Genomic DNA, 115,343 nt, shown 5'->3' with positions numbered 1-115,343 from the left:
CAGACCTAATGCAGCACCACGGGTGGCACGGCCTATATTGTTTGCATCATATGTAACAGGCAGGTATTTAGCGGCAGAATCCAGTTCGGCTGCTATGAACGTGGCTACTTCAGCACGGGATGTACGTTTGTCTTTGAACTCATTTATCGCCGGAGTTGTTGTTCTTAGTATCACATCGCCAAACAACCCTGTCAGCTGCTGATAGGCATATGCCCTGATAAACCGGGTTTCCCCTTTCAGACGTCTGCTCAGGGAATCAGACAATGCCTTGTCCCTGTCTATATTGTCCAGCACATCATTACAGGAAGCGATCATCTTATACAGGTTGCTCCAGAAGTTGGAGAACATACCGGTGCTGATAGATGCACTTCCATTACCTACTAGCCGCACATCACTTGGCCAGTCGCTCCAGGAATAGCTGTCGTCTGTAGCACAGGTGATGAATATACGGTTGTCCACATCCCCCAAACGGCGGTAACAGTTATTTACAGCATTGATAGCATCGGCTTCTGTCTTCCAGTAATCATCCTGGCTCACAGAAGACTGCGGCTGCTCGTCCAGTGTTTTCTTACACGCGGATATTGCTGCCAACCCCGCGAATGTGAATATAATTGCTAATTTCTTCATGACCACTTAGTTTAAAATTGAACATTTAATCCGAAGGTGAATGTTCTCACCTGTGGGTAATACCTGCTGTCGTTTGGTGATTCCGGATCAATATCATTTGGCAGTGAAGAGAACGTCAACAGGTTCTGTCCACTTACATAAATGCGGCATCTGTCAAAACCAGCACGCTTCATGATATGATCAGGTAAGGTATAACCCAGCTGCAGACTTTTCAATCGCATATACGCGCCGCTCTTCACCCAGTAGGAAGATGACTGATAGTTCTGTGTAGTGTTCAGTAATCTTGGGAAAGCAGCACCGGTGTTTGTTGCTGTCCAGCTATTCAGATGTTCTTCCCTGAAATTACCATCATTGGAAGTAGGCGCTCTTTCTATTGCCAGTGTATTGATCGCTACTTTACCAACGCCCTGGAAGAAAGCAGACAGATCGAAGTGTTTGTAGTCAGCACCCAAGTTGATACCATATGTATACCTTGGAATATTGCTACCCAGGTAAACCATGTCGCCACCATTGCTTACTGAGGCTTCCTTGATCTGCTTGTCGTTGTTCTGATCTTTGTATATAAAGTCGCCGGGGCCTGTAGTCGGGAACGGCTGCGTAGCATGTCCTGCTACCTGCTGTGCATTCTGGAAGATACCTTCTACCTGGTAGCCATAGAAACCGTTGATAGGCTGTCCTACGACGAGACCAGTATAAACGAAGTTGTTATCTCTTTTAATTGCGTCAGTGTTTTTGATATCCACTACTTCGTTACGCACATCTGAGAGATTACCACCTACATTATAGTTCAGTTCACCCACCTTTCCACGGTAGTTCAGTGATACTTCCCATCCGGTATTCCGCACCTTACCTGCATTCTGTGCTGAGGGGTCCAGACCAACAGAAGGATTAATAGGCAGATACAACAGGATATTCTTGGTATTCTTCTTATAGTAATCAAAGGAGAAGTCCAGGTTCCTGAACACCGTTCCATCCAGACCTACATCGGTCATTGCAGTTGATTCCCATGTCAGGCCAGAGTTTGGATAGGTCTGGATACCTGCAGTAGGATTCAGCGTACCACCAAATGGATAGCTGTTATAATAATACACGGACTGGTAAGGGTAGTTAACGCTTAATTTGTTCTGATCAAAGATCACGTCATTACCCAGTTCACCCCAGGAGCCGCGCAGCTTCAGGTTGTTGATGAATTTCACGTCCTGCATAAAGCTTTCTGATGAAATACGCCAGCCCGCAGAGAAGGAAGGGAACACACCCCATCGCTGACCGTCTGCGAAACGGGAAGAACCATCACGACGAAGGTTTGCTTCAAACAGGTATTTCTCATTGAAGGAGTAGTTCAATCTACCGAAGAAGGAAACCAGTGAATACGCAGTTGTATTACCAGTAGCGATCTGTCCGGAAGCAGCGCCCGCATCTATCTGTTCGATATTGCCATTAGGCATGTTGGATCTGTAACCACTGAGATCATCAGTCGTTTCTGTAAGACGGGAAGCACCCGCTAACAATGTAAAGTTGTGTTTGCCGAAGCTGTGTGTGTATTCAGCCAGTCCCTGATAGTTTTTGAACCAATAGCCCTGATACGCCTTCTTTACAGTATTCTGTCCCAGTGTCAATGTTTTTTCATTAGTCGGGAAGTCTGTGAAATAAGTCAGCGCTTTTTCGTGCATGCTATTATAATCTGAGCGGTAGTTAACGGATGCGAGGCCGGTCAGTTTTAAGCCTTTTACAAGATTGTAAACAGCTTTGAAGTTGCCGGTAAAGAGGTTGCTTTTATACTGGTACAGGCCACCTTCTTCCTGCAGGCGGATAGGGTTCTGTCCACCTCTTACGAGCGCCCAGGTGCCATCTGAATATTTATTAACAGAAAGAGGATTCACTACAGCTGCCTGTCCGAACTGATACCATGCGGAACCAGAGGCGCCCTGTGGCTCCTGTCTGTCGCCCAGTCTGGCGGCGATGTCTGCGCTGAAGCTGAGTTTCTTCGTTACATTGATATCCGTGTTCAGACGAACAGTCAAACGATTGAAATCCATATTAGAGATCAGACCTTTCTGATCGAAATAGTTGGTGGAGAAACGGTATTTCACATCTTCAGTGCCACCACTCACACCGAGGCTATGCTCCTGCTGAAATCCGCTACCTGTCAGTACATCATCCAGCCAGTAGTTGTCCGGATAGAGATCTTTATTACGGTTAGGGTCATCGTAGGCAGCTATCTGCGCATCGGAATAGGTAGGGTTTCCACCTGAGTTGGCGGCAGTAAGATTCACCAGTTTCATAAAGTCTTTCGCACCAACATATTTGGCCAGACGGGCCGGACGTTGCCATGCGAAATAGTTGGAATAATTCACCTTTGGTTTACCGGAAGCGCCTCTTTTGGTCGTGATAAGGATCACACCATTTGCCGCCCTTACACCATAGATAGCAGAAGATGCCGCATCTTTCAGCACGGAAATAGAAGCGATATCATTGGCATCCACATCATTCATATTCATCTGCACACCATCCACCAATACCAGCGGATCATTACTGTTCAGTGTACCAATACCACGGATACGCACTGTACCCTGGTCTAAACCGGGTTGTCCGCTGTTGGTCGTGACTGTTACACCAGAAGCGACCCCCTGCAATGCAGCAGATACCTGTCCTACCGGCTTCCAGTTCACATCCTTACCATCTACAGCAGCGATAGCACCGGTAACGTTTACTTTCTTCTGCGTACCATATGCTACTACCACTACTTCGGATATTGCGGTAACATCCTGCGCCATTTTTATCATAATAGTCGTGCGACCGCCAACAGTTACTTCCTGTTTGGTATAACCAATGAAGGAAAATTCCAGTACGGCATTTTCGTTCGGTACCTGTAATGACCAGGAGCCGTCAACACCGGTGGATGTACCATTTGAGGTACCTTTTACCAGTACCGTTACACCTGGCAAAGGCTGACCGTTATCGTCGGTCACCACACCCTTTACTGTGATAGCAGCGGGAGCAACAAGCGGTGCTGCGTTCATCACTGACTGTACCTGTGATGCTGTGCTTTCCTTATTACCGGCAGGAGGAATTTCAGTAGGTTCATCATCCTGTGAGAAGATGATGTAGAAACCATCTCCCATCTTTTTATACCGGAGTTTATTAGGAGATGTGATCCCTTTCAGTTCTTCTTCCAGTGAGGAAGTTTTGTTGTTTTCAATACGCGACAATTGCAATTTTGCGAGATTGCTCTTGTACATAAAGTGTACGTTGTATTTTACCTCAAGCCCATCCAGCACATTTTTCAACGATTTAGTCTGAGATCTTTCGAAGGGGCTGACAGGTTTACCCAGCGCTGCCAGGTCCTGCGCGTCTGCCGGCATACTGCAATAACATGCCATGCCCATAGCAGCCATAAAGGCACTAATGAACTTGTTCATACATTTAAATTTGAATGATTACCTCTGCTGCGGTCACTGCATTCCGTTGTACACCGGTCTGCAGTATGTACTGCATTGTTTTTCTAATTAGTCTTTCTCTCGATAATAACGGTATTGTCGACGTGGCTTACTTTCAGGTGAAAAAGCTGTGAAAGTCCGTCCAGCAGCATCTCCATTTGCTGGCTGGGCACTGTACCCGTAAATTCCTGATGTAATAATGAAGTGTCCTTTATCTCTACAGTTACACCGTAGGTATCTTCCAATAGCTGCGACAGTTCTGCAAAGCTGGCATTTTCAAACTGCAGACTGTTTCTTTTCCAGGAAGAATAACGCTGTGTATCTGTATGGTTCTTCACCTTTGTACGTACCTGTTCTTTGTATTCCACCAGATCTCCCGGTTGCATGGTGATTGTTTCCGCCGGCGTCCTGTTGCTGTGCAGGCGCACCTTACCGCTATTCAGGACTACCTGCATATGTCCGTGACGATCCACGAGATTAAAAGTTGTGCCCAATACTTCCACATTCATTTTACTGGCAGTATGTACCTGGAATGAACGGGGGACGGCAGATGGTTTTACAGAGAAGAAGGCTTCCCCTTCAATCCATACCTCACGGTCTCCGGTACCCTCCCAGTTGTTGGCATAACGTAGTGTACTGTTGCCATTCAGGGTAACTTCTGACTGATCCGGCAGTACTACAGTACGTACTTCCCCATAAGCTGTCTGGATAACGGTGTTACGGTGCCGGTTATACACTCTCCACCCACCATAGGCAAGCAATAAAGTACCGGATAATACGGCAGCTACTTTGAAACCTGTAAACCAACGTGACCGGCTATAGCGTAATGGCTCCTGCCCTGTAGTATCCAGGATACGCTGGTAGAGTTGGTCTGACTGTGATGAAGACATCATGATATCCGGCTTTGCCATATCAAGGTCCTGCGTCATGACACTATCCAGGTATTCCCTTCCTGCCGGAGTAGTAAACCATTCCAATACCCTTTCGTATTCCTCGGGAGTACATTGGTTAAGCTGAAATTTATGCAGCAGACTTTGGTCGAATTGCTCCATAATGTGGATTACGATGAAAATAAAACAAATGAAAATTTACGTTCTATATAGTACTACACCTCAGAAAATGAAAAGTATTATATGAAATGAAAAAAAAGTTAAGAAAAGATAATAATAAGAAAGGAAAGGCTCAAAAGTACGCTCATCATGATCTTTAATGCGTGTTTCAACGCCTTACTTGCCTGGGCGTACTGAAATTTGACGGTATTAATGGATAATCCCAGTTGACGGGCTACTTCCTCATTACTAAGTCCTTCGTAGGAGCGCAGGCGGAAGATCTTTTTCTTCTGGGCGGAGAGATTATTAATGGCGTGGTCCACTACTTTGCGATAGTCATTAAAGATAACGGTCGATTCGGTGTCCTGGTGTTCACTACTGGCATTATATATCAATTCATATTGTTTGGACAGACTGCGCTTATGATCGCGGATGAGATTCAATACATGGAACTTGAGGCATTTAAAGAGGAAATTACGGACTCCCTGCGAAGGGTCCAGTTCTTCACGGTGCAGCCATACCTTCACGAATACCTCGTGTACGGCATCCTCCGCAGCAGTGGTACTTTTCAGATACTTACACGCTGTACCATATAATAGCTGATGATAGGCAGCATATAATTCTTTAAAAGCATTGTGGTCACCGTCGCGTAGGCGTGCAGCCAGCTGTTGATCATTATTGGCAATATGCGTGAACACTGTTCTGATCCCCCTCTTTGTAGTGCTGTTTTAGTTTTTTTAAAACGTGCTGTCTAAAATTAGATCATGATACTATTTTAAATAAATGGTAAATTATCCAAGTAAGGTGTTTTTTTAACATTATTCATTCCTAATGAAATGGTCCAACCGACAATACTATCAGGCACGGTTATATTTAATAAGGTAGGATTAATCTATTATCACATCAATGGCTGTACTTTAATTATGTTTTGCGGGCAAGGATCACACTACTGCTTTTAGTAATGGCATAAAAACTGCCGATTTACTCTTCCGGCGGATGGGCTCGGGTAACAATGTGTACCCTCAGCCCGGTCAAGCGCTGAAATTTCTTTAAGTTTGCAGTCTGAATTAAGCGCCATTGATTTCACAGAATACCATACAACAGATACTCAGCCGGATTGACATTGTGGAGATAGTAGGCAATTTCGTGAAACTTAAAAAGCGGGGTGCCAACTACTTAGGGCTGTGTCCCTTCCATAACGAGAAGTCCCCTTCTTTTACAGTTACCCCGAGCAAGGAAATATTCAAATGTTTCGGTTGCGGCCAGAGCGGTAATGCCATCAAGTTCCTGATGGAACATGAAAAGTATTCCTATGTGGAAGCTTTACGCTGGCTGGCACAGAAATATGACGTACCTATTGAGGAAACCGAGGTAAGTCCTGAAGCTAAACAGCAGCAGCTGATGGCAGACAGCCTCTATATTATCAATGGTTTCGCCCGCGAATACTTTTCCAATACCCTTTTTAATACCGAAGAAGGCCAGAACGTAGGCCTCAGCTACTTTGAAGAACGTGGTTTTACCCAGGAAACCATCCGTAAATTCCAGCTGGGCTACAGCCTGAATACCTGGGATGCCTTCACCAAAACAGCCCTGTCCAAAGGCTATAACCTGGAATACCTGCAAAAGACAGGATTGGTCACCGTCAGGAATGAGCAGCCGGGAGATAACTACCGGGGCCGTGTGATCTTCCCTATCCATAACCAGAGCGGTAAGGTACTCGGATTTGGTGCGCGTATTCTCGTCAAGAACGACCGCGCCCCAAAATATATCAACTCACCGGAAAACGAGATCTATGTAAAGAACAGGGTACTATATGGTACCTACTTTGCCCGGCATGCCATTGATAAACTGAATGAATGTCTGCTGGTAGAAGGATATACAGACGTGATCTCCCTCCACCAGGCGGGTATTGAGAATGTGGTAGCTTCCAGCGGTACTTCCCTGACCCAACACCAGCTGCGGCTGATCAAAAAATATACGAATAACCTCACCATCCTCTTCGATGGGGACAATGCCGGTATCAAGGCGGCCCTAAGAGGGCTGGATATGGCGATCGAGGAAGGCCTGAACGTAAAACTGGTTCTGATCCCAGATAAGGAAGACCCGGACAGCTATGTGCAGAAGATAGGGGCAGATGCTTTCCGTGAGTTTATCGCCAGTAATAAGCAGGATTTCGTGCTGTTCAAACTGCAGATCTCCATGCAGGACGCAGGCAATGACAGCAACCGTAAGTCCCAGCTGGTAAATGAGATTGCGGAGACCATCTCCAAGATCGATAAAACGGAGGACTTTACCCGTCAGCAGGACTACATCCGCCAGTGCAGCCAGGTACTGAAGATCGACGAACAGGGTCTTATCAACCTGGTGAACAAGTTTATCCGCGAGCGCTTCCAGAAAAAAGAACAACAGCAGGCGAGGGATAATCCCGCGGCCGCACCATCTATGGACGATGAGCTCTCCCCGGAGGCTATTGCCGCCATGGAGGCCATGGAAAACGGTGGAGAACCAGCTGTCAACTTCTTCAACCCGGATGAGAAACAGGAAAGGGAACTGGTGAAGATACTCCTGCGTTTCGGCGACAAGCCCTTTAGTGAAGAAGATAAAAGCTCCGTGGCTGACTATATCTTCCACCTTCCCTACGACTTTGAATCACTGGCAGACAATGAGCTGGTGAAAAGGATCTTGCGGGAATACAAAGAGATGTACGACCAGGATAACCTGCCTGATAAGAAGTGGTTCCTTTATCATAATGACCAGGATGTTGCCAGTATGGTGGTTGGTATTATGGAAGATAAAGAAGCCGAACTGAGCGCTGCCTGGAAAGACAAATTTGAAATAGATACGGTATATGGCGACAATGCCTACCTGAAGGATACGATCTCTACGACCAACTATCTCATTTTGAGGAAGATCCGTAAAATGATCGTGGAAAATCAGGAGGAATTACAACGCTGTGCCGACATTGATGAGCAGATCAAGTGTATGCAGATGAATATCCACCTGAAACAACTGGAGGGAGAGCTCACCAAGGGACTTGGAACGGTGGTTTTCAAATGATCTTTGTCAGAATGACAGCAGCAGGCTTATGTTCCTATCAGGGTCGAACAAGCGTCGAAGAAGCGACCTTTTAGCATCGAAGAAGCGATGTCAATATTTAGACTAAAAACGCCTTCACGGTGATGTATAAAAGAGGGGCCGACTGTCAGACAGTCAGCCCTTTTTTCTTTATGAGACTTTTCTATTGGAGAATCAGCGGCAATACTTTCTTTTCACCATTTCCCTTCAGTTCTATCAGATAATAGCCTTTCGGTAAACCAGACAGCTCCAGTGGCTGCAGTTGCTGAGTCGTAGTACGGGTATACATTACCCGTCCCTGTAGATTGTAGATATTCACCGTTACGGTTTTCTGTAATGGTTGCTCAAACTGCAGGGATACCTGCCCCCTTGAAGGATTCGGGAACACTTTCACCTTATTAGCGCCCAACGTTACTTCTCCCTGATCATTGATCGATGCAAACCGGGATGCATTGGCTGCGGATGCATTCAGCGATGAATCAGTTGTGCGGGCAAACTGCACTGTATCAGTGACGCCGCTACAACCTGCACTGTTACGAACATATACCTTATAAGTACCTGGCGCCGGATTAATTAGCACGGGGAAGTCACCTTCCTGTATTTCCCAGACACCACGGTACCACTTGTAGAAATACTCAATACCCGATGCTGGCTGTTGCGGAAAAGCCATCAGCGTATCATTATTCAGGACAGCCGAACGATGTATTTCAAGTGTCGGATGCAGGTCTTGTTGGGGTAAGACTTTTAATGTGTCTCTGTCAATTACTGTTCCCAACGGATTTTTTAAAACCGCCGTATAAGACGAAAGTATATTATTCAATGCAACGGACACATAAATTGAATCGCCTACAGCACCGTTATACCATACAACGGTAAATTTCGGCGACGTTCTGTTATACACATGTGCTACGAGTACCACGGTATCTGAACATGGTCTGAGATATCGGTATGTCAGATCCATATAGGTAACTGCTGCATCCTTTGTATAGGAGCGGGAATCAGCACAGGAAATAACCGGATTTTTAGCTATAGCCATTTGGCCAAGAGCGAGTACGACAAACAATAATAGACTTCTTTTCATAAGTAATATGGGTATAAATTTGCTATACTCAAATATATACAAATACACTCATTTAATAAAAAATCCCACTGGTAAACCAAGTGGGATCCTCACTATAACGTATACTATTTTATTTCTCTCTTTCCCAGACCTGGAAGGTCAATGCGTATGCATGTTTTTCATCTTTTTCATGACGTTCATTTTTCACCAGTTTCCATCCTCTCGGATCAAACTCCGGGAAATAAGTATCGCCGCTTACTTCTGCATGCACACGTGTAAGATATAATCTGTCTATGATCGGTAAGGCCATTTTGAAAATCTCACCACCACCGGTAATAAAGATCTCCTCTGTTCCGAATGTTTTTGCCTTTTCAATACCAGCTTCCAGGGAAGGCACGATATAAAGTCCCTCGGCTTTATAATCAGACTGACGGGTGATCATGATATTGGGCCTTCCCGGCAGCACACGTCCCAGCTCCTCGAAAGATTTACGGCCCATCACAATTGGTTTACCCATTGTCATGTCCTTAAAATATTTCATATCAACTGGTAAATGCCAGGGCAGATGATTATTGACGCCGATCACATTATTTTCAGAAGCCGCAACTATTATAGAAAGTGTCAAGTAGTAAACATTTAAAATTCAGAATAAGTACCGTTCCTTATACAGCCACCGGCGCCTTGATATGCGGATGGTGCTGATAATTCAGCAGCTCAAAATCTTCAAATTTGAAACTGAAAATATCTTTCACCGCCGGATTGATCTTCAAGGTTGGCAGTTCAAACGGCTGGCGGCTGAGTTGCAGCTTAGCCTGCTCGATATGATTGCTGTATAGGTGTACATCCCCGAATGTATGGATAAACTCTCCCGGCTCCAGGTCACATACCTGCGCCATCATCATCGTGAGGATAGCATAGGAGGCGATGTTAAAAGGTACTCCCAGGAATACATCTGCACTACGCTGGTAAAGCTGACAGCTCAGGCGGCCGTTGGCCACATAGAACTGGAACAGGCAATGACAGGGACTTAATGCCATGTCAGGCAGGTCGCCCACATTCCAGGCGTTCACGATGATCCTGCGGGAATCCGGATTATTCTTGATTGTCTTTACTGCTTCGCTGATCTGGTCAATGGTCCGGCCATCTTTCGTTTCCCAACTACGCCATTGTTTACCATAAACAGGGCCTAAGTCTCCGTTTTCATTGGCCCACTCGTTCCAGATGCTTACACCATGGTCCTTCAGGTACTTAATATTAGTGTCCCCGTTCAGGAACCATAACAGCTCATAAATGATGGATTTCAGGTGCAGTTTCTTCGTCGTGACAAGCGGAAATCCTTTCTGCAGATCAAACCTTAACTGTGCACCAAAGCAGCTTGTGGTACCGGTACCTGTCCGGTCTGTTTTCACAGCTCCCTGATCTATAATATGTTGGAGTAATTGAAGGTATTGTTCCATGGCAGCAAAGTAACGAATTTGTCCTTACTTCATCCGGATGAATTATTTGGTAGTGCACCAGGGCTCGTAATTTCTTAAAATAGGCTACTATCTCCCCCCATATGAAGTCCCAGCTTGACTTTATTATGATAGTTAAAAGTGGAGCTAAGATTAATAACCATGATTTAAAGGAATTACTTTCAGGAAGATTATTAGCTAAACTTGCAATTAACATTCCGCCACCTGCGCCCGCTATATTATCTTGTTTTATTGCTTTTGAGGATAACTGAGATTTTTTGCTTGCCAAATATTAACTATTTAAGTCCTAGTAATATATCCGCAAATCGTTCGACTTTATCAACATTGTTTTTTTTATTAAGGTCAAGTTCCACTACTTCGCCACTCAATTTACTTTCAACAGTAATTTTATTAACCTTTTTAAATGTTTTGAATGAAAGTCTTAAAATTGGGACAATTATTGACAACCCAAATATTACGGCAATTGTTATAGTAACGATTGTATTTGTCATATTGAGTTTTATTTACTATAAAGATAGTGATCCTTAAATAAAAATATATATTCCTTAAAATATTTACAGCATAATGATATGATTATCAATTTATTAAAACGAATTAAGGAGAGGTAACCCCTCTCCTTAATGCTATCTATTGCATTTCATAATAGTAAGGCTATTACTATGAAATGCAATGTGTATTTAAAAATATAAGATACTATGATATATTATATTCCTCTCCGCTTTCTTTCGCGGCGGATCAATCCCAGCTCCCGTCCTACTTGTCCGGAAATCGAAGTATTCTCCTGGGCCCTGCGTAGCAGGTAGGGCATTACATCTTTCACCGGACCGTAAGGCAGGTATTTAGAAACATGATAACCGGCATGGGCCAGGTTAAAGGTGATATTATCGCTCATTCCCAGTAACTGGGAGAAGCTGACATGTGAATAGTCATGTGGCAATTCCTGCTGATGCAAAAGATTCGCCGCCAGCATGCTGCTCTGCTCATTGTGTGTACCGACAAATACAGCCAGTTTATCCACACGTTCCATACAGAATCTCACAGCAGCGTCATAATCTCTGTCGGTAGCTTCTTTATTAGGCTGGATCGGAGAAGGGTATCCCATCTCTTCCGCCCGCTTACGCTCTTTTTCCATGTAGGCGCCCCTTACCAGCTTGGCACCCAGCAAATATCCCTGCTGTTGTGCCTTTTCGAATGATTTCTTCAGGAAAGCCAGTCTGTCATGGCGATACATCTGGAAAGTATTATATACAATTACCTGCTGTTGATTGAACTGTGCCATCAGCTCGCCTGCCAGGTCATCTACTGGCTGCTGGATCCAGGACTCTTCTGCATCTATCAGCAATCCGATCTTGTGTTTGGCAGCTGCAGCTGCGATGGATTGAATACGGTTCCTTACACGGCCATATTCTGCTACTTCTTCCTGCGTCAGTGTCTCCCCGCTATGGATCTTTTCCAGCAGGCTAAAGCGGGCAAAGCCGGTCACTTTAATGGCGATGAACGGGATATTGTGATTACCTGCCGCATATTCTATGGCGCGGATGAATTCAGGTACAGCGTGATCATAGTTTTCCTCCCCTTCCATGGCTTCCACACCATAGTCCAGCACTACCCCCACATGGAACTTTCCTAATAAAGTGGCAGCCTGTGCTGCCTCCTGTAGATTTTCCCCTCCACAAAACTGACTGAAAATGGTATTACGGATCAATCCTTTAATTGGCAATCCCAGTTTCAGCGCCAGGGGCGTTACCGTAGCCCCTAATTTCACCAACCAGGGCTTTCCAATGCTGCTAAACAGGAAGTCAGCTTTTTTTAATGCCTTATCTGTCTTTGATTCAAAAGCTATGGCGGTATTCTCGAATGATATTGATAGCTGCTTTTCCATGGGCCGCAAAGTTAGTATGCCGACAGATTTTCAGCAAAATGATCTGACAGCAGCGGCAACCCTGTCGCAGCTGTTTTGAAAACCTCAAACAAAAGTCTTCTTTCATTAAACAGAACATCTATGAATTTCTTTTTATTTAAACCCAATAAAGCTTTCGTCCTATATTTTTTTCTTTAATTTTATATCTTCATCAAAACCAACATTCCCAGTGCCTACTCAGCAATCAAATACCAGGTCACGTCGCAAATCGCTTTATATTGTTGTAGTTGTTCTATGTGTTATCGCCCTTCTTTCTGTATTCTTTCTGCGGAGTCCTAAAGCAGTATTGTCTTCCTTTCGGGAAAAAGGACAGACCTATACTACTTACGAGGGCATATTGGGAGAACGAAAAAAGATCTCCTTACCAGACGGAACACCTGTTGTACTGAACAGTAATACCCTACTCCTGGTACCTGCTGATTTCGCTAAAAGCCATATGCTGCTGCTGGACGGAGAAGCTTACTTTGATTCCACCGCTTATCCACTTACCGTAAAAACGAATATCCTGACTATGACCGCTACAAAACCTGCAGCCTTTAGAATGCGGTGTTTTGAATCACAGCAGGGCGCAACAGCTTACGTGGTAAGCGGCGAAGTAAAAGTGACCAAGTCCTATCACTCCAAAACAGATGATCAGCCGGAAATGCTGGGTCCCGGAAATATGGTACTGGCCAATAAAGAAATTGACCTGATGGAAAAAGAAACCTATCAGCCGATCGAAATGACCACCTGGTTACAGGATAAACTTACTTTCCATGATGAACCGTTTATGAATACTGTTCGTAAACTGGAAGAATGGTACAGTACTGAAATCTATGTTGAAGGAGATGTATCTGCCGCCGGAGGGATCAATGGAGAATTCCATCAGGCATCTCTGACAAAAGTATTGGATGCGATCCGTCAGACTGCAAAGTTTAATTACAAAATCAGCAAAGATAAAGTGACTATTAAATTCCGACCTGATTAATGATATTGCTGAGTAATCAGCTCTTATTTTTTCGTATATCCGCTACATAAAAAAAACCAGGAACAGCACGTTCCTGGTTTTTGAGATCTTCAATACTCCTTGCTTTCTCAGCTCAGTTCTGCACCTACTCTCTTCAGCAGTTCCAGTGTCTTACGTACACCTTCGTCTTCAGAAAGCTTAGCACCTTCATATTCGATACCGATGTGACCTGTGTAACCGGCCTCCTTTACTATTTTCAGCATTTTGCGGTAGTCAGTTTCCACACAATTGCCTTCGGCATCAAAATCGTGTGTTTTAGCGCTCACACCCTTTGCAAAAGGCATTAATTCTGTTACTCCCTGATAGCGGTCATACTCCTCCAGGCATTTCGTAGCTGCCCAACCCTGTGGCGTATTGTCTACAGGTTTGGTACGGTTTATACAGAAATTACCAAAGTCAGGTAAGGTGCCGCAATTAGGCATATTCACCTGCTTCATGACCGCTGCCAGCCATTTACCATTAGAGGAAGTGCCGCCATGGTTTTCCACGATCACATTGATGTTATGTGTATTGGCGAATGTTGACAGTTTAGTCAGTGATTCTGCTACCGCTTTGGCTACATCATCCGGTTTGCCTTCTCCTGCCGCATTTACGCGGATGGCATGACAACCCAGATATTCCGCCGCTTCTACCCATTTATAGTGATTCTCTACTGCCTTGGTCCTTTTCTTCACATCCATATCTCCCATTTCCCCTTCACCATCGATCATGATCAATACACTGCGTACGCCATTGTCGGCGCAGCGTTTCTTCAGATCGGCCAGATAGGCTTTATCTGTCGCTTTATCTTTAAAAAACTGATTTACATATTCAACAGCCTCAATCCCGAAGTCGTTTTTCGCTTTCGCCGGAAAGTCAAGATGTGACAGTTTTCCTCCGAATAGCGCCTCGTGGAATGACCACTCGGCCAGGGATATCTTAAAGAACAGGTCTTTAGCTGTTTTATCAGCAGCTGCCTGTCCGGCGTTCGTGTTGGTACTGTCTTTGCCTTCCTTTGTGGAAGAACCGTTATTACAGGCTGCCAGGACGGAGGGTAAGAGGCCCGCCCCCATTGTATACAATGCCATCTGCCTGAGGAATTCCCTGCGTTGTTTAGGATTATTCATATACGTGGTTTTATATAACAAAATACAATTTTATGGCCCAAAGTGAATGCCGTCAGAAAAAAACTACAAAAAATTACCTTAAAAGAATAGTTTTTTCACATTTTGTCATTATCTTGATTTCCACTTGACACTGTAATTCCCCGTTTGTCTTTATTTATATATTCCACCTCGTTGATGTACCACACCAACTGTTGTACATTATAAATGATAAACTAAAGCCGTTCAACTTCAAGCTGGACGGCTTTTTCATTTACCTCCTTTGGCGGATGCCGATGCCACCAGGAGGCCAGCAGAGAACCGGTTACGTTCATCAGCGGACCAAATACAGCTGGCGCCAGACCGATGGTAGCGATCTTGCCCATATTCTTTGCGATGGCCGTTGCCAGTCCCCCGTTCTGCATCCCCACTTCAATTGCGATAGTACGGCAATCCTGTTCATTCATCCTGATAAGGCGGCACAGCCAATAGCCTAATGTGTAGCCAGACAGGTTATGAATGAGTGATGATAATATCAGCAGCACACCCACGTCCAGCAGGCTTTCACGGCCCTTAGCCGTAATGATGACTATAATAAAGGCAATAGCCGACATAGATATCTTAGGCATAATATTATCCAGCCATTTCAGTTTTCCACTCAGGAAATGATTGAAGAGCAAACCAGCCGCCACAGGCAGGATCACGATCTTACAGATGTCCCACATCATAGCAGTAACGCTGATATCCACATAACTACCTGCCAGCCACTGCATCAGGAAAGGCGTTACAAAAGGTGCCAGCATCGTAGAGACTGCCGTCAATGTAACCGACAGCGCCAGGTTAGCCTTTGCCAGGTAGGATATTACGTTGGAGGCCATGCCGCAGGGTACAGTGCCGATCAGTACCACCCCGGCTGCTATTTCAGGCGGGAAGTTGAACAGATGGGCAAGTCCCCATCCTACAAAAGGCATGATAGTGAAATGACATACTACTCCCGTGAAAACACCCATCGGCATTTTGATCACGCCATAGAAATCACGTACACTCATAGCTGCTCCCATGCCGAACATGATGATCTGGATAAGTGGTGTAATCAGCTTCGAAAGGTCAAAGCTGCCTACAGTCAGAAAGTATTGGGGATAATACATAGCTGTGCTAACAGCTGCAAAGATCATCAGCGTATAAACAAAACCTTTTGTTTGCGGCCGTCTTGAACAAAGAATGGCCAATATGATCCAGAATGCAATGATGAAAGGCCCGGCGGCGGGAAGTAATGCTGTCATAAAGTGGAAATAGTTTAATACTTAAGAATAATCACCAGGTTCTTTTCTCCAGCATCTTGTCCAGCTCCTGGCGGGTCATAGGCTTTTTGCCCGTTTGTTTATGCTGCCATTCCAGGAATGCCTCCCGGATGGCGTCTGTCCAGTTATTATCAATCTCTCCGGGTGTGTACTTCCCGGCCTTCACCATCTCAAATCCGAACTGGTCTTTTACTTGTATGAATGCGGCAATACCGATCACTTTTTCTGCCAGGTGCGCCGGCACAAATACCACACCTTCACTGGAAGTCAGCACCAGGTCGCCTGGCAGCACTACCGCACGGCCGATACGTATCGGCACATTTAATCCAGACAACATCACATTTTTCAGGAAAGAAGGATCCCAATCCCTTACCAGCGCATTGAAGCCATCAATCTCCTTCAGCCCTTCCAGGTCGCGTGCAGCGGCATTAAAAACCACGCCGTTGCCTGAACGGGCATAAATAGCATTGCCCAATGTGGATCCGATCAGGGTACCATCTGTTATTTTACCAAAGCCATCTGCCACATATACATCCCCTTTCGATAACTGCTGGATCGGCCATGAATTACTGTTGCCTTTAAACCCTTTCTGCTGCCCCCTTTCCTTCATATGTGCTTCCACATCAGGACGGGAAGGAATGAACATCGCTGTCACAGCTCTACCAACAATGGGTTTGTTATCATAGATCATTTTCCAGCCACCATCAAACTGGCAATGATATCCCTCTCCTTCAAGAATAGTCCATACATCATCCAGGCTTACGGTACGCGCCTGCTCGATCACCGCGTCGGGTATCTTCGGTCTGCCGTCAGGAAAACGTTCTCCTTTCCATTCTGTAGTAAGAAAGATCAATTCCTCCCTGGAAATGGTCTGCGCCTTTAACCAACAGGATAGCAGCAGTAAGGGAAGGAAATAAAAGAATTTCATGTATCAGTATTTGAATGAAGAATAACTGTTTAATACGCCGGGCTATTGGGTCACTGTAATGCCATTGAGATCGTACACCACTTTACCGGCACGCAAGGTGGCCTCGCATACCAGCTTACCATCTCCTGCCACACGCGTGCGTGCATCTGTAAAACCAAACTTACCTTTTTCCACACGTAAGATGGCAATATCTGCTACACTTTTTTCTGAGAGGTTGCCCAGTTCTTCATGATGTATCGCTTTGGCTGCTTCAGAAGTGCTGGCTTTGACCAGCTCCTGCACAGACATACCCATATTCAGGAATTTAGACATTACGTTCAGCATGTCTTTCATGTCTCCGTTCATACTGCCGGTATGAATATCTGTGCTGATCGTATTGGGATAAAAACCTGCCTTTATTGCAGGAATAGCCTGGGAATAACTAAAGCTGGTACCTCCGTGCCCCACGTCGAAGAGGATGCCTTTCTTGCGGGCATCCTGCATAAACGGACGTAGTTTGCCATTATCATCCACGATAGACATACGGCCTTTTACTTTCGCATAAGCATGTGTAAATATGTCGCCGGGACGCAGGTGCTTCATAAATAGTTCCTCCAGCGATAAGGGCGGATTACTGCCACCAAAATCGATCATCACAGGTGTATTGGCCATATTACCTGCTTCTACCGCACGGTCTACGGGGATCCATTCTGCACCTTCATAATGCGCCACCTTTATGCCTACTATCCATTGTCTGTAACGGCGGATGGTAAGCGCCGTCATCTTGGCGTCCATATCTGTAAGGTCCTGTTCATAAGGTCCGCCACGCATACCGCTACCCACGATGTTAACAAAAGCAAGCACTCTTGTTTTAGAATGCTTTATAGTCTGATCAAGAAAGACCTCAAAATCCTTCCAGCCTGAACTGCCTGCATCTACCACAGTTGTTACGCCACAACGAAAGGTAAAACCATCCGGCGCAACGGCTTCATAACTGTTGTTCAGATAACGGTTGGGAACAGTACCAAAGAAATTATGTGTGTGAATATCTATCAGCCCCGGTGTTACATACAGGCCGGTAGCATCAATTGTTTTCTGCGCGGTAGCTGGATCTATATGAGCAGCTACCTTGGCAATAGTATCGTTTGTCAATGCAATGTCCATCACTGCATCGATATTATTTTTTGGATCTATCACATGCCCACCTTTGATCAACAGGCTGTATTGCTGGGCCTTGGCACCGGTAATTATCATATTCACCGATACCAGGAGTACCAGGTATTGAATAATACTCCGCATATCCTTATTTTTTAATGAGACCTGTATATGTATGAAAGACCCGGACAGGTAGCCCGCTGCAACAATATACAAAGCGCTGCGCGACAGTATCAACACGCAGTCTTCATTTACTGACAGGAGCTTCCTGTTACCGGATAATATTATCTGAAATTGCTTTAAAAGAAAAAACAGGGCAGAGCTGGCAATTCGTGCACTTTACCAGCCCTGTACTTCCCTGTAGGTGAAAACACACCACCATTTATCAACCATGCGTTGGAGACAGCGCCATTTCTGCCAGTACTTTCTTCAGTTGCGTTGCCACTATTTTCTCCTGCCCGGGCACCAGCATCCAGGTAGTCACATTGAATGTATGCTGATTGGCACCATCGGCTACTTCTATAGAAGGATTACCGCTGCGGAGTTTTTGCCTGATATCTGCTGCTGTAGCAGGTACCTTCTTGGGGTCCCAGGAGATGTGCAATGTGGGTATATGGTTGGCTACCGGCGGTACCACCACTTCAGTTTCCACACCAGCGACTGTTTTTACAGCGTCGCTGATCAGCTTAATTTGCGCCTCCCACATTTTCCATTCTTTAGCGTGATCAATGGCCAGGTATGTTTCCAGCGCCACGAGCATCCCTAATATTTCTTCTTTATTGACCTTTAGTCCTCTTCCTATCGTATTACCGCGGGGAGGCGCGCTTAATCTTGCTGCTTCAATATATTTCTTCCTGCCCAACAGCAGGCCCGCACTCTGCGGACCACGGATGCCTTTTCCTCCGGAAAAGCACACGAGGTCATACCCCATCGCTGTGTATTTAAACAGGTTCTCCACCGGCGGTACATCTGCTGCACAGTCTATCATGGTAGGAATACTATGCGCCTGCGCTATTTTCAGGAACTCTTCCACCTGCACCTTGCCCTCGAAATTGTTGGCGTTGAGAAAATACATCAGGGCAGTCTTGTCACTGATCGCTTTTTCCAGTTCCTCACGACCCGTTACATACACGATCCTTAGCCCGGTATTTTTCAGTGCATGTGCATATGCGATATCATGCTCTTTCTGGATGATCACTTCCGTTTTCATGCCTGTACCTTCCAGGAATGGCAGCTGTGCTACTTTCTTTTCGTCCATGCCGGTCAGTACGCCGGCAGCACCCAATGTCATGGCAGCAGCGGCACCTGATGTAACGGTGGCATACTCACAACGCAATAGTGTAGCAATACGCTGCCCTACCTTGTCCTCCAGCTCATCCAGCAATACAAACTCTTTGGAAGCATAATTGATGGCGCTCATCACTTCGTCCCGCATCAGGGAGCCTGTCATAAAGGTATAGGTGCCCGCGGCATTAATAAACGTGCGGATGCCCAGTTCTTTGAAATAGTCCTTTCCTCCTGCCGTAGCATCTGCTGCTTCGCCAGGTAAGGGCAATAGTTTAGCACTGCCTGCAAATGCGCCCAGTACGGGAATTACAGACATATTTTTTAGTAAGTCTCTGCGTTGCATATGTAAAAAAGAAAAAAGTAAAGAAAAAACGTCCTGTTACAGGGTGGCGATGCAATCCATCTCTACAAGAGAATCGCCAGGTACACCTCCATATACTGCTACTGTGGTACGAACAGGCGGATTGCTGCCGAACCGTCCTCTGAATACCTCATTCATCGCCTTGTAATCATTCAGATCGTGCAGGAATACACTTACCTTCAGCACCTTTTCCATTGATGAACCTGCCTTGATCAGTACTTTCTCCATTTCCTTTAATACATGGTCCGTATGTGCTTTGATATCTCCTTCAAAGTGGGCGCCTATGCCGGCGATATAGACCGTATTGCCCTGGACCTTAAAAGATGAGAACAATGGCACTTCCTGGTCATAGATCACATCTCCCTGCGGCGTACTTTCCGGTAAGGCGGGAGCTGCTGCTCTGGCAATTGCGTTGACACCTGTGATGCCAGCCAGCGTGGCTGCTATCTTCTTTAATACGGATCTTCTCTGGTTTAGCATGATTTAGTTAGTTTGAGATACGGGTTTATTGTTTATCCCACCATACGCGGGTTGTCATCAGGTTTGGTCCCTGACGGGTAATTGCTTCTGCCAGGCTGCTGCTGTTCACACTTTCTTCAGAAGGTGGGTACAACAGACGGCGGGGAATAGTACCGCCGGTAGTATTTCCCGGAATGTTTACCGGTGTCAGAACAGGATATCCGGTACGGCGCCAGTTAGCATGTATCTCCTGCTCATCAAGGAATAAAGACACCCATTTCTCCTGTCCGATCATGGCTTTCATCGCTTCTGCTCCACCAGTCAGCGGATGTGCTGCCTGATAAGCTGCAATCTTATCTGAAGAGATCACACCACCGCTGCCAAACAATGCCCAGTTACGCATAGAGGCCCCGATAGCGTCAGAAAATGCTGTGGCGGCACTTCCTTCCCACCAGCCGTTCACACTTGCTTCTGCCAGCAAGAGGTTCACCTCAGCTGCGCTCATCAGAATGAAAGGGGCATTGTATTGAAGAATAGTAGCCGGATTAGGCTCGGAATAGCTGGTAAAATCAGCCGGCTTATTCAGCAGACCATTCTGCATACCTTTCTGGAGTGCGGTGCTGGTATCTGCTTTACCATTGTTCCATACTATTGCAATAACATTCAAACGGGGGTCATTGTTTGCCTTTAATGCATCAATAAATGTCTTGGCCAATTTTCCACCCTCTGTATTGTTGTTGCCATTTGCCACCGCATAGTCGTTTGACAGCATGCTGGCAGCGGCCGGATTACGGTTGATAGCCTGTGATCCATCCACATACTTCATAGTCGCAATATCTCCGTCGGCCGTGATCACACCACCGGCAATTGCCTTCTTTACCCATGTCTGTGCTAAATCCGGCGCTTTTCTTGACAGGCGCATACCGAGACGTAACATCAGGGAATAAGCAAACTTCTTCCACTTGTTCACATCGCCGGAATAGATAAAGTCACCGGCACCGAAAGTAGCTGCCGCAGGATCCAGCTTCGCGGCTGCTTCATCCAGCTCTTTCAGCATGTCAGCATAGATATCTGCCTGTGCGTCGTATTTAGGTGTGAAGTTATTGCCTGTATAACCTTTCACAGATGCAGAATAAGGAATATCACCATACATATCCGTCAGACGATGCATAATATACACCCTGAAGATGCGGGAAATAGCCAGCTTGTTCCCATCAGCAGCATTATCCGGATTCAACCCATTGATGGTAGTCGCGATTTCATTGACAGCAGTGGTATACCCTGTCGTGAAGTAATCATATGGGTAAGTACCCTGCTGGAAATAATATTTATCACCGATACCTGGTACATCTTTATAAGTCGCGAAGTGTTGCATGGAACCGCCACAGGCCAGTACGTCAGTAGCGAAATAGCTGTTTCCAAAAGCATCCAGCAGCGCCTTACTGAACATGTATTCAGGCTGTACGGTGGATGATGCATCCGGATTGACATTCATTTCCTCGAATCCTTTATCACAGGACTGGAAAGCCAGCGTTACCGCGATGGCTGTATATAGTAAGTAGTTAAAGCGCATTTTCATCCGTAGTAGTTTTAATAGATTAGAATTTCACCATCAGGTTCGCACCGAAGCTTCTTGTGCGTGGAATACCGAATGCCTCAAAACCTTGTGCATTGCCATTTGTGTAGCTGGACTCCGGATCGAAGTTGTCAGTCTTTTTATACAGGATGGCCAGGTTACGTGCCACAAAAGAGATGGACGCACTCTGTATGAATTTCATTTTCTGTACAGGCACCTGATAACTGAAGATCACCTGACGCAGTTTTACAAAGCTGCCATCAAACAGGAAGTGGTCTGTATAGTTTTTGGTATTGTCATAGTAGAGACGCAGGTTCGCTACCGGGATCGTATTGTGATATTCATTGCCACTCTGGTCAACTCCATTCAGCTCCAGCCCATTTTCCCTGCCTGCCAGTGTTTTCTTGTGCAGACCGAAACGGGTAGCATATACATCTGTACCGGAGAATACTTTGTTGCCAAACTTGCCATCTACCAGGATATCGAGCGACAGGCGTTTGTAACTGAAGGTATTGCTCAGACCCATGGTCAACGGTGGTACACCATTACCCAGGGCTACCAGGTCGCTCTTCTGCTCATAACCAGTTGTGCTGTTGTACACCGTTTGTCCTTTCGCATTCTTCACTGTAGTATATCCTTTGATAATGCCATAAGGCTGTCCTACTGTATTGTGTATGAATGCCCAGCTACCTACGCTCGTCGCCATCTGCAGCGTGGTAAGGCCTGCGGCCAGCTGCTCTACCTTGCTGGTATTATGCGCCATGTTGTAGCTCACAGACCAGGAGAAGTTCTTTGATTTAACAGGTGTACCGGTTAACAGTAACTCAATCCCTTTGTTAGACAGCTTACCTACGTTCAGCAAGGCGTTGTTATAACCGGAAGCAGTAGATACGGCTGTACTTACGATATCGTCAGTAGTCTGTTTCTTATAGTAAGTGAGGTCAATACCCAGCCTGTTGTTGAAGAACTGCACTTCACCACCTACTTCATAGGTAGTAGAGGTCAGCGGTTTCAGGTTGGAGTTGGTTACCAGGTTCACACCGTTGGACTGTGTGATCTGCTGTACCGGACGACCCAGGTGACCACCCTGTACCATGGAGTAAGTCTGGTTCAGGATGTAAGGATCAGGCGTAGCACCGCCCACCTGTGCCCATGAGCTGCGCAGTTTGGCGAAGTTGATCACCTTAGGCAGCTTGAACGCATCTGACAGCATGATACTACCACCTACAGACGGATAGAAGATGCTGTTGCTCTTCGGACTGAGTGTAGAGAACCAGTCCTGGCGGCCTGTGAAGTTCAGGAAGATGATAGATTTATAATCCAGGTCTACGGAACCGAATATTGAGTTGGTAGCAACTTTGTTCCTGGTTGGCGTAGTAGTGGAAGTAGTCAGGTTGGTAGAGCTATAGAAGAAAGGAATAATAAACTGTGTACCGGTGATAGCTGTCTGGTTGGAATTGAAGCGACGGGCATTCACACCTGCCAGCGCATTCACACCGATCGTACCGGCAATCTTGGTGTTGTAGTTAGCAGTCACCATAGAGTTGGTCTCTGCCACTGCATTTCTCAGTTCACTGTACTCACCTGCGGCACCGGTTGTATATACTGTACCGGTTGGGATGATACCTACATAGTTGTAGTTAAAGAAGTCACGGCTCACAGTCCCTTTTACGTACAGGTTCTTCAGCAGATCATACTTCACACTTGCCTGACCGATAAAACGGTTCTTGGTATCATTATTCTTAAACCTGTTGACAACGAAATAAGGATTCGATGCATACGCAGTTTCATTCCACTGGATCTCACGGCCTGCGGCATCATAACCAGGATCAAGCGCGCGGATATCTACTGTGTTGGCGATCATATAAACGCCCCAGTTCGGGTTACCGGTGGCATCCCCGGAACTGGAGCGGTTGGTCGCATTCTCAACATTATATTGCGCTACAGCTTCTATGCTCAGATTTTTACCCAGGAAAGCATTCAGGTTCAGGTTCGCAATCTTCTTGTCGAACTTGGAGTTGGGAACGATGCTTTTACTGTTGGTATTAGAGAGCGAGAAGCGGAAATTTATGTTTTCGCTACCACCGTTGAATGCTACAGTATTGGTATAGGTAGATCCTGTACGGTAGAAGTTTTTGATATTGTCTTTCTGAGGAGAATAGGTATGCATTTTACCATCGAAGGCGATGTACTGCGTACCATCCATTTTAGTACCCCATGAACGGCGGCCATAGGTAATAGCTTCTGCCTGTGAAGTTGGCTTCAGTCCTTTATCACCCTGACCATATTCATATTGCCAGTCAGGATGTACGGATGGTGTTTCCAGCGTCATGGTCGTATTGTAGTCTACACCAATACCTTTGCGGGCACGACCTTTTTTGGTGGTGATGAGGATCACACCATTTGCAGCACGGGAACCGTACAATGCAGCAGCAGAGCCACCTTTCAATACGCTGATAGTTTCGATGTCATCAGGGTTGATACCACCGATACCATCACCTCTGTCCACGTTCTGTCCACCACCACCGGTAGTAGGTGCACCACCTGGTGTGGTATTGTCTATCGGCATACCATTCACCACATATAAAGGCTGGTTCTCACTACCCAGTGAACTGTTACCACGGATGATCACACGGCTGGAACCACCAGGACCACTGGCCAGACTGGTGGCATTCACACCCGCGATCTTTCCGCTCAGTGCATTGGCGATGTTCACCTCACGTGCCTGTGTGAACTCACTACCTTTTACTTCTGTTACGGCATATACCAGCGCCTTTTTCTCTTTCCTGATACCGAGGGCTGTTACTACTACTTCAGACAGTGATTCATTGGCTTCAGAAAGGCTGATGGCCAAAGGAGCACCTGCATCTGTTACATTCACTTCCTGTTTGGTGAAGCCCATGGAGCTTACGATCAGTACGAAGGGAGGAGTGGCACCTTTCAGGTTCAATTCGAAGCTACCATCAGCAGCAGCCATTGTAGCAACCGCTGTGTTTCCCTTGAGCGCAATGCTGGCACCGGGAATGGGTGCACCATCAGGACCTGTTACCTTACCTTTCAGCTTATCGGCCATCAGGTTGTTTACATTCAGCACGGTCGCCACTGTTGGCACATATATGGAATACTGTGTTTTGTTAATACGCATGTAGGCTAATGAAAAATCTGACAGCAGCAGCTTCAGTGCATCGTCTGCGTCCAGGCGTTCTGCTTTTTCGATAACATCAGCAGATACAACTTTCCCATCTAATAGTCCCTCTTTGTAGGCAATGCGAATATTCTGGAATTTCTTCAGCTTTATTAAAGCTTCTTTCAGGGACACTGTTGCTGATACATGTTTTACAGGGATCTTATCTGACTGCCTCATGGCATACATCGTGGGCGACTGTGCACCGGCAGATAGGGCAATACCTGGCAGCAGGGCACAAGAGAGCAGCCCCAAAACGAGATTTTGGTTCAAAATGTTCATAATTTTTTTTTACGTGTCCTAGTTTTTCCCGCGGCGTTTACGCGCGTGTTTTTCCCGCTGTTATTTTCCTGAAGTGATGACAAGCGCCTTCTCTGAAGGTTGCTCTATTTTGACATTCAGCGTTGTGGTAATTACAGTCAATAGTTCCTCTACGTTAGCTACGTTGATATCTCCTTCGATCTTTAGCTTTTTGATTGATTGTTCACTGACTTTTACAGTGTAACCATAATTGTCCTGCAGTGTTTCTATTATCTCACTTAATGTAGCATCAGTAAACGTCAGTGGTACCTGTGTCCAACGTTTAATTGATTCTGGTTTGTTTATCTTTTTAGTTAGTAATAAATGATTGTCTGCATATTCGATATAGTCGCCCGGCAACATCACCATGGCTTTTGGTGCAGCAGCGCCGGTGAATCCTACCTGGATCTTTCCTGTTACCAGCCCTACTTTGGTTTTTCCGTGGCGGCTTCTCACATTAAAGGATGTTCCCAGTACTTCTATTGTCAGTCCATTGCTATGTACCAGGAAACGTTGTCCTGGCCTGATATTGGTTGTATCACTGTTCAGGTGTTTCACATCAAAGAAGGCTTCACCGTCTACCCACACTTCCCTTGCGGAAGTCGTATCCCATCGTTCACTGAAAGCGATGGAAGAGGAGGCATTCAGTGTCACCACAGAATGGTCGGGCAGCGTGATGGTTCTTTTTTCACCATAGCCTGTTGCGATTGTTTCCCGTGAAGGTTTGCCCAGTTTGTTGTAGACCAGGTAACCACCTACAGTAGCGATCAGGACAACAGCTGCAGCCCTTACCCAGGTGCTCATGCGGCGGATCAGCGCAGGACGGCGGTTGTTATTAGCCTCTATGGTAGCGGTGATCCTTTCCAGGACATGTGCCTTATTATCCCTGTTTTCCCACACTTCCTGCGAACGGTAAGTACGGATCACACTGACAGCAAACTCATAGTTGACAGCAGCAGATGGGTACTGTGAAGGGAATTCGCTCCAGAACTGTGCTACATGGGTATCCTGCTCTTTACCTGACACCCACTTAATAAAGGCGTCATCGTCCAGGAAGTCTTCCAGTCTGTATGTTGCATATTTCTCATTGTTCATCACGATATTCCCGATTTACTACTATTAGACATGACATGGTAAAAATTATCCCTCCGGAATCAACATTTTTTTTGAAAAACTTTTAGAGAGGAAAAAGAGTACACTTAAAATGGTCAGGAAACGCTTATCTGATACCTTTTGCAGGTTGTCGAGGGCTTTATATAATAACTTATAGGTTGAGCTCATATTGATGTCCATCATGACGGCGATCTCTTCATAGGACATTCCTTCATAAAAACGAAGGAAGATAATCTCCTGCTGACGGGCAGGCAATGTATTGACCAGGGCGATCACCTGGCTTCTGAGTTCCTGTTCTTCCTGGCGGAAGGAAGCATCGGGAATGAAATTCACCGTAAATCCTCCGGAAGCATTATCCAGTTCTACAAATTTGGAAAGGGACTGTATTTTACGGAACAGCGCGGAGCGTAGTGCTTTGTACAGATAGTTTTTCACAGAGGCGGGATCCCCCAGCCGTGTGCGGGTAGTCCATAATCTTACAAAAAGATCATGTACTACATCCTGGATCAGGTCCGCATCCTGCGTAAACTTGCGGCCATAATTGTTCAACAGTTCATAAAATTCGCCGTAAAGCGCAGTAAAGGCGTCCCAATCCCCCTGTTTAAACGCATTCCACCATAACACGTGGCTCTCCGATTGCATTGGCAGTAAGTTTAGGAAGACGATTGCCTAATAATACAAAAAAAATACCGGCCAGTGGTAACATTTTCGTTCCACATCAGATTTTTACGATGATATTCCTTTTATACATGATCCATACCGGAATGAACATTAATAACACCAGTGTAATGGCTGCGGCCAGGGATGCATTGAGCGGAGAAAAGAATCCGGAATAGCCCCTGAACATACCACCAGACATCCCTTTAAAGATCATGGGAATAGCGCCCGACAATACATAGGCTGTAATAGCATTCCTGCCAAAAGCTACAAAAGGCGGCGTGAAACGTTGATATCGCTGCACATCGATCAGCCAGTAGGATAATGCCAGCCCCATGGCGGCCAGTCCGCCGGTATAAAGCACAAAAGAACTTGTCCACAGGGATTTGTTGATCGGGAAAAATCCATCCCATACCAGGCCTGCGAGCACAGACAGAAAACCAGCCACAAACAGCCAGGATACTTTCACTGCATCTTCCTTATCCTTACGACGTAGCCAGTCGCCCGTCATAATCCCCAGCAGCCCCGTTGAAATGGCCGGCAGGGTACTTAAAATACCTTCAGGGTCCCAGGTGCGGGCCTGCTTCCAGAGATGCTGCTCTCCCATCACCGTACGGTCCAGCCATGCCGCCAGGTTAGTGCCGGGCTCCAGGTTCGCCGGACCAATACCAGGTACAGGCACTAATGTCATCAGCAACCAGTATATCACCAGAAACGAAAAACAAAGCCATATACGGGCTGTAGGACCCGTTTTGATATAGAGTATGGAGATGATCAGAAAAACGATCGCAATGCGCTGTAATACGCCTAAAATCCTCAGATTATAGAAATCAAAAGAGGGTATCAGCCGAAAAGCCAGTCCGATAGCAAAAATGATCGCTGCCCGCCGGAAGATATGCAGCATCAGTTTTCCATGTCCGCCGGTATCTGCCTTACGGCTGCTCAGCGCAAAAGTGACGGATACGCCTACCATAAACAGGAAGAAGGGAAATACCAGGTCGGTAGGTGTGCAGCCATTCCATTTTGAATGTTCCAGCGGGGGATAAATGTATGACCAGCTTCCGGGATTATTGACCAGGATCATAGCAGCCACGGTCAAGCCCCTGAAAAAGTCGAGCGACAGGAGTCTCTGTTTCATTTACGTGAACAATTTGATTTCGGTTGATTCTTTGCCTTGCTGGTAAGATAATGGAATAATTGCTATGTTGCACTAACTGTATCTGGAAAATAGTGTATACAGATCCTGGTTATCTGCTCTTATATGCCAGGAAGGCTTCCCTCCCATAATGATCAGCCTTACGGGTCGTTTCCGGCAGACGGAATTCCGTACACATTTTCAGCACCAGGCGGGTAGCTGTATCCAGCGAGATCTTGTGTCCTACAGACACAAATACAGGGTTAATACCTGCTTGCGTCCGCAATGCATTCCCGATATGCTCGCCATCGTCCTCCGCCAGCAATGGACTGACGGCACCACGTTCAGGAGCAGGTTGTTCATAGTTCCCGAATAATCTTGTCTTGCCACATCCCAACGTAGGTTTATCCAGTAGAACTCCCATGTGACATGCTAGGCCAAAGCGACGCGGATGCGCCCTCCCCTGTCCATCACAGATGACCACATCAGGGAGCTGTTGCAGCTTCTTCCATGCTTCCAGCAGTACCGGCATTTCACGGAATGAGAACAGGCCGGGAATGTAAGGGAACGATACCTCCATACAATGTGTGGCTACTTCCACGACTTCCAGTGTGTGATAATCCAGCAATACGAAAGCACCTGCGATGGCCTCGCTGTTCTTATCGTATTCCACGTCTACTCCCGCGATCAGCTTTATCTCAGCGGGCAGGTAGTCCGACTGGATAACCTGCCCTCTCAACTGTTGCTGAATGTCGATTGCTTCCTGTTCTGTCAGATTCGGATGTATCATGTTGTATGTTGCTGCCTGAAAGTTAAATATATGTAAAACATCATATTAATCCTGCAAAACGCAGTAGTAGTCTGTAACTTTTCGCTCTTGCGCCCCGTTATACGTTTTTCTATACCGCGTTATCAACCAGATTATTTGTAATGAAACAGATCTTTATTTATTCATGCCTTATCTCTATTCTATCGGGTTTATGCTGCTCAAAGGAACATGACAGATCTTTTAAGGGGCTTGTAGCAGCGGCGGACAATTGCTGTTCATCTCAGGAAGGGGGCAGACTTTACAAGGTTAACATTTTGGGGACAGACAGTACCATTACAACCGTATTACCGGCTGAGATCAGTCTGGGTGATACCATTGCATTCAACATGCATGCTACAGATACGCCTCCGGCAGTGCTTTGCCTGGCCATCTGCCTGGTGCCTGAAATGGTACGCCTGTCAGATGTAAGTAAAGTGCATTAAGGAGAATCCTATTTTTTGATAACCCCATCAAACTTTAATACTTTAGTCAGTTCTTCTCTGATCAGTTGTGAAAATGAAGGCTTGAAAACCTCTGCCTTACCTGCATCCAGGACATATACCGTGGGATCATCTTCCTGCTGCTCACAGTCAAAAAAATAAGAAGAAAGCCCCTGCCACTGACCAAAGAAGAAATGGCTGTCTTTGATCACGAAAGAACCGTTGCCCATATCTTCTAATGCCTTCACAGCATCTTTCCTGTTTTGCGCCAGGTAGGATACTTCGCTGGAATAATTTCTGAGGATACGTCCCTTTTTTTTACCGAAAATGGAGATAAACTCTACGTAGGCTAAAGGTAGTTTCACATTATACTGCTGTTCGATCGCTTTGACCTCGCCCTCATTAACTCCCTGAGGATCACCCAGGTGTTTCGCATATTGTTGTAAAAAGTCCAGATATTTTGCCATCTGTTTAATCTGATATAGGGGATAATATTAATAATATTTTTTATAACATTAACGGATATTTATGAAAATCAGTGTGTAAAGATGAGAAAGGCTGCTCGTCGATGACGAACAGCCTTTCAAACTATCATTTAAAGCCGGATTAAAACTCCCTGCTTACACCATAAATGCTATACCTGATAAAACTGGCCCTCCACATATACGTACCGACATTCATCAGCCTGTCTCCCGAGTAATAAGGCATCATCAGGTAGTCGTAAATGAAATCGCCGGGAGACGTTTGGCTATAACCCCTGAATGTGATACCATTCATTTCAAAATAGACCTCCTGTCTCACCTCCCGTTCTTCAACGCGCAGATATACCTCCTGAAAAAGCGACTTTAATACAACTCCTGCACTTATAATGTTGTCCATCACGCGGGCAGGATCATTCCGCAGGTAAAGCATGAATTTCCGGACCTCTTCCCAGTCAACATCTCCATCAGGGAACACACTTTTGTCTATACGAAGGTCTGTTTCATAACCGCCGAAGTAATCTGCGCCCTCCAGACACCATTCCTGGTGATATTCGTCATAACTGAATAAGAAGGTTTCATTTCCAAAGACCAGCTCTTTTATCATACTTACCTGTTTCCAATCATATTTACTCCCTGCAATATAAAGAAACAATGTGGGCAACGGCACATAGAACCAAACCGATTTCCCCTCACCATACAATCTATATGAGAAAGTTGTGATTGTGTTGTAATTTTTACTCCTGTTGCAGCCTCGATTTCTCTGGTAATTACGTTAACAGCCAACACTTCTGCATGTTCACCTGGACCATCGGCAGCCCTTACTTTTCCTAAAGGCACATCCTTGTATAAAGTCGTATACAGCTGCCCTCCATCCATCGCATCGTCACGGATTATTTTCAGATAAGTAAGACGTCGTTTGAACATATCTATAAGCGGGGGCTCTGTCTTCCACTGGTAATTGAACCTGACAACAACACCACCAGGTCTGCCCTTATAAGTAGCTGAAGCTCCAATATAATTAGCATAATTTGCTTTCCCAACAACATCCTCCGTTACCTCGTTAAGTGGCTTGGCAAGACTAGCATTATATGGATTACTTGTACTTACTTCTCTATATACCATAGGCCAGTCTTTATGCTCCATATCTGCATAAGATAGATTGAGATAATAGTCACGATCCGTCTTCCAGTGCGCCAGGAACTCAGGCGCATCCGCCATACGTTCCAGCGTTTTAGGATGGGCTTCCGCAAAATCTTTAGCGAATAGTAATTTCTGCTCTGCAGTCAGTGTATTGTATTGATCAAATAACTTACTGATTTTTTGCACTCGTGCTACGATACCTTCCCCTGCCCATGCCTCACGGAGCCGGGCGAGACATTTGTTCATCTGAGCCGCGGTAACCTTATCTCCTTTGTTCTCTGAACGGAGCATGATTGCCTCAAACCGCTCCCTGAATTCTTTCTGCGTCTCTTCACTCAATACTCCAAATCCCTTTTTCCCCTCCATAATCTCCTTCACCAAGGCAGTACAGTCGGGATTAGAACATCTTTTTAATATTCCCCGGATTTGGTACAGTTCTTCAGTTGCGCGGATGGCCGGAAATTCATATAAAATCTCCCATACATCTGTAGAAAGCTCTTCATTATCAAACTGCTTCAGGAAATTCGCCTTTGGTGAGCCTTTTGCACCACCTGCAAAATCCTTTTCAAAAGCTGGGAAACGGTCTTCCGGAATGCGGCTTTTCAGCCTTTCAAAAATCTCACAGGAATTATGTACTACAATACCTTCACTGCCTATACAGTAATTGTGTGTAATACTGGTTTCAAAATTGTAAACCGTTACACTGGTATCGATCGGTAGTACTGCGGTGAGTGTGGCAAAGGCATGCCTTGCCAGTCTGAGACGCCATCCTACTTTCAGGTCAGCAGCGCTTTTCCAGCCATTCTCTGTAAGGTAAGGATGCTCTGGTGTGGAGAAGATCGTATCACGGCCCGTAATGATACGCACCAGTTTCGAAGCATGTTTTGTGAAAGCATGTGAAACCTTCTGCCAGGTAGTATCGCCATTAGCCACCTTCACGCCAAGCACGGTATCATCTTCTTTAATCTGTTCAATAGGTACAAGACCGACTTTCGTACGCACGGGTGTTCCTGCTATAAAACAAGCGCCTCTTATACATTCCACACTCTTATTAGCTCGTTGTACAAACATCAGGTCTTCCACAACTTCAGACGCATTTTCTGCCGTACGGATAGAAACCTCATCCACTGTACCTACCAGACGAGCATCCTCTGCAAATGTCACCGTTGTTTTATCCAGTACCAGGGTTCCATCGCTCATGGTATGCATCACCTGTTGATTTGCCCCATCTGTAAATTTGAGCAGGTTACCACTCCCTTCGGTCTTCAAAAACTTTAAGTCCTTTATTTTGGCAACAGTATTTGAAATTCCGCTGTATACCTGGTCTTTGATGGCCTTAAACCAGGTCTTGCCATATCCTGCTGCAATACCAGCGTCCTCTATTTCTTTTTTAAACCGGAGGATTTGCTTTACTGCTTCGGGATCCTTCATCAGATATACTAACCCCTCCTTCTCCGCCCCGTAAAATGACCTAAGGAATTTTGTCGCTTCTGCTCTGGATAACCTGGCAATAACACCATTCGTTGCTGTAAAACCCAGACTACCTAACTGCAAAAGGTTGGTTACGTCATAACAGTCTTTGATGAACGCAGCCAACTTGCTATCCGGAGGTATAGCGCCTGTCTCTACGGCCAGATGACCGAGGGCAGTTACTTTCGATCCATATTCGATACCCTTGTAAACATAGTTGGCTACTTTTCCCAGGTATGCCAGTTCTCCTACCGGTGTCACCAATGTGATCACATCAAAAGCCATTACGACACCTTTACCCACATTCTGGTTTAATTCCTTATCAGCTGCATACTTCAGTACAATAGCCGGCAGATACTGTGCTTTATGCTCGTTTTGATCTGACGATTCTCCTACAGCTGTTGCCAGCAATCCTATATCGGATTTATTTGTAAATGACACCAGCTGCCATGCCTTTAACTTAATTGGCTGTTCTGGTACCCATTGTGGCTCAGGGGGATATTTCATCTCGTAGTAACCAGCAATATCTACTGTACCCATGGCAGGCACAACAACATTGTTCAGGAGCTTTTGTATAAAGGTGTTATTACCTTTGGCATACTCACGCATAGACTCCTGCAGCTTGGTATATCCATCCACATTTTGGATATATTTCAACTGCGATTTTGTAATGGTGACTTCATCCAGCTTATTATCCAATGTCACATCATAACTATTGGTCCCTGGAGGAGGCTGGGCAAACAATTCCAGTGCATAGCTCTTATCCCATATTATTGTCCGGTCCAGCTTTCTCGGATCCCTATAAAAATCCAGCGCATCCTCAGCAATAGCAGGCGATGATTTCGCAATGTTGATGAAAACCTGCATCAGCCGTGTATAGGTTTTATCTCCGATCAGATGGTCTGATATGCCATTTACCAGCAAATGCAAAAGGGTTAACTCGCTGGTTTTCGCCGGTAATACCTCAGCTTCTGCGGCGTCGTCTGCCTTTGAAACAAAGTTATTCAGCTTATTAAGATCATCTCTCAATTTTCCTGCATCCTCTTCAAGATTTGCGGTTGACAGAAGATCCACTATCATTTCTGCACCAGTGTTGGTAATTATCGCTTGTGATGCAAGCATTTTAACCGCATAAATACGCTGCTCATAGGTAAACTGGTCATAGGCATTCGCACTGATTGTTGACAGTAACGCCTCCATTTCCTCACGACTCTTGACAGACATTATCTTATCCTTCACAGATGGCAGCAATGCAAAGTCCGAGTTATTCTCACTGATGACATCTATAAAACTCTTTATCAGCCGATAACCAGTTGCCCCTTTCACCGTCGCCAGGTGTTTCGACACCAACAGATTATAGGATTGTACATCCTGTCCCTCCAGGTTAGAATACCAGGAAAACATCTGGAGTTTCTTATACCGCCGTTTCCTATCGTAAATCCGGTAATTCACCATGCCGACGCACGCTGTATTGAACGCCAGCTTTTCGCCATTCTCAGGTGGAGCAACCACTAATGATGTTGATATCCCTTGCAAAATAGCTGTTGCATCTTTTTTGGCATTCTCCGCGATGTCGCCGTTTTCCGTTCCACTGGCGTCTCCCCTGCGGTAACTCATCAACGTTTCCAGATCAAGTCCCGGAACATCATAGATCATCGGTATAAAATCGATAGTCACCAGATAGGTCCGTATTTTGGCATCAGGAGCTGTATTGCATTTCCGTAACTTCTCCTCCAGTTCATCAAGATCTTCACCAGCGGGTACAAGGAAATCGCCGGCTGTCTTATCACCGGTTATACTACCTGCGATATAACTTATCTTTCTCTGTCTGATATATTCCTTATCCAGTTTGTCTATCTCCCCATCTATCAGGTCTGCTGTATTGATGTGCAATACATAGTGGTTCTGAGATGACAGTCCCTTTTCATCATTTAGTTTATTTTGCAGGACCAGCTCCTTAAAAGCCATCCTACCCCTTTCAATTACCTTCACCATCAGGCTGTCCCGGTCTGGTACTGCGAAGCCCACACCGGCCTGTAGTAACAGGATAAATAAGAGTATATATCTGCGTAACATGTTCATATTACCTGCTTATTTATTCAATAGATCAGTTATCATTCCCGCCAGTTCCTGTTTCAGATTATCAACGATCACTTCGTCTTCCACCTCATCATTCCTTTCCGCAATGATGTAATCGACGAGATTCTTACCATTTATTTTCAGTACCTGGGTTATAAATGCATAATATTCTTTGCTAGATATATGCTGGTCAAACATATCTACAACTGCCATTTTATTCTTCTGCAGTTCCGCCTCTTTAAATGCGACACTCAGTTTTGAAAACGCATCTTCTTCCGGCGCAGATACATCTACACTATCTATCACAATGACCACCACATTATTACTCTGGTTGCCATTTGCAGGCAACGCTCTTCCATCGAGCAGCGCTTTCTTCGTATCGCTGATCATATCATTTAATGCCTTGCGACTGGCATTGAAATCCTCATTGATCTTTGCACGCTTGCTGTCGTTATAATCTGATTTCAGGCCTTTGACTGCCTTCACCAACATATCAGTCACCGACTTCACGAATTCCTCCTTCTCTTTATTCACCGCATCCACTTCTTTCTTCGCCTCATCAAATGCTGCTGCTGCCTTGTCCTTCTTGTCTTTGGCAGCCGCCTTCTCTTCCGGCGTTTTTGCATTATCATATTCCGTCTTCGCTTCGTCGTAATCTTTCTTGGTCTGCTCCAGCTTATCGGCGGCTTTGATAATACGGTCCTTCAGATCTTCCGGCAATTCATCCTCCGCCAGTTTCCTGATCTCGTCAGCCAACTCTTTCACTGTCAGGTAGTCGCTATCTATCGTCAGATGCGCCAGATCATTCACTACACTCGCCAGATCTTTTACGGTCTGTATGGCATCGTCAACGCCCACTACCTGTGCTGCCGTGCTATCGAAAGTGGTTTGTATCACACCGCTCAGCAACTGGTGGTTGGTATTGACAGTGATATTGTTAAAGGTCACTTTCACTCTCGTATCACTCAGGAATGGGATCATTACATAACCTGTTCCCTGGAATGTACCAGCGCCAGATACGCTTGTAAGACGAACCGGGAAGTCGCCCGCCAGGATCAGGTCTCCATTCTTCAAATCCTTCAGCTGCTCCTGGTTAGCCAGCTTGATATCAGGTAATAGTCCACAGTTTTTATTATCAGCCGTATCTCTCGCCGGCATATCGAAACCATGCAGATCGCCCATTGTTTTTATTGCTGACACACAGTAACCACCTACGCGATACTCATAACTTCTGCCGGGCACCGCATCTAAAATGGTGGCATGCGTGTCCGTTGTTTTTATGTTGAACCAATCTGCGCCGTTTTTATTCGCTTCGCGATATTCCAGTATATATTCAGACATCTGGGGTTGTGGTAACCAATTGACAGTAACGGTGTTGTTCTCTACCGTTGCCAATGCCTGCTGCGGTGGCTGACAATTTTCCTGTAATACGAACCAGTAAATTTCACTGTACCCATTGTTCAGGAATACATCATATTCATCAACGCCCATTTTCGCCTTTGCCTTGATGCGCCATGCGTATCGCTTGCCCGGCAAGAGCGGAGGCTCTGCAGGGCCGTACAATAACGTTGTTGTAGGGGTAGTGGTCTGATATAAAGGAGGGGAATTCAGAAACGCCGCTTCCGGTGCAATGACCGTATCCCATAGCTCTGTCAACGTGAACTCGTATTCCGTCTGGAAAGCAGCATTGGCGCTGCTCATATGCCGGGGTGTCCAGTTGAAGATAATGTTCAGGGGTTCCCTGAATGGCACGCCTCCACCCTTGACCGGCAGGTTCAGTAAAGGCGGCTGACTCATACTGATCCAGGCAGGCGGAGAACATCCCTGCGTACTATTGCTGACCTGCTGGCCGCTATTAACTTCTATCGCCTCTACACAGAAAGTATAATATCCATCCGGCAGGTGAATGTTCGGCATTAATTGCGTAGGTGGGATACCCGCAGCATCGAGATTGCTCAACTGAAAATAAGGCGCCAGGTCATCCAGGCTGAGTCGCGTGGGAATACCTGCATCCAGCTGAATAGTTGGGTAATAAACATAATCCTTATTACGCAACACCGCATTCCCGCCTTTGATAGTAAAGCGTAAGCGGACGGACATTGTGGGATGCTGCAGGTCGGTGTTCAACAAGGTGACAATCATTCTGGCCTGCGTGCCCGTGTATAGATTAACCAGCTGCGGCGATACAGGTTGCAGTAACTGCACCTGTACTCGTACAGGATACTTCTGCGCCACCGATCTGAAATAACTGGCACACAATAGTATGCCTGTCAGCAGCGCTATACGGAATGTATTATTTTTCATCTTCTGATGCTACTTATTTTTACAATTTTTGACTGCATACCCATTGAAGTCGGCAGTAAATTGTCCATTAACCGGGTTGCTTATGCCAGTAATTTTATTTGTAAAACTGATATTGTGGGTGCGGTGTATGCCGTAGGTTATCTTATCCATAGGTAGGGTCTGGTGTACTAAGTACAAACAAAGACGAATATATTAAATAATGTTAAAATGGATATATTTTTTTATATATCTGAGGGGAAAAAGAAATGAGGGAAAAGTTGCCGGTCTCTGGTTAACGGCTAATGGATAAAAGGCCTTTCGCATCAAAAAAGCTGAGACGTATATGTTATACCGGGTCCCAAATAAAATGCCAGAATGTAGGACATTTTACACAACGTTCCTTCCTGAGCACGGTCTCAATCGGTTGCTATCATTGCATTTTTAAGGTTATTCTGCCGCAGTAAAAAATTTATCCCTGTCTGCTAAAACCGTTTACTGAAGCTCTTTTGGACGCCTCTATCCTTCGTATATAAACGGTGCTGACAGACAGCGTGTACGGCTGTACCCGGTACTGACTGGTACGAAAGTAGTATAACATTTATCCGAATGGGCCTTGAAACAATATATCACCTAAAATTCATGGCATGAGAAACGGTACACACGCAAGTACAGACATTAAAAAGATCAGCGATACAAAGACAGTAAAACAACGTATGAATGGCAACAGCGCCAGAGATATCGCTGTTATTGCCGGAATGAGCGCTATTGCGGGTTCCCGTACAACATTGGCGCCTGCGCTGATCTTTCCCGACAGTAAAGTATTAACATTAATGGCTGCCGGAGAGACCTATGTTGATAAACTCCCCGGCATAGGCGACAGGATCGCGCCTGCGGGTCTGATCAGCAGAAGTATTTCAGGCGCCCTTACCGGGGCCATCGTCAGCAGAAGAAAACGTAAAAGCATGTGGCTGGGTGCGCTGATAGGCGCTGCGGCAGCCTGTGCAGGCGCTTATGTAACTTACTATGCAAGAAAGAAATTCGGGAAGATGACCGGCACACCTGATCCTGTTGCAGGACTTGTAGAGGATGTTGCCATGATCTGCCTGGGCAGTATTTTACTGAACGACGACCGAATATAGACTATGTATAAACCTAGGGCCGTCCGTTATCGCGGACGGCCTTTATGTATTATGCAGGTATCTGCTGATGATAGATCTTACACTCAAAAACTATAGTTATACCCCACCGTTGCCGTTACATTGCTAGACGTTCCTTTAGGCGTCCACCGTGTCTGGCGTACCGCATTCATATTCAGGTTATGTTTTCTCATAAACATATACGCTGCATTTACACGGAAATTCAACACCTGCCCCTGTTGCTGTCCATTACTGGTACTGCTATTGTAGGAGGTATTAAAGCCGGCTGTCATCTTTTTATCAAATAAGCGTGTATTCAATCCTAAAGTAGGCCCCAGTGTCAGGAAGTCGTCTCTCCCAATAGTATTATAACTCAGGTTAAAAGCACCGGTAATGCTCATCTGCTGCTTTATCAGTAACAAGGTATATGCGGTGCTGGAGTTATAAAAACGCGACCCGTTGCCTTTCCAAAGCACATCGTTCTGTATATCCGCCGCATCCTGTACATTCAGGTTCAGGTTGATGGTGTGGCTTTTCTTCTTATTGGTTTTTAGCATATAGGTAAGCGTCAACCCTGCACTTTGCGATATCTGTTTAAAATTCAGCGTATCCATATTCTCATAGGGATTCGTCTGGTTAATATAATCAAATTGCGGCTTTATATGCGTGTAGGTCTGGAAGTTAGAATAAGTAAAGTTCGCATTCCATCTTTCATTCGGCATATAAGTCGCGTTTATTGCACTCACCATCCGGAAGGTAGCACCAGCCTTGGTATTGTTCAGGTCATCGCGCTGGTACCCCACGTTGCCGGATATAGTGGCCTTATCATGCAGCAGTGGTTGCGACAGGTTCACTGTGATGTTCTCCAGGTCATTGTTCATATAGTAGGTACCCAACGTCTGGTAGCCAGGGTCGATACGCTCATAGCCCAGCCCTATCACACTTTTATGAAATGTGTAGTTCATGCCGGCTCTGATGGCCTTAAAGAACTGCGTATTCTTGATATCATACATAAATACGCTTTCCAGCAGATTGCCGCTGCCGGATCTGGTGGGGTGATAATCCCTTTTGTCCAGTTTCATCGCACTGTTAGCATACTCCACGGTCAACTCCAATCCTTTGGCAGGGCGCAGCATACCGGCAACACTCACAGCAAGGTTTGCTTTAGGATAGATGTGCAAGGTATCCGGGATGTATTGCATAGGGTCGGTGAAATCCTGCGCATGCAGGAAGTTCAGCGACAATGCATAGTTGGATTGCTGTAAGGACAATTTAGCGCCATAACCCATCCGCCTGTACGTAGGTAGTATGTTCCTGTTGGTGCTGTCGTAATTGACTGCGCGCAACAGCCTTCCGTACATCATACTGATGCTCCATGTTGGCTTGGTGGCTATGTCCAGTCCTACCCCTGTAAACTGATGACCGTTTAAGGTGTAGGGAGAGAACGACATAGCTACATCCCCAATATGCGCTGTCACCCCTTTATAACTGGGATGCAGGCTTAAGCGGTTAGGCATGGTGGGGTACGAGTAACCACCGCCGGCATTAGTAAGGTTAAATGAAAAAGGCAGGTTGATCCTTCCCAGTATATTGGTATTCACGTTACCGTTCAGGAACCAGCTAAATGGTTGCCGGCCACCACCGGTACCACTGTTGAATACGGTACTGGCACTTACCCCGCCATTCACTTTAAGGGGTTTACCCTTGCCAAACAGATCCCGGATATGTTCCAGGTCTATCTGCTGCGCAGATGAAAACAGCGGCAGCAGTAAGGCAGCGGTACACAGGTATAGGATGCGGGATCTATTCATATTTCTGGACTTTAATATCCGCCACTATATAGGCTGTGTTGCCTTCCAGCACATAGTCCTTTATCTTAATGGCGCCCTTACGGCCATCTGCCGTCTGGAATAATATAATACGGGGTAATACTGTCTGGTCAAATTGCAGGCCGCCAATAGCGTTAGCCGGCAGTTGCAGTGATTGCAAAGGAGCATCTGTCTGCATGTTGTCAAAATCGCTTACGCTGAATGATACGCCGCAATTGCATTGTTCCTGCCTGTTGATGAAACGCGTTACCGTAGCACCAGGTATGGCAGGGAAAGTATAACTGGTAGCTGAATCCGGCGATACAAACTTGTTATAGGTAAAACTGCGGCTCAGCCCAAAAAATACCAGGTCAATCTCTTTCCCCTCTTTTGTCAGATCATCATTCTTACGGTATACCTTCCGCAAGCGGGTAGAATAAAAACAGCCAATATCTGTATGCGCAGTGCTGATGCCCAGCCTAACGTCTGTGATGGTACGAAGGTGCGAATTAGGTTTTACCGTGATGGTCTTATTCACCGTCTCTGATCCTTTCCCATTGGTATTTGTCAATGTAACGGTATAGGTACCCGGATTGGCAAAGTATACTGTATTGGCAGAAGCAGTATCGCTATCCAGTACACCACCCGCGCACTGCCACTGCTGTGTAAGATAGCTCACACTTTTGCCGCCGAGTACTGCTGTCAGGGGCGCTTCGTAGTCATCGTCGAAAGGTCCGGGGTTTAGCGTAAAGTCAGTATGCAAGGGTGCCTTTACCGTGATGGTTTTGCTGGCAGTGAACTGTTGCCCGCCATTACTCACCTGCAGGGTAATAGTATGTGATCCGGGTGTGGTAAAGGTCACCATCGGCGGCAAGGCGGTGTTGGCACTGGCAGGATCACCGTCCTGGAAAGTCCAGTTATAACTGCTGGCGCCTGTTGTATGGTTAGTGAGCTTAACCTGTACGGGCGAAAAATCATTCACCTGTACCTCTGCATCGAAGGTGACCTGTACGGCACTATCCAGCTGCAGGATGATGGTCTTGCTACTCCGGGTGTCGTCATTCCAGGCTTCCAGCGTGATCTTATGCGGTCCGGCCTGCGCAAAGCTGATGGCTCCCGGGTTCTCATAGTCAGATGTTGCTGGTTCACCACCTTCAAAGCTCCACTTAAAACCGGTGGCGCCTGCGCTGCGGTTGGCGATGTTCACAGAAATCGGTACTGTATGCGAGCTGTCTGCCAGCACGTAGGCGAAATCTACCGTCAGCGGGCGGGGCACTTCTTTATAACACGCACCCAGCAGCAGTATGAATAATATAGTATAGGATATCAGTTTCGTCTTCATAGTGATTATTGGGTGATGATGATCTTCCTTATCACATTACCCAGCGGCGTTTCCAGCAGCAGCACATAAGTGCCTGCCGTGATATTCAACTGGTAGTTGATGTTAAATTGCGCAGCAGCGCTTTCCTTACGGTCATTCACCAACTGGTTGCTGATGATGTTGAACAGGCGCAGACGTATCTCTGCTGCTTTATCCAAAGTCACACGCACAGTGAATTGTCCGTTGTTAGGATTTGGCGATACTTCAAACGACGTGATGAACGGCTGTTGTGCGCCTCCGGGAGCTGGCATGGATTGTTGTTCCAGTACGGCGATCTCTTTGGTAAACACCTGTTCACAACTGCCGATATAGGAGTGCAGCGTGATATGATACACGCCGGTATCTGCAAAGCGCAGTCCCACCAGCAGCGGCGTGTTCTGCAACACCGTAATGTTCTTGTTGGTTGGTATCTCCCATACAGTGCGCTCCGGTACAGGGGTGCTGATATTGATCAGCGACACTTCCTCATTACGGAATACCTGTGTGGATACCACAAACTCTGCAGAGATATCCGTTTTCAGTTGTTGTATGTTGATCGTATCACGGCCTATACAACCTTTACCATCCATAACGCTTACCCAATACTGCCCGCTCTGATTGAGCGTCACAGATGGCGTAGTAGCCTGGAAGGCTGGCTCGCCGCCCCAGGTATAAGTAGCCGCAGGATCTGCAATAGCAGCATTTATTGTATAGGTCTGACTGTTACAGAGTGTTTTGTCGGCGCCCAGTAACACCTGTAATGGCGTTGGGTCCGGCAGATTGAAAGTCTGCACACGTTTACAATTGTTCGCATCCTGGACAGTAAGTATGTATTTGCCTGCCTTCAGCTGATCTATCCTGTTGGTGGTAGCACCGTTACTCCATTCATACCGGTAAGGAGGAATACCTCCGCTGATCTGCGCATTAATGGCGCCATCGCCACTACCCGCGCAAATAGGTGCAGTGATGTCTGCATTTACCACAATGCCGTTTGGTATAAATACATCTGCATTGTTTTGTGCTTCACAACCACGTGCGTCTGTTACAAACACCAGGTAAGAGCCTTCTGTTAAGTTGCTGATATTGCTGGTGGTTTCACCATTCGTCCATTCATAGCGGAAAGGTCCTGTGCCACCGCTAACGGTGGTAGTTACCGCGCCATCCTGTCCGCTGGCACAGGTCACCGGTGTAGTGGCCAGCTGCACCTGCAGCAGGTCTGGTTCAACAAGCAGGAAGGAATCCGATGTTTTATCAATATTATTTGCGTCTGTAATGATCACTTTATAGATACCGGTCGTTAATCCGCTGGCTGATGGTGTTGTCTGACCGATAGCGCTATAACCACCACTCCCCTTCTTATACCATGCAAAGCGGTATGGCAGCGGACCGTTTATGCGTACGCCACCGTCAGCGGTAGCAGCCAGCACGCCATCGGCAGCTCCTTTACAGGATACATAACGCCGCTCCGCGATGGTTACGACTAATGGAGGTGGCTCCTTCAGCGGGAACTCTCCTGTCAACGTACAACCCTGCATATTCAGGTCCGGACCGGTATATTGCGCATCTGTAATAATAGCCTTGTAATCGCCTGCTGGTATGCCTGACAGCACGTTTTCATAAACACCAGCCACTACCTGCCCCACGCCACTACCCAGCGGTGTACCGTCTGCCTTTTGCCAGCTAACGTTATAGCTGCCGTCTGCATTAGCGGTACCACCTTGCAACAGTATCTTAATGCTACCATCTGAGTAACCGTTGGCAAGAGGTTGGGTTAATACCTGCTGTACTATCTGTAGCGGAGCAGCAGGTTGTTCCACTGCGGAATCGCCTGACAAGGGACATCCATGATAGTCAGTTATATTCACTGTATATGTACCGGCGTGCAGACCCGGATTATAAGCCTGCTGGCTGCCATTGCTCCAGTTGTACCGGTATGGTGTTGTACCGCCGCTTACGAGTGCCTGCAGCGCCCCATTGCTGCCATCGTAACAGGTAGCTGGTGTGGTGTTGAATTGTACCTGTAAGGAGGTCGGATCTACGAGGTCTGTTGTATCGGATAATATACTGATACCATTGGCATCTGTTGCCTTTACCAGGTACAGACCAGCGGGCAGGTCAACGGCGGTGCTATCCGTTTGTCCGATAGATACAGCCACGCCATTCGTTATCTGGTACCATTCATAGGTGTAGTGAGGCAGGGTTTTAAATGGCATACCGCCGCTTATGATTGCGGTCAGCGTACCATCACTCTTGCCATTACAGCTAACGCTGTCTGTGATCTGTATGTTAGCTACTAATGGCGGTGGCTGTGTCAGTTTAAATGTATTATTGAGCGTACAGCCTGTCCTGCCGTTGGTGGCAGCCGCATTATAGTTGCCGTCCGTGACAGTCAGGGTGTAATCGCCGTCAGGCTGGTTGTTGATAGTGGTGGTATAGATGCCATTGCCATCTACAGTATTTACGGGTGTTAACAAGGTACCATCAGCCTTCCGCCATTCAACATCGTAGGAGCCATCCGGCTTGGGCGTGCCGCCCTTCAGATGAACAGTAATGCTGCCATCTGTATATCCGAATGCCTTAGGGTCCGTGATAGTAGTAGCATCCACCCCAAGTGGTGCGTCAGGTTGTTTAACACTGAAGCTCATTTCTTCGTCTCCCGCAGTTGTCTTACCGGCACATCCGTTCTGGTCTTTTACCTTTATCAGGTAATCTCCCTTGGCGAGGCCTGTTATGGTGTTCGCGGTGAATGGCTGCGTGAGATAATCAACATCCGCAACCCCTTTATACGACGCTACATAACCACCTGCGCCGCCATTAATGTTAAGGTTGATGCCGCCATCGCTACCGTCGTAACATTTTACAGCAATAGGAGCGGGTGTAGAGAAGATGACCGGTGTGGGTTCATCCAGCTGGAAGTCAAACGTGCTTCCGTCGCTGTAAGTGGGGGTGTTATTAATATCCCCTGTCACCTTTACCCGGTAGGTGGTGGCGGGAAGCGTATTTAAAGGCCAGGTATAAGTCTTGTCTGGCCCCATCGTAACACCTGTCTGATTGGGTTTAGTCCCACCGACAACGTTTTTCAGGTCCTTGATTTCTACGTTTATGGTCTCACCAGTATGCGCCTCACGGTCAAAGATGAGTGTAAAACCGCCGTCATTAGCGCCGTTACAGGATATCTTCCTAGGAATGATGCTTGTAATGTGCGGCGCTTCCAGGCGGCACTCCAACGTAATCATGGCGGATGGCCGGTCCTGCGCGCAGGCAGGTAACATTCTAACCAGTACGTGTTTGGCGAGATATTTTTCCCAATCATTTCCAAAAAGACTTCGGGCGGAAACTTGAAGCACGTTGGATCCCTGCTTGTTGGCCGGGGCGTTTTGCCAAATGCCATTATAGTCCAGGTATTGCCAGAGGTATTGCTGGTTAGGTATCCCCGGGGTGCCAATGATCTTGATCTCAGCGTCAGTAGGTAGTATATAGGATCCTTGTCCGTCATATACCAGGTCATTCACGACCTCTTTATAGGTCACATGGATTTTACTGCTCTCGTCCATCAATGAGACAAACGGGTTATCAATATTCCCGTCAAATTCCAGACCTGTATGACTGACAGGAAAGGTCTTCGTATCCTTTACAATTGGCCAAAAGCCGCCTCGAATCTTCTCGCTGGAAACTTCTATGGATGCTATTGTCTTTGGGGTGCTGTGTATGACGCTGCCTGTCCTGTTGATGACATCCCCATTGCCTTGAAGCGCAGTCGATATAAACGCGAATATCTCGTCCTGTGTGCCATCTGTATAATGAGCAGTCACGTTATAGTTTAGCTGCACATTGCCGGGATATACTTCCGTTGTCTGGAGCTGTAATTCATATACCTTGGACACAGGTTTAACATCTATAAACAGCGTAGACTCAGAATGATAACCAGCAAACATCCCACCCACCCTGGTGCTAAAACAGGTACGATCGCCCGCCGGGAACATATAATCCAGTTCCTTTGATTCCTGGGTTTTGCTGCAGCTGGATTTCCGCTTGCCATATACTGCAATCCCTTTTACCATATTGTCTGACGTAAAGGTGATCGTCTTGGCGGGAAAATACCATGGTGTGCCATCGGGGATACCGTCCAGGGATCCGGAGGAGATAAGCCTTGAACCACCGTAGTCCATAATGGCATATACTTCATAGAGACTACCGCAGGTTGCTGTGCCGAAGCCCATAATGTCGCATTTCACGGTCAGCTCATACACCGCCGTTGGGTTCTGCGCGGATAGCCTGCTGGTAAACACCAGCAGGGGAAGTAATAACAGGAATAGGGCTCTTTTTATCATTGGTCGCATAAGTAAAAAGTATGCAGGGATTTAACTTGTTTTAACTTTTCTGAGCGGGCCTGCTCAGACCGTCTTTGTTCACAGCGCGTACGCCTTACTCATAAACGGTGTTGAATCTTCAGCGATTCGTCTTCGGTCATTTTCACATTTGCCGTAGCTATCTTTCAGCAACTCAGCGGCCGTTCACCAGCCACTGAGTATAACTGCTATTCGTTTATTCCGCGTTATTATCTTTCCCGGGATAATTCAACGAATGTTTTCGGAGCATCATGCAGGGCGCTGCCTGTTCTGTTGATGACATTCCCGTTGGTGGGAATCGCTGTTGTTATGAGCGCAGGCTTAATGGTTATATGCATATTAGACTCAAGGTCATAGCCAGTAAATAAACCGCCAACGTTCACATCAAACCATGTAATATTTCCCGCCGGAAGAGAGTAGTCTCTTTCACCAGCATCCGCGGTTTTGCTACAGCTGATTTTCCGTTTGCTCCATATTGCGATCCGTGTTACCGGATTGTCCGAGGTAAAAGTGATAGTCTGTGGAGGAAAATACCGCACCTCGCCAACGTTTAGACCATCCAGCGATCCAAAGGCGATAAGGCTCGTACTGCCATTCTGCATAATAGCATCTATTTCATAGTTGCTGTCGCAGGTTGCAATACGGCCGAAGCCCATGATGGCATAATCAACGGTCAGTTCGTACGCTGTTGCGTTCTGCGCAGACAGCCTGCCTGTAAACGCCAGCAGGGGAAGGAATAACAACAATAGGGCTCTTTGTGTCATGGTTCTCATAAATAAAAGGTATATAGGTATTAATAATCTGTTTTAACCTTTTTGAGCGGGCCGCTCAGACCGTTTTTGTTCACAGCGCGTACGCCATACTCATAGGCGGTATTGATCTTCAGCGATTCATCTACAACCGTTTTCACGTTTGCCGGCACTACTTTCCAAAGGCTCAGGGGTTGACCGCCTGCTCCTTTATACAACTGGTATTCGTTTATACCGGTGTTGCTGTCTTTCCAGGATAGTTCAATGTAACGCTGCTCCCTGTTCACATATGCATTCAGTGTTTTTATACTGATGGCATTCGGGTTAGCAGGTATTGTTACAGTAATAGGCTGAGTAGGCGGCGATTCCAGGCCGCTGCTGTCTTTCGCCATCAGGATATAAGTATAGGTCTGTCCTTCTTCAATCAACTGGTCTGCGTAATAGTGCGTGCCGTCGCGGAATGTCTGCAGCAATACCCACTTATGACTGGAATCTGCGCGGGCTTTCCGGTACAGCAGATGCGCTGCTACATCTTCATCACCGCTGTTCACCCAGGATAATTGTACCTGGCCATCTACTACTTTATAAGCAGCGAACACCGGTGAAGTAGGCGGTATCACATCCGGTTTCTTTAGCTCCAGGACTGCGGAATAAGCGGATTGGTTATAGCGTTTATCTAATGCAGCTACCGCATAATATACTTTACTGTTCAGGAATTTTATAGGAACAGTGTCTTTATAAACGGTCTTCATATAGATAGAGTCCACTAAGGGAGATAATTCCTCATGCAGCCTGCCGGCGCGGAAAACTTTGTACCCCAGCATATCCTTTTCCACATTGGCTTTCCAGGTCAGTGTTACCACGCCATTGCTGTCTACAGTACCAGCCAATCCAACAGGCGGCGCAGGCGGAGTAGAATCAACCGGCTGCACCAGCACAGGGAAAGAGGTGGTCGATTCTCCTTCTTTGGCAATAGCCGTAATGGTGAAATAGTTGGAAGGAAACAGCTGGTCGTATTGCAGGCTGCGCTGATCGGGGGTAATATTTGCCAGTACAGTTTTATAAGGCCCTCCTTCGCGTTCAGCCTGATTTAATGCAAAACCTTTGATCAAAGGGTTACCCGCAGTTTCAAAATCCCAGGTAAGTGTCATTTTCCCCTGTGCAGAGATCTGGTTACTGCGGATGTTCGGCACATAGATCAACACATGCCTGCCTTTACCGGTAGTCACTGCAGAAGGAGGTCCTTTTTCGCCAAATGCGGAAATACCTCTCACCCTGAACTGGTACACCGTATTGTTATCTTCCAGCGAGTCAATAAAATACATGCGGGAAGAAGGCCTGTTCTCTTTTTCATTGATGTTGGTCACCGGCAGCGAGCGGGCCGGTTCAAAGGTCTTACCACCATCTTTAGAACGTTCTACTATCCAGGAAGTATAGTAGTGTTTCAACACGCTGTAATCCCAGCTAAGTGCTACCTGTTTATCGCCAAACACGGCTCCTACATCTCCGGGTACCGGTAGTGGTGCATAGTCCTGTATGCCTATAAATACCCCTCCGGAATCTATAGCTACGCGCTCTTTTGGCGCGAGCGAAATAACCCGGTACAGGTATTTCTCATTGGGACGCGCTTCTTTATCTTCCCAGCCCCATCCTGCCATTACAGCGGCTTCAAAGCTATTATCTGCGGCATACAGGGAGAGTGAAAAACGCTGCTCCTGTTCTGCCGATTGTGCCATGATACTTGCGATGCCATTATTACCGCCACCGCCTACTTCAAAGTCCTTACCGTACAATGCCTGTGCAATGATGGCCGCATATTGGTTCTGCTGTACTATTTTTTCCCAGTCGTTTAATGGTTTAGGCCGCAGTGGTTGCGTATTCAATACTTTGGCCTCCGGCGATGACAATAACTTCCCATCCCGGGTAACGGTATAACGGGTAAGCTGAAAACCGTATTGATTACCGAGCTTCCAGGCACGGGAGGTGGTCATGCCCCATCGCAGCAATATGCTGTGCTGACGGGCCCTGGCGGTAACCGCTATCCCGGCACTGTCTTTATGCTGTGCGTGTAACCGCGATACAGCAGTAAAACATATTAGTATAAGCAGTATAAAAGATAGCCTGCGCATTGTATACATTAGAAGCCGGTTGTTTTAAATGGATTATGATAATTGAATACAGCGCTGCTGGTTTTAGTCCCGTCAGGCAGCACATATTGGTATTTCACTTTGTAAGCACCGTACCGTATGAAAGGGAAATGTCCGTTTATCAGGTACGCATATTTCGGTGCATCTGCTGTGCCCATGAACCTGTTCACTACCTTATACTGCAGTTCGTTGAAGTCCAGGTTGTATACATCCGGAAGATTGTACAGGTACGGCAGCCTTGTCTTTATCCAGCTGGTCACCTTACCGGTAGATGCTTCTGCCAGGTAAGTAGGCATCAATATAAAGGCCTTGCTTGGCGCTACGCCGAATTCGCCTGTGTTACGTTTCTGAATGAATATTTCGTTATTGATAGGATAGTTGGCATACAACAACGGATTGATGTCATTTGTAAAATACGCATCATCCATCACCGCTTCCACATTCACCATCGGTTTGTAAGCGGTATAGTTGTTACCCGTCATTTCCACTACTTCAAAACCTTCATAGTCGCCTACGTCGGCCAGCAGGCGAACTACATCTGTCGATACGGTTTCACCAATACCATCCTTCAAACGCAGCGATTGCATTTTCTCGGCAAACGTGTTGAATTTGCTGGTACGGAATCCATAATGCAGCAATGATTTAGCCACATCGCCCCTGGAAACTGTTTGTGCCTGATTGTTGGCAACGGCATAGCTGCCGTCTTCGCCCGCATCCTGTTGTTGCTGATAAGGCGCCACTTCATCGGTGCTTTGTGCGCCCGGAGGAATGGCAATGACATCAAACTGGTAGGCCGTACTTGCCTTCAGCGCTGTTGGCGTAAAATGAATCGTCTGTGAAGGGGCGTCATAGGTCATATCCAATTTAGTTGTCTGACCGGCGGCGTCTTTGAAATTGATCGCATACTGCCATCTGGCATCGAACAGGTAAGCCTGTCCCATACTCAGGTTAATGATACCTTTGTCAGATTCATCTTTATAATAGTATTGCTGGTTCACTACCGGGTACGCATAAGCGATATTCTGCATAGGGATATAGTCCGGTGCGGTGCCTGTGGTGAAGGTCACCGTCTCTGTCTCTTCGCCCGGTTTGCCATCTACATAGGCCGTTTGCCAGGTTATGCCCACCCGCTCTTCAAAGGCCACCTTCACCGTAGCAGTCAGCTGTTTCTGAGAAGGCAGTACCTCTTTGGAGTAAAAGGAAACACCATCATTGTTGGCATTCCATTCCAGGCGGCCAGGTATCGGCTGACCATTATCCATCACAGTAAAGGATGCCAGCCTTGCGCGGTAGGTCTTCGTACCCTGGTCGTCATCTACATCAAATTGCTGCCCCATACGCATATTAAAGGCCGCCTGCGGCGCGGTGAATACATCTACTGCATCGGCATTAGTGCCCGGTTTTATGTCGGATATGATCTTCACATCTACCGGGCTGTTACCGCCCACTACGATCTCGCACTCATGACCGATCACCACCTTCATGCGCATATTGCCTTTTACAAGGCCGTTCAGCACACTGAACTTCACGGCCATATATCCCCTTACCCAGGTAGGATTCGGCAGTTTAGCCTGCATCAGCATAGCTGCTGCACCGGATATAAGCGGTATACGGGCCTTGATAAATCTCAGGTTTACTTTCACCCCTAACTCACCCTGCAAATAAACATATGCCTGACCGTTGGCATACCAGCCATCTATACCAATTTTATCTGTGCTACCCACACAATGTGCATCTCCATAATCTTTCAGCATGATATCGAAGCCCAGGCCAGCTTTAAAGTTGGCATACAGTATCAGGAAACTGATATCGCCTGTCTCCACGGAGAGGCTGGCGCCGAATGCAAAACCGCGACCATCACCCAGCGCATTAGCGTCGCGCATATAATCCAGTTCTTCCATGTCTACCCCTATGATATCCGCTACTTCTTTCGGTGGTGGCGGAGAACCGGGTATCTTATCGCCCACCATCAGGTAGGCGCCTGATTTAATAGAGAGGCCACCTATGGACAATTTAGTACCTAAACGGTTGGTAGGCGTACCCATATGCAGGTACCATTCACTAGGTGAAATATGGATCACGGCCCAACCTGCGCGGTTGCCGCTGGCGTTGCCCGTCATCATGCCGTTGGCTACGTTCATGTACATATCAAAATTGCCATGCAGCGTAGACGTGGTGAAGTCATATTGTATACCCACATAAGCAGTAATACCAACTTCGTTGGATAGATTCTCATCGCCTGACAAAGCGGCGGCCGCGCTTGAAGGATCGGATACTTTCAGTTCCTCCAGTTTCTGACCTGCAGATCCGAGTTTGGCAATCGCTTTCTGTTCCTGCGCCTGTATTTTGGCAAATTGTTCACCCACTTTACTCGTGATATTGCCCATCGGCACTGTGGCCAGTATTTTAGCATAACCATACAGGCCCATAAAGTTGATACCACCGTTGCGGTTAAACGCCACTTCAAACGATACTTCTCCGTGCACTACCTGGTCTTTCACCACATCAAACAGCACAGCGGCCTTAATACCCAGTCCTGCGGTGGAATCCGGCAGATATTTTACACCCGTTGGGGACGCAATGGTATCAATACCTTCTTTTTTCATGCGGTAATAAGCACCTCCACCGAAGCCTGAAATTTCCAGCGGTGGAGCTACGGCGATGCCTGGTTTAAATTCGGCCTTCCCATCTACATACCAGTAGCGGAAACCCTTAGCGCCAAACATGGCACGGGTTTTTACCTTTATTTTTCCCTTCATGAAACTGGCATCCACCTCACCACTCACTGCATCTCCAAATACAGCGTCATCGTCGTATACCTGCAGTGAGCCGGATATGGACATAGCATCACTCAGATCAGCATGCAGGGAAATAGCATCCAGTTTTATTTTATCAAACTTCCAGGTCTGTAAGCCCTGATCTTTATTAAACTTGCCCACCAGTGCCAGCCGGGTATCACCACCAAACTTCCCTTCCATCAGGTTAAAACGAACTGCGATATTCAGGTTGGCTGTAGTGCTGTCTTTAGTTTCCAAAGAGATCTCCTTAATGGCTACCGGGAAATTGCAAATTGTGTTTTCATCCTTATACCCAAAGTAATCGGCCGTGAGATAAGGCGCTTTGGTCTGCAGGTGCAGGCCCTGGAACACGATGCCTTTAAATTTGGCAACAGGCTTGTTGTTGTCATCCAGTTTCAGCGACGAGGCCAGGATCAGGTAGCCGTTGAGCATCGCTTCCGGCTCGAAGTGTCCGTCAGACAGTTTTAGCTGTACCCATGAGTTGGGGTTTATCTGGGCTTTTGCCCGCCATACCATAAAATCAAGTGTATCGATGGTGTTCAGCTTTAGGATATATTCATTATCTGCGGTAATCACGGCGGAATAGCCCAGCGGCGCTTTGGCCATCGGGAGACCTAACATTCCATTGAACGCGGCGCCTGTAAGGTGATTGGCCACCAGGTCGATGTCCAGATGATCCACAGAAAAACGCCATCCGGAGGCACTGCCATCTGGCAATATGTTATTTGCAAAGAAGTTGCCTGAGATGCCGTTATTATCTATCAGCATATTCTTGCCACCAAACGAAACACGTTTGCCCGGCTGGCTACGCCATCCAAACTGTTTGGGCAAGGTGACTTCCAGGTCAGACACGTATACGCCCCGCCAGAGATTCGGGTCGTCTGCCGGCAAATAACGCTCCTGGTAGTTTGCGGGATATACCACATCTGGCGAGTTACGCAGATCGCTACCGTCATATACCGCTTTGCCTATACGAAACCCTACGCCCTTGAGCGGTGTTATTTCAAATGCAGGCAGGTCTACGCTCACGAGTATATCATTCCAGTCGCTCACTACCGTATTGAATGAGGCCTTTACCTGTGAGCTGTCAGTCGTCCGTTCTCCGTCTGGTCTCAGAGGTACCATCATGCTGCGGGGGAACATCAGGTCTGCACTGAGTCCCAGCTGCTTAAATCCGTTACAGTCTATCGTTACATAGGTCTGGTCAAGTCCCTGGCCGGTTTGCATATCCATGCCACCTTTCAATATCAGGGCTGCTGTACCGCCGCCCAGTCTTATAGGCACATCGCCCAGCAACACCAGCTTCGCATCGCCTAATATGCCGCCTTTATACGACAGCTTCAGCCCTTTTAAGCCAAAAAAGATCTCATGTGGCTCCTGGGGTATCTGCACTTTGGCATATACGGTCAGCTCGGCATAGGTGGAGTAAAACATGGCATTGCTCACCGCAATCGTCACCGTAGTATTGCCAACGGTCTTATAAAGCCCTATAGGCAGCTCATTCAGGTCGTCTGGCGAGATGGAGGTGGTATAGTGGTTACTCTTCGATATCTTCTCGAATTCTGCCCTGGCGATGTCGCGGTAGGCGTGGGCACTGCTGTCAGTATCATATAGACCTTTCAGGCTGGCGTCGGAGAACAAACCGCTTTCAGGCGCGATCAGCGCTTCAGCCACCAGTTGCTTATCTATATCCGGAAAACTACGGCTTTCCATCATATTGGTGGTCATGACATTGGCTACCGGCAAATGAGGCTTCACATAATCACTGTCTGCCGCACGTACGACAACAGCTTGAGTGACAATCAACAACGTTAACAAGCTAATGTAACGGAAACAAGATTTCGGCAGGTAAAGTTTTACCATAGGTTCAGTGTATAGGTATAGGGTGGTCGGGGGAGCTCAGTTAACAATAATCAATTACTCAAAAACAACAGGTTATTACACGCTCCTAACTTCCCGGTATGCAAATTTGGAGTAATATTACCATTTTTTTAATATTGTAAAAAGATTTATTTATCAGTCCCGGCGCTTCCCACATTGCTAGCGGTTATTAATGGTTGAGCCTGACCGCGTACCATCTCGTCCTTTTTCCTATCCGGGGATTATTTTTACAAACGGTCAAGGTACGGGGGGATTTTTGGGGTAAAAAGAAAAAGGTGACCCTTACACCGAGCCACCTTCTTCTTTTAATGCTAACATTAAGTATTATCTTCTCTCATTGTACACCCCAAATTCTGCGATAGCAGGCGGTGCACTGAATTCGTCGATCACGATACGTACACGTCCGCCCCACACGCTGTCGAAGCGGTGTATTTTCACATGGCCTTCGCCTTCCCCTTTGGCCAGGGGTTTCCAGGTACCGTTATCTTCATATTCAAGATGGTACTTTTTGATATTGCTGCCGTCTTCCACAATACTGATCATATTGAAGCGCTGTGCTTTATCAAAATCTATTTCATACCATGGCTGTTTTACGGTAGGATTAGACTGCCAGCTGCTGGTGAAACGATCATCATTGGCAAAGTCCATGATGTTCATATCATCGCTCCAGCTGGAATTGCTGCGCTGGAACTTCGCGATATTGGAAGAGATGATGGGCGCGATAGCCGGTGTCAGTGCAGGCATAGCCCCTGTGTTCTTCCAGCGTTTACCTACTTCCTCCAGTGCTTTCACCGCGTTTGGATCTATCAGTCCATCCGTGTTAGGTGCTACGTTCAGGATGAAGTTACACCAGGCTTTATTCAGCGGTACCAGGATATCGTCTACCAGTTTCACCGGATCTTTCACAGGTGTGGTGGGGAAATTTGTTTTCCAGAACCAGGCGCTGTTGATAGGCAGACAGGATAATGCAGGCAGCCTGTTCGCTTCTTTGGAGATATGCTGGCCGGCTCCCTGTTCGTACGATTTGATATCAGTGTAAAATAAGGCCTCTGTCGGATATTTTGCCGCGTTGAGGTCCATTACCAGGCAATTAGGTTGCAGGCTCTTAATGAGGCGGTAAATCTCTTCAAAAGGGATATCATCATAAGAGATCCTGGACCAGGGTGCATCCCATCCGTCGATGATCAGCGCCGTGATATCGCCGTAGTTGGTCAGCAGCTCTGTCAGCTGTGCCTTCACCATGTCGATGTGCTTGCGGGTAATCTCATGCGGACGCAGTTTATGATGCGTGTCCAGGATGGAGTAGTATAACATTACCTTCAGTCCTTTGGCGCGGAAGGCGTTCACATATTCTCTCACCACATCCTTTTTTAAAGGACTGTTCATCACGTTATAGTCGGTCGTCTTTGTATCCCAGATACAGAAGCCGCTGTGATGTTTGGTGGTCAGACAGCCGTAGCTCATATTCGCTGCTTTGGCGGTAGCGGCCCACTGGTTACAGTCAAGCTTTGTCGGATTGAAAAGCGATGCCGGCGCTTCGGGATCCGGCCAATCCTGGTTGGCGAAAGTAGGGATGTTGAAGTGGATAAACATACCGAAACGCAGATCGACAAATTGCTGTTGCAATGTAGCGAGCGGCAAAGCGGCAGACTTCTCCTGCGCCTTTAACAGGGCAGGCATTAATAGTTGGATGCTCAGTAAGAGGCGTAAACCGAATGTTTTCTTCATAGTGAACGTTGATGCGATTTTGGATTTTGGACCCTGATGTGTCGTGGATAAATATTCTAGATCGCTACTAAAATATAACAATCATATTATGCATTCTCCGTATGGTAATACAATATAACGAAAAGCGAATTTCTTATTAGTTAGACATTTTAACAATTTAACAGGAATATGCATGAGTGCGTAGTGAAATGTGGCATGGTGTTGGATTTATGGGGAGTACAAGGAACAACAGTTAGAGTCATTAAAAACAAATACAATTTGTATGAAACGAAGAGTCATATTATTATTAGCATTATCATGCCCTGTTCTATTATTCTCCTGTGTCAGTACGAAAAAATTCAAGGCTTCTGAGGCCAGGTATGCTGAGTTATCCGGCAAATATGCAAACCTCCAGAGCAAACTGGACGACTGTCAGCGTAGCCTGCGCGATACTGCTTCTGCATTTGAGCGTAGCAGAAACCTGAGTGAAGAAAGGGTGGAAGGATTAAAGCAGAATAATAATACGTTACTGAACCAGTTGAAAGACCTGTCTGTTATCAGCAATTCACAGGCAGAAAGCATCAAAAAATCGCTGGATAATATAGGCGCGAAAGATGCTTATATACAGGACCTGCAATCAGCCATTGCGCGTAAAGACTCTCTGAATATGGCACTTGTGATGAACCTGAAGGGCGCTATTGGCAACCTGGATGATAAAGACATTAACATCAAAGTAGAGAAAGGCGTAGTGTATATCGATATCTCTGATAAACTGCTGTTTGAAAGCGGTAGCTACGATATCACTGCCAGAGCGAAAGAAGTGCTTGGAAAAGTAGCGAAGGTATTGCTTAATCAGCCTGATATCGAGTTTATGGTGGAAGGTCATACAGATACCAATCCTTTCAAGAGAGGTGTATTACTGGACAACTGGGATCTGAGTGTGAAGAGAGCGACTGCTGTGACAAGGGTATTACAGAATGACTATGGTATTCCTCCTGCTCACATCACCGCTGCCGGTAGAGGTGAATATCTGCCTGTCGCTTCCAACGATACTCCCGAAGGAAGAGCTGCTAACCGCCGTACACGTATCGTGATACTGCCACAGCTTGACCAGTTCTTCAAACTGCTGGAAAAGAAATAAGAATATCATCCATTTCATTATAGCAAGAGGGCGTCTTCGTTATCGGGGGCGCTCCTTCTTTTATATCGTCGCTGCAATGACACTGCGTGTCTTTGTATCAAACACCAGGATACCTTCGCTCGTAGCATCCAGCTGATTCACCAGTACACCGGTATTATCCCATATACCAGACTTACCTGCACATTCAAATCCGTCAGACTCCCCTACCGCATTCGCCAGCAATACCGTCATTTCATATTGCTCTCCTATTTCTGATAATCTTGCAATTGCCTTATCAATACCTCCTGTCGATTTCACCGCACTGGCAATATATACTGCTGCGCCACTTTTATAAGCATCTTCCACATGTGCCGGTACCGACAGTTCGTAACAAATAGCCAGGGCTACATCACTTTCCTCGCCCAACAAACTAACAGTGCTTTGTCCGCTAACGAAGTAAGGATCTTCATCTGCATGCAGGTATTTCTTTGCGTACACTTCTCTATCTTTACCTGGCTGAAACAGTACCATACTGATCGTGATACCTGTGTCTCCTTTCAACGGTGCGCCTATGCCGATCGTTACCGTTTTTTCGTCGCTGATGTGCTGAAAATCGTTCAGGCATTCATCGTCCATACAGATCGCCAGGTCTTTTGCTAATGTGGGTTCATAACCTGTGATGGATAATTCCGGGAAGATGATGGTGTCTGCGCCGTGAGCAATAGCCAGATCGATGATCTTTTTGTGGTTTTCTATGTTACTCCGGATGTCTCCTTTTACTGCTTTTGCCTGTGCTACGCAAATTTTCATAGTCTGGTGAGTTTTTAATGGATACTTGCCGGTTAGGATGCTGTAATATTATCGCTATATTTTAAGAAAAAGAAGTGGGGAGGGATATTTTATTGGTGGTAATTGTGTTTTATGGTAAGGGAAAGCGTTCCGGTCATAAGACCAGAACGCTTCCTGTTTAATGCTCACTAGATCTCGAATTCTGCTTCGGTAATATTACCCGGCAGATCGGTTGCAGTCACCAGGACACGGGAGCCCAGCATTGCGGGGTTCGCGACAGTGGCCGTGTATTTCCAGTAATTGCCTATACCCGAAACTGCATCTCCCTGTTCCAGCTCTGCTCCTGCTTCAGACAGGATCTTCACTTTTACAGACTCGACGCGGACGACGTCTTTTACCAGGAATCTGATCACACCACCCACAAGTCCTCTATACTGTCTTGTATCAATCTCAGAGACCCTGGGTGGCCTGGCCGCATCGCGGAAGGCCGCATTAAAGGCTGATTGTCCTTTTTTTGCTGCTTTTGCATAGAGCAGCTTCTTTTCAGGATCAGCGATTGCTTCCTGGGCGTATGCGGCAAAGCGTTCGAATTTAACTTGAACCGCTACTTGTTCTTCGGTCGGCGGCTTCTTGTTAGGACCGCGTTTAGGCCAGGAAATTGTTTGACCATTCCTCGTCATGAAGGTCAGATTACCTATTGAACCGGACGTACCGTTCATCATAGGATTTTCTTCATTGATTATTTTTGCCATGATAAATATCTTTAAAAAATTGAAAAATAAAGTTCCTTACAATCACTACCGCCAGGTGTAGCAGGAGGCACCTCTCTCCTGTTACCGGTGCAGCCCCTTTGGCTGTGATTGATAACACAATGTTAGGAAGGAATTTAAAGCGGTCTTGAAGAATCTATACTAAGGGCCCAAATTAACAAATAAGAGGCCCAAACCGCCTCATAAAGGCTCTTCTTGCAGTTCATTTTTTTCTGTGATCACCAAAAAATGATTGTAAAAGCCTTGTTTAAAGTCTTTACTGAGTGGTATTTCATCCCCGCCCGTGACCATTATATCACCTCGGGAGACGCTCTTAACGTGATCAAGAGCAACAATATACTTTCTGTGCGTGCGGCAAAATAAATCAGGTGGGAGATAGTTCTCAAACTGTTTCAGACTAAGAGCAATTGCCTGGGAGCGGCCATCTGAAAACTTAATGATGCTATAGGTAAGATTCACACGGATATAGACGATTGTTTCGCTATCAAGCAATTCGTGAATGCCGCCTTTGGCAAACACAAGCATACGTTTCTTCATATAAATTGAATATGGTAGTTAACGAATAGGGGTTACGCAAGAGAGAGAGAGAGCTGTGAGAAATGGTTAGGGTACATAGTCGTAGGGGTAGTCGTAGTCGTAGTAGGTATAGTAGTAGCATAGGATTAGACTGACCGATAATGGAGTTGCGGAGAATGGAATTACCTGCATTGAGATTAACTGAAGTGTTTTTCATAGTAATGATTTTTAATAGTAAAAAAATAACTGTTGTGTTGTGTAAACTGTATCGACTGGAATTAACAATATCTATCTAATTTAATGAAAAATAATCATTTAGAGATCATAACGACACTTAAATTTTTAATTTATAGATGTAATAATCTATAGTATCTATGTGAGACCAACGGTGTACCAATGGTTTTTACTTACGTTTAACTTACATCTTTGAACGTAAGATGAACGTAAGTGAAAGCCATTGGTACACTGTTGGTACACTATTCGTACCGAATGCATCATGATTATTTCCTGGAAATACCAGCATGATATCTATCACTTAATTAAGCGTGCAGGAGTAGGTATAGGATTGGGGGAGTAAAAAATAGTTGGCACAGATTTCTTTACGGATGGAATTCTTCATCAATTATTTCTCAAGATAATCCTTAATGGCAGAGTGATATACTGTACTGCCCTTCCTTACCTTATAGACCGCCTTTTTGCGAGGATCGCTGATAATACTCTTCGCATATTCCACTGCAGCTCTGAATCGATGTTTATATTCAAGCTGCAACTCAGAAGGAACGACATTGCTCATGTCTGGGCATTTGCTGATAAATGCCTTTTCTCCACGCGTTTTTAATATAAAGCCTGGAGCTATTTTACCACGGCGCATTTTTACGCCGGTGAATAACGGATTTTTAGTTCTTGCCATAGTTTTTAGGTTAAAACTAGGGAAATTAGGATTGCGGGTTGTACGGAATTTTGGGATATACTATTGTTGAAAGACAAAGTCTAATCCCGTCTTTCTTTTTACCAGAGAGGCATGAGCGCTGCCAGCGAAAGACAACGTTTGTGAAAACTATCAGAAGAACTCCAATTTTTCACTGACGTACTGTCTAATTATTATATCAACTCTGCCTCTGATTTGATTTTAGCAGGCCCCACTGCCCCAATGTTGCACTTGGTACATAGAGAGAAACTCTTTGGACATAGGGAATATCACCAATGGCTTGTTCCATATTCCAAAAATTAGTTTCATCTTTGGAATGTTAAAGGAACAAATCTGACAAACACGTTAACCTAAACTTTTATTGAAAATGAATATTAATTTTTAATTACACCATTTTAGTAAAATAGCTAAGTGGCGAGTTGTATACCATACATTAAAGTTCGTAACGTCTTGCTTCTCGGTGGACTTTACAGAAAACATCCTGTGGACCTAAATTAATTGGTCTTAGGTAATGGACAATTTTAAAACCACATTCCATGCTAAGGAATCTTTTCAATTTATTTCATAACATTTATCATAAAGTTATTGCAGCAAAATGTTCACCATCTGTTATGCTATACATTCTGTTTTCGGTTAGAATTATTGGACCGAACTGCTAAGAAGCCCTGCAAAAAAATATTCCCTTGAATTTCCAATATCGTAACTATCATGAATGAGAAGACGAGCATGTCGGGGATATTTTGTTCGTGAGCTTGATACGATTCCTTTTAGCATCTAGGAAAGTTACCTGCGTTATTCAAAAGGAATTCATCACTTAGGATAACTTTGGCGAGAGAAATCCAAAGGCGAAAATAAATACGCTATCGGAGTAACTGCCAATAAAGTGGCCTAAACGATAGTTAAATATAAGTAGGCTTTCAACCGGTTAGTTTTGAATTATAACGGAAGAATTACAAACTAGCCCAATAGACTTACCCGAGAAAAAGTTCAAAGGGGCAAACAGGTCAATCATATAATAAGATCACACAATTCCCAGAAAGAAAGTGTATTTTATAAATAATTTTCCAATATGCAGGAGGCTGCTTACGGGAATAAAATTATCTGATCAGATACATCACTCAAGGTTACTGCCTACCACCTTTGAGTGAAGTTATAGGCAAGAGTAGGTGTAAATTATTTGTTAACTAAAGTTTAGCCTTTTGATCCAAAAGGCGAATAAACTATGAACAAAGCAAGAATCATTCTGAGCGCAGTTGCTCTCTTCGCAGTAGTTGGTGGCGCATTGGCATTCAAAGCTGCAAGGCAGCCAGGTTCTGTTTACACGGTTTCTACATTGGCGGGTGGAGCAACAGTTTGTACAACTGTTCCTTACCAGATTACAGCTAATGGTAATGCAACAACCTTTACATCCTATTTTACTAGTAAAAATCCTGCTGGAGTTTGTATACTTCCAACAACCAGGACTTTCTATCAGGTAATTGACTAATTCCTGAAATAAAAGAGGGGCTGTCTCAAAAGTAATTGGGACAGCTCCTTCTTTTTATGCATTTTTTTAAATAAAGGTGCCTTTTTGTTAACCAAATGATGCTTATTGTGTTATAGGGAGTAAGGCAAGAGGCAAAACATTATCAGTTGTATTTAAAAGCAATCACCAACATCAGGGTATGCTATTACCACCAGATCTAAATGATCTGATTCCAGCCAATCATCCAGTCAGAACCGTGAATGAGATTCTGGATAAGGTGGATATTACAACGCTACTGCAACAGTACAAGCCAGGAGGGATAAGTAGCTACCATCGCCTTCTGAAACCGTATGAAACTCTGAACCTTATATTCCTTTTGAATCCCTCTTGGATTTAGCGCATGTTCCAAAAGATATATCAAACTGAAATTACGCAACGCGATCTATCGAATCTAATATGGGCTATTCATTCAATGACTGCCAAAAAGCAAGATGAAAAATTGACTAAAAACCAGAATTAATACCTTTCTCCTTGGCCGTTACGCCCATTCTCATCCAATCCGGCATCTCTTTCCCTTTAAGATAGTGATCAAAAAACTGATGCAACCTATATGTAAAATCCAATGCGTTATTTACATCAGCTATTGTATGTCCTTCTCCATCGTATTGTAAGAGCCAACAAGGTTTTCCCGCTCGACGAAAAGCAGAATAAAACTCCGTCGCCTGTGAAAAGGGAACAGCTGCATCTCCTTTATTGTGCATTATCAGCAACGGAGTTCTTATACTGTCTATAAAAAAAATGGGAGATGCATTATAATATGCTTTAAAATTTCTCCAGGGGGGTATTCCTAAATTTCCCTGATTAGTCTCATAAAGTATTTGGCGGCTGATACCTATTCCGTTTATACCTCCATAGGCACTTATAAGGTCACACGTTCCTGCGGAAGATTGGGCTGCTTTAAAGACGTCTGTCTGAGTGATAATAAAATTTGTTTCATAACCACCAAAACTATGACCTTGTAGCCCGATCCTACTTGAATCAACGAAAGATTGTCTACGGAAGTACATTGCTGCAGAAATCAAAGTACTTTTTATACCTTCTTCCGGTTCTCCCGTTTTATAACTGATATCTGGAATAAATACCAAATACCCATTGCTTACAAACCAAGGAATATCAAGTACACCATTACTCAGCTGAGGAATACGATAAAAGTTCAACTCATCACTTCTTTTTTCATAATAATGAAAAATAACTGGGTATCGTCTAGATGGGTTAAAATTTTCCGGCTGGTAAAGAACTCCGATACCTGAATCTCCCTTTGAAATTTCCCATTTAACTAACCGAGACGTCATCCAATTGTATTTATCCTCTGGCCGTATATCAGTAATCCTTTTAAAGGATACAAAATCTGCAGTAAGATATAGGTTGGCAGAGCTAGTACAATCCATTCGACGCACGATAAAACTCTTCTTATTTCCTACTTTTATTGGTCGAAATATTGAGGGAATTGTTAACAAACTTGGCTTAATTTGCGGAAAATGATATACATATGGGCCAATACTACAAAGCTTAGGGTCGCCAACTTTTGACATAGGCAATTTAAAAAAACCATTATTTTTTGTAACAGTATCCCATGCGCACAGGAGCAACGTATCAAGCTTATTTGCGTCCATTTCCTGTCCGGAAACAGCTCTTAGAATCATTTTATGCTTTCTACCGTAGAAATTAGTCACGCACACGGGCGGGTGTAAAGAATTAACTTTCCATTTCCATATATCGAAATTATCATAAAGTAAAACAGCGTCATCTTTCAATAACCAACAAAAGACTCCAAAAGGCAATTTTCGTCCTTCCATATCACTTGTATAATCAAAAAATGTAGACATAGCATTTTCTAGAACATTAATTTTCCTGGTTTTGATTTCATAGGAATAAATTTTCTTTTCTCTGTTATCAAACCACAGTAAAAATCTATAGTCTGGCGAAAATTCAAGTTGTCTAACTCTATCCCCTATGCCTGAATAGACAATAAATGTTTCGCCCGTCTTAATTGAAGTTAGCCTGATATAACAAGAATCATGACTCCAAAAATCCCTAGTATTACTTTCATAAGACAGCAAAAACCTACCGGGATAGATGTTGGGAAATGATAGTATCACTCCATTTGAACTAATCAATTCTTTACTTGTCAAATCTTTGGAAAGATTTATAGAATAAAATAGATCACTATCATTTAAAGCAGGATTTAATAACTGCTCCGATTGATAATATTTGTCATGATAAGTCCATATGTCGACATGATGTGTTAATACTGCCCCACTTTTTATCGACTTGCTAACACCTCCCGACAATTTAATAAGAACACTTTCCTCATTAATAGTAAACCATTTATTAGTACACCGATAACCTTGATTTATCTTTGTAGTCGAATCAAGGTCAAAAATCATCTTTGCATTATTCCATCCGTATCTATATAAATATACTTTTCTCCGTTCTGAATAATATGTTATCCATTTACCACTTCGACTAATATCAATGTCACTAAATCTCACGCCATTAGCTACTGTTTCCAATTTGTGTGATGTAATCGAAAGTAACTTTATTGAACTATCGCAATTAAGTATGATAGATTTCAATTTTGAGTTTATGCGATACTCTGATACATTTGGGTAAAACATTGAAGTATCCCTTGTAAAATCCAATATTTGTAGTGAATGCTTTTCGGCTATGCTAAGAAATAAATATTCAGGCATACTATCATCATATGAAAACTCATGTACATACGAAAACGATTTGACTTTCTCACTATCAAGATGAATAATATTAAAAATTGAATCGCTCTTCAAAATGAAGGCAAACTCTCCGTTGGCCGAAAATTTAAACTGCAAAACATTGACATATTTATACTCCTTTAAATCGCTTAAACGTTTAAGAACTAATATCTCCTCTCCATTCAAAAGTTCTCTATAAAAAATATACCTCCCATTTGATGAAGCCAAACAACTTTCTCCAAAAGAAAGGTCTTGTAATTCATCCCAATGCCTGAAGTCTTCCACCTTCAGTTCTGGTTTCTGTGCATGTACTAAAATATGTAAGAATATAAGACAGGAAATGATCATCCATTTCACCATATGGAATTTTTTCTTCAATAAAAGCTAAATAAATAATGCTTTGTTTTGGAGATAAAGAATTTTTTCTCACCGTTTATTGGCAAACTTATTTAGTACATCCTGAAAGACTTTCAAATCCTCTCCGTTTGCAGATTCAATAGCCTTTTTCTCCCAAAAAATCGCCAAATCCCTATTACCCAATTTATATAAAATATTAGCATATGTATCCATGAAAATGGGAACTTTTTCCTCCTCAACAGTCCGTTTACTCCATTGCAAAGCATAGCTCAATAGATTTTGATCAGATATATTCTCGAACACCGCCCAAGCATAGTTATTAAGATCCCAATTTAAAATAGATTTACCGAACTTGTTAAACCATTCATGAGTACTCTCTGTAAACTCACTAATATTACCATTCCTTAAAAAATAAAGTGAACGCTCTCGTAAGAAAAACTCTTCCAAAAAAGTCTTATATATCCCCATTTCTACATATACAGAATCCCAAGCATTTCTGCTCATGTTTTTTTTGATTTTTGGCCTAACTATGCTATTGAATATGAACTCTCTGAGCTTTTCGTTCCATGATACGTTACTAGTTGTATTGGTAAGATCAACTTCTTTTATGAGTTTTTGAAATGCCAAATCAGATGTATCTACTAAGTTAGAAATCATGAAATTAAAGTCTGAATCGGTATATGGCGGACAAAGAGAGGAAATATAACTCTGCGCAATAACTCGATATCCAACAGCGTCTTCAACTTGTCTTGCCATGTTTGAAATCTGCTTTAGAAAATTCGGATTGCGCTCTCCATCAATATACTTCTGCAATGCCTTACTATAGCTAATTCCCGGATCTGTAATATCTGCATCTTGTATTCTCACTTGTGGTATAATACCCACGTTCTGCACCAGGTGTGCATGAATTTTCCTTAATTCTTCAAACGGTATCTTAATTACCTCTCTATCGTAGGTCATTATACCATTCTCTTCGCCTTCAACATCAAATGGTTGTGTATAAATAGATCCAGCGAGCCCTTCTTTCTCAAGCAATTGCAGGTGTTCGTTCATTATAGCGTATTTGCCCAGCAACTGTGAAGGAGTTACTTGCACATAGCCCCAGCTTCTATTAGATAACCACTGATGGTCAGGGATAAACACTCCTATACCTCCGAACTCTCCTAATATCTGTACACGTCCTTCTTTAGCAGGTGCATTCATCGGGTTTGGATATGAATGCACATCAGCAATATAACTACCTATCCAAGCATTCGGTGATGGACTACGCAATTGCTCATTTACCCAAAGCATTTCTCCCGAATGTGCGTTCAATAACCTTGAAGGATCTTTTTGCTTTACATATTCAGTAAGGCGTTGCTGATCATACTGCCCCCATTTTTCATTAAACAATACCCAGGTAGTGATTGATGGGTGATTATACAACTGATCAATGGTTTCATTTAATTGTTTTTCAAATGCAGTTTTTGATCCTTCAGGCAATCCCTGGTTAGGATTTACGAAATCCTGCCAAACAAGCATCCCTAATTTATCTGCATAATAATACCAGCGAGCAGATTCTACTTTAATATGTTTTCTTATTGTATTAAAGCCCATTGCCTTAATAGCTTCGATATCGAATTTCAACGCTTCGTCAGTAGGTGCAGTATACAGTCCATCGGGCCAGAACCCCTGATCCAGCGTCCCAAGATTATACACATATTTGTTATTTAAGAATATCCTGTAATAGCCTTTTTGATCCTTACCTACAGATATCTTACGCATGCCGAAGTAACTGCTCACTTCATCGACAACCTTACTACCTTTAATTAGCTTTACGTCCAGATCATAAAGGAACGGATCTTCCGGAGCCCAAAGCTTTGCGTTTTTTACAGGAAGCCTTAAAGAAATATTTGCTTTTCCTTTAATATTTCCCACTTTGCTATTATTATCAAGGGCTGTCACTTCTACACTATATCCTACAGGTGCGCTAACTGTTATGTTTAATATGCCCTTATCAATGTCAGGGGTAAATATCAGGTTAGCGATATATGCTACAGGAACCGTCTCCAGCCAAACTGTCTGCCAGATTCCAGATGTAGGTGTGTAATAGATATTTGCAGGATTACTGACTTGCTTACCATGAGGATAAACACCTTGGTCGGTAGGGTCGAAAACCTTTACAACAATTTCATTATCGCCATCTTTTAAGGTGTTGGTAATATCGAAAAAGAATGCTGTGTAACCACCTTCATGCCTCCCTATCTCCTTTCCATTAACATATACCGTTGCTTCATTGTCAACAGCCCCGAAGTGGAGTAATGTTTTTTTAGATACATCTTTTTTATATGTAACGATCTTTCTATACCATAAGTTCTGTTGAGGCGTTATTCTCTTTTGTACACCTGATAACCCGGATTCAAGCGGATAAGGTACAAGTATTTTTCCTTCATAACCTAAAGGCATTGAGTCCCCTTTAACTGTAATAGCATATTCCCATAATCCATTCAAGTTCGTCCAGCTATCACGCACCATTTGTGGACGGGGGTATTCTGGTAATGGATTCAATGGATTGACATCTTTAGCCCACCTTGTCTGGATAGACGTGGTCTGCATCTGCCAAGCAATCTTATCTTGACCGATTCCGAGAAATGGGCTTAATGTTAATATTAGTATACCAAGTAAGCATGATTTTCTAAACATTCCTAATAATTTATAATTGATTATGGTTTACCCTTTGGGCCCTTACACACTAACAGCGTCGTCGAATGCTAACGCGACACAATAAGCAGAGGGCTTCACGATAATTATCTAGCCGGCCCTTTGCCTATGCCAATCGTGCTGCCATCAGTCTCACTAGAAGTGAGACTGATGGCTAAGCTTAATTATATCCAGGATTCTGATGGCCTGTCAAACTTGGGTTCCTTTGCAACTCCTGTTGAGGAATAGGAAATAACTGCTGATAGGATTTCCAAACTCCTCCCTTCTCGGTCATTGCTTCAGTCATAACTTGATCAACGACACCCATACGTTTTATGTCGAACCAACGATGGCCCCATTCTGAGAAAAACTCATGCCTTCGTTCACTAAGAATCGTGCTATATATATTATTTTGGCTCAAGTCCTGTAAATGAGGCAATCCTGCTCTGGCTCGAATAATATTCAAATCGCTTTCTGCCCCATTATTTCCCGTAATATTGCCTTTTCTCGCACGCGCCTCAGCTCTAATTAAATACTGTTCTGCTAATCGAAATACCATTAAATACTCACTTACAGGCTTATCAAGTTCGCCTATTTTATATTTAAACGGAAAAAACGCCGAAGTACCAGAGCCATCATCGATCATTCCAATCCATTCATTTTTCCGTCCATCACTCGTTTCAAAACTATTAACAATGGACATACTTAATGAGTATGGTTTACCAAAAGGATTAGGAGAACTGGTAAGTATGAAAGCATTACCGTCTTCAGTATTGGCCAAACCGTTGACAGGCTGCAATTGCCAAATTGCTTCCTGGCTATTCTTAAGAAAAATTGAATTTAAAGTCGCGAGTGCATATATATTCTGTTGGGCTATAACGTCTGTTGATAAAGCAATTGCGTCATCCCATCTACCCAAATATAAATACACCCTACTAAGCAAGGACGTCGCAACATTTTTTGTTGGCCTTGTTCTTTCATCTGACGATTTCATATCAGAATCAAGGTAGTTAACTGAAAGGTTTTCCCGTGCAAAACTTAAATCCTCAATTATCTGTTGATAAACATCTGCAAGACCCTGCCGCGGCAACTTACTGGATTTTAGAAAATCAGTGCTTAAAACAAGTGGCACGTCACCATAAAGGTTAACGAGATAAAAATAGAAGAATGCTCTTAAAAATCTGGCTTCGCCTAACAATTGTTGCTTAGTACTCTCCTTTAGCGTCTTCGAGGCACTTAATCCCTCAACAGCTCCATTTACCCTGTAAATGAACTGATATAACTCAGTCCAAAAGGAATAAGTGCCACCATTCTGAGAATTTTGGTTATTCATGTAAATTAATGTCTGATCATCTCTAACTGTTTTAAGCTCGTCAGAAGCGATACCAATAACAGCACTAATACTGTTTAATCCCGTTGCAAATGATCCTCTTGACATCATTTCGTAAATTCCATTCAGGACGGCAATTGCGGAAGCATCATTCTTAAAAGCCGTATTGGAAGTGATTTGATCAATAGGGGGATCAATTTCTATCATTTTCTTACAAGAGAGGAAAGGCAACAGAAATATGCTTAATATAAATATTATCTTCTTTTGCATAAACTAAGTTTTAGAAATTTAGAGCCACACCACAGGTTAGAATCTTTAATGGAGGTAAGGTACCTACATTCCCGGTCTCAGGATCACCGCTCTTGTAGCTCGTAAGCGTAAGTAAATTTTGACCGCGAACATATACTCTTGCGCTCGCCACATTTGCCCAATGAATAATTCTAGAAGGCAATGTATAAGACAGCGATAAATTTTTTAATCTTATGAATGACGCGTCTGTAACATTATAATTACTTTCGTCTATAAAGAAGTAAGACTCTGATTGATCAAATCGTTGACTAAATTTAGCTACAGCTGTGTTATCTCCGGAGTTTCTCCACCTCTCAAGGACGCTAATGGGCTGGTTATTAATTCCTCCTAAAAAGGTTCCAGGCACAGACTTATGAGAAAACTTAATACCGTCTTGCTTAACAAATTGAACTAGGAAATCCAAGGATACTCCTTTGAAAGATAGGGAATTGGATAATCCACCAAAAAATTTCGGACTAGTATTTCGATACGCTATGCGATCAGTAAAGTAATTTGGGGACTCAACGGACTCTCCATCACGAGAAAAAAATCTATATGTACCTGTTTTTGCGTCCACTTTATCGAAACTGTAGACTTTAACACCGGAAAATGATTGACCAACCGAATAATCAAGCGCATAAGGAGACTCAGACAAATTTGGATAACTCAATAATTTGTCTCTGTTCACTGATATATTTAATCCCGTTTCCCACTCAAAGTTGGTTGTACTTCGCCATTTCGCCGACACTATAACCTCAATACCTTTGTTTTGAATAAGTGCTGGTGAGTTAGCAATCAATGTTCCCGGACCTGACATTTCTGGAAGAGCATAAGCTAAAAGCTGATTAGCCGACCTGTTTCTATAATAAGAGGTAGTTAAGAAAAAGCGATTTTTCAAAAAACCCAATTCTAGTCCAACTTCCAGCTTTCTGGTAGTTTCCCATGCGTAATAAGGATTACTGACTCCAGAACTTATTAGTCCTCGTGAACCTTGATAAGGCACACCTACCCCTGTAGAACCAAAAAGTTCCAAGTATTTATAGTCCCCAATATTCTCGTTCCCAGTAATTCCATAGCTAATTCTTAACTTTCCAAAATTTACTCTTTCTCTAATATTTTTAAAGAAATTCTCACTTGAGAAAATCCACGCGGCCGCCGCCGATCCGAAATTGCCAAACTGATTTCCTGGTCCGAACCTACTACTACCGTCTCTACGTGCATTTAGATTAATAATATACTTGTTGTCCAAAACGTAACTTCCGCGAAAGAATAATGCTGTGTATTTATACTGGGATGAGGTATTAATAGCAAAGAATGAACTAGCTGCCGATAGACTTTCTAGTAAATCATCGCTCTTGAATCCGGAAGCAAACACAGTTTGATTATACATCGAATTACTTTGATAAGAGCCACCGATAAGAATATTCAACTCCGAACGTCCAAATCTACTAGAATAATTAAGTTGGGGCTCTATACTTAAACTTCTTATTGAATTATTATAGAAATTAGAACTAGCGGTACTGTTTGCCCTATAGGCTGGCGAAATTGACATCAACGGCATAGGGGAAAAAGCTTTGCCATCAAGCATATTATATCCGAATACTGTCTTGAAACTTATATTCTTAAGAATATTTATGTTCAGATCTATATTTGAAATCAGGTTATTAAACGTAGAGCTATATTTAGAAAGCAAGGACGCAAAAGGATTATACCATGTTGGATTGCCATTTATTGGATTGGGTGCCCAGTTTATTGACCCATCAGCGTTGTAAATGTCCGGAGCGTTGGGGGCCAAAAAAATATTGCTTGCAAAATCGTAATCTATTAAGTTTGTTTTGTTGTGTAGAAATGAAGCCGAAACGGTTGTTCTGAATTTATCATCATTCGATTTAGCGGTGACACTTATATGAACGTTTCCTTTTTGGTCATTTTGATCCCCAGGAAGAACGACGGTCTGCTTGGAATAACCGCCACTAAGCAAATAAGTTGAATTCGCCGCACCTCCCGTCACAGAAGCTTTTAAATTATTATAATGGGCCGTCCCTCCAATAAGTACTTCTTGCCAATCCGTATACTTATTTTTATCCCATACCAGCAGATCATGATTTGTGTACGGAGAAGGAGTAGTCGGTAAACTAACCCCATCATTAAGAAACGCCTCTTTTCTCATACCCAAATACTGCTCAGTATTTAGCAACTTCAGTTTTTTAGTAATGCCTCCAATACCACTGGAGTAATCAACATTGAATTTCGCTGCACCTGGTTTTCCTTTTTTTGTTGTTATTAAAATTACTCCATTCGCAGCACGAGATCCATATATTGCCGTAGCATCAGCATCCTTCAATACCTCTACAGACTCAATATCTGCTGGATTCAAGAAACTAATTGCCGACACTTGTGATAATCCCATTGCACCACCACCAATTCCTGAAATATTGTTAGAATAAGGCAGCCCATCAATAACATAAAGTGGCTCCGTATCCGCAATCCCTCCATTCACCCTATTAAGACTGTTTTGGCCTCTAAGCTGAACTTTAACAGCTGAACCAGGCATACCGTTTGTTTGTGTTACAACAAGACCAGGCACACGACCTTGCAAAGCCAACAGAGGATTGTCGATTGGTTGCTTCTCTATCTGTTCAGCTGTTACGCGAGATACATCTCCTGGATTTAATCTTCTTGTGGTAGTTCCATAAGCGATCACTATTGTTTCATCTAAATTCCCAACATACTCTTGCATCCTTATTGTTCCAAGATTAGTTTTTCCTCTGATTGGAATTTCCTGCGTTAAATATGCAACATTTGTAAAAATAAGAATTGTGGATATTTGAGCATTTTCAATTTCAAACTTACCATGCTCATTTGTAGTAGTACCAAAATTTCGATTTTTTACCTTAACCGTGACCCCTGGGATGGGCTCTCCCTTCTCATTAGTAACCGTACCAGATATAGTTACCAATGTATCCCGTTCGGAGAACGAAGGACTTTCCTTCTTATTACTCTTCCTCACCCCGATCTGCTTCTCACTTATCACCTCATAAAGTAAATCTTTCCCCCTAAAAAGTTCAGCGAGAATATTTATTACATCTTTATCCTTTGCATCGTAATCAATATTCGTATAGGGCGCCAAGTCAGTATCAACAAAATAAATTGTGATGCCACTCTTTTTACTAACCTGATTAAGAATATTAGCTAAACTACTTTTTCGTACAGAAATGCTGATTTGCTTCCCCTGTAATGGCTCCGCGTTTGCCCGAGCCGCCGGCTGAAAGTTGACGCATAGACATAAGAATGCTACACAGAAAGCGTATAGGAGACGCCGTTTCACATGAACAGTTCTAGGCATAAAACACAGTATTTTGGTCAAGAAAATGGTTGGTATACCTTTCCCTTTAACCTCACTTGAACAATATTGTACACTATAGTTCAATAGAACAGATCGCCATCAACAACATCCATATCGGATAAACATCCAATAGAGTGCGCTATTGTATTAGGCAATGTGTTCTTTAAAGGTTATCGGGAAAATGATAAAGCATTAGCTAGTCGTACTATTTACATTCAATTAATACACTCACATACATATTATCATAAGGTATACGGGCTGGTTAGTATCGGCGACTTTTATGTTCCCCCGTCGCAGCGGTATTATGACAGTCCCTATATCTATCTTAAGAAAATAACAAAAAGGTAATGTTCGAGACTAAACTTTTTTTTGACTACTCAAAAGTTGAAGTATTGAGCAAAAAAAATTCCACGCTAGCGAACTGATCTTCATTACTTTTGATAGACAAACCAACTAAAATGTGATGAAAATCAACCGTATTTTGCTTAACTTCCAGATGATTAAACTATTTTCGATCAAAACCGATTGTCAGCATAATGCCATGTAATCTCAATATGCCACCAATCCTCCACCTTTTCCTTCTAAAGGCCATGTGACAAATTCTTGTCCAGTTATTTAACACCGGCATCATTTTTATGTTTAAAAAATATTAATAACAGGTCATTCGGACTTGCAATATGAAGGGAGAAGAAACTAAGCACAGCGATTTCGAACTATTAGAGCAAATTAAGGCGGATAGTGCATCGGCCCTTGCAGAGCTTCATGCCAAATACAGGACCAGGATGCTCAGGGAGGCATTCTATATCGTCAACGATCTCAACGACGCGGAAGATATCGTGCAGGAGATTTTTATCGATGTATGGAACCGGCGGAATAAGATCGGCACAGGCCCCTTCTTACCTTACCTTCTCCGGGCCACCTGGAATGCGAGTGTACTTCATATGAAAAATAAGCTGGATAAGGAAGAGAAGCAGAAGATGTATGATTATGTATCTGAAAAAATTACTACTGAACAACCATTTGAGCAGGAAGAACTTGCCAGGCTGCTGGACAAAGCATTGCAACTGGTTCCACCAGCCGCCCGCAGATCATTTATGCTACAATATATGGAGGGACATAACCAAAAAGGTATAGCAGCGCAACAGAACATTAGCCTGCAGGTGGTAAAGAATAACGTGAGCCTGGCGCTAAAAATTCTAAGAAGCGTGCTCGGATCGAAAAAAAGTCTGTAACAAGACGTTACCTTTTGGTAGATTTTATAAGATATAATATAATGGAAAATAAACTTGGCTATATACGTTCACTGATAATGCAGGAGATTGACGGTCAGCTGACCGAGCAGGAGAGCGTTTTTTTGTTACAACAAGTGAATGAAAACCCTGAAATCGCCGAAATTCGCAACCATTTATGGGAAACAGTTGGCGCTGATGAAGTAAACCAATACCTGCTTGATCATACTACTGAAACACAAACCGCCAAACTGCTGAGCAGGATTGAACCGGCAAAACAGCCCAGGAAAAAAGTCATTTACCTGGTAGCGGGGGCCGCAGCTGCTGCCGCCATTATTTTGCTTATTACTAACATCGGCATCTTTACAAACAGTAAGAGTCATAATAAAGAAATAGCGAAGGCATTCTCTGAAGAAAGCGTGAGTAAGAATGTGCAATTAACCTTGTCGTCAGGAGCTGTCTATAACATCAATAAAGATACTTCAGTAAATACAGCTGGCGCCAATTGGAAAGTAGCTGGTAAGACACTTACATTAAACACGGCAGCATCAAATATAGAGCAGTTTGCTACGCTGACTGTACCTGCCGGCAAGGATTACTCATTAGTGTTACCTGACGGCTCCCGTATCCAGGTGAATGCGGCAAGTACTGTTAAGTTTCCCTTGAAGTTTAGCGGCCAGTATAGAGACGTATATGTGACTGGTGAATGTTACATTAAAGCAATCACAGATGCATCCAAACCGCTAATGGTACATGTACCTGGCGCTGTTGTACAAGTTTTAGGTACCGAATTCAACGTGAATGCATATGACTCATTAGCAAAAATTGCGTTGGTCAACGGTAAAGTAAAAGTAAAATCTTCGACCGATAGTATTGTCCTACAACCGGGCTACATGGGCGCTGTTTCGTACAAAGGTATAAACGTTAATAAATTTGATGAATATGAAACCTTAAGCTGGCGCACTGGCCAATTCATTTTCCGCAATGCAAAATTTGAGGACGTATGTAAGGTGATCCCACGGTGGTTCGGCGTTCAGGTGGTGCTGGATAATAAACAAGCTTCCGACAAACGTTTCTCGGGAGTAATTGACCGCTACCAGCCACTTGATCTTCAGCTAAAAGGTCTAAAGGCCACAGGAGCTATTGATTATACTACATCAGCCGACAGTATTATTCATATACACTTCAATTAAGTATTTTTTGTAATGGTTGAATTAGACTCTATATAAAGGGCAAAATCAAAAGCCAACCTAATTTCATTTATTAGTGTCAGCCGCCTCTAAAACTGTTTCATCCGCCTGCTGGGCCCAAGACCGGCAGGCAACCCCATTTATAGATCAATGCAGATTGGCTTAAAAAGAAAGAAGAAACACCCATTACAAAGAAGGTCTTTTAATTTGTGTTCCCATAAATTTTAACTATTACACAATAGTTACCCCGGTTATGATTATCCTCGGTAAACATTGTTCTAATCCTGGTGTTGTTGTCTTTATCAATATAGTGTTGGGTTATAGTATTTCCATAAAGAACAGACGCCGGGTGCTGTTCATATACACCACTATATGCAGTCTTCACTCTGTCATTGATTTCCACGAAATGTCTTTTTACATCACTACTATCAGGTAAGGAACAGGCCTTAAATTCATACACCAAAGATTGACGGTCTTCATAATAAGTGAAATATTCATCTTCATTGAGCGCAGCCTTAAATAAGGGCTCAAAGCGTCTTCCGTTCTTTACAACCATCTCCAAAGTTGAGTCGCGGGAAACTGCTATGCCTCTCACATACTTAAAAAACTCATTACTCTTTTGAACAATGTCTTTAATATGATCATCGATTTCACCCAAAGTTTCATCCGTCCAATCAATAAAACTGATATTCTCCATTTCCCTGTCTTTCTGATCTGTAGTGGGATTGTTGCTATCAAACACGAAGTACAATGATTCACGATCTCCCGGCATAATAAGCTGACTTGTACTTCCGATCTCAGAAATGAAGTCAAGCTGGCCGGAAAACTGCATGCTACTGTTAGCCCTGATTACCTTGTCAAATATCATACAGTCAATCGGGGCCTTTTCGATGACTTCCTGCCTGTTATATCCTTGCTGCACGGTAGAATAAATTCTTCCGGCAAATCTTACATCTACAGGGTTGTCATTATAAATCTCAAATGAGAACTCATAATGTGGGTTGTCACCATAAACTCTCCGATACCTGGTATTATATCGTGTCATCTTTTTTGCCAGATCGTTATTTTCGTTGGTGATACGAATTGCTTCAATATGTGCCCAGTTGAAAGGATTATTGCCACTAGTCTGATCCACTCCTAATCCAAGCCCCTTTGCAATTGTCCGGTATGCGGATAAATATTGCCGGGTTTGTTCCGGCGTAAATACAGACTTAGACGGGTCAATAAATTGAATCATTGAACATACCCCCAACATAACTCCTTCTTTTGCAGCCATCAATCGCTGTAAATGGGTTGGGTGTGTCGCAATCACCGGGTTCACCCGATCCATTTCGAAGATCTGCTTATAGACGGCAAACATTTCTTTTCGGCTCTGCTCCAGATAATCCTTATAACTGAAACCGGGCTGATTGTTGATTAAATCTGGTAATTCGATAGTATTTACCATGTCGGTCATTAGCAGGCCTGCCAGGATATCGGCATTACATTCCAAAAAGATCTTCCCCTCCCCGCCCGACGTTTGCTCAATAACTTCTTTCTTATAATTACTAAACTGCATCTTATGTGCAATTTCATGCGCCAACATAAATTCAATAAACAGGCGTCTGAAAATTTCGCTTTTACCTTTTGTATAACGTTCCACCTGGTTCAACTGCACAAAAACATCCGGCTCTCCGCTCGCAGCGTGAGTAGATCCTCTATCGACAAACCTTACATTACCGAGAGTAAGATTAAACGTTGCCTGTACTTTTTTGTAGTCGTCAAAAACCTTAATGACCAGGTCTCTGTCTTCTACGATATTACCAGCTATCGTCCTTGTTACCGTAAGCAAAACAACTACCAGCGTAACAATGTACTTCATAGCAAATCGTTTTAATCATTTGACGCGTCAGGCGACCTTAGGATATCCCCCACTGTAATAACAAGCAGGATCACCGTAATTATTATTCCCAAATACAGTGCAAGGAGGCCGTAATATGGGAACACCAGATCAGACAGATTCCAAATTTTTGTCGGAATGCATTGTTGTGCTTCAAGAAAATCATGTATAGGATCCTGGCTATGCTTCAGAAAATAATCAAAGCGGGAAGCTACTTCATGTTTGACAGGTGCCTTCGATATGACTATCCTTGCTTTATCAAAGCAGCTTATCGAATATTGCCCATAGATCAGTTGATAGCCTATTATAAGCAGCATCAATAATCCAACTAAAAAAAAGGCAACCTTTTTCAGTTTTTGCTTGTTCTTCAATTTATCGTATAAAAAGATAGACAAAACACCTGCGACAAATACAAATATTTTTCTCCAATCAACACCGGCATTGTCCTCTGCATTAATGACAGGAGGAGATACAATAAATGTAACTACGGCACCCATGATCATGGCACCAACCTTTGTAATTATTGAAATATCTTTTCCAGGTGACATTATCTTTGCCATTATTTCAGAGGTATAAAGTTAACTTGAATGTCTCTTTCGTTCCCAAGCATTCGATTATAGTCAGGCACCCCCCGATATAACTCACGGGTTGTAGCGTCCTCTAACCAAAAAATGATATAGCCTGGAAGTTTTATAGACAATTTATAAGGATTAGAAAATGCAGTTGAGTTACCATTAAAAGCCCCGGACGATATAATTGTCTTTTGGTCGACGCCGGTAAATTGGGCCCAAAACAAGACGAATTTCCCTGTCCAATCCTTACTACCATTTACTAATGCAGACACATTAACTTCACAGTTCTTAAATATTGGAGTTTCGGGGCCCAGGTACAAATTCCCGTTGTCTTTGATCATAGAAAACTTCAATTGAATATCCTGGTTTAAATTATTGACGACTGCCCCTTTTTCATCCGCCGATGCATTCTTTAGAAAATACATTGCCTTCGTATAGTACTCATTCAGGGCATTTAACTGGAACGTATCACTCTCGGACTTTACATAGGAGAGTAATAAATTAGTCGCCTTTTGCAGGCTATCAGACTGGCCTGTGTCTTCCACTTTAGAAAGAGAATCCCGGAATGTCCGGAGTGCCGTAATAGCATTCTTTCTAAGCTGGGCCGGTTCATTGTTTGTCTGCGCAAGACAATCCTGACACAACAAGCCTAGTAAAATAAGGGGAATGATACGACTCATGTCACCAATACGCATTAATGGAATTTGTAATAAGTTTCGATACGCCTGAAAAATTCTCTTAATATCAAGTACGCCTACAGTATACCTCACGTTTGTTCCAATGATGTGGCTGCCTTTTGAAATGTAGTTCCTATTATAATTTATTACCCCTCATTGGGGCCATTATTAAATACAACAATATCAGGTGTACATTAATCTGGCAATAAAGTGAGCCCTGGGCACAAGGTGGCTGATTGGGGCTGTATAAATATAGAATAAAATAACCATTTTTCAAACCGGACTATCGCTATCGGAGGGACGCCGCTTTAGAGTCGTATTTTATGTATGACTTAACATCGGAAAATAGAAAGTATCCAATGTACTGTTTTTCAATTGACATACAACAAACATTCCCGTCATATAATTTAGATAGAAAATAAAAATCGCTCCCTCCAAAGTTTTAAGTGCATCTCCTAAGGGGAAAAAATGCAGCTAGTAGTAGCTTTACATAAGCAAATTATACCAACGGAACCCACCATACCCGTTTGAATTTAACCCAAATAAATTTTATGAACCCGAAGTTCCATACTCCGATTATAGCTTGTCTCTGTTGTTGCTATTCTTCTTATAGCTGCTGTTGTTGTTGACCTCAACAATAACAATTGCGCTTACATTACATTTTCCAATTTTTACATCTTCATACTGATCAAGTAGCGTGTACGTTGCCATCACCAGGCATCATACTGTACTCTTCAAACTTTTTGCTGATCAGCAATTGCCTGGCATGATTGCAAGCGCGCCGGGAAATCTTCAAGATGGGGAAGCCGAAAACCATCGAAAAGAGTAGGCAATTTCATGTTTTTTTAAGTTTAGCCTTTTGAGTTATAAAGGCATTAGTATTATGAAAAAAGCTCGTATAATTCTTTCTGCAGTGGCTATTCTAGCCGTAGTTGGTGGTGCATTCGCTTTCAATGCTGCTAAATTCAATGGCTTGAGAGCATTCACTTACACAACAGAATATACAACCCTGGGTACTGTATACACTGCTGCTGCTTCTGTTTATTTACCTATCACTCCAGCCAGGTTTATAACAAACGCAACTGCTAATCCGCTCACTACTGTATACAGCACTACAGGCACAACAACGACTGCAGCAATTACATTAATTGAACTTAATGGTACAGCGACCATTACTTTCCCAGCATGGACTGGTGTGTCAGTTCCAGCGACTCACACAACTGCAGTTAACTAATTGCTGTAATGATTTTAGCGTTTCGGATAGGATTACCTATCCGAAACGCTAATTTATTTTCATTACCGCTGGAATATACGTTCGGGAAACTTGTGGTAATAAACTGTATGAAGAGGCAGAAAGATTTACTGCCCCCCTGATGTATCTTTTGAAGAACTATCTATTTCCAGTCCTGAATAAAGCCCTTTATAGACAGCCGGCAGACCGCTAGTCATCCATTTAGCTGCGGGTTTTCCTTTCAGATAATGATCAAAAAACTGTTGCTGTCTTGTGCAGAAATCAAGAATATGATCAGCATCCGTTAATACATGATCTTCGTTGTCATATTCAAGCAGCCATACCGGTTTATTCACGCGGCGCAACGCTGTAAATAGCTCCATAGATTGCCCGAAACCGACTACGCCGTCTTCTCTATTATGCATTAGTAGCAATGGTGTTGTAACCCTATCGACAGTAAAAATGCATGAGTTATCAATATACATCTGAGCGTTCTGGAAGGGCGCTGCTCCTAAATTATTCTGCCCTGTTTCCTGCATAAACTGCATGCTTACACCTCCAAATGCTAATTGTCCATATCCACTGATAAGATCACTATAGCCCGCAGAAGATTGTGCAGCTGCAAATAATGAGGAGTGAGTGGCTATATAATTGGTCAGATATCCTCCATGACTATGCCCCTGCAGGCCCATTCTGTTTTTATCTATCCATTTATATTTTCCCGTTAAATATTCAACAGCACTTTCAACCGCTTCCAATGCAGCCTGGCCTGTTTTACCACGCATCCGGTATATATCTGGTATAAATATGGCATAGCCCCGGCTTACATACCAGGGAACATTTATATTTACAGGACTTAATGCCGGCATCTTATACTGATATCTTTCAAAGCTTCTGTCTTCATAATAGTTGAATATAATAGGATAACTTCCTGATGGGTCTAAATCTTCCGGTTTATATAATACACCAAAACGCCGCTGCCCTTCTTTATTTGTCCACTGTATAAGCTCAGCAACATACCCTTTGTATCCTGCGATAGGTTGGACATCAGAAATAACTACAAACTGCTGAAAGTTTCTTGTAAAAAAAATATTAGACGGGTTTGTATCACTTTGCCTTTGCACAAGAAACGCTGATGTCCCTTCGGATTTCATGGGAGGGGGGACGTATCCATCGAGAACAATACCAGGGAAATAATACAGATATGGTCCCAAAAAACGTTTGCCGGGATCATTTACTGTAGATAGCTTTACCTTCGTGAATCCACTACATTTTGTCGATACTTCCATTCCTGTCAGCAGGATTGAATCTTTTAAACCGGTAGCTGCATAGGACGCTAACACCTCAACAGGTCTGAATTGGATCCCGTTCCTTCGGCCCGATCCATCCGTTATGGATATAGGCTGCTTTTTGTTTTCAGGATCCACTTGCCATACATCAAAATTATCATACCCGATCAGCGCAGCATCATCTTTTAGCCAACCAGATATGTCAAATGAATTTTTACGACCATGAATACCTACAACTTCATCATTAATGATACCAGAAGCTATTTTATTTATTGCACCTGTTTTTATTGTATAACAAAATGTTTCATTACTCAGATCATCCTTCCAGGTAATATATCGCCCTTTGGGGGAAACGCTTACCGATGACGGCGCCTGCACAGATGACGGAATAAAATCCCGCTGTTTACCCGTAAGCAAAGACAACAGCCAATATTGCGTATGTTCTCCATTCCAATAGGTTTCAAATTCATGTGTTCTATTTTTCAGAAGTACATATTCTCCCCCTACCTGTCCCGTGATGGTCTGATGATCATTTTCCAGTTGTATAACAGATCTTGTATCAAGGCATATCACTGCTGTATATTCGCCCGTTGATAGGTTGTTCAATTGTTCAGACTGCAGGCTTTTATCACGGAAGCTCCAAATACTCACTCCTTTTGTAATCAGATTAGCATCCTGCTTTAATAAAGCCGGACGTTTCTTTAACTTGAAAAAAACAAAGTTTCCATCATCACTAAACCTGATATCATTCTTTAAGATCTCCAAATGCTGCAGTATTCCTTTAGCACGATTTTCAACAAGTATTGTCGCCGATGACATCTGAGGGCGATACTCATAAACAGTCGTGCTGCTTCCTTTGGTGCTTGAAAATATTAAATGAGAACCTCCCGCATCGAAGTTCACATTTCCTATTTCAGGCCCTGTAAAAATAACAGCCCCTTTTGTGTTTTTAAGATCTACCCATATAAGGCTACTATCCCTGTATAACACCAATGCGGTTCCCTGTTTATTAAAATAGCTATCCCTAACTCCAGTATAACTTCTTTCCTCACCGCTTGACAAACCCCTTAACTTTAAGGTATCAGCCCTTTGAAAACAGAGATAGGTTCTATTTCCCTCGCCTGCGACTTTGGGGTTGCGTGCGCGATCGACCCGATACTCCTTCATGGTTGGCAACGCTAATACATTTACATCATTCTTCCATTCAAATACAAGATATTTACTGTCAGCCGTAAAGGCTGCACTTCTCACGCCCTCAAAGCTGGCTTTTTTCCGACCATCATTGGTACAAATGTAACAGATAGTGCCCCCGGCATCTGACTGTTCAGTATACCATATATAATTCCCGTCGTTTGAGATACCGTATGTGCCGAGTTTTTTTGTGTTCCTAATGGCATCTATGTCCAATTCTTTTCTCTGGGCTGATAGCTGGCTTATGCATAAGAGCAAAGCGATTAGAAATACGCATTTTTTTCCCATTGTATTGAGCGTTATTTAATCATGTTCCTGACTGAAACCTATGAAAATACATTGTACCATCTGTAATGGCATAGCAGTACATTCTGCCCACATAATATATTTTAAACGCAAAAACGGCTGACGGGTACCATTCTGATTGAGGAAAGCGGCAAAGGAAGTTACAGGCACTACTATTTAATATGAATTACGCCGTTTTTGTCAGTGGAATAATCAATTCGGTTAGTGAGTTTCAATCCATCGAGGGTAACTTCTATTGGCTGTGTCTTATCTATCATCCCGGTAAACCTTTGCTGGCCAGCCTTTTTATTATCAATCACTACTGTTTTTCCATACCATCTGGTAAGTACCCGGCTTACTTCATACAGAGTGGCATCATTGATATAATATTTACCTTCTCTCCATGCCAGCACTTCAGATGCATCAAAGACACCTGCTTTCATACCCTGATCAGTAGTTACAGCTTCCATGCCCGGTTTTAATACCAGGCTGTCCATCTTAGTTTTAACCTTCACTGCACCGTTTACGAGCGCTACTCTCTGCACACCAATGTCGTAAGTATTAACATTAAACTCTGTACCTAATACCTGTATAGTAGCCTCTGGTAACCGCACAATGAAAGGCTTGCCTGGCTGCCGGGCAACTTTTACATAAGCCTCTCCGTCGATGATTATTTCTCTCCTATCATCCAGGAATTGCAAGGGGAATATCAAGCGGGTACCAGAGTTAAGATGAATCTCAGATCCATCATTTAAATGAATCGTGTAATCCTTTCCGGGCGGTACAATTAACGTCGCCCGTTCCCTGTTATTAGTATTGGTTGATTGGTAAGAAAGCGTATTACTATGTGTGCTGATAGCAATAGGGCCTGCGTTCAGTTTTTGTTCAACAGTATCCAAAGCTATTGTCTCGCCATCGGGCAGCTGTAAAACGACCTGCCTGGGCTTATTGCCTGCAGCTGCAATCATTGCTGACACCTTTTCAGAGGAGGAATGAAATGAAACATATTTTACACTAAAAAAAGCGATCACCCCTACTACGGCTGTAATAGCACCTGCCCTTCGCATATTACGGGCACGCTTTCTCCGGCGTTCCTCCCTGATAATATCCCGCGCATTAAATGATTCCCGTAGCTGCCGCCGGGCTTCCTGTACATCAGGAGTTTGGAATTTGCGCATCATCTCCTGCTGCAACAGCCATAGTTCAGGGTTTTTATCTATGGCATCTTTCAAAACAGCTTTATCAGACGGTGTAATTGTTCCGCAGATATCCTGTATGATCAGATTCTCAATAAAATCTCGGTCTAAACTCATGATAACCTAATAACGCATAAGCGGAGGAAAAGTACCAGGCAAGAGATCATTTTACCCAAAATTCAAGATTGGACCGAAGCTTTTTTAATACAGTGGAAATAGTATTTTTTACGGTCTGAGGTTCAATCTGCAATTCTTTTACTATCTCCAGATGACTTTTTCCTTCCAGATAAACAGAATCAAATATAGCCCGCTGGCGATCTGTCAGTGTATTAAACGCAGTCGAGAGTTGCCGGGCAAGTTCTGCGTTCTCCATAGGCTTTACAAATGAATAAGATGGTAGCCCATAGCTGAATTTTTCCTTGCGTATCTCCAGTACCTTTCTCTTTCGCAGGAGTGAACAGCAATGGTTCCTTATCAAAGTAATCAGATACTTGTCAAGTATAGTGTCAGATTGTAACTTACTTTTGACACCCCAAAGCTTAATGAACACTTCCTGTACCGCATCCCTGGATTCATCCAGATCGCCAAGCAAGTGATATGCTTTCAGTAACAGCTTATCACGGTACATTTCCATGATATCTTCAAGCGCCTGTTCGTCCCCTTTTTTCAGGCCTTGTAACAGTTTATTATGCAGGTAGCTAGTATCATCCCTCATACTTCCTTCAGTGGTTGGTTATGGGATTCTTCTTGTCTGATTCAGCTATAAAGTAACAATTTTTTAATTTACCGGCGAAATTTCGATGCCATAGCACCATCACTGCCTTGTAAAAAATATTTTGCTTTCCTATAGTACCTCATTATTGGTACTGCGTTCTATCATATGACTGGCTAGATTAACTAATCTGCAATGGGTTATACCAGCATTTATTCCTGTGCTTGCTTTTGCAATCGCTGGGGGATTTTATTATCTGTTCATTCTACTTATTCTTTTCCCGATATAACTGATTAAGGTCGCCGTTTTAGACCAATAAAATGTCGTCAGGGTAAATGTTTTGATCAATATGAGCCACTTATTCTAAGGAATGTAGCACTCATTGACTGCAAATTTAAATCGAAGGTACCAACCATTTTCTACAACCAAATCTTTGCAATATGCCTGTAATTGTCCGCTTACGCAACCGGATCTTATACCTGTCATCAGTTCTCATTGTCAGCATGCAGCTTTGCTTTTTTGCCAACGCACAGGGGAATGCTGATGTACCTGATAAGCGTATCTCTTTATCCGCCAGGAATACATCTCTTGGTTTTATCCTAAAAAAATTATCAAAGATCAGTGGTATTATTATCTTCTTCAGTACTGAAGAACTTGCGCCTTTTACCAACGTGTCAGTAAATGCCCGGGATAGGCTCTTCTCGGATGTAATGCATGAATTACTCGACAACCGCGGACTTAGCTACGTTGTCGTCAATTCAAGGACTGTAACGATCACCAGGAAAGCTCCTGCGCCGGTTCCTATATTAACAGGCAAAGACACCACCATATCTGTTTCCGGGAAAGTGATCAATGAGAAAGGTTTGCCGGTCATAGCAGCATCCGTAGCTATTGCAGGCACTTCACGAGGTACCACCACAGATCAGGATGGTACATTCGTCATTAACGGAGTACCTAGATCTGCCACGCTTACAATCTCCAGCGTTTCATTTTTAACACAGCAGATACAGATAAGAGGTAGAAACAATCTAGGCGTCATACCATTAAAAGAATATGTATCCGATCTCGATGAAACAGTGGTAAAAGGCTATTACAATACCACTAAAAGATTAAATACCGGCACTGTTATCACACTGAAAGGACGCGATATCAACCAGCAACCGGTAAGCAATCCACTGATCGCTATGATGGGCAGGGTACCTAACCTGGTTATCACTCCTACTTCAGGCTTACCGAATGCAGAAGTAAATATCCAGTTGAGAGGTCAGAATAGTTTAAGTACGGGTTCTCTCAGATCGGAGCCCCTGATTATTGTGGATGGCGTCCCCTATCCAAATACACTGAAGGCAGGGTCGGGATCATTCGGGCTTGTCAGAAATCAGTTATCAGCGCTAAGTTTTATTAACGTTAATGACATCGAACAAATAGATGTATTGTCAGATGCCGATGCTACTTCCATCTATGGCTCACGTGGCGGTAACGGCGTGATACTCATTACCACCAAAAAAGGTAAGGCAGGCGCCACCAGCATAAACCTATCTCTTTCCACAGGTATCAGCCAGGTTTCAAAAAAACTGGACCTGCTCAATACATCGCAGTATCTGCAAATGCGCCGGGAAGCTTATGCCAACAATGGTATGATCCCTCCCGACAAACAAACCCAGGAAAAAAACTATTCAAATTATGATCTGACCGTCTGGGATCAGAACAGGTATACAGATTGGCAAAAAGAGTTTTTCGGCAGAACGGCAATGTCCTATAATGGTAATATTTCGGTGTCCGGCGGCTCTCCGACTGTTCAGTACCTCGTAGGTGGAAATTTCAGCACACAGAAATACGTTTTTCCGGGCGATAATAAATTTGAGAATGGTACCGCTAACTTTAGCATTTCCGGCAACTCAGAGAATGGAAGGTTTAAATCATCGCTAAGCGGTTCCTATACATTCAATACTTCCTTTTCCAACAGCAACGATTTTACAACACTGGCGGTCACACTGGCTCCAAATGCTCCGGCCATTTATGCAAAGAATGGTACACTCAACTGGGAACCTGATCCGACTGCTACCAATAAAACCGGTACCTGGCAAAATCCATATGCCCAATTATTACAAACATCGTTGTCCAAAAACAATAATTTAAGAGGGAACACAGAATTCAGTTATAAGATATCGGAAAATATTTCTGCAAGAGCGTCAGCAGGATATTCTGAAATAAGGACCCGCAATCTGGGGCTCACACCTATCGCCTCTTTTGATCCGGCTGACACTACAGCTAAAGGCGCCTCATCTTTGACCAGCCTGCTTAATAAATCTTTCACATTCGATCCACAGATTAATTATACTGGTCAGGTAGGTGCAGGAAAACTAGATGGTTTAGTCGGCATAACAATACAGAACCAAAGTCAGGAAAATGAAACTATTACCGGCACAGGTTACACAAGTGATGCACTTTTAAAAAGCTTTATTGTTGCGCCAATCACCTATTCCACCAACAACACTTCAGAATACAAGTATGCGGCCATATTTGCTCGCCTGAGCTACAACTGGCAGAATAAATATCTCGTGAATATAACAGGACGCAGAGACGGTAGTAGCCGTTTTGGTCCGGGTTACCAGTTTGGAAATTTCTGGTCGACGGGTCTGGCGTGGATCTTTAGTGAGGAAGAACCTGTGAAAAAAAAATTACCATTCCTATCATATGGCAAACTGAGATTCAGCATTGGTACTAATGGGAATGATGGCATTGGCGATTATCAATACCTTGAACTATATCAGGGTATCCCCAATGTGTCTTATCAGGACATAAGGCCTATCCGTTCAATGGGCGTGGCCAACCCTGACTACCACTGGGAAAAAGTCCGCAAAATGGAAGCTGCCCTGGAAACCGGATTTTTTAATGATCGTATTTTACTGACTACGTCTTTCTGGAGAACAAGAGCATCTGACCAACTGGGCACTTACCGCTTGCCTTCTACCGGAGGCGCCGTTACCATAATAGCTAATCAGCATGCGGAAATACAAAATAGCGGATGGGATTTCATACTCAACACCAGAAACGTCACCACAAAGAATTTCACATGGTCGACCTCCGCTAATTTTGGATTACAGTACAACAAACTATTAGCAAATCCTGATGGATTATATAACGGTTATGGACTAAACCGCTTTGTCACCGTAGGCAAACCATTCACTGGGTTTGCAATAGCCTATATCTCAAAAGGGGTAAATCCGGCAACAGGCCTCTATCAGTTTGTCGATGCAGATGGAAACGTAAATACAGACAAAGACAATGGCAATACACAGGGCATGAAGATTAACACGAAACCACTGACCATCGGAGTATCCAATACACTCTCTTTTAAAGGATTCGATCTTTCATTCTTCCTTCAATTCACCCATCAGACCGGACGTAACTATCTATTTGATTATGTATTCATCTCAAGAAATCCTGGCTCCTTTTCCAGCGAGCCAGGCCAGGAATATGGCAACATTCCTGTTGAGCTGCTAAATAACTGGAAGAAACCGGGAAATATAACCGCTTACCAAAAATTCTCGTCAGAAAATTATAGTGAACCTATTACGCCGCTTTTAAATAAAGCCCATGAGAGCAATCTCGGTTGGGTTGACGCCTCTTTTTTACGCCTGAGGAATGTCGCTCTTTCTTATAACCTTCCTGCACACTGGATTTCGAAGTATCATCTGCAAAACTTTAAAGTCTATATACAGGGCCAGAATCTGCTAACAATCACAAATTATAAAGGCCTGGATCCGGAAACACAGAGTGCATCTTCATTACCCCTGCTCAGGGTATTGACAGCAGGCATACAGATCGGATTATAACAACATAATGCCTCGTTCATCACTTCATTTGACCGATGCTGCGACCATATAAAATTATAACAACTATGCAAATCATTTATAGCACAAGATATACCACTTACACGCTGCTCTTGTTACTGACCGGCTGTTTATTGGGTGGATGTAAAAAACTGATTGAGGTTGACCTTCCAATTGACAAGGCCACATCTGAAATAGTATTCTCTAATACAAGCACGGCGGTTGCCGCTATGACCGGCATATACGCACGCATCGGTGCCGCAGATGATGTTTTTACAGATATCTATGGGCTTTCGATCAGAACAGGATTAAGGGCGGATGAACTTATTCCGACAAATCCCGCGGCATATCCTGATTATACGAATGCGGCAACCGGCGGCAATAGTGCCTGGACCATGTGGGAAGCAACATACAGAGACCATATTTATAGGGTGAATAGCCTGCTGGAAGGGGTAGAAAAATCTGCGACCCTGCCGGAGGACATAAAACTTATTCTGACAGGTGAAGCTAAGTTTACCCGAGCCTGGCTCTATTTTTACCTGGTCAACCTCTATGGAGATGTTCCATTAGTATTGACTACAGACTTCAAAGCGAATAGTGCTGTACCACGTACAGATAAGCAACTTGTGTACGAGCAGATGGTTAAAGATCTGAAAGAGGCACAGGAGAGCCTTAAAACTGCCTTTTTAGACAAGGATCTTGTGAGTCCTACATCCGAAAGAATACGCCCTAATAAAGCTGCTGCTACTGCACTCCTCGCAAGGGTATACTTATATATGGGAAAATGGCAGGAAGCTGAAACGGAAGCAGGTAAAGTGATCAACGATGCCAACTATGTATTACTGGCTGACGTAAACCAGGTCTTCCTTAAGAATAGTAAAGAAGCCATCTGGCAATTACAACCCAACCCGCTTGACCAACAAGGTGCTAACGCGCCAGATGGCAGATCATTGATCAACCCATCCCAAAGGAATCCGTTCTTTTATGTAAGTCCCTCTATACTGAACGCTTTTGAAGCAAATGACATCCGCAGAGCATCATGGATTACGAAGAGCACATCAGGACTAATTATTCCATATAAGTACAAAGCGGGATGGGCAGTAATGGAACAAAAGGAATATACTATGGTGCTTCGCCTGGCAGAACAGTATTTAATCCGTGCCGAAGCCCGTGCACACCTTAACAATCTTACCGGCGACAACAGTGCAACATCTGACCTGAACATCATCAGATCCCGTGCAGGAGTGCCAGGCACAACTGCTGCTTCTCAGAATGATCTGCTCAAAGCAATTGCAAAGGAACGCCAGACAGAATTGTTTATGGAATGGGGAGACCGCTGGTTTGATCTTCAGCGCAGAGATCAGCTAAATGCAGTTATGTCTGTTGTAGCCCAGCAAAAAGGGACAACATGGGCGCCTTACAAGGCTTTATTGCCTATTCCTTATAGTGAGTTCATGTACAACCCCGCTTTGCGTGGACATCAGAATCCCGGCTATCTCGAACAACCATAAGAAACCGCCGGTAAGTTATTTGTAATCTTTAATAAAGTAGCACATGAAATATTATATCTTATTTATAGTGTTGACAACATCCTTTCTTTCTTCCTGCAAAAAAGAAGATGTCGATATATCAGGGTATGCAGCCACTGTAAACCTTGTGAATGCCATCGCATCATACAATACAGACATTAAAATGAACTTTACGGGAAAACCATTCATTTTTGCAAACTCTAAATCCTTGAATTATTCCTACAATGATGGCAAATATAGTTACGGAGCCCTGACATTTGGCGTACCTGTGGGTAAGGTTCCTCTGAGCATCGCTTTAGCAAATGATACCACCAAACTTATATTTAATCAGGACGTCACATTTGCTCCCGGCGATGTTTACAGTCTTTTTATGCATGGTTATCCCGACAACGTAAGTGGTCTTTTAGTGAAAGATGAAATACCCATCCGTACAGATAGCACCACTGGCGTACGCTTTGTAAATCTCTCGCCTAACAGTAATGGCTTTCGTATTAACATTTCCGGTGAACCTATCGGGAGCGCGGTGGATAATCTTCCATACAAAGGAGTGTCAGACTTTATCTCATTTCCAGCAAAAGCCTCCAATCAGGAGTATTTCATTGAAGTATATGATGCTGTAACGGATGAACTGCTGACAGGATTCTACTACTATGATATTGCACGTTTGAAAAATATAACACTGGTAATAAGAGGCGTAATGTATGATAGCCCGGACCTGGAGTTGGTCCGTATCAATCATTACTGATGACTCCTTTTGCTTTTAACTCAAAATAAATCTCACATCCTAATGTTTCAAAAAGAACGTACATCTCTTTTGCTGGGCCTATGCTCCGCTTTTATAACTACGGCTGCCATGGCACAGGAACCAACAACCTGGCATATTCAGCAAGGTACTATTCTTACCCGCTGGGCAGAACAGGTCAATCCAACAAAGGTATTACCAGAATATCCCCGCCCCCAGATGGTCCGCCCACAATGGCAAAACCTGAATGGGCTATGGCAGTACGTAATCACGGATAAAACATCTGGGCTTCCGGAGAGCTATGCTGGTAACATCCTGGTTCCTTATCCGATAGAATCTGCGCTGTCCGGGGTGAAAAAGCCAATAAAGGCGAATGAACTGCTTTGGTATAAGCATAACTTCGAAAAACCAGCATTAAAAACAGATGAACGACTGCTGCTGCATTTTGGTGCGGTAGATTTCGAGGCCACTGTTTATTTGAATGGTAAAGAGCTAGGTACACACAGGGGAGGATATCAGCATTTCACGCTGGATGCCACTAACGCATTGCAGTCGGGGAAAAATGAACTGGTAGTTAAAGTATGGGACCCTACCGATCTAGGACCAAATCCTCATGGGAAACAGGTTCTCAGTCCGCAAGGTATCATGTACACACCCAGCAGTGGCATCTGGCAAACAGTATGGATGGAAACCGTTCCCTCCACATTCATTGAATCTATCAGGATCACTCCCGATATTGATAAACAGCAGGCTATTGCGCACATTGCCGTCAAGGATAGTAAATCCTCAGATCTCTCAGGATACACTGTAGTACTTACTACAAAAAACGGTTCAAAGATGGTGTCCACAGTAAAACTGCCAGCAGGTAAACCGGCACTGTTATCTATTGCCAATCCGCATCTATGGAGTCCGGATGATCCTTTTTTATATGACCTGGAAGTAAAGCTGGTAAAAAACGGTAAAGTAGCAGATGAAGTGAAAAGCTACTTCGGCATGCGTAAAATTGCTATTCAGAAAGATGAAAAAGGTAGAGACCGGATATTTCTGAATAATCAATACACCTTCAACCTCGGTACACTCGACCAGGGTTTCTGGCCCGACGGTCTATACACCGCTCCTACCGATGCTGCACTAAAGTTTGATATTGAAGCAGCTAAAGCAATGGGCTTTAACACCATCCGTAAGCACATCAAGATTGAGCCTGATCGCTGGTATTATCATGCTGATAAGATAGGTATGCTGGTATGGCAGGATATGGTCAATCCCGGTAACGATACGCAGGATGGCCACGCTGAGTTTGAAAAGGAAAGCGCGGAGAATATTGCACAACTGTACAATCATCCCTGCATCACCACCTGGGTGCTGTTTAATGAAAAATGGGGACAGTATGACCAGGAACGCTTGACCCGGTGGATAAAACAAACCGATCCCTCCCGTATTGTTAATGGCCATTCGGGAGAAATGTTATATGTCAATGATTTGCTTCGCAGCCCTTCTCCAAATGCCTGGATAGGATCAGACATTGCAGATGTACACTCCTACCCTTTTCCCAGGAATGCACCTGCAATGCCAGGCAAAGCACGTGTATTGGGTGAGTTTGGAGGTATCGGTGTTCCCATAGAGGGACATCTGTGGAATGATCTGCAAGCCGGCTGGGGATATGATGGCGTAGTCACTCCTCCCATAATGCAAAAGCAATATACACAGATGGTCGACTCGCTGAAAGTGTTGGAACAGGAAGGACTCAGTGCTTCCATTTATACCCAGCCATTTGATGTTGAATCAGAGCAGAATGGTCTCATGACCTACGATAGAGCTATTATAAAACTACCTGCTGCTATTATAAGGAATATTCACGCAAGAGTATGGCCGGTAACAAAGAATTATCTGGCCAGCACAAAGGCCTTCTCCGCAGCAGTTGCCGATACCATCAATAAGGATTATGCAGCCCGTCTGCAGGAATATAAATCAGGAAAAAATGATTCCGCTTTCCTTCGCAGCCTTACTCTCCTGGCCTTACAAAATAAAGACGCGGTTAATGCTGCCAGGTTTTCTGCCGAATACATCAATAAGCTGAAGAATCCATTCCAGGAAAATAATCTCATTTTTATAGAGAGAGTCACTACAAAGAGAACAGATCCCGGCTTTTCCATACTGGAAAAAAGTGTTTCCATTGCAGGCATGGCCAACAGCCCAAGATCGATAACGGCTAAACTGGAAACGATCATCTTTGATGACGAGGTTAAAAGCTTATTGACAGAAAAACCTGACTGGAATAAAGTAGAAGCTGTCATTCATCAACATCAGCCATTAGAAGGAGAAATGATCCGCGGGCTCTGTGTGATCAGATACCTTAACGCCGCAAGCAGGGATCAGCAAAATGCCACCCAAAACCTTGTGGAGGCAGCTACCAGGTATGATGACCGGTATCATGCCGGTGCTTATAACGATTGGGCATGGACACTTTTTGAGAAAAGCAACAAAAAGGAAGAATTAGAAAAAGCAGTGGAATGGAGTCAAAAGGCCATAAGCAAGGAAACCGACCAGTTCCGTGTTGCATCCACTATGGATACCCATGCCAATCTGTTATACAAACTTGGTAACAAGCAAGAAGCACTCCAATGGCAGGAAAAGGCAGTAGCCGCTTCTCCCGGTGATACTGAGATTAAGGATAACTTTGAAAAAATGAAACGTGGTGAACCAACCTGGCCAAATGCGAACTAACAACTATTAAAAGTTCCGGCACCTTATAAATACAGGTGCCGGAGCTATATATATTCATAGGAGTCTAATACGCTTTCAATATATACCCAAATACCCCATGCGTCTCATCAGTAGGACCAGCTGTAAAATATAACTGATTTGCCCCCGTAGAAGGTATATTATTCTCCAGTGCCCACAATCCATCAACAACAATTGGATTATCTCCTTTCTTCAATTGGCCTAAGAACTTTCCATCCTGATCATAGACACTGATCTTTCCATCACCGAAGTTCCCGATAAGGATGGTGTTATCAACTGCCCAGAATCCGGCAGTAGCGGCAACGATGCCCCATGGAGAGTTAAGTGCGCCCTGTGATGCAAATCTTTTTATAAAGGAACCATCTGGTTTGAAGATATCCACATAGCCATTACCATCACCTTTCATATCATCCTCTTTATTCGCGTCCTGTTTTGCATAGGTGACGTACAGGTTATCTCCGATACTCCTGATATTAAATGGTGCAAAGCCTGCAGGAAGATTTGGATCTATAAACGGTTTAGTGGTGACCATATGGAAGTCCTTATCGAAAACATCTATAGTGCCTGCATGAAAGTTAGCGGCATACAGAAAATTATCTGCACCATCTTTTGCTAAAGCAAGTCCTTTGTAAATTGCTTCTGATGCAGATCTGTCGGCAACAACAGTGGCCACGCTACCAGAAGCCCACGCCGTGATAGTACCGTCTTCTGTATCGAAAATAAATTTAGCCGGTGTACCACCTACTGCAAAATCCGTAGTGCTATTATATACAATACCTGTAGGCGCCCCTCCGGTAGAATGCCCAGGGGATGCAATGGTAACCGGGGAGATCACGGTATTACCACTTTTATCATAAACAGTACTGACGCCGGTATGATTCGCCGCTATCCAAATAACACCAGTCGGATTAAAAGCAACGCCCCAGGGATTGATAAGATGGGCATCTACCAACGTAGAACTATAAGGACCACCGCCAACGTCTGTAACAAGGTTTACCTGGCTATAGTTGTTGGTGGCAGGAGGAGGATTATTACCACCATATCCATTAGTCTTACTACAACCCACATTCAACACTGACAACATTACTACACTACCAAGGGCCCAGATGAAAGGCTTTCGCGTTGATGTCCGGACATGTCTGCCTTTATGTGACCCTGTATTTACAGATTTTATCACCGGACGTTTTTCAAACAACACTATCATTTCTTTTTGATTTAACGGTGAATGGATATCGGCATGCAACAAGGCATGCTGCATTATCATGACAAAATTGAATCAGAACCGTATTTTTTACGCTTCACTAAGTGGAGAAAACAGGACATGAGACGTCTAAAGCACTGTCTTTTAATTAATACGTGTGTTTCACCGGAAAAGTTGCCTTGCTGTCAAAGTATATTTTCATACGGGATTTCCTTTCTCATGCTATTTTGACCTTATAATAGCACCTATATCATAATACGCTACGAATCAACGCTATTTAAGATAGTTTTAAAACATCCCCATTGACGGTATTATAACAGCCTGAATGTAAAATCTATCATGACGGAAAAAATTTTTCAGCATACCCAACCTTTTGCCATCCGCCCACCGTTCATCATTATATAAACAATTACTCTATGAAAAAACTTATCGGAGTCCTGGCCGTTACCGGGTTTATTATCTTCATACAAAGTTCCTGTACCAAGGAGTCCCTGCAAGATAAGATGAAGGACAAGGGGCTGGCATATGACCGCGATTCTATACCTACGGATAGCATCCCACACGATACTATTCCGCATGACTCTATCCCGCATGATACGATTCCTCATGACACCATTCCGCATGACAGTATTCCGCATCCGCCGCATGATACATTCCCTTATCCACCGCATGATACATTCCCGCATATCCCTAACCCACCACACGATACCTTTCCGTCCTATCCTCCCTATCCACCGTATGACACATTCCCGTCACATCCACCGTATCCACCACACGATACGTTCCCTTCCTATCCGAATCCACCCCAGCCGCCATATGATACGTTCCCGCATCATGACACCACTGGATTACGTAAAAGATCCAGGTAACGGCTGTAACTAATCTGGCTCAATATCGTTACAGTAGCTAAGGCCACAAGTACTACTGTAGCGGAGCAGGCTATAGTACTTTTACCGGAGACGCTCATAAGGGGAGCTATCCGGTAAAAGTCATTTGTAAGGATATATGCCGGCATAACATCAGCATAACTTATTGTATACCTATCGGAACAATTTCATTTGGAAGATATTCAGGAATTGATCAAACAGTGCGTAGCTAATGACCGTTTAGGTCAGGAGAAACTTTATAAAAAGTTTTACCCTGCTCTATTTCTGTTATGTCGGAAATTCTTCCCGGAACAGGCAGACGCACTGGAAGTGCTGAATGATGGTATGCTAAAGGTTTTTAAAAATATAGGACTGTTTAAAGACGATAAGGGACAATTCTTCAACTGGGTATATACCATAGTACGCAATACGGCACTGGACAGGCTTAAAAACGTAAAATGGGCAGAACATGTGGATGTAGCGAGCATTGATATTTCTTATAACGATAATCCACTCTCTGCTATGGAGTCGGGAGATATCTATAAACTGCTGGATGTTTTACCACCAGCCACCAGGGCTATATGCATCTTATTTTATCTTGAAGGTTTTTCTATTAGTGAGATATGTGCAAGATTACAACTGAGCCAGGGTACCGTAAAATGGCACCTGAGTGAGACAAGGAGCAAATTAAAGCCGGTATTATTAAAGTATTATTCTTAAAATGGCTGAGCAAAATTCGGATAATATAAATTTCAACAAAGAGGAATTCCCAATTCCCATCCCGCCTGCCGATCAGGCATGGCAGTCCATGCGACAAAAGCTGGACGCGGAATTGCCCGTAGAGGGGAATTTGTCAGCCCGTGTGCATATTCGTTACATATGGATAAAGGGATTATTTGTGCTAGCTGTAATAGCAGCAGCCGGTATCTTCTGCTGGCAATACCGTAATAATACACAGCTGGCATATTCTGGAAAGAATGTCCATGATACCAGCCTGGCTTATAAGCAATCAGTACCTCGGACGTCATACAATCATGCACTGACGGATACAGTATTATCGCATACGATGTCTTCAACGATAAGCAATGCATCAGATACTGCCAGCAATACTTCATCTTCTCAAGCACTACCAGCGTCACAATCATCACAAGCATCAGCAACAATACAAGGATCATCATTACAACCGTCACTAATTGCTGACAGGACACATCCCGTTTCCGGAAAAACTACCACTCAACCTACTTCTGAACAGCTGACCGGCAAGCAAGCTCCGGCGTGGTCTGCTACTAACAAACATTCCTTCGAACGAAATACCACAGCTAAGCAACAGGCAACAGACAAACAGTTGGTAAAGCAGCTTGCTACTAACGAATATCCTCTTGTCGAAGAAAGATCTACTGCTAAACGACCCGTAACAGATAAACAACTGGCCAGGTCATTTGCATCCAGCAAAAAACGTTCTGGGGAAACAGCTACTACCGCTGTTGCTGAGCCACTGGCAATAGAGCAACAGCAGCTAGCTATCAGCATTTATACAAATAAAGATAGACGACAAGCGGGAAAAGCAGAAACCCATCCCCCACTACAATTATCGTTGATACAATCTTCCATTGCAGGATATAATATCAGCTTACAACATAAAGCAGCCCCGCTTGCATTACGCCATTCCCCCGGTAAGCAGGCGGAAAAACTATGGGCCTTGTATATTCAGCTAAATGTAGCACTGCCTTTATATGATAGCAGTTTCTATTTTCTTGGCCCTGATGGTAAAGATCAATTCTATCGCCGCCTGATACCCACTGTAAGAATTGAAAGGAAACTGTGGAAAGGTGCGTTGTCACTTGATGTACAGCCTTCTGTCAGCGTTACGCCTAAACCTAATGTACATGCCAACGTTGACGCCCAACTGTACCCATTTGATACTACCAGTTCCCTGGTAAAACAACTTGGTTGGGGAGTAGCATTGCAATACCAACTTCCTGTCCATCCTAAATGGCAGGTAGGCGCGGGTATACAGGCATCTTTCTTACAACATGCGCTTATGCATCGGATAGTGAAGGATACCCTCATGAAAATTGTACAAAACGGTGTTTTTCCTGCCACGGATGAGGAAAAACAAGATCTATCAAGGGTGCATATCAGTGGAGTGGCAGAACTGGATTATATGGCCGGAAATTGGCAATTTGGGCTGCGGACCCTGGTGCCGGTCACACGGGTAAGCAAGACAAAGGATATTTCGGCCAGGCCGGTGCATATGGAAGTAGTGGTGAGGAGAAGGTTATGGAAATTCAGGTAAAATATTCATTTCTGGATTTTATTGGATAATTTTGCGGATATATTGCAAATATACCCATTTAAAATCCAAATTTATGATTATTGAATTTGAGATAAGCAACTTTGGCCCTATAAGAGAGGCGAAAAAGATATCTTTTGAGGCAACCCCTGATGAGCATTTATCAGATTACTATATCGCTGAACCAATACCAGGTCTCCGATTACTTAAACTACTAATAATTTATGGGGCAAACGCATCCGGCAAATCTACCTTGCTGGAAGCAATTGAGTTTCTCAGAGAATTGTCATTAAACCCACTAAATGACAAGAATGACGAATTAGAGTTCCAGCCCTTCCTCTTCGATAGTACTTCGAAGTCTCAGCATTCATCGCTACAAATAGCGTTCCTGGTAAATAAGGTAAGGTATAACTATCACGTTCAGTTTACCCGGCTATATATATTGAGTGAAAGACTGCAATATTACCCCAAAAACCGGGTAGCAGACTTCTACACCAGAACAACCGATATTGAGAATAAAGTTTCCAAAATATCATTTGGCAGTACTTTAAAAGTCAATAATAAAGAGCTAGCCATAATAGAAGGGAATACGCTTTGGAACAATACTGTTCTTGGCGCTTTTAATAAAACCAATGTTAACATACCAGCACTCAATACCGTCATTAAATGGTTCAATGAAACATTGATGAGCAGCGTCCGTCCCACTACCAACCTTTTTAACTGGACAAGTGACAAAGTTCAGGATGATCCGACATTCAAAACCGATATCCTCGAAATCCTCAAAAAAGCCGACATTCAAATTGATGGCATTGATATCAAAACAACTCAAAGAGAGCTTGATGAAATCACGCTTAACAGACTCGCCGCATGGTCGATTTCTGAAAAACAAAAAAATCAATTATTAAGAGATAAAAAGATTACTACAAGAGATATATTTTTTAAACACACAGTGAAAGAAGAGGGAACTGCAACCTCCTATGAATTAATAAACAGCATGGAGTCAAGGGGAACATTACGCTACTACGGTCTTAGCGGCATACTTAACACGCTGATTAATTCAAATAAGATTATCACCATCGATGAGCTGGAAACATCTCTTCATACAGATCTTATGAAACATTTCATACTGGTTCATCTTGCAAATTCCACATTTTCACAGCTGGCAATTACAACACATAACCTATCCCTCCTTGAGGATAAAGAAAACATCAGAAATGACGCTGTTTGGTTTACAGAGAAAAAAGAAAATGGGACAACTGACTTATACTCTCTGGCAGACTTTGATACCAGCGTTCTTAGAAAAGGGGCATCCATTATTAATTCATATAAAACTGGGAAACTCGGTGCAAAGCCTGACCTCGGCAGCATCTTTATATCTAAAAACCATGACTAGAAGAACAGAACACAGAAACTTCAAAAAGGTAGTGGCCATCGTGGGCGATGGATTTATTGAGAAAATTTACTTTGATCAGCTAAAGGAACTGGAACAGCTCGAAGATGTTGTCATAAAACCAGAACTGCCAGGAAAAGCGCACAAAGGTGGTTCCTACAAAAGAATTATTGAATCGGCAAAATCGTTAGTTGAAAAAGGCTATGACCACGTCTATTGCCTGATTGATTTTGATACGGTTATTTCAGAGAAAAAAATAGCGGCATTCAAAAATGATATTGCATGTCTTGATCCAGATTATTTCACTGTATATATTAATAATCCCTGCTTTGAAACATGGGTGCTATTACATTTCGAAAAAACCGCTAAGCTGTTTGGCTCCTGTGAAGAGGTCTCCGCTAAAATACTTCCATTCATTAAAGGCTATAACAAACGCCAGGATTATTTGAAAAGAAAAAACATTTATAAAACACTCAGGCCTTATTTAGACAATGCCATTCAAAATGCAGCCTCTCTTGAACTCAACCGCTCTGATCACAGCGACAAAAAACCGAGGGCTGAAATATTCAAGATCTTTAAAGTACTAAACCTTCCTCCTCCCCAAACCTTCCCAAATAGATAGATAACCCTTCGAAAACCCCTAAATTTCCCCCTACTTCCCCTTCAACAACCTCAAATCACACTGTAACGTCGCCATAAAATACCTCCCCAGCAATCTATTCTGATTCTCTGTCACGGTATTCCCTGATATGGATTGCGACAATCTCGACGTCTCATCCAGCAGGTTAAATCCCTGCAGACGGACAGTCAGCTTCCTTTTGAAGAGCATCTTTTCCAAGGTAGCATTCACCATCAGCGGATTAGCTGACAAGGCCCCGCTATAACCACTGTTCAATTGTTTATTCACATCAGCCCCCAGGCTGAATGTTTTCAGGAAATAGACCTTTCCATTCAGGTTAAAATTCCAGGTGCCGATATTGGTAATACTATTCTGCTGTAACACGTAAACGTTCCTGTTGTAAGTATAAGCCACACCGGTGGTCAACTCAACGAATTCCCTCAGCATATTGGCACGGACAGATTGCGTGATCATTAGATTCTGGCCTGTTTTACGGACGTTATCCATATACAGGATATTATTGTTATAAGAGCTGTTTCCATCCAGGAAAAGGTTGTATTTACCATCAGCGAGGCGATAAGACCATCCGTAGATAAAGCGGAAGTTGTAGTCACCGTTAGTATTCAGGAAGCGGGTCTCCTGTTTAACGGTGTTAAAAGTATCCTTTACGAGAGAAACATTCGTCACTACTTTATCTTGTGTGAAGTTTCCGGAGAGGTGAACGAATAAGGTGTTCATGCCTGCAGTACGGTAGTTAAAGAAGACGGAATGTGCAAATGCAGGACGCAGATCAGGATTACCAATAATAGGGAACTGTGCATTGGTCAGGTCAGGTACCGGTTGTAACTGTTGATAAGTCGGGAAGATCACATTGCCGGAATAAGAAAGGCTTACCATGGATTGCTTGGTAAGTTTGTACTGAATACGGAAGACAGGTACCAGCTTATTGCTGGTCACAACTGCCCTGTTTAAGCCACCCGCCATACTGCTCGTCAGACTGGCTGGCTGTAAGCGCATACCGAAAGTGTAATCCCATTTGTTCTTTGACCTGCGGAAGTTCAGCTCTACCTGGTGTTGCACCATTGTGTAGATATATCGATTACTCAATGAGTCAATGAAATTGGTCTTGCCGTCAGGATTGATCCAGTGGGTTTCCTGTCCGTTATCAGTATGGTTGTAGTTGACAGAATAACGCAGTTCAAGGCTGTTGGCAGAATCCAGCGGCTCCACGTATGATAACTGGGCATTGGAAGTAAAGGTATTGTTCTTCTTATCAAGTATCTGATGTAATAGCGAATCTTTGGCAATAGTACTATCAGGATTATAGTAACGCAGGCTGTCAATACCGTCCTGTAAATTGTTGTTTTTTGTCGTATTGACATAGAGCCCCATGGATACGATCCTTCCCAGTCCTTTGAAACGGTGGGAAGCGAACAGGCCTGCCAGGAAAACAGGTGTAGTGTTGTTGTTCAAACCGGTAGAGATCTGGTCCTTACGCTGCAAGCCGCTTTGAATAGCGCTGTTCATACTACTGTTGAAAGACTTGTTGCCGCTATAGTTCAGGTTGAAGTTGACCATATCCCCCTCTTTCGGTTTGTATTCAGCCCCAACGTTGATATTATAATTATCATTACGACTACTGTTATTGCTGGTATTAATACTGGAAAGCGTACCATCGGTGGTCACTGTTTTCGAAGTGCTCAGCGACTCCATGTCGCTGGTGGTACGTCCGCCAATGACGCCGACATTCATTGAAAACTCCTTGGAGAAGTTGCCCCGGTAGTTGGCGTTCACAGTAGAAGTGATGGTATTACCTACCTGTGCACTGATATTGTTGGTATTACCATTAATAGAGAGCTGTTGTTTCTCACTGAAATAATTCGCCAGTACAGCAGCATTATACCGGCCATCATTGCCAACACCACCCAATGCCTGCCCCTGGTACACCTTTTCAAGATCTGCTTTTGTCTGGATATTGATGATCTTCTCCGGCTCTCCTGTCTTGCGGCCTGTAGCACGTGCCAGGTCACCATAGTCATCTATGAGTTGTATTTTATCAATGAGGTCTACCGGCAGTAAACGTGTAAGGGTCTTGATATCGGTGATCATGAAGTCTTTACCATTAATCCTGACCTTGGTGATCCGTTTACCCATGGTCTGTACGTTCCCTTCCATATCCACCTGCATACCGGGCAGGCGTTTCAGCAGATCCTCCGCTACGGCATTGGCGCGCAGATGGTATTGATCTGCGCGGTATTCGATGGTGTCTTCTTTCATGACCACGGGCGACAAACTACCTTTTATCACTACTTCTTTCAATGTACTTGTCTTGATGGAGAGTTTAATAAGCGGCAGATCTATCTGCGTGCCTGCTTCTTTATATGAGAATTCATGGTACCAGGTATCGTATCCGATCACAGTGACGCGGATAGTAAAGACCGGCTGCGGTACATTCCTGAAAATGAATTTACCGGCATCATTACTGATAGTATGCATTGTATCGCGGCCCGCCATCAGCCATACGTTAGCTCCAATCATTTCCTGACCGGTTGTATCCCTGATAGTGCCTGATACGTTATAGACAGTCTGTGCCAACAGGGTATGCAGACAGCAAAGGAAACAAATGAGCAGGAAAATCCTCTTCATAAAAAAAACTGGGCTTCATTTCAATTTCAGACCTGTGATAGTTGGGGATACTGTTGATTACGGGTTAACTGGTAACTTGGCTAAATTGGCTAAACAACTCTAAACTAATCATGATTCCGGGGCGTCCTGTAAATGCAAAAGTATCCCAAAGCAATAAGCTACTTGCTTATTCAATTTAGGCTTTTTTAAGGAGATGGCCAGTAAAAAAATGGTCGGACTGCATCATGTCTGCGGTATGGGGATAAAACCGGTAAAAAGCTCCGGGAGGAGCTTTTACACAGCTTCAGGTGTTTGTTCTCTTTCCATCATTTTTCGCATGTTCATCACAGCGTATCGCACCCTTCCCAATGCAGTATTAATACCTACATTGACAATCTGTGCGATCTCTTTAAAAGAGAGGTCGGCATAAAACCGTAAGATCAGCGCTTCACGCTGTGCTTCCGGCAGGCGGTCGATCAGTTCGTGTACAGAAGCATAGGTTTCCCGCTTGATAATGCGGAGCTCCTGGCTGTCCACGTATTTATATTCACTATTAGCAATATCATCTCTGTAAATAAGTGCAAAAGCAGCCGTCTTTTTACGGAAATGACTGATGCAGCAATTATGGGCTATCCTGACAGCCCAGGCTATAAAGCGGCTGTTATCAAGATAATGGCCTTCGTTGAAGGCATTGATGATTTTGATAAATACATCCTGGAATATATCTTCCGCCAGGCATCGGTCTTTTACCAACAGCATGATCGTCGTAAAGATCCTGTTCTTATGGCGATGTACGAGCACCGTAAAAGCTCTGTCATTGCCGGATCTGTACATTCTTATGAGTTCTTCATCTGTCAGGTCACAATATCTTGTCATGTCATTATGTTTTAAAAATACCGGGCAAAAAAGAAGTTCAAAAAATCGGCCGCCCTGGATAAAGCAGCCATCTTACATGTGGTTTTGATGGAGATGGTCATTAGTAAACTAATTCTTCATGCCAAGAAGTGCCTGCACTTCGGCATAGTTGCTCCAGTTAATGTTCCTGCCACGACCGGCAGCATTAGCTGGAACAATTACATATCTTACCTGGAACCTCTTTTTACCGCTATTATCTGTTTGAGTGCTTACATTGAAGTTGCTGAACAACAGTAATCCTCCTTCTGTCAATACTTCCCTGATATACAGGTCACCCTCTACATAAGGAATAGATGAAATGTTGGGTTGATCGGCAGTAAACAGGTTGAAATACACTTTTACAAAACCTGTGCTCAGCAGATCAGCATTAATTGCTGGCACATCTGCACTCCATACATATTCGCCTGATGCTGTATCCAGCGCAAAATGTGTATCCAGCCATTCTGAATAAGTAATGTTTACAGATCCCGCATCACCTTTGTCCCCCTTATCTCCTTTATCACCTTTTGAACCATTCTGACCAGCAGGACCAGCAGGACCTGCTGCGCCGTCTTTTCCACAGGATGTGATACCAATGATGAATGAGAACATACATGCGACAAAGAAGTAACTCGAAATTCGTTTCATAAGTAATTTGTTTGTTAGTGTTTAATGATGATGTTTTGTGAAAATTTATAGGTTGAATTATTCCATCCCGCTACTAGAAATTATTTCTCGGACAAAGGTCGCCATAGCGGTTACCCAGCAGGAAACCGATCAATATCTCATGCGTGCCTTTGCTGACCGTATTCAACGATGAAGTGGTGTAGTCATATGAATAACCAATGTTTATCGTAGAACTGATATTCACACCCAGCATAGCAGCAAAGCCGTCTTTGATGCGATAGGAAGCGCCCATCCATATGCGGTCCCTATACAGGAACTTGGCGTTCACATCAAAGCTGACGGGTGCTGCAGTGATCAGTCTTACCATCACAGAGGGCAATACACTGACATCCTCATTCATCCACAACCTGTAACCTCCCGAGAAGAAAAGGTGCGGCACCAGCTTTCCCCGATATAGAGAATCACCCACTACTTTACCATTATCATAGGTCATTTCCTGGGGAACGATGTTCTGGGCCGCCGCACCTATATAGAAGTCTGCACCGTACAACAACAGACCGGCATTCACTTCCGGACGCCACTTATTCAGCAGGGTACTGGAAGCGATCACCGGATCGTTAGGCTGCTGGAACCGCAGTTTTGCAGCATCTACAGATACGGATTGCATGCCTAAGGAAATACCACCACTCACATTCAGACGCGATGACAACGGAATGTGGTGCGCATAGGTAGCACTGAATGAGAACCTGTTCAATGGACCGGTCCTGTCGTTCAGAATAGTCACTCCCAGCCCGGCATGAGCAGGCGGTGTGGTATACTCCTGCCAATAAGCTCTACCCCGTGGATTTTCGCCCGGAGGTGTTAATCCCGTCACACTCGCCTGCGGGTAATCACTTTTGCGAAGAGGACCATGAACGGTTAAGTAAGTCGTAACCGGTGCACCATTCAGGCCGGTCCACTGGTGCCGGTGACTTGCCTTTACATCCCAGTAGTTCTCAATACCTGCTACCGCAGGATTGATGATGAACGGATTCAGGATGTACTGCGTATAATGCGGCTGTTGCTGTGCATATATGCCGTGCGATAAGATGGTCAGCAGCAGCAACAACAATGGTTTTCTGTACATAAGCTTGTTTTTTTAAAGTGGTGTGCGGATAGCTTATTACCTGCCGCTGATGATCCTGAACTCCGTTCTGCGGTTACGCGCACGGCCCTCAGGATTATCAGATCCGTCAGCATTTGTATTAGGCGCTATCGGACGAGTAGCAGCATATCCTTTGGCTTGCAGACGACTGGCGTCAATACCCTGACTCACGAGGTAATCCACACAACTCTTCGCCCTTGCGTCGGATAATTTTTCATTCAGCTCATTGGATCCTTTGCTATCCGTATGTGCACTCAGTTCGATCACAATAGCAGGATACTTCTTCAACATCGCTACCAGCCTGTCCAACGATGGGAAAGACGCGGGTTGCAGATAAGACATGTTGAAGTCATAGTAAATATTCTCCAGTACGATAGGGCCATCTGTAGTGGGTGGTTCCAGTGCAATAACCGTTGGTTGCGGTGCAGGAGGAGGTGGCGGCGGCGGCGGTGGTGGCACTACTTTCTGTAAAGAGAAGAGTTCCAGGCAACAAGCGGCTGCACGGTCGGACGACAACCAGACATTCTCCAGGATGTTTTCCTTACTGCCTTTGCTGATGAAATACATATCGTCTTTTACAGAGTTCACCGGATAACCAAAATTCACCGGCGTACTCCAGGTACCTGCAGATTCTTTCGAATAGAAGAAATCGAAGCCTCCCATACCTACCCTGCCATCAGTAGAAAATATTAGCAGATTGGAAGCAGCATGCACATAGGGCGCTTCTTCATTCCAGGCAGTATTGATCTCCGGACCAAGGTTCTTTGTAAAGAAAGGTGTTCCTTCTCCATTCAGTTCTGCCTCCCAGAGGTCAAAGCCCCCCACACCACCAGGCCTGTCGCTAGCGTAAATAAGGCGTTTACCATCAGGTGTAACAAATGGCTGCTGCGAACTGTAACCAGGTACGTTCAGTATAGTATCCAGCAGAACCGGTTCACTCCAGGTATCGCCACTCTTTTTGCTGCTATAGATGGCAGCGTTTTTCTTACCCTGTTTCACTGTCCAGCGTGTCATAAAGAGCGTATTACCATCCGGGCTCAATGCAATTACTCCCTGGTCAACATCCTTCGGTTGTGCAATAGCCAGCAGGTTGACCGAATCCGGTTGACCGGCAGCGTAGTTAGCGGTGTAGAGACGGTTTACGAAGGCATGTCCTTTGGCTCCTTTCTCTGGTCTTGTAGAAGTAAATACCAGCACACTATCCTTAAACCATACAGGGGCATAGTTGGCACCAATAGGATTGATCACTTCCGGCGCCTTTTCTACTTTGTACATATTAAGATCGGGCTTGTTCATCTCTGCAATGATGAAGCGGAGATTCTGCAATTCCCGCTGCGCTGTTTCGCGATAGTTATCCTGCTGTGTATATGATTCCAGGAAATAAGTGAATGCTTTCTCCGCCAGTTCATGCCTTCCCAATGCACGCAATGATACGGCATAATGATAAGGAGCCAGTGGGAATGTGGCTTTATCAAACTCCATGGCTTCTGCATACCAGGGTACTGCTTTGCTGTAATCATGCAAGAGGCGGTAACTCTCTGCCAGTTTATAGATAGCCTGCTGCTCACTGCTTACAGCCACCATTGATTTCTTGGCAGATGGCTGTGTATTGTAGGGTCTGTAGGCGGCATTGCTTACAATTGTCCTGGTTCCTGCCAGGTATTTTTCATAATACGGTGCAGCGGAACTATACTCTGCATTCTTGTAGTAATAGTCAGCAGCCCGCAGGTAGTTATAAGCAACCTGTGCTTTGCTTATTGTTACTGCTGTAAACAGTACTACTGTGAGGAAGATATATTTCATGTTTTTCTTTTAATACGTTTGATGGATGAAGGTGCATGTTAGAGACGCGGACAAACAAACTCCACTTCCTGAGATCTGAAAAGCTTTCTGCCAATGAAGGTGAGCGACAGTTCAAAACTGTTGGAACCCCTGGCTATCTTGCTCAGCTCAGATGTATTGATATCATAGCTTACGCCAAGCGTAAAATTCTTGTAGGTAAAACCTGCATGTGTGGATACCGCATCCTTGAACCGGTAGTTCACACCTAGCAATACATCCGTGATGGGATTTACAAACAGCTGGCCATAGGCACCTGCCATTTTCTCTTCTGCATTTCCCTGTCTCAGGTACAGCAGGTTAGGCGTTACACTGATCACATCAGTGATGGCCAGCTTCACCCCTGCATGGCCAGTAAAGCGCATGGGGAAACGGGCATCGCCGGTCTTGCTGAACTGGTCGGTAGGACGTGTAAGATGTGATACGGAGAAACCGCCAAAGATGTTATACTTCTTTCCTGGCTCGGCATCGTAATACAATACACCAGCGCCTGCATCAAATGAGGTGGATGATGTTCTGCTGAAAGCATCTCCACTGGGCGTGCCGGGATTGTAACCGGTAATAGGATTCCATTGATCGCCAAAGGTGAGTTTGGATGCATCGAACTTACGCTGGATCATACCAAACTGTAGACCGAACACGATCCTGTGTGTACCAGCAGCACCCAAACGTACACCAGTATAGGAAGCGCTTCCATAAGCGGTGGTATAGTTATACCCACCATCGCCTGCTTTCTGGTTCAGTACACTGGCGCCAAAGTTGAACTGTTTGTTAGTGGTAAAATCAGCTGCTACGCCATAGGTGGAGAACGGATCACTGATGTTTCCCCATTGATTACGATAGATGGCGGATATGCGATATTGGCCATCAAATGCACCGGTTAACGCCGGGTTAAGCCATGACGGATACACATAATACTGGGAGAAATGCGGATCGGTCTGCGCTTTTGCTGTATTGCCTGCAAAGATCAGAAAGGGCAATACCAGGATGATAGATAGTATATTTCTCATTTTGGTCGATATTTTTAGAAGTTGTTAAAGTAAAATGACTACATACCCTGTCAGTGGTGCAAATCCATTCTTTAGTTTTATGATATAGTAGTACGTAGCCTGTGGTAATAAGTGTCCTTTGTAAGTACCATCCCATGGCGTCTTATAGCCCTCTGAGTAGTACACACGTTGTCCGTAGCGGTTGAACACTTCTACCGTGCAATCCGCATATTCAGACAGGTTGGTCAGCTCCCATCTGTCATTTATCTGGTCACCATTCGGAGAAAAAACATTAGGTATTGTTACGTGTTTGAATACTTTCACCGACAGTTCATCTGTCGCTATACAACCGCCGTCTCCAATAGCTGTCAGCGTATATACCTGGTCTTCCATAGGCTGCAGCGTTGGTCTCAGCGCTCCAGGATCAGACAGGCCATTGGGTGGCGACCAGTGGAATTTAAGCACTGTAGAATCGTTGGCAGTAGCATTGAATGTTACCGGCGTACCTTGTGGCACGATGAAGGACCGCCCTGCATCTATTACCGGCTGCAGATATACCACTACGTTGCTGGTGAATGGTTCAGATACACAGCCTGCTCCATTGGTTACGACCAGCTGCACGGGATAGTTACCCGGCTGACTGTAACGCTTCACCGGATTCTTGTCTGTTGCTCCACTACCATCACCGAACGTCCATGCCCATGAAACGATATTGTTACCAGCATCTACACTTCTGTCTGTAAAGATGTTGTCAGCACCCTGGCACAGTGTATCCGGTGCAACAGAGAAGTCGGCCGTCGGCTGAGAGAAGAAGCTACTCAGCACTTTTTCTTTGCTGGAGGTACAACCATATACTGAAGTTGTAATCAGCGATACTGTGTAGCTGCCTGCAGCCCTGTAATTATGAACCGGAGACGCTGTTGTTGATACGCCGCCATCACCGAAAGTCCACTGATAGGTCAGCCCGGCATTATCAGGAATAGCAGATTGGTTCGTGAAGCTGGCAGTGCCATCAGGTATACATATGCTGCCTGGCAATGCAAAGTCTGTAACCGGCAATGCATGCACCGCAATCGTCCGGGAGGCTGTGTCACTGATACAGCCGTTATTACTTACTGTTACCAGTTTTACATTGTATGTATTCCAGGCGGTGTAAGTTTTATCGAAAGGAGTATTGTTTGTATGTGTTTCGTCGTTACCATCTCCGAAAGACCATTTCCAGCTTGTAATGTTACCTGTACTGATGGTTGACTGATCTGCAAAATTCACCGTCTCTCCTAAACAGATACTCTCATTGGCAGTGAAAGCAGGTTGTGGTTTCGGATGTACGGTAATGGCAGCAGATACAGAATCGATACAACCACCCTTTGTAGTGAATACATACCAGAGGGTATGGGTGCCTGGTCCGGCAGTCATCGGGTCAAACATACCGTCGGGAGATACGCCCGGGCCTTTATAAGCCCCGGTACCTGTAACGCCATTTGTTACACTGCCTTTTGCTACTGATATGATCCGCTTGTCGTTCACACACACTGCCGGCAAAGCAGTGAATGCTAAACGGGGCTTCAGGTTAAAAGTAGCAGACACGGTTGTGTCTTTGGTACATCCCTGCGCAGTGGTAACAGTATACTTGATATCATAAGTACCGAAGTTGGTATAGTTGTGCTGTGGATTGGCTACAGCCGAAGTGTTAGGATTTGTGGGCGTCGCATTGGCATCTCCGAAGTTCCAGGCATACGTAGTGATGGCCTGTCCATCGGGTACAGTGGTTGAACTGGTGAACTGTACAAGACCATTTGCATCCAGGCAGCTGGCCGGATAAGTGAAGCCTAACACCGGTTTTGCATTGACCTGTATCTGTTTCTTCACGGTATCACTCACACACAGGTCACTGATCTTTACAACATGCGATACTGTATATGTGCCGAATTTGGAATAGTGAGCTGTTTGCGCTGTTCCCTTATCCAGAGATGCTGTAGTATCGTTGCCAAAGTTCCAGTACCAGTTCTTCATCGGCGCCGTACCACCATAAGTAGCCTGATCTGTCAGATTAACACTGCCACCTTCACAAAGTGCAGCAGGTGCCGTTGTAAAGTCAGCTACCGGTTTAGCTACAACCGTCACCGGAATGGTCGTATCAGCCAGACATCCTTCCTTGGAGATCACACTCAGTTTAATATTCTGTTGTCCCACAGGGAACCTGCGTTTCACCAATGCGCCACTGTCCTGCACAGCTCCCGGGAAGAGCCATTTCCAGCGGTCGATATCATACCCATTGCCGCTGCTATCACCTTTGAAGTAAACCGTATCCATTGTACAACCTGTAAAATCAATTTTGAAGGAGGCTGTCGGCTTACGCTTTACATCTACAGTGATCTTTACTTCTTCTTTGTGATCGCATTTTTCAATACTCGGATGTGTATTGGTAATGGGTATCTCGTAAGTACCGATGGTACTGAAGAGATAAGTACCCGGTAAAGTATATTTATAGTACGGCACGCCATTCACCAGTTCTTCGCCGGTAGGCTGAGGATTGGTGAGCGATACATCTGCATTGGGGGTGATCTGGTTTCCCAGCTTGCTGATGTTCCATTGCATGGCTGTCGGCTTGTATGCCAGGAGCACCGACAGTTCTACAGGTGTCTGTGTACAGGTATATGCATTTTTATAAGAGGAGGTGTCCTGTTCATTGTGAATCACACCTATTACGTTCAGGTTATTAATAAGCGTGCCCGCATTATATCCATAGCTTTCCACAGAACCTAAACCATAAGTAACAGCTGTGAATGCAGAATCACTTTGTACTATAGCCTGTGCCTGGTTGGAATTCCATCTTTTTACGACTACAGAATAACCCGGTTTGTTTGGATGCGGGGTAGTAAAGGTCCAGGCATTAGCCTGACCATCAATTTTCAGTGTTTCCATTCCTTTTGTGGGAATGATCAGGGTAAGATAATTCACCCGGATATTCTCCCTGTTATTCCTGTAAAATCCTATCCTCTTAATAGATTGTTCAACAGGGCTGAGGTAGATCATTTCCGGATCACCATCGCCGCCCGTATTAGGACAGGCGCCGGTGGATGCCATATATTGGGCAACAAGAACTGGTTTATCTGATTCTATATAGTCTGGTGTACTACTTTCAAATTCGTAGTATGCATTACTTTGGAGCCCCGTTAGCTGCACACCATTGCGCTTCACGATCGTAGTCGGATCTTTCACCACCACTTTATATGGATTGGTCATAAAACTACCGGCCACATTATCCGTAGAAGTAGGTGCGGTGAGATAACGTTTTCCCCATGCCTGGGAAGGAAAGACCTGCTGTATATTGTTATCGCCACTGGAGCCGAAATTACCCACACAGGCGATAGTAGTTCGACTGCTACCAGAGAATACCGCTATAGGGAAACAGGTGTCATTTGCATTAGCGATAGACTTTACGGTGGTACCCGTCATCTCGTAACCGGAACTACCTCCTAAGGAGGCGCCTATCACCTGGTAGATCTCTCCTTTATTCAGTGTAACTGTGAAAGGCACACCGGGCAGCTTGCCATTACGGGTTGGTACAGATGGTGTGATCTCTACCCGGGTATTATTGTCTTTCGCTACTACAAACATCCAGGAGAAGCAGTCAAAATCATAGTCCTGCTGGCTGTTCAGCGATACATAATAATATCCCCAGGTGTCTTCCGGCATCAGCATCGTTGCGCCTGAAGAGGCAGATCCATATATGTGCGCATATGCTACGATAGGTACATCGCTCACGATATGGATCCCTTTTTTGGTAAAGAGTCCCTCTCCTCCTGTACCACCGAATGTAGGTGGTACTGAATACAACCTGGCATCGAAGGTGCCCGTTTTGGGAATCTGGTCTGTAGCAATAACAGTGTTGGCAGGAATGCTGTAGGTTCTTGTCCAGGTAGTGCCATCTATAGTCACCGTTACATTGGCCGGTTCCTCTGCACTCAGGTACAATACCATTTCCTGTGAGTTGCCCCTGTTAGGCTCCATAAACTGGTGGTGGCCATATCCAACCCAGAAGCTTTTACCTTTGTTGGATAAGTTCTGACCATGGGTTTGCAAACAAGTCAGCAGCATTAACAGGATAGTTGTCAGACTGCCGAACAATTTCCTGCTGCCAGTGCCCCCGCCATAAGGCGGAGAGCAATAGCAAGCAAAGAATCGTCTGATTGAAAGTAACGTCCATTTCTCCATAAAACCATTTTTAGTATTACCTCAAGAGGTTGAGCGTACCCTTTCTGTCTACCTGGGTACCATCAGCCAATTTCAGTTTGCAGATGTAGATGTATACGCCGGAAGGCTGTGCCTTGCCTTTGTAACTACCATCCCATCCGAGGTGCTGACTGTTGGATTCGAATATCTTCTCACCCCACTGGTTGAATACCATGAAATGGATCTCTCTTACCACTGCACCATATACCTGCCATACATCATTCAATCCATCTCCGTTTGGTGAGAAGCCTGAAGGGATATAAACGCCATCAGGTAATGTTTTACCAGTAACCGCCTGGGATACTTTATCCTCACAACCGGTAGCCTTCACCAGCAGTGTTACCGACTGCTGTGGTTTAAGGCCTTTTATTACATGTTCCAGTCCCTGCGCGCCGGAAGAAGGTGTGATCCAGGTAGCGCCATTATCGAGCGATACCAGGTAGCCTGCGGCTCCGCTGATCTCATTCCAGGTAAAACGGATCAGGTCTACGCCTACTGAATCTGCTTTGAGCACCGGTGTTCCCAGCTGCGGCAATACCAGCAATACTGCAGGTGTACGGGCCATACCGGCACAACCACCTTTTGTTGTTTCTACATAGTATACCGCCGGACTTGTTGCATCTTTTATTTCAAGTGTTGCACCAGCCTTGATCAATGCACCGCCCGTAGCTGCGTTGTACCAGTTGTACGAGGCATTCGCATCAGGGTTCTTTACTGAGAAGGTGGCATCTGTATGTGCACAGATCCTCAGCGTATCGGCATTAAGCGCAGCCGCTACCGGTTCGTTTACTTCTATTGTTTTCACGGTATCGCCTACACAACCATCTTTTGTGATCACCTTCAGTTCTTCGGTATAGCTACCAGCCGCCGCGTACTGTTTGGTCACACTACGGGTATTGGCAGTACCACCATCACCGAACTTCCATTCCCATTTACTGATCGCTGCATTATTCTCAGTCACTGCTGTTCCGTTGAATACAGCGATGTCACTGATACAGCCATTGTAGCTGACAGAGAAGTCAACCAATGGTGCAGCGATCACTTTTACGCTCAGGTAAGTAGTGATACTGTTGTCACAGCTGGTAATGTCAGGATTGGTCACTTTTACCGGGATCTGGTAAGTACCAGGGGTTGTGAACGTATAGTCTGTCGCGATCTCATACTTGTAATAAGTCTGACCATCGATCAACAGCGTGTCTACAGGTACCGGGTTGTTTGTTACTACATCTGCAGCAGGCTGCAGGTTGCTTACCTGGCTCAGTTGCCATGTCAGCGTAGCTGGCACGATTGGCAGCAGGGCCGTGAGGCGGAACGGAGTCTTAGCACAGGTATAAGTGCTCTTATTACCTGTTCCGTTATTTATGTTGGTGATAGCAGGCTGCACATTCAGGTTCCTGATCTGCATACCCACGTTATGCGCATAACTTACGTCAGTACCAAAACCGTAGGTAATAGCGGTAAAGGCTGAGTCACTCTTTATCGTGCTCAATGCATCACCAGCATCCCAGCGTCTTACTATCACTACATAGTTTGGTCTGTTCGGATGATTATAAGCATAGCTGAACGCGTTACTACCATCTATCAGGAGGGAGTTCAGACCTTGTTTATGAATCACCAGGGTAACGAAATTATAGTTTACCCCTGCTTCATTGTTGCGGTAGAAAGTAGCCTTCTTCACTGCCTGCTCTACCGGTGTGAGGTATACCATGTCTACGTCGCCACCCGGTGCATTGTTGCAGGAGCCGTCGATGGTGAAGTATTGTGCCACCGTTACTGGTTTATCGGCCACGATATAATCAGCCGTCTTACTTTCAAATTCATAATAGCTGTTATTGATCAGACCTGTCAGCGGTGTATTGTTCCTGGTCACTATGGTAGCAGGATCTTTCACCAGTACACGGTAGATATTGGTCATGAGGCGTATCGGGTCAGCCATACCTGAGGATGGTGCGGTCATGAAGGACTTACCCCATGATTGTGTTGGCTGGTTCTGTTGTACCACGTTATCGCCGTCAGAGCCAAATCCACCTGTACCACCGCAACTGAAGGCAGTATAGCTGTTACCAGAGAATACGGCTACCGGGTAACACTTGCCATTCGCATTCTGTATGGAGCGTACGATACTACCAGAGAGGTCATTACCTTCATCCTGGTCTTTCATTGCGCCTAATACCTGGTACACTTCACCTCTGTTCAGTGTTACAGTGAACGGCTGACCAGCTGCATGTCCACCAATAGTTGCCTGTGATGGTGTGATCTCTACTACGGTACTGTCATTATCTGCAATGATATAGAACCATGAGAAGGAATTAGCATCTCCCAGCTGGCGGGCCGACATCGGGCGGTATTCATAACCGTAAGTACCCACCGGCATCAGCAATGTGGCGCCCGCTGTTTGTGATCCATATTGATGTGCATATGCTGTAATCGGTGCATCACTCTCGATACTGATGCCGAAAGGATATAAACCTTCACCTGTCAGACGAGCATCACTCAGTCCTGATTTAGGGATCATATCGGTAGTCAGGTAAGTGTTGGCAGGCACCGTGTAATCTTTACCCCAGGCTGTGCCATTTACTTTCACTACTACATGTGCATCTGTTTGTCCGGCTACCAGGTAGAGGGCCAGGTTCTGGTTGTTGTTGGTCATGAAAGACCTGTTGTGACCATACCCTACCCAGAAACGGGTGCCTGTATTAGAAGTATCTGCACCGGCAGGACCTTCATGTTCAAATATCAGTTTACCTCTTAAGCCAGTGAATTTGTCTAGATATTGGAGGGCGGTATCAGCAATGATATTCTTCGCTACATCTACTGTACTGCTGTCATTGATGATCCAGGTGTTGGCAGCATCTGTTCTACCCAGGCGGATATTCTTTTCCCTGTCAAGGTACCCCAGCCAGGAATCTACATAGAACTGTTCCAGGTTGAATTTATAGGCGCCCCCACCGGTTACATCCACATCTGTATAGAAGTACATGAATTGTGTACCCGGCGCCAGATTTGGCGGTACTACACCAGAGTAACGTTTCAGGGTGATGCCTGTTGGTACGGCGGTATTAGGATCCCAGGTGATCTTCGCTACGGTATCGGAACCATAGAGGAACTGCTGGGTAATACCAGGAGCCGGTGTTGCAGGTATCGCCTGCAGGACAGTCGGCTGTGCCGTTGGCAGGAATTCATAGGCACCCATGTCAGGCACACCAGCTGTTAAGGTAACTGGTCTGGATTGTTTGTTGATATCATGATCATTACCTGGTATCTGTACACCACGACCATGGATAGCCCAGACATCCGGGTTGGTCAGTTCAGGTTCCAGTGTGGTCGTATTGGCAAAGGCAGGTTTATATACAATGGAACTGATATCCAGGTCGGAAGCGGCAATCCAGTCTGTCAGGTTATCGTAATCATCATTTGTACCACTTCTTGAAATCAGTACCGGACCTGTTGTATAATACGTATTATAGTCGCTGTTGATAAAGTCACTAAACACTATTTCTGCTGCTACGCCACCACCTTCATTAGAGAAGATATTGTTGCGCAGTTTCACGTTGCCTTCAGTCGCATTTGTATGAGAGAAGTATCCCGCTACGTTTGCACCTACGGCTGTAGAAGCGTTGTATACAGAGTTATTATAGTAGTTGATGTTATTACCCTGGTTGCTGTGCAGGCCATAGGCTACCGGGCCGGTCGTCTTCACACTGATCACGTTGTTTACCGTGGTATTGTAAGTCGCACCGTCGTTCGCAAATCCCCAGATCATACCGGTATTGCCTGTTACTGCTACTATTCTGTTTGCCTCTATTAATCCGGTAGCTGCAGCTGAACCCTGACAGTCCCTGAGGGCGATGCCCCATATGTTACCACTGGTGTTGCTGATCGTAACGGTGTTGTTAGTTACCCTGTAAGCGGTGTCACCATGAGTCAAAACAATACCGTATGCAGCAGCGGCCAGCGGATCTTTTATCTCAACTTCGTTCTTTGTTACTACCGGGCGGGTTACGTTATTGACATTGATACCGCTTGTATAGCTGCCGCTTACCTTGTTGCTATCTATCAACAAGCCATGCACCTGCTCTACATCCGAAGGACCGGAGAAGTGGATACCGCTGGCACCATTCTTAATGGTGTTGCCAACGATCGTGATATTACCACCTTTGAAATCTTCCGCGAATACACCTACTGTATTAGTATTGTCTACTGTTACTGCAGGCATATTGATCGTATTGTTCAGGAGGCTGTCTTTGATAGCATTACCATCAAATACGACTGCACGTCCGTTGGTAGCATTGCTGGCAGTGATAGTGATATTCTTATAGGTTATATAGCTGGCGCTGTCGAGCTTCAGTACATAGTTATTAGCCGTGGTACCTGCAAAGGTCAGTGTAACGGAAGCAGGGTTACCGTTCTGGCTGCGGAAGGTTACACGACTGGTATCTGATGCACCAGGGATCCTGTGCATATATACCTGTTCAGTATAAGTGCCTGGCACTACATCAAAGATCACTTCACCGGCAATACCACATTCCATAGCAGCTACGGCCGATTTGAATGAAGTGAAGTTCCTGCTGCCTGTACCAGTTGGGTTAATGGTATAGATGCCTTTGATAAGTGGCTGGTTCATATTTACCGAAGTGGCCACAGACCATGCTGTATCTGTATTGCTACATACCAGCTGACAACGGAAGTAATTGTTAGCACCCAGTTCTGTTTTCAGTGCCGGGATGTATGCGGTATCACTGATATATACCCAGGGACCAGCAGCGGAGTAAGATGCCTGCCACTGATAAGTGAGCTTGCCGGCTGTAGCATTATCCACCAGATCGAGCGAGATCATTGTACCCATACAGATACCGGAAGAAGGATTGACCACTGCCTTACCTGCGTTGATAGGCGTCTGGCAAAGCGGCATGCTTATTTCATAAGCGCCCACGTCTGGCGTAGTAGCACTTCTTGGCTTGCCCAGGATGTCAATAGCAATACCTTCCGGCGTACCTGTGTTATCCATCTTGTAGAATAACGGAGACAGGTTGCCACCGGCCAGGTCTGTATAGATAGGATCATAGTCTGTTGCGGAAGTATCCTGCTGTGTAGCAGTCTTCCAGTCAGCCAATGTCTTGCGGTCTCCGTTAAAGTAGCCGGTATAGTTTTCCGTAC

General features: G+C 44.4%; 74 protein-coding genes (2 of these 74 cut by a window edge). 19 read left to right on the top strand and 55 right to left on the bottom strand.

Annotated elements, in window-relative coordinates; all coding sequences use genetic code 11:
* The 4 genes from CLV42_RS14260 to CLV42_RS14245 form a co-directional block, all read right to left on the bottom strand.
* Nucleotides 1-627 carry the 5' portion of a RagB/SusD family nutrient uptake outer membrane protein gene (locus tag CLV42_RS14260; RefSeq protein ID WP_106602600.1) on the bottom strand. The gene continues 954 nt to the left of window position 1, outside the view, so the window shows 627 of its 1,581 coding nt (coding positions 1-627); its start codon is at nucleotides 625-627; its stop codon lies beyond the left edge, outside the window.
* Between the two features lie 11 nt (nucleotides 628-638).
* On the bottom strand, nucleotides 639-4,046 hold the full coding sequence (locus tag CLV42_RS14255) for a SusC/RagA family TonB-linked outer membrane protein (protein WP_106602599.1): 3,408 nt from the start codon (nucleotides 4,044-4,046) through the stop codon (nucleotides 639-641).
* Between the two features lie 83 nt (nucleotides 4,047-4,129).
* The gene (locus tag CLV42_RS14250; RefSeq protein WP_106602598.1) at nucleotides 4,130-5,116 is read right to left on the bottom strand and encodes a FecR family protein; all 987 of its coding nucleotides are present in this window, start codon (nucleotides 5,114-5,116) and stop codon (nucleotides 4,130-4,132) included.
* A 98-nt stretch (nucleotides 5,117-5,214) separates the two neighbouring features.
* The gene (locus tag CLV42_RS14245) at nucleotides 5,215-5,811 is read right to left on the bottom strand and encodes an RNA polymerase sigma factor (protein WP_170117512.1); all 597 of its coding nucleotides are present in this window, start codon (nucleotides 5,809-5,811) and stop codon (nucleotides 5,215-5,217) included.
* Nucleotides 5,812-6,190: 379 nt separating this feature from the next.
* Between CLV42_RS14245 and dnaG the strand changes: the two genes are divergently transcribed.
* On the top strand, nucleotides 6,191-8,170 hold the full coding sequence (gene dnaG, locus CLV42_RS14240; RefSeq protein ID WP_106602596.1) for a DNA primase: 1,980 nt from the start codon (nucleotides 6,191-6,193) through the stop codon (nucleotides 8,168-8,170).
* Nucleotides 8,171-8,351: 181 nt separating this feature from the next.
* On the opposite strand, the gene CLV42_RS14235 is transcribed toward dnaG, so the two are convergent.
* From CLV42_RS14235 to CLV42_RS14225, 3 genes are all read right to left on the bottom strand, one after another.
* The gene (locus CLV42_RS14235; RefSeq protein ID WP_106602595.1) at nucleotides 8,352-9,269 is read right to left on the bottom strand and encodes a T9SS type A sorting domain-containing protein; all 918 of its coding nucleotides are present in this window, start codon (nucleotides 9,267-9,269) and stop codon (nucleotides 8,352-8,354) included.
* Between the two features lie 109 nt (nucleotides 9,270-9,378).
* Nucleotides 9,379-9,873, bottom strand: a complete 495-nt coding sequence (locus CLV42_RS14230) for a dihydrofolate reductase (RefSeq protein ID WP_106602594.1) — start codon at nucleotides 9,871-9,873, stop codon at nucleotides 9,379-9,381.
* Between the two features lie 37 nt (nucleotides 9,874-9,910).
* Nucleotides 9,911-10,705 (bottom strand): thymidylate synthase, encoded by a 795-nt coding sequence (locus CLV42_RS14225; protein WP_106602593.1) that lies wholly within the window; start codon nucleotides 10,703-10,705, stop codon nucleotides 9,911-9,913.
* Nucleotides 10,706-10,806: 101 nt separating this feature from the next.
* Here CLV42_RS14225 and CLV42_RS33920 point away from each other — a divergent pair, with 101 nt between their 5' ends.
* On the top strand, nucleotides 10,807-10,974 hold the full coding sequence (locus CLV42_RS33920) for a hypothetical protein (protein WP_170117511.1): 168 nt from the start codon (nucleotides 10,807-10,809) through the stop codon (nucleotides 10,972-10,974).
* Nucleotides 10,975-10,998: 24 nt separating this feature from the next.
* Here the strand turns inward: CLV42_RS33920 and CLV42_RS14220 are convergent, their stop codons facing one another.
* The gene (locus CLV42_RS14220; protein WP_106602592.1) at nucleotides 10,999-11,214 is read right to left on the bottom strand and encodes a hypothetical protein; all 216 of its coding nucleotides are present in this window, start codon (nucleotides 11,212-11,214) and stop codon (nucleotides 10,999-11,001) included.
* A 212-nt stretch (nucleotides 11,215-11,426) separates the two neighbouring features.
* Nucleotides 11,427-12,605 carry a proline dehydrogenase family protein gene (locus tag CLV42_RS14215; protein WP_106602591.1) on the bottom strand — a complete coding sequence of 393 codons (1,179 nt, stop codon included), beginning with the start codon at nucleotides 12,603-12,605 and terminating at the stop codon, nucleotides 11,427-11,429.
* Between the two features lie 208 nt (nucleotides 12,606-12,813).
* On the opposite strand from CLV42_RS14215, the gene CLV42_RS14210 reads away from it, so the two are divergent.
* On the top strand, nucleotides 12,814-13,611 hold the full coding sequence (locus tag CLV42_RS14210) for a FecR family protein (protein ID WP_106602590.1): 798 nt from the start codon (nucleotides 12,814-12,816) through the stop codon (nucleotides 13,609-13,611).
* Nucleotides 13,612-13,718: 107 nt separating this feature from the next.
* Here the strand turns inward: CLV42_RS14210 and CLV42_RS14205 are convergent, their stop codons facing one another.
* The 12 genes from CLV42_RS14205 to nfi form a co-directional block, all read right to left on the bottom strand.
* Nucleotides 13,719-14,756 carry a sugar phosphate isomerase/epimerase family protein gene (locus CLV42_RS14205; protein WP_106602589.1) on the bottom strand — a complete coding sequence of 346 codons (1,038 nt, stop codon included), beginning with the start codon at nucleotides 14,754-14,756 and terminating at the stop codon, nucleotides 13,719-13,721.
* Nucleotides 14,757-14,968: 212 nt separating this feature from the next.
* On the bottom strand, nucleotides 14,969-16,015 hold the full coding sequence (locus CLV42_RS14200; protein WP_106602588.1) for a bile acid:sodium symporter family protein: 1,047 nt from the start codon (nucleotides 16,013-16,015) through the stop codon (nucleotides 14,969-14,971).
* A 31-nt stretch (nucleotides 16,016-16,046) separates the two neighbouring features.
* Nucleotides 16,047-16,961 carry an RraA family protein gene (locus CLV42_RS14195; RefSeq protein ID WP_106602587.1) on the bottom strand — a complete coding sequence of 305 codons (915 nt, stop codon included), beginning with the start codon at nucleotides 16,959-16,961 and terminating at the stop codon, nucleotides 16,047-16,049.
* Between the two features lie 42 nt (nucleotides 16,962-17,003).
* Complete coding sequence (locus tag CLV42_RS14190; protein ID WP_106602878.1) at nucleotides 17,004-18,239, bottom strand: amidohydrolase/deacetylase family metallohydrolase; 1,236 nt, start codon at nucleotides 18,237-18,239, stop codon at nucleotides 17,004-17,006.
* 241 nt (nucleotides 18,240-18,480) lie between these two features.
* Nucleotides 18,481-19,698: an aminotransferase class V-fold PLP-dependent enzyme gene (locus CLV42_RS14185; protein WP_245901651.1), complete on the bottom strand. Its 1,218-nt coding sequence runs from the start codon at nucleotides 19,696-19,698 to the stop codon at nucleotides 18,481-18,483.
* Nucleotides 19,699-19,761: 63 nt separating this feature from the next.
* Entirely contained in the window at nucleotides 19,762-20,223 is a 462-nt protein-coding gene (locus CLV42_RS14180) for a RidA family protein (protein ID WP_106602585.1), read from the bottom strand.
* Between the two features lie 25 nt (nucleotides 20,224-20,248).
* Nucleotides 20,249-21,781, bottom strand: coding sequence for a SusD/RagB family nutrient-binding outer membrane lipoprotein (locus CLV42_RS14175; protein WP_106602584.1), 1,533 nt, complete (start codon nucleotides 21,779-21,781; stop codon nucleotides 20,249-20,251).
* Nucleotides 21,782-21,800: 19 nt separating this feature from the next.
* The gene (locus CLV42_RS14170; RefSeq protein WP_106602583.1) at nucleotides 21,801-25,244 is read right to left on the bottom strand and encodes a SusC/RagA family TonB-linked outer membrane protein; all 3,444 of its coding nucleotides are present in this window, start codon (nucleotides 25,242-25,244) and stop codon (nucleotides 21,801-21,803) included.
* 60 nt (nucleotides 25,245-25,304) lie between these two features.
* Nucleotides 25,305-26,357 carry a FecR family protein gene (locus CLV42_RS14165; RefSeq protein WP_106602582.1) on the bottom strand — a complete coding sequence of 351 codons (1,053 nt, stop codon included), beginning with the start codon at nucleotides 26,355-26,357 and terminating at the stop codon, nucleotides 25,305-25,307.
* A 45-nt stretch (nucleotides 26,358-26,402) separates the two neighbouring features.
* Entirely contained in the window at nucleotides 26,403-27,017 is a 615-nt protein-coding gene (locus CLV42_RS14160; RefSeq protein WP_106602581.1) for an RNA polymerase sigma factor, read from the bottom strand.
* Between the two features lie 76 nt (nucleotides 27,018-27,093).
* Nucleotides 27,094-28,170 carry an acyltransferase family protein gene (locus CLV42_RS14155; RefSeq protein WP_106602580.1) on the bottom strand — a complete coding sequence of 359 codons (1,077 nt, stop codon included), beginning with the start codon at nucleotides 28,168-28,170 and terminating at the stop codon, nucleotides 27,094-27,096.
* Between the two features lie 109 nt (nucleotides 28,171-28,279).
* Complete coding sequence (nfi, locus tag CLV42_RS14150) at nucleotides 28,280-28,957, bottom strand: deoxyribonuclease V (protein WP_106602579.1); 678 nt, start codon at nucleotides 28,955-28,957, stop codon at nucleotides 28,280-28,282.
* A gap of 293 nt (nucleotides 28,958-29,250) precedes the next feature.
* On the opposite strand from nfi, the gene CLV42_RS34190 reads away from it, so the two are divergent.
* On the top strand, nucleotides 29,251-29,418 hold the full coding sequence (locus tag CLV42_RS34190; RefSeq protein WP_211303455.1) for a hypothetical protein: 168 nt from the start codon (nucleotides 29,251-29,253) through the stop codon (nucleotides 29,416-29,418).
* Nucleotides 29,419-29,426: 8 nt separating this feature from the next.
* On the opposite strand, the gene CLV42_RS14145 is transcribed toward CLV42_RS34190, so the two are convergent.
* The 4 genes from CLV42_RS14145 to CLV42_RS14130 form a co-directional block, all read right to left on the bottom strand.
* Nucleotides 29,427-29,882, bottom strand: coding sequence for an SMI1/KNR4 family protein (locus CLV42_RS14145; RefSeq protein WP_106602578.1), 456 nt, complete (start codon nucleotides 29,880-29,882; stop codon nucleotides 29,427-29,429).
* Nucleotides 29,883-30,021: 139 nt separating this feature from the next.
* Nucleotides 30,022-30,501: a hypothetical protein gene (locus CLV42_RS14140; RefSeq protein ID WP_106602577.1), complete on the bottom strand. Its 480-nt coding sequence runs from the start codon at nucleotides 30,499-30,501 to the stop codon at nucleotides 30,022-30,024.
* A gap of 2 nt (nucleotides 30,502-30,503) precedes the next feature.
* Complete coding sequence (locus tag CLV42_RS14135; protein ID WP_106602576.1) at nucleotides 30,504-34,589, bottom strand: polymorphic toxin-type HINT domain-containing protein; 4,086 nt, start codon at nucleotides 34,587-34,589, stop codon at nucleotides 30,504-30,506.
* A gap of 9 nt (nucleotides 34,590-34,598) precedes the next feature.
* Nucleotides 34,599-36,890, bottom strand: a complete 2,292-nt coding sequence (locus CLV42_RS14130) for a fibronectin type III domain-containing protein (RefSeq protein ID WP_106602575.1) — start codon at nucleotides 36,888-36,890, stop codon at nucleotides 34,599-34,601.
* Between the two features lie 623 nt (nucleotides 36,891-37,513).
* Here CLV42_RS14130 and CLV42_RS14125 point away from each other — a divergent pair.
* Nucleotides 37,514-38,008, top strand: coding sequence for a hypothetical protein (locus tag CLV42_RS14125; RefSeq protein ID WP_106602574.1), 495 nt, complete (start codon nucleotides 37,514-37,516; stop codon nucleotides 38,006-38,008).
* An 83-nt stretch (nucleotides 38,009-38,091) separates the two neighbouring features.
* Here CLV42_RS14125 and CLV42_RS14120 read toward each other — a convergent pair whose 3' ends face one another.
* From CLV42_RS14120 to CLV42_RS14090, 7 genes are all read right to left on the bottom strand, one after another.
* On the bottom strand, nucleotides 38,092-39,816 hold the full coding sequence (locus CLV42_RS14120) for a hypothetical protein (RefSeq protein ID WP_106602573.1): 1,725 nt from the start codon (nucleotides 39,814-39,816) through the stop codon (nucleotides 38,092-38,094).
* Nucleotides 39,809-41,155 carry a PKD domain-containing protein gene (locus CLV42_RS14115; RefSeq protein WP_106602572.1) on the bottom strand — a complete coding sequence of 449 codons (1,347 nt, stop codon included), beginning with the start codon at nucleotides 41,153-41,155 and terminating at the stop codon, nucleotides 39,809-39,811. Before CLV42_RS14115 ends, CLV42_RS14120 begins: the two co-directional genes overlap by 8 nt.
* A 5-nt stretch (nucleotides 41,156-41,160) precedes the next feature.
* Entirely contained in the window at nucleotides 41,161-45,504 is a 4,344-nt protein-coding gene (locus tag CLV42_RS14110; RefSeq protein WP_170117510.1) for a T9SS type A sorting domain-containing protein, read from the bottom strand.
* A 227-nt stretch (nucleotides 45,505-45,731) separates the two neighbouring features.
* Complete coding sequence (locus CLV42_RS14105) at nucleotides 45,732-46,295, bottom strand: hypothetical protein (protein WP_106602570.1); 564 nt, start codon at nucleotides 46,293-46,295, stop codon at nucleotides 45,732-45,734.
* 20 nt (nucleotides 46,296-46,315) lie between these two features.
* Nucleotides 46,316-48,400, bottom strand: coding sequence for a fibronectin type III domain-containing protein (locus CLV42_RS14100; protein WP_146154384.1), 2,085 nt, complete (start codon nucleotides 48,398-48,400; stop codon nucleotides 46,316-46,318).
* Between the two features lie 8 nt (nucleotides 48,401-48,408).
* Nucleotides 48,409-53,079, bottom strand: a complete 4,671-nt coding sequence (locus CLV42_RS14095; RefSeq protein ID WP_106602568.1) for a hypothetical protein — start codon at nucleotides 53,077-53,079, stop codon at nucleotides 48,409-48,411.
* A gap of 342 nt (nucleotides 53,080-53,421) precedes the next feature.
* Nucleotides 53,422-54,825 carry an alpha-L-fucosidase gene (locus CLV42_RS14090; RefSeq protein ID WP_106602567.1) on the bottom strand — a complete coding sequence of 468 codons (1,404 nt, stop codon included), beginning with the start codon at nucleotides 54,823-54,825 and terminating at the stop codon, nucleotides 53,422-53,424.
* Nucleotides 54,826-55,087: 262 nt separating this feature from the next.
* Between CLV42_RS14090 and CLV42_RS14085 the strand changes: the two genes are divergently transcribed.
* Nucleotides 55,088-55,945 (top strand): OmpA/MotB family protein, encoded by an 858-nt coding sequence (locus tag CLV42_RS14085; protein WP_106602566.1) that lies wholly within the window; start codon nucleotides 55,088-55,090, stop codon nucleotides 55,943-55,945.
* A 60-nt stretch (nucleotides 55,946-56,005) separates the two neighbouring features.
* On the opposite strand, the gene CLV42_RS14080 is transcribed toward CLV42_RS14085, so the two are convergent.
* The 4 genes from CLV42_RS14080 to CLV42_RS14065 form a co-directional block, all read right to left on the bottom strand.
* The gene (locus CLV42_RS14080) at nucleotides 56,006-56,734 is read right to left on the bottom strand and encodes a carbon-nitrogen hydrolase family protein (RefSeq protein WP_106602565.1); all 729 of its coding nucleotides are present in this window, start codon (nucleotides 56,732-56,734) and stop codon (nucleotides 56,006-56,008) included.
* Nucleotides 56,735-56,901: 167 nt separating this feature from the next.
* Nucleotides 56,902-57,465 (bottom strand): hypothetical protein, encoded by a 564-nt coding sequence (locus CLV42_RS14075; RefSeq protein ID WP_245901650.1) that lies wholly within the window; start codon nucleotides 57,463-57,465, stop codon nucleotides 56,902-56,904.
* A gap of 198 nt (nucleotides 57,466-57,663) precedes the next feature.
* On the bottom strand, nucleotides 57,664-58,020 hold the full coding sequence (locus CLV42_RS14070; protein WP_106602564.1) for a LytR/AlgR family response regulator transcription factor: 357 nt from the start codon (nucleotides 58,018-58,020) through the stop codon (nucleotides 57,664-57,666).
* 601 nt (nucleotides 58,021-58,621) lie between these two features.
* On the bottom strand, nucleotides 58,622-58,909 hold the full coding sequence (locus CLV42_RS14065; RefSeq protein ID WP_106602563.1) for a hypothetical protein: 288 nt from the start codon (nucleotides 58,907-58,909) through the stop codon (nucleotides 58,622-58,624).
* 1,240 nt (nucleotides 58,910-60,149) lie between these two features.
* On the opposite strand from CLV42_RS14065, the gene CLV42_RS14060 reads away from it, so the two are divergent.
* Nucleotides 60,150-60,413, top strand: a complete 264-nt coding sequence (locus tag CLV42_RS14060; RefSeq protein ID WP_106602562.1) for a hypothetical protein — start codon at nucleotides 60,150-60,152, stop codon at nucleotides 60,411-60,413.
* A 482-nt stretch (nucleotides 60,414-60,895) separates the two neighbouring features.
* Here the strand turns inward: CLV42_RS14060 and CLV42_RS14050 are convergent, their stop codons facing one another.
* The 4 genes from CLV42_RS14050 to CLV42_RS14035 all read right to left on the bottom strand — a co-directional run bounded on the left by CLV42_RS14050 (nucleotide 60,896) and on the right by CLV42_RS14035 (nucleotide 71,163).
* Nucleotides 60,896-63,523 carry an alpha/beta hydrolase family protein gene (locus CLV42_RS14050; RefSeq protein ID WP_106602560.1) on the bottom strand — a complete coding sequence of 876 codons (2,628 nt, stop codon included), beginning with the start codon at nucleotides 63,521-63,523 and terminating at the stop codon, nucleotides 60,896-60,898.
* A 66-nt stretch (nucleotides 63,524-63,589) separates the two neighbouring features.
* Nucleotides 63,590-66,202 (bottom strand): glycoside hydrolase family 2 protein, encoded by a 2,613-nt coding sequence (locus CLV42_RS14045; RefSeq protein ID WP_106602559.1) that lies wholly within the window; start codon nucleotides 66,200-66,202, stop codon nucleotides 63,590-63,592.
* 178 nt (nucleotides 66,203-66,380) lie between these two features.
* Nucleotides 66,381-67,799 carry a RagB/SusD family nutrient uptake outer membrane protein gene (locus CLV42_RS14040; RefSeq protein WP_106602558.1) on the bottom strand — a complete coding sequence of 473 codons (1,419 nt, stop codon included), beginning with the start codon at nucleotides 67,797-67,799 and terminating at the stop codon, nucleotides 66,381-66,383.
* Between the two features lie 10 nt (nucleotides 67,800-67,809).
* On the bottom strand, nucleotides 67,810-71,163 hold the full coding sequence (locus CLV42_RS14035) for a SusC/RagA family TonB-linked outer membrane protein (RefSeq protein ID WP_106602557.1): 3,354 nt from the start codon (nucleotides 71,161-71,163) through the stop codon (nucleotides 67,810-67,812).
* A gap of 677 nt (nucleotides 71,164-71,840) precedes the next feature.
* Between CLV42_RS14035 and CLV42_RS14030 the strand changes: the two genes are divergently transcribed.
* Both CLV42_RS14030 and CLV42_RS14025 read left to right on the top strand, forming a co-directional pair.
* Complete coding sequence (locus CLV42_RS14030; RefSeq protein ID WP_106602556.1) at nucleotides 71,841-72,395, top strand: RNA polymerase sigma factor; 555 nt, start codon at nucleotides 71,841-71,843, stop codon at nucleotides 72,393-72,395.
* Nucleotides 72,396-72,436: 41 nt separating this feature from the next.
* The gene (locus CLV42_RS14025) at nucleotides 72,437-73,585 is read left to right on the top strand and encodes a FecR family protein (RefSeq protein WP_106602555.1); all 1,149 of its coding nucleotides are present in this window, start codon (nucleotides 72,437-72,439) and stop codon (nucleotides 73,583-73,585) included.
* Between the two features lie 199 nt (nucleotides 73,586-73,784).
* Here the strand turns inward: CLV42_RS14025 and CLV42_RS14020 are convergent, their stop codons facing one another.
* From CLV42_RS14020 to CLV42_RS14010, 3 genes are read right to left on the bottom strand one after another with little or no spacing between them, the layout of a single operon-like run.
* Nucleotides 73,785-75,443: a hypothetical protein gene (locus CLV42_RS14020; protein WP_106602554.1), complete on the bottom strand. Its 1,659-nt coding sequence runs from the start codon at nucleotides 75,441-75,443 to the stop codon at nucleotides 73,785-73,787.
* Between the two features lie 11 nt (nucleotides 75,444-75,454).
* Nucleotides 75,455-76,021: a hypothetical protein gene (locus CLV42_RS14015; protein ID WP_106602553.1), complete on the bottom strand. Its 567-nt coding sequence runs from the start codon at nucleotides 76,019-76,021 to the stop codon at nucleotides 75,455-75,457.
* On the bottom strand, nucleotides 76,021-76,713 hold the full coding sequence (locus CLV42_RS14010) for a hypothetical protein (protein ID WP_146154383.1): 693 nt from the start codon (nucleotides 76,711-76,713) through the stop codon (nucleotides 76,021-76,023). The genes CLV42_RS14015 and CLV42_RS14010 overlap by 1 nt, the downstream gene beginning before the upstream one ends.
* An 880-nt stretch (nucleotides 76,714-77,593) precedes the next feature.
* On the opposite strand from CLV42_RS14010, the gene CLV42_RS14005 reads away from it, so the two are divergent.
* Nucleotides 77,594-77,944 (top strand): hypothetical protein, encoded by a 351-nt coding sequence (locus CLV42_RS14005; protein WP_106602551.1) that lies wholly within the window; start codon nucleotides 77,594-77,596, stop codon nucleotides 77,942-77,944.
* A 125-nt stretch (nucleotides 77,945-78,069) separates the two neighbouring features.
* Here CLV42_RS14005 and CLV42_RS14000 read toward each other — a convergent pair whose 3' ends face one another.
* The 3 genes from CLV42_RS14000 to CLV42_RS13990 form a co-directional block, all read right to left on the bottom strand.
* Nucleotides 78,070-80,709, bottom strand: a complete 2,640-nt coding sequence (locus CLV42_RS14000) for an alpha/beta hydrolase family protein (RefSeq protein WP_106602550.1) — start codon at nucleotides 80,707-80,709, stop codon at nucleotides 78,070-78,072.
* A 170-nt stretch (nucleotides 80,710-80,879) separates the two neighbouring features.
* Complete coding sequence (locus CLV42_RS13995) at nucleotides 80,880-82,019, bottom strand: FecR family protein (RefSeq protein ID WP_106602549.1); 1,140 nt, start codon at nucleotides 82,017-82,019, stop codon at nucleotides 80,880-80,882.
* Between the two features lie 46 nt (nucleotides 82,020-82,065).
* A complete protein-coding gene (locus CLV42_RS13990; RefSeq protein ID WP_106602548.1) occupies nucleotides 82,066-82,617 on the bottom strand; it encodes an RNA polymerase sigma factor in 552 nt (183 codons plus the stop codon).
* Nucleotides 82,618-83,054: 437 nt separating this feature from the next.
* Here CLV42_RS13990 and CLV42_RS13985 point away from each other — a divergent pair, with 437 nt between their 5' ends.
* From CLV42_RS13985 to CLV42_RS13970, 4 genes are all read left to right on the top strand, one after another.
* A complete protein-coding gene (locus CLV42_RS13985) occupies nucleotides 83,055-86,453 on the top strand; it encodes a SusC/RagA family TonB-linked outer membrane protein (protein ID WP_106602547.1) in 3,399 nt (1,132 codons plus the stop codon).
* Between the two features lie 65 nt (nucleotides 86,454-86,518).
* Nucleotides 86,519-87,961 carry a RagB/SusD family nutrient uptake outer membrane protein gene (locus CLV42_RS13980; protein ID WP_170117509.1) on the top strand — a complete coding sequence of 481 codons (1,443 nt, stop codon included), beginning with the start codon at nucleotides 86,519-86,521 and terminating at the stop codon, nucleotides 87,959-87,961.
* Between the two features lie 43 nt (nucleotides 87,962-88,004).
* Entirely contained in the window at nucleotides 88,005-88,724 is a 720-nt protein-coding gene (locus CLV42_RS13975) for a DUF4397 domain-containing protein (protein ID WP_106602545.1), read from the top strand.
* A gap of 108 nt (nucleotides 88,725-88,832) precedes the next feature.
* Nucleotides 88,833-91,445 carry a glycoside hydrolase family 2 protein gene (locus CLV42_RS13970; RefSeq protein ID WP_245901649.1) on the top strand — a complete coding sequence of 871 codons (2,613 nt, stop codon included), beginning with the start codon at nucleotides 88,833-88,835 and terminating at the stop codon, nucleotides 91,443-91,445.
* A 64-nt stretch (nucleotides 91,446-91,509) separates the two neighbouring features.
* Here the strand turns inward: CLV42_RS13970 and CLV42_RS13965 are convergent, their stop codons facing one another.
* Nucleotides 91,510-92,667, bottom strand: a complete 1,158-nt coding sequence (locus CLV42_RS13965; RefSeq protein WP_170117508.1) for a TIGR03118 family protein — start codon at nucleotides 92,665-92,667, stop codon at nucleotides 91,510-91,512.
* A gap of 413 nt (nucleotides 92,668-93,080) precedes the next feature.
* On the opposite strand from CLV42_RS13965, the gene CLV42_RS13960 reads away from it, so the two are divergent.
* From CLV42_RS13960 to CLV42_RS13940, 5 genes are all read left to right on the top strand, one after another.
* A complete protein-coding gene (locus tag CLV42_RS13960; protein WP_106602542.1) occupies nucleotides 93,081-93,533 on the top strand; it encodes a hypothetical protein in 453 nt (150 codons plus the stop codon).
* Nucleotides 93,534-93,722: 189 nt separating this feature from the next.
* On the top strand, nucleotides 93,723-94,250 hold the full coding sequence (locus CLV42_RS13955; RefSeq protein WP_106602541.1) for an RNA polymerase sigma factor: 528 nt from the start codon (nucleotides 93,723-93,725) through the stop codon (nucleotides 94,248-94,250).
* 1 nt (nucleotide 94,251) lies between these two features.
* The gene (locus tag CLV42_RS13950) at nucleotides 94,252-95,826 is read left to right on the top strand and encodes a hypothetical protein (protein ID WP_106602540.1); all 1,575 of its coding nucleotides are present in this window, start codon (nucleotides 94,252-94,254) and stop codon (nucleotides 95,824-95,826) included.
* 73 nt (nucleotides 95,827-95,899) lie between these two features.
* Entirely contained in the window at nucleotides 95,900-97,216 is a 1,317-nt protein-coding gene (locus CLV42_RS13945) for an AAA family ATPase (protein ID WP_106602539.1), read from the top strand.
* Nucleotides 97,209-97,835, top strand: coding sequence for an RloB family protein (locus CLV42_RS13940; RefSeq protein WP_170117507.1), 627 nt, complete (start codon nucleotides 97,209-97,211; stop codon nucleotides 97,833-97,835). Before CLV42_RS13945 ends, CLV42_RS13940 begins: the two co-directional genes overlap by 8 nt.
* A 30-nt stretch (nucleotides 97,836-97,865) precedes the next feature.
* Here CLV42_RS13940 and CLV42_RS13935 read toward each other — a convergent pair whose 3' ends face one another.
* The 8 genes from CLV42_RS13935 to CLV42_RS13900 all read right to left on the bottom strand — a co-directional run.
* The gene (locus tag CLV42_RS13935) at nucleotides 97,866-100,478 is read right to left on the bottom strand and encodes a TonB-dependent receptor (protein ID WP_106602537.1); all 2,613 of its coding nucleotides are present in this window, start codon (nucleotides 100,476-100,478) and stop codon (nucleotides 97,866-97,868) included.
* 273 nt (nucleotides 100,479-100,751) lie between these two features.
* Nucleotides 100,752-101,333 carry an RNA polymerase sigma factor gene (locus tag CLV42_RS13930; protein WP_106602536.1) on the bottom strand — a complete coding sequence of 194 codons (582 nt, stop codon included), beginning with the start codon at nucleotides 101,331-101,333 and terminating at the stop codon, nucleotides 100,752-100,754.
* A 108-nt stretch (nucleotides 101,334-101,441) separates the two neighbouring features.
* Nucleotides 101,442-101,999, bottom strand: a complete 558-nt coding sequence (locus tag CLV42_RS13925; RefSeq protein WP_146154382.1) for a hypothetical protein — start codon at nucleotides 101,997-101,999, stop codon at nucleotides 101,442-101,444.
* A gap of 73 nt (nucleotides 102,000-102,072) precedes the next feature.
* Nucleotides 102,073-103,104, bottom strand: coding sequence for a PorP/SprF family type IX secretion system membrane protein (locus CLV42_RS13920; protein ID WP_106602534.1), 1,032 nt, complete (start codon nucleotides 103,102-103,104; stop codon nucleotides 102,073-102,075).
* A gap of 36 nt (nucleotides 103,105-103,140) precedes the next feature.
* The gene (locus tag CLV42_RS13915) at nucleotides 103,141-104,925 is read right to left on the bottom strand and encodes an OmpA family protein (RefSeq protein ID WP_106602533.1); all 1,785 of its coding nucleotides are present in this window, start codon (nucleotides 104,923-104,925) and stop codon (nucleotides 103,141-103,143) included.
* A 38-nt stretch (nucleotides 104,926-104,963) separates the two neighbouring features.
* Entirely contained in the window at nucleotides 104,964-105,971 is a 1,008-nt protein-coding gene (locus CLV42_RS13910; protein WP_106602532.1) for a PorP/SprF family type IX secretion system membrane protein, read from the bottom strand.
* Nucleotides 105,972-105,995: 24 nt separating this feature from the next.
* Complete coding sequence (locus CLV42_RS13905; RefSeq protein ID WP_106602531.1) at nucleotides 105,996-110,168, bottom strand: PKD domain-containing protein; 4,173 nt, start codon at nucleotides 110,166-110,168, stop codon at nucleotides 105,996-105,998.
* A 16-nt stretch (nucleotides 110,169-110,184) separates the two neighbouring features.
* A protein-coding gene (locus CLV42_RS13900) for an Ig-like domain-containing protein (RefSeq protein WP_106602530.1) crosses the window boundary here: on the bottom strand, nucleotides 110,185-115,343 show its 3' portion. 3,775 nt of this gene lie beyond the right edge of the window; 5,159 of the gene's 8,934 nt are visible here — the last part of the coding sequence; its start codon lies beyond the right edge, outside the window — the gene reads right to left on this strand; its stop codon occupies nucleotides 110,185-110,187.

Source organism: Chitinophaga ginsengisoli, assembly GCF_003014595.1.
GTDB lineage: Bacteria > Bacteroidota > Bacteroidia > Chitinophagales > Chitinophagaceae > Chitinophaga > Chitinophaga ginsengisoli.
Note: the sequence above shows the minus strand (reverse complement) of the source record. Positions and strands in the feature narration are given on the sequence as shown.

Excerpts from the sequence above, each read along its gene's own strand:
- CLV42_RS14255 (WP_106602599.1), bottom strand. The coding sequence starts at position 4,046 with ATGAACAAGTTCATTAGTGCCTTTATGGCTGCTATGGGCATGGCATGT.
- CLV42_RS14250 (WP_106602598.1), bottom strand. The coding sequence starts at position 5,116 with ATGGAGCAATTCGACCAAAGTCTGCTGCATAAATTTCAGCTTAACCAA.
- CLV42_RS14235 (WP_106602595.1), bottom strand. The coding sequence starts at position 9,269 with ATGAAAAGAAGTCTATTATTGTTTGTCGTACTCGCTCTTGGCCAAATG.
- CLV42_RS14225 (WP_106602593.1), bottom strand. The coding sequence starts at position 10,705 with ATGGAACAATACCTTCAATTACTCCAACATATTATAGATCAGGGAGCT.
- CLV42_RS33920 (WP_170117511.1), top strand. The coding sequence starts at position 10,807 with ATGAAGTCCCAGCTTGACTTTATTATGATAGTTAAAAGTGGAGCTAAG.
- CLV42_RS14220 (WP_106602592.1), bottom strand. The coding sequence starts at position 11,214 with ATGACAAATACAATCGTTACTATAACAATTGCCGTAATATTTGGGTTG.
- CLV42_RS14215 (WP_106602591.1), bottom strand. The coding sequence starts at position 12,605 with ATGGAAAAGCAGCTATCAATATCATTCGAGAATACCGCCATAGCTTTT.
- CLV42_RS14205 (WP_106602589.1), bottom strand. The coding sequence starts at position 14,756 with ATGAATAATCCTAAACAACGCAGGGAATTCCTCAGGCAGATGGCATTG.
- CLV42_RS14200 (WP_106602588.1), bottom strand. The coding sequence starts at position 16,015 with ATGACAGCATTACTTCCCGCCGCCGGGCCTTTCATCATTGCATTCTGG.
- CLV42_RS14195 (WP_106602587.1), bottom strand. The coding sequence starts at position 16,961 with ATGAAATTCTTTTATTTCCTTCCCTTACTGCTGCTATCCTGTTGGTTA.
- CLV42_RS14190 (WP_106602878.1), bottom strand. The coding sequence starts at position 18,239 with ATGCGGAGTATTATTCAATACCTGGTACTCCTGGTATCGGTGAATATG.
- CLV42_RS14185 (WP_245901651.1), bottom strand. The coding sequence starts at position 19,698 with ATGTCTGTAATTCCCGTACTGGGCGCATTTGCAGGCAGTGCTAAACTA.
- CLV42_RS14180 (WP_106602585.1), bottom strand. The coding sequence starts at position 20,223 with ATGCTAAACCAGAGAAGATCCGTATTAAAGAAGATAGCAGCCACGCTG.
- CLV42_RS14175 (WP_106602584.1), bottom strand. The coding sequence starts at position 21,781 with ATGAAAATGCGCTTTAACTACTTACTATATACAGCCATCGCGGTAACG.
- CLV42_RS14170 (WP_106602583.1), bottom strand. The coding sequence starts at position 25,244 with ATGAACATTTTGAACCAAAATCTCGTTTTGGGGCTGCTCTCTTGTGCC.
- CLV42_RS14165 (WP_106602582.1), bottom strand. The coding sequence starts at position 26,357 with ATGAACAATGAGAAATATGCAACATACAGACTGGAAGACTTCCTGGAC.
- CLV42_RS14160 (WP_106602581.1), bottom strand. The coding sequence starts at position 27,017 with ATGCAATCGGAGAGCCACGTGTTATGGTGGAATGCGTTTAAACAGGGG.
- CLV42_RS14155 (WP_106602580.1), bottom strand. The coding sequence starts at position 28,170 with ATGAAACAGAGACTCCTGTCGCTCGACTTTTTCAGGGGCTTGACCGTG.
- nfi (WP_106602579.1), bottom strand. The coding sequence starts at position 28,957 with ATGATACATCCGAATCTGACAGAACAGGAAGCAATCGACATTCAGCAA.
- CLV42_RS14145 (WP_106602578.1), bottom strand. The coding sequence starts at position 29,882 with ATGGCAAAATATCTGGACTTTTTACAACAATATGCGAAACACCTGGGT.
- CLV42_RS14140 (WP_106602577.1), bottom strand. The coding sequence starts at position 30,501 with ATGATAAAAGAGCTGGTCTTTGGAAATGAAACCTTCTTATTCAGTTAT.
- CLV42_RS14135 (WP_106602576.1), bottom strand. The coding sequence starts at position 34,589 with ATGAACATGTTACGCAGATATATACTCTTATTTATCCTGTTACTACAG.
- CLV42_RS14130 (WP_106602575.1), bottom strand. The coding sequence starts at position 36,890 with ATGAAAAATAATACATTCCGTATAGCGCTGCTGACAGGCATACTATTG.
- CLV42_RS14125 (WP_106602574.1), top strand. The coding sequence starts at position 37,514 with ATGAGAAACGGTACACACGCAAGTACAGACATTAAAAAGATCAGCGAT.
- CLV42_RS14120 (WP_106602573.1), bottom strand. The coding sequence starts at position 39,816 with ATGAATAGATCCCGCATCCTATACCTGTGTACCGCTGCCTTACTGCTG.
- CLV42_RS14115 (WP_106602572.1), bottom strand. The coding sequence starts at position 41,155 with ATGAAGACGAAACTGATATCCTATACTATATTATTCATACTGCTGCTG.
- CLV42_RS14110 (WP_170117510.1), bottom strand. The coding sequence starts at position 45,504 with ATGATAAAAAGAGCCCTATTCCTGTTATTACTTCCCCTGCTGGTGTTT.
- CLV42_RS14105 (WP_106602570.1), bottom strand. The coding sequence starts at position 46,295 with ATGAGAACCATGACACAAAGAGCCCTATTGTTGTTATTCCTTCCCCTG.
- CLV42_RS14100 (WP_146154384.1), bottom strand. The coding sequence starts at position 48,400 with ATGCGCAGGCTATCTTTTATACTGCTTATACTAATATGTTTTACTGCT.
- CLV42_RS14095 (WP_106602568.1), bottom strand. The coding sequence starts at position 53,079 with ATGGTAAAACTTTACCTGCCGAAATCTTGTTTCCGTTACATTAGCTTG.
- CLV42_RS14090 (WP_106602567.1), bottom strand. The coding sequence starts at position 54,825 with ATGAAGAAAACATTCGGTTTACGCCTCTTACTGAGCATCCAACTATTA.
- CLV42_RS14085 (WP_106602566.1), top strand. The coding sequence starts at position 55,088 with ATGAAACGAAGAGTCATATTATTATTAGCATTATCATGCCCTGTTCTA.
- CLV42_RS14080 (WP_106602565.1), bottom strand. The coding sequence starts at position 56,734 with ATGAAAATTTGCGTAGCACAGGCAAAAGCAGTAAAAGGAGACATCCGG.
- CLV42_RS14075 (WP_245901650.1), bottom strand. The coding sequence starts at position 57,465 with ATGGCAAAAATAATCAATGAAGAAAATCCTATGATGAACGGTACGTCC.
- CLV42_RS14070 (WP_106602564.1), bottom strand. The coding sequence starts at position 58,020 with ATGAAGAAACGTATGCTTGTGTTTGCCAAAGGCGGCATTCACGAATTG.
- CLV42_RS14065 (WP_106602563.1), bottom strand. The coding sequence starts at position 58,909 with ATGGCAAGAACTAAAAATCCGTTATTCACCGGCGTAAAAATGCGCCGT.
- CLV42_RS14060 (WP_106602562.1), top strand. The coding sequence starts at position 60,150 with ATGAACAAAGCAAGAATCATTCTGAGCGCAGTTGCTCTCTTCGCAGTA.
- CLV42_RS14050 (WP_106602560.1), bottom strand. The coding sequence starts at position 63,523 with ATGGTGAAATGGATGATCATTTCCTGTCTTATATTCTTACATATTTTA.
- CLV42_RS14045 (WP_106602559.1), bottom strand. The coding sequence starts at position 66,202 with ATGTTTAGAAAATCATGCTTACTTGGTATACTAATATTAACATTAAGC.
- CLV42_RS14040 (WP_106602558.1), bottom strand. The coding sequence starts at position 67,799 with ATGCAAAAGAAGATAATATTTATATTAAGCATATTTCTGTTGCCTTTC.
- CLV42_RS14035 (WP_106602557.1), bottom strand. The coding sequence starts at position 71,163 with ATGCCTAGAACTGTTCATGTGAAACGGCGTCTCCTATACGCTTTCTGT.
- CLV42_RS14030 (WP_106602556.1), top strand. The coding sequence starts at position 71,841 with ATGAAGGGAGAAGAAACTAAGCACAGCGATTTCGAACTATTAGAGCAA.
- CLV42_RS14025 (WP_106602555.1), top strand. The coding sequence starts at position 72,437 with ATGGAAAATAAACTTGGCTATATACGTTCACTGATAATGCAGGAGATT.
- CLV42_RS14020 (WP_106602554.1), bottom strand. The coding sequence starts at position 75,443 with ATGAAGTACATTGTTACGCTGGTAGTTGTTTTGCTTACGGTAACAAGG.
- CLV42_RS14015 (WP_106602553.1), bottom strand. The coding sequence starts at position 76,021 with ATGGCAAAGATAATGTCACCTGGAAAAGATATTTCAATAATTACAAAG.
- CLV42_RS14010 (WP_146154383.1), bottom strand. The coding sequence starts at position 76,713 with ATGAGTCGTATCATTCCCCTTATTTTACTAGGCTTGTTGTGTCAGGAT.
- CLV42_RS14005 (WP_106602551.1), top strand. The coding sequence starts at position 77,594 with ATGAAAAAAGCTCGTATAATTCTTTCTGCAGTGGCTATTCTAGCCGTA.
- CLV42_RS14000 (WP_106602550.1), bottom strand. The coding sequence starts at position 80,709 with ATGGGAAAAAAATGCGTATTTCTAATCGCTTTGCTCTTATGCATAAGC.
- CLV42_RS13995 (WP_106602549.1), bottom strand. The coding sequence starts at position 82,019 with ATGAGTTTAGACCGAGATTTTATTGAGAATCTGATCATACAGGATATC.
- CLV42_RS13990 (WP_106602548.1), bottom strand. The coding sequence starts at position 82,617 with ATGAGGGATGATACTAGCTACCTGCATAATAAACTGTTACAAGGCCTG.
- CLV42_RS13985 (WP_106602547.1), top strand. The coding sequence starts at position 83,055 with ATGCCTGTAATTGTCCGCTTACGCAACCGGATCTTATACCTGTCATCA.
- CLV42_RS13980 (WP_170117509.1), top strand. The coding sequence starts at position 86,519 with ATGCAAATCATTTATAGCACAAGATATACCACTTACACGCTGCTCTTG.
- CLV42_RS13975 (WP_106602545.1), top strand. The coding sequence starts at position 88,005 with ATGAAATATTATATCTTATTTATAGTGTTGACAACATCCTTTCTTTCT.
- CLV42_RS13970 (WP_245901649.1), top strand. The coding sequence starts at position 88,833 with ATGGCACAGGAACCAACAACCTGGCATATTCAGCAAGGTACTATTCTT.
- CLV42_RS13965 (WP_170117508.1), bottom strand. The coding sequence starts at position 92,667 with ATGATAGTGTTGTTTGAAAAACGTCCGGTGATAAAATCTGTAAATACA.
- CLV42_RS13960 (WP_106602542.1), top strand. The coding sequence starts at position 93,081 with ATGAAAAAACTTATCGGAGTCCTGGCCGTTACCGGGTTTATTATCTTC.
- CLV42_RS13950 (WP_106602540.1), top strand. The coding sequence starts at position 94,252 with ATGGCTGAGCAAAATTCGGATAATATAAATTTCAACAAAGAGGAATTC.
- CLV42_RS13945 (WP_106602539.1), top strand. The coding sequence starts at position 95,900 with ATGATTATTGAATTTGAGATAAGCAACTTTGGCCCTATAAGAGAGGCG.
- CLV42_RS13940 (WP_170117507.1), top strand. The coding sequence starts at position 97,209 with ATGACTAGAAGAACAGAACACAGAAACTTCAAAAAGGTAGTGGCCATC.
- CLV42_RS13935 (WP_106602537.1), bottom strand. The coding sequence starts at position 100,478 with ATGAAGAGGATTTTCCTGCTCATTTGTTTCCTTTGCTGTCTGCATACC.
- CLV42_RS13930 (WP_106602536.1), bottom strand. The coding sequence starts at position 101,333 with ATGACAAGATATTGTGACCTGACAGATGAAGAACTCATAAGAATGTAC.
- CLV42_RS13925 (WP_146154382.1), bottom strand. The coding sequence starts at position 101,999 with ATGAAACGAATTTCGAGTTACTTCTTTGTCGCATGTATGTTCTCATTC.
- CLV42_RS13920 (WP_106602534.1), bottom strand. The coding sequence starts at position 103,104 with ATGTACAGAAAACCATTGTTGTTGCTGCTGCTGACCATCTTATCGCAC.
- CLV42_RS13915 (WP_106602533.1), bottom strand. The coding sequence starts at position 104,925 with ATGAAATATATCTTCCTCACAGTAGTACTGTTTACAGCAGTAACAATA.
- CLV42_RS13910 (WP_106602532.1), bottom strand. The coding sequence starts at position 105,971 with ATGAGAAATATACTATCTATCATCCTGGTATTGCCCTTTCTGATCTTT.
- CLV42_RS13905 (WP_106602531.1), bottom strand. The coding sequence starts at position 110,168 with ATGGAGAAATGGACGTTACTTTCAATCAGACGATTCTTTGCTTGCTAT.